The organism is Butyrivibrio sp. M55 (assembly GCF_900116865.1).
Classification (GTDB): domain Bacteria; phylum Bacillota; class Clostridia; order Lachnospirales; family Lachnospiraceae; genus Butyrivibrio.
In genome coordinates, this window is sequence record NZ_FPCD01000005.1 from 115,343 (window position 1) to 230,685 (window position 115,343).

The window sequence follows — 115,343 nt, forward strand, 5'->3', positions numbered from 1 at the left end:
GGAGATCTAACCCTTGCAACTACATTCAAGGATGCAGAATTCCACTATGACAACGGACGAGGTCGAGCTGTTAAGAACCACTGGGGTGCCGAATACAGAGGTCTTCAGTCTGTAAGATACGCTATAATCAAATCTGCCAACGTTCTTACTGTTGAAGCATATACATACATAACTCCTGCGGTTGGTGCAGATTACCTTAAGAATAAGTTCCATTTCACAACACTTACAAAAGGCGACCTTGAACAGCAGGCTACTTGCCTTGGTGGTGTTGAACATGGTGTATATTGCAACGAACTTAATGCAGCATATGCCACTATAGCAAACGGCGGAATATATTATAAACCTCATCTTTTTCAAAAAGTTCTCGACCACGATGGAAATGTGCTTATCGACAATACAGCACCTGAAGGCGAACGTGCACTTAAAGAAACAAGTGCATACCTTCTTAAGAGCGCAATGAAAGACGTTGTAACAAAAGGTACAGCTACATCCGTCAACTTCGACAAGAACAGAGACATTGCAGGTAAAACAGGTACAACAACCAGCAACGTAGACGTATGGTTTGCAGGTTTTACAGCCAACTACACTGCAACATCATGGGCCGGTTATGACAACAACGTCCATTTGCCCAACAGCGGTGAAGAACATAACCTCGCAAAGACCATGTGGACAAAAGTAATGAAAGAGATACATGCCGACTTAGAGCCTGCCAAATTTGAAGTTCCGGACGGCATTGTAAAAATGGATGTATGTGCCAAGTCAGGTCTGCGCCCGACAAACGGCTGTGAAGTAATAAACGAAATCTTCGATAAAGATAATGTTCCCGGCGAAAGCGAAATGTGCGATGTACATGTCGGCGGCGGAATGTTTCCCATGTGCCTTATCGATCATAAACCCGCATGTCCAAATTGTCCTTTCCAGACAACCGGTGAAAAAGATCCTATGAGACTTGAAAAAATTAAGGACGGCTTTGCACAGCCACTTAATTTTGGCGGCGACAACACCGGAGGCGGTGGTGGTGGACTTTTGGATGGCTTGTTTGGCGATCACTGTCATCACAACGCCGAATTCATGGCGCAGGGAAATATAGCTGAAATACTCACGAATGAATTGATACAGAACGGATACCAGGATAAAGTTGAACAATACCAGCAAAGCTGGCAAAACAATAACGCTTTCGAACAATGGTTCAATGGATTTATGGGAGATCACGACGGTGATGACCAGAATAATGATTACCATGACGGCGATAATAATGGCGGTGATGATCACGGCGGTGATAATCATGGCGGAGACAATAATGGTGGAGACAATAACAGCAACCAGAATAACGATTGGCCAAATGGTCAGAATGACCAACCACAACCTCAGCCTCAACCGGACCCGCAGCCTGCACCGCAACCCGATGACAACCAAGGCGGTGACAATCAGAATAACTGATACTAAAGGAGAGGTCATTTTATGGACTTTGGAAGAAGGGGTATTGTAGCGCAAGCAAAGTCGCTTAGCGCACGTGCCGACAGATGGGGAAAGAAATTCAGTCTTTTCGGCTTCTACTCTCTCATCTCAGCAATTTTAGGTTCTATCATAATAACTGCAAGCGCCGGAATCGGCGTGTTTATGGGTATCAAGGATCAGGTTAACGAAAAAACCGAACAGCTTGAGAACCTTGCCAAACCCACAGGCTTTTCTTCTTTCGTTTTTGACATAGACGGAAACAAGATAAAGAAGATCGACTCAGCCGATTCAAACAGACAGACTATAACCAAAGAAAACAGGGATAAGATCCCTGCAAATCTGACAAATGCTTTTATTGCCGTAGAGGACGAACGTTTCTACGAGCATAACGGAATCGATATTCACGGTATGATCCGTGCCGGTTTCAAAGCTTTTTCATCAGGAGATCTGTCTCAGGGTGCAAGTACAATAACCCAGCAGCTCATTAAGAACACAGTATTCAGAGAGACCTGGACAAAAGAATCAAAGCTCGACAGAATTAAGCGTAAGATTCAGGAGCAGTTCCTCGCTGTAGAACTTGAGAAAAAGATCAGCAAGGAAGATATTCTTTTAAACTACATGAATACCATCGCCTTAGGTCAGAGTATCTATGGTGTTCAAGCTGCAGCAAACGATTATTTCGGCAAAAAAGTAGAAGAACTTGACCTCTCAGAATGTGCAGTAATTGCCGGAATTACTCAGAACCCAAGTAAATACGATCCAAGAAGGCATCCTGACAACAATAAGGAAAAAAGAAATATCGTCCTTGATAAGATGCTCACGCAAGGATACATCACACAGGAAGAATACGATATTGCCAAGACCGACACTGTCTATGAGCGCATCAAGACAATAAATGAGGAAACAGGAAACAAACAGCCCAACTCCTACTTTATCGATGCCCTTATCGACGATGTAATTGCTTCACTTATGAATGAAGAACTTATGAAACAGACAGGTCATGAAGCAATGTCAAAATATGATGCCGAGCAGGCTGTATATGCCGGAGGTCTTCAGATTTTTTCCTCACAGGACAGTAAAATCCAGAGTATATGTGATGAAGTATACAAAAACCCTGATAACTATCCTAAGACAACAAAACTGTTCCCTCAGCTCGCACTTACGGTTCGTAATGCCGACGGCTCTGTAAAGCAGAATTACGACAGCTATTCCATGGATAAATTCATGGGCGGTAAAGACAGAATGATCTTTAAATCCCAGGAAGACGTTGATGCAGCTGTTGAAAAGTTCAAGGAATCCGTTGTTGATACAGAAAAAGGTGAATATGTAGGCGAAAAGGATATTTTCCTTGACTATGTTCCCCAGCCTCAGGTATCAATAACAATCTGCGATCAGAGAAACGGACAGATAGTTGCACTTATCGGCGGACGAGGCGATAAGAAGTTCAACCGTTCACTTAACAGAGCTACAAAGTCTCCCAGACAGCCCGGTTCTACATTTAAGGTTCTTTCAACCTTTGCGCCCGGAATCGATCACGGAGACCTCACTCTCGCCACTACATTTAAGGATGCAGAGTTCCACTATCAGGACGGAAAAGGCAGAGCTGTTAAAAACCACTGGGGTGCCGAGTACAGAGGCCTTCAGTCTGTAAGATATGCGATAATCAAATCTGCCAACGTTCTTACTGTTGAAGCATTTACATATATAACACCCGCTGTTGGTTTCGATTATCTTGTAAACAAGTTCCATTTTACAACACTTACGGAAGATGACGGAAAGCAGCAGGCTACCGCCCTCGGAGGTGTTGCAAAAGGTGTATATTGCTCAGAACTTAATGCTGCCTATGCTTCTATCGCAAGCGGCGGTATGTATTACAAGCCACATTTGTATGTACAGGTTCTTGACCATGACGGAAATGTTCTTCTTGATAACGTTGCTCCCGAAGGTGAGCGTGCTCTTAAAGAGACAAGCGCTTATCTTCTCACAAGTGCAATGAAAGATGTTGTAACAAAAGGTACAGCTACATCAGTAAACTTTGGTAAGACCGATATAGCTGGTAAGACAGGTACAACAACCAGCAACGTAGACGTTTGGTTTGCAGGATATACCAACTACTACACCGCTACATCCTGGGCAGGATATGATAACAACGTACATTTGCCGGGTAGCGGCGAAGAGCACAACCTCGCAAAATCCCTGTGGAGAAAGACCATGGAGAAGATTCATGAAGATCTTGACCCCATGCACTTTGAACAACCTGCAGGTATCGTTACCGAAAATGTATGTGCTCAGTCAGGACTTCTCCCCTTCGAAGGATGCGGCGAAGTAATAAGTGAGATTTTTGATAAAGATAATGTTCCCGATGAAATCTGTGACGTACACAGTCTCGGAGAGATATGTCAGCTTGACCATAAATCCGCATCACCTGAATGTCCTTTCAAGACTATAGGATATGGCGGAAGAGATCCAAAGAGACTTGAAAAAATTGCAGCCGGTTTCCCAGGCGGCGTAAGTACCGGCGGTATGTCAGGCACATGCCATCACACCGCGGAATTTATGTCTCAGCCGGGTATTGAAGGAATAATCGCAGCCGAAAGAGGTCAGATCGGTGCAGGCGGTTGGGGAGGCGGAGGCCAGCCACAACCACAGCCTCAAGACGGTCAGAATCAGGGCGACCAGCCACAACCTCAACCTGATCCACAGCCTCAGCCCGAGCCGCAACCTCAGCCACAGCCGGAACCTCAACCACAACCTGAGGGAAACAATGAAGGTGGATAATATGATAATATCGAAAACGCAGTTCATTACGGACTGCGTTTTCTTTTTTCTCTTGCAAAGCCATTCCAACATATGTATAATCATTTTGTTGTCGTATTTGACACGTGCGGATATGGCGGAATTGGCAGACGCGCTAGATTTAGGTTCTAGTGTCTTCGACGTAAGGGTTCAAGTCCCTTTATCCGCAGTTTAGAGGTTTTTCATGCGAGTGCATGGAGAACCTTTTTTGTTTGTCGGATTATTACCAGCAAATATTACAGTTCTACGCTTCGGATGCACGATTTTATCTATATAATCACGATTTAATTATTTTACAACTCCTGCTATAATATCTGTCGTAAACAATTTTATGAGGGACAATTTTTCTATGAATAAAAAGATTGATAATTCGATCATTAACGGGCCTATTTTGGGAAGTATGCTTATGTACTTCCTTACTCTTCTTTTGGGCTCTTTTTTCCAGCAATTATATAATATATCCGATACTCTTATCGTAGGTAACGTGCTTGGTCCCGAGGGTCTTGCATCTGTCGGTGGATCTTCTGCGATCATCGTGAATATCTTTGTGGGAATCTTTATGGGACTATCGTCCGGTGCAACGGTCATTATTGCGCAATTTTACGGCGCTAAGAGGCACGAAGAAGTGTCCAAGGCAGTTCATACCGCAATCGCTCTTGCAATCGTCGGTGGGCTTATTATTACGTATTTGGGGTATACCTTTTCACGACGCATTATCATACTTATGGATACCGCTCCCGATATCATAGATTCTTCCGTTACATATCTTCGCATATTCTTTATGGGAATGGTGTTTAACTTTGTCTACAATATCGGAGCCGGCATATTAAGAGCTGTTGGTGATTCCAAGAGACCGCTCTATGTCTTGATTGTAAGCTGCTTTATAAATATCTTTCTCGATATCCTCTTTGTGGTTCATTTCAAGATGGGTGTCGCAGGTGCCGCTATCGCAACAATAATCTGCCAGTTTATAAGTGCCTGTATCATTATCTTTTTGCTTACTAAGGCAAACGATTCATATAAGCTTATACTCAGCAAGATACGCTTTGATGTGCTCATTTTACTTAAGATTATCAGCATCGGTTTTCCCGCTGCAATTCAGTCTACAATGTACACATTCTCAAACCTGCTCATACAGACCTCTATAAACGGTTTCGGACTCAATTACATCGCAGCATGGGCAGCGTACGGAAAACTTGATTCAATATTCTGGATGGGTGTAAATTCGCTTGGAATTGCCGTTACAACGTTCTCAGGACAGAACTACGGCGCAGGTAAGCTTGACAGGGTAAAAGAAAGCACAAAGTGCGCCTTTGGAATTGCTCTTTCGATCACGATTCCCATTACAATAATCTTCTATGTCTGGGCTGCACAGCTACTGTCATTCTTCACGCCTGGCAGTCCCGAGACAATTACTATCGGTGTTCAGATGATGCATTTCCTTGCTCCGTTCTACTTCACATTCCTTGGCGTTGAGATTTTCTCAGGAACGCTCCGCGGAATGGGTACAGCAATTATTCCAATGATCATCACACTTTGCGGAATCTGTGCTCTTCGAATCGTATGGATAAAGGGAGTATTTCCTTTCTACCCTCAGATCGAGACAATAGAAGCAAGCTACCCGATAACATGGATAACCACTACTATTCTGTTTCTATTCTATTACACGTATTACATGAAATTTAAAGCGACTAAAGTTATTAAGTAAAAAAACAGCTCAGTCATTCGACTGAGCTGTTTTCTAATGAGACATGGGGGATTCGAACCCCCGACAACTTGATTAAAAGTCAAGTGCTCTACCACCTGAGCTAATATCCCATGTAAATATTATGTAATTTTGCGACGAAACATCTCACCGCTAACTGGGCTAGCCGGATTCGAACCGTCGTATGCAGCAGTCAAAGTGCTGTGCCTTACCGCTTGGCGATAGCCCAAGATTGTAAGAGCTTAACGCTATACTCCGCTGTAGCAATTACAAAAGTTTGTTCCGAACTCACACTATGTGTTTGTCAGAACTAAGTAATACACAAAAGTAATTAAGTGATTACTTAGGGTGGCTAGAGGGACTCGAACCCTCGGTCTCCAGAACCACAATCTGGCGCGTTAACCAACTACGCTATAGCCACCATATAAAAATGTGCCCGAAGGGATTCGAACCCCCGACCCACGGCTTAGAAGGCCGTTGCTCTATCCAGCTGAGCTACGGACACATGTTTTGAAGTGAGTAGAAAGAGCTGCTCTGCTCTGGGATTCTCACTAAACTCGCTTCGCAAGCTCAGCTCGTTAAGTGTTCACCCATGGTTCGCACCAACTTCGTGAAAAACCTCAGTAGGTGCTCTACTCAAGCGGGTGATGGGAATCGAACCCACGTATCTAGCTTGGAAGGCTAGTGTTCTACCATTGAACTACACCCGCATATATACAATATTTAGATAATGTTTGGCTTGTCCCCTGATCGGGGTGACAGGATTCGAACCTGCGACCCCCTGCTCCCAAAGCAGGTGCTCTAGCCAAGCTGAGCCACACCCCGTCTTGTTCGCATTAAGGTCTAAGCCGTAACGCGAGATTTATTATATAATAGTCTTTCGGGGCTTGTCAACATTATTTTTTCTTATTTTTCAAATATTTTTATGTTGCAAAATCCCGTATTTACAGGTATTTTATTTCATATTTTATATCGTCTTTTTCGATGGTCAAAATGAGGTAACTTGGCCGTCTTCCTTCCTGTCTGGGATATGCGAGACTTCCGGGGTTGAAGATGTAGACACCGCCCATAGTTTTCGCAACAGGCTTGTGTGTATGTCCGTAAAAAATAAGCTCTGCACCTCTCGAAATCCCTTCGCTTCGAAGATTCTCAAGATCCATACTCACAAGATACTGATGTCCGTGCGTAAGAAACGCCTTATGTCCGTCAAGTGTAAAAGTCAACTCTCTTCCAAGCGATGAAAAGAAGTCGTTATTTCCCGCAACAAAGTACACGGGACAATCGGCAGCCAGGGCAAACTTTCCCTCAGAGCCTTCAAAATCTCCGCAGTGGATAATTCCGTCAACCGGCCCTTCTATATCAAGAACTTTATAAAAGTTGTCATCTCTCCCGTGAGTATCACTCACCACCAAATATCTGTGCATCAATCAGTCTCCCGTACCAACTCTTCTTTAAGAAGTTTAGCCATCTCTCTCAAAGCTTTTCCTCTGTGACTAATTGCATTCTTTTCATCCGCCGATATCTCGGCACTTGTCTTCTTGTATTCGGGAAGATAAAAGATCGGATCGTAACCAAAACCGTTTGCTCCGGCAATCTCGTAGCCTATAATGCCCTCCATTGTTCCGACTGTAGAAAGTTTTTTTCCGTCAGGGAGAACAGCTGAAATGGCACATACAAATCTCGCCGTACGCTCGCTGTCGGGAACTCCGTTTAATCTCTCGATGAGATTGTTGTTCTTCTCGGTATATGATGTTTCTTTTCCCATATATCTTGCCGAATAAACGCCCGGCTCGCCGTTTAGATAATCAATCTCAAGTCCCGAATCATCAGCAAGAACTATCGTCTCTTCCGCCTCTTTGGGAAACTTATCCTTAATGATCTGTGCAATCGCAGATGCCTTGATCATTGAGTTTTCCGCAAACGTCTCACCGTTTTCTTCCACGTCTTCAAAAACGCCTGCTTCTTTCATCGAGATGATCTCAATATTCAGAGTATCCAAAATCTCGCGTATTTCCTTCAATTTGTCCTTATTTCCGGTTGCAAATACTATTCTCATTCCATCTCCTTATAGCCGTCTAAAATCGCCTGATAAATGCCCTCAGCGGCCTTTTGCCTGTAAGAGCCCGTAGCAAGCTTCTCCGCATCCTTATTTCCCGTAAGATATCCCAATGAAATCTTGGCGGAAGGAACTCCGGAGTTTTTGATAAGAGCATCGCTCTCGTCACATTCATATATTCCAAGCGCCGTGTTTCCCGTATTGTCCGCGCAGCTACGCTCAACAATATCGGCAAATCTCACGTTGCTAAGATCTCTGATAAAATAAGTTCCGTTGTAATATGTTTCTATTCCGTTGTTGTCTTTGTCTTTAGAATCGGACGTAGCTATCTTGACAGCCATATCGGCGCAAGATTCTTTGATCAGAAGCTCTTTACTTTCATCCGAAATATCTGTATCCGTCATATGGGTAAAAAAGAACTTGACCTTGTTCTCCACATCTTTTTCCGCGATACTACGAAGTCTCTGCGCAACATCTAGCGTGATCTCATTTTCGGACAGACCTGCTGCCGACAAAATTCCGCCAAACGTCGTGTTTATCTCAGGATCGATAAGGACAACTTTGTCATATCTTTCTTTTGGTTTAAAAAACTCGACCTCAATTGTACTGTGATCGGTAAGCGCGCTCTCATTTGCATAAAAGCCGTCAAGTTTAAAATCAAGGCACACTCTGCCCGCATCGTTTTCCGTATGGCAAACGGCACTCTCCAGAATATCGTTATCCGAAACAATCGCATTATCGCCGTAAAAACCCTCTTCTCTACAGTCAACGTAGATAAGAAGTTCATGGTCGGAATACCTGTCTTCAAGCTTGATGTCCTCAGAACTTACGCTTTTTGCAAGAGGAATGATAAGTTTCATCTTTCCGTCTTCCGGCTCTCCTTTTTGGATCAGCAGGTCAAAAGATTTTCCCGAATTAACACTACTCACGGGCATTTCTGCGGCATCCGTTATAAGTATATGTTTGGTTGCAGATCTGTGAAGCATAAGCGTGATAGAAACAACGCCGAATACTGCTGTCAGAACCGCTACTTTTCTCATTTCCTCTTTTTTCATGACAATGGCTCACTCGCTTCTTCTTGGAGGCTTGGGTCCCATAAACTGATAAAAGTAAGTCTTGATCATTCCGTTATAAATTTTTCTGTTCTTATCAGCTTTTTTGCCTATATATTTTTCAGCCTGCTCATAGCCTGTTATAAGGTACATCGACCATGCGTCAAGGCTCTTGTATCTTTCTCCTATTGTCTTGTAAAGCTGCGGAAGGATTTCTTTTTCACCGATTCTCTCACCGTACGGAGGGTTCGTGATAATAAATCCGTATTTCTTCCTGTGGCTTAAATCCGCTATATCTCTTGCTTGGAAGTGGATCATGTTCTCTACACCCGCTTTTTTGGCGTTGATCCTGGCAATCTCAACCATCTCGGGATCAAGATCGTAGCCCTGAATATCGACATCAATATCTGTGATTATCTCTTCCTGAGCCTCTTCTCTTACATCCTTCCAGTTCTGAGGTGTAATAAGATGTGTCCAGCTCTCCGCGGTAAAGTTTCTGTTCATTCCGGGAGCTATATTTGCCGCCATCATCGCAGCTTCAATAGGGATAGTTCCGCTTCCGCAAAAAGGATCCACAAGTATTCTGCTGCCATTCCAAGGTGTCAGCATAATAAGCGCAGCCGCAAGATTCTCGGCGATAGGCGCCTTGGATTCAAGCTTTCTGTAGCCTCTTTTGTGAAGGGAATCACCTGTCGTATCAAGCGCCACAGTGACTTCGTCCTTCATGATAAAAACTCTGATCGGATAGCTCTCCGCATCCTCCTTAAACCAGTCTGTGTGATAACTGAGTTTAAGCTTTTCAACTATAGCTTTTTTAGTAATTGATTGAATATCTGAAGGGCTAAAGAGTTTGCTCTTAACGCTTGATGCTTTTTTTACCCAGAACTTTCCTCGCTCGGGGATAAACTCTTCCCAAGGAAGTTCCTTGACTCCCTGGTACAGCTCTTCGAAAGACTCTGCGTGGAATGCTCCTACTTTTATGAGGATTCTCTCCGCAGTTCTAAGACCAATATTGGCACGGCATACTGCATCCGCATCACCCGCGAAAGTTATCCTGCCGTCCGAGACCTCAGTTATATCATAGCCGAGATCTATTATTTCTTTTTTTAGTACCGCCTCCAGGCCAAAATGGCAAGGGGCTATCAATTCCATCTTTTTCATACCAAATTAGTATACCAAAAAGAAAAAAGCGTATCAATCCGATACGCTTCTTAACCGTAATGTGAGTGACAAGATTCGAACTCGCGACCTTCTGGTCCGTAGCCAGACGCTCTATCCAGCTGAGCTACACTCACATAGTGTCGCCTGCGGCAACAAATTATATTATATGTACCGCAGGCGTCTTTGTCAATAATATTTTTTTCAACTTCCGTAAGGCGAATAGCTGTTTTTCTCTGCCGCTTCTGCGGCTTTGGTCTGAGCTACGAGTTTCTCCATATCGGGTCTTGCAAATTCGAAGCATGCAAGGAGCTTTGGAGAGAACACACCGCATTCGCCGTTCTTGATCATCTCATAGGCTTTATCCACAGGATATGCGGATTTGTATACACGATCACTTACGAGGGCGTCGTATACGTCGGCAATGGCTGTAAGCTGAGCCCCTATGGAGTTCTCTTCGCCCTTGAGTCCGTCGGGATATCCTCTTCCATCGTATCTTTCGTGGTGGTGTCTGCAGATATCGAGGCAGGCTTCGTAATATTCTTTATCCTGAATATCTTTGAGCTTCTCGATTATCTCGCACCCTCTTGTCGTGTGAGACTTCATTACTTCAAACTCTTCCGAAGTAAGTCTTCCGGGTTTAAGAAGGATTGAATCGGGAACCGAGATCTTACCTACATCATGCATGGCGGAAGCCTGTGTTATGACTTCAATCATGTGAGGTGTAAGACCGAGCTCCGGATAATTGTTCATCGCCGTAAGAGCAAGTATTCGCACAAACCCTTTGATTCTCTTAAGGTGATAGCCCGATTCCATATTTCTGAACTCAATTATCGTTGCTATTGTATCTATGACTTTTTCGTTACTGTAACGAAGTTTTTCTTCCTGTTTCTTAAGGTAGATGAACTGCTTTTTCAAGACTCTCGTCTGATCGTCCACCTTAGTCTCAAGATTGTTCTTATGATCGTATAATTCAATTGCTTTCGAAACACGCCTGTCTACGATGACAGGATCGAAAGGCTTGTGAATCACGTCCGCCGCGCCTTTCTCATAGCTGGTTCTTTCTGCCTCGGTAGACGTATCCGCAGTGATCATGAGCACGGGAATTTTCTCGTTTAAGTTGTCCTGGCTTACCATCGATTCCAGAACAGCATAACCGTCCATTCCCGGCATGATAACATCAAGCAATATGGCAGCAAGCTTTGAGCGCTCCTGATTGATAAGTCTCACAGCTTCACTTCCGTCACTCGCCTCTATGATGTTGTACTTATCTTTAAAAATCTCTGCAAGGATACCTCTGTTAATGTCATTATCATCAACAAGCATAATTGAACGATCAGCCATCAAAAGCCTCCATGAGTTTTAAGTCATTTATCGCTCTACAATTGCAGCGCAGCCCATTCCACCGCCAACACAAAGAGTTGCAAGTCCCTTATGAACATCTCTTCTCTGCATCTCATACAGAAGTGAAACAAGAATTCTGTTTCCCGAGCATCCAACGGGATGTCCGAGTGCAATTGCTCCACCGTTTACATTAAGTACATCTTTGCTGAATCCGAGGTCATGCTGAACAGCCACTGACTGTGCGGCAAAAGCCTCATTTGCTTCGATAAGATCAAAATCACCGATTGAATATCCGGCTTTTTTCATAACTTTCTGAGTAGCTGCTACAGGTCCGATTCCCATGATGCTGGGTTCTACACCTGCAAGCTCTCCGGCAATCCATGTTCCGAGAGGCTTAACACCAAGCTCTTTTGCCTTCTCTTCACTCATAACGATAATTGCAGAAGCTGCATCGTTGATTCCTGAAGAATTTGCTGCTGTAACCACACCGTCTTTCTTGAATGCGGGCTTAAGATGTGCGATACCCTCTGCTGTAACGCCCTTTCTTGGACCTTCGTCTGTGTCAAAAATGATTGTCTCTTTCTTTTTCTTTATCTCTACAGGAACGATCTCTTCCTTGAATTTACCGTCTGCGATTGCCTTCTCAGCTTTGTTCTGAGACCATGCTGCGAACTCATCAAGCTGCTCTCTTGTAAGATGCCACTGCTCTGCGATATTCTCAGCAGTGATACCCATATGATATCCGCCAAAAGCATCTGTGAGTGCGTCTTTGATCATCGCATCCTGAAGTTCTCCGGATCCCATACGATATCCGTATCTTCCCTGCTGCATAAGGTAAGGAGCCATTGACATGTTCTCCATTCCGCCTGCTACGATGATATCAGCATCGCCCATTCCGATAAGCTTAGCTGCAAGGTTAACGCAGTGAAGACCCGATCCGCACAATACGTTGATTGTTGTAGCGGGAACCTCAACAGGAATACCTGCATTTAATGCTGCCTGTCTTGCGGGATTCTGTCCAAGTCCTGCCTGGATAACACATCCCATATATACTTCATCAACCTGTTCAGGTTTAACTCCTGCACGGTTAAGTGCCTCTTTGATAACAATAGTTCCAAGTGCCGGAGCAGGTGTTGTGCTAAGTGCTCCCCCCATTGTTCCGATTGCTGTTCTGCATGCTCCTGCAAGTACTACTTTTCTCATGTGTCTACCTCCAAAAATATACACTGTATCAATTATTATTTTATCACTTTAATGATAAGCGCTCAACGTATTAATGTTTACACTATTTCTCATTAAAGTCCATGTTCCTCTAACAACTTCTCGTCTCCGAGAACATCTTCCGTTCTTCCGTCGGCAACTATTGTTCCCTCATCCAAAAGAATCGTTCTCTCACAGGTATTTCTCACAAAATCAAGGTCGTGCGAAGCTATGATCTTAAGCCCGCCGATACCCGTGAGCACCTTGATAAGATTTTTTCTGTTCCTCGGATCCAAGGCTATCGAAGGTTCATCCATAATTATTATATCCGGTTTCATCGAAAGAATCGTGGCTATCGCCGAAAGTTTTTTCTCACCGCCCGATAATTTGTACGTCTTGTTGTTTCTAAGCCGCTCTATTCCTACAAGTCTAAGAGCCTCTGTAACCCTTTCTTCAACTTCTTTCTCAGAAAGCCCATAGTTACGAGGGCCGAACGCCACATCGTCTTCGACCGTTGATAAAAAGAGCTGACTATCCGAATCCTGAAAGACATAGCCGATGTGCTCTCTTATGTGGTCGAGATTTTTTTTGCACATCTTATGTCCCGCAACGGTTATGTCACCCGTGTAGTTCATATACAGCCCGACCATGAGCTTCATTAGCGTCGATTTGCCGATTCCGTTCGCACCGACAAGCGCGATACTCTCACCGTAGTTTGCCTTAAAAGAAATGTCTTTTAAAACCACATTGTCTTTTTCATATGAAAAGCATAAGCCCTCTATATTCAGAAGTTCACCGTTTACTCCGGTTTTCATATCGCACCTCACTCAAACCATTTTTACCCATCATATTCACAAGGCTTATGCGCCAAACACATGAAACCTTATGAGCAAAAGAACTGTCGCCCAGACAATCGGATATATCACATCAAGTTTTTTTACCCCCTTTTTTTTAGGGATAAAATCGCCCCTAAATCCGCGAAGAAGCATACTCTCATATACGATCTGCGCCTTGTCCATGCTGCGAAGAAGCCACTGGCCAACCAGAGTGCCCCAGGATCTGTATTCGATACCTTTTTGCCCCGGCGCCCTTAATCTGTACGCAGTGTATATCCTGTCCGCTTCGCCCGCCATAACATCAATATATCTGTATATCAGCATTATAACAATAACGATTATCTTAGGCACCTTGATGCTCCGAAGCGCGTAACAGATATCATCTATGGACGTCGTCGCAACAAGAGCATAGACCGCAAACACCGTGTAAAGTCCTTTGATGACAAGCGTGACCATTGATACTATCCCGCCGCGCACCGCAAAGCCCGCGACCGGCACGCTGCTTTTGTCAAAAAAAGGATTGAACACTCCCACAAACATTACAAGCGGCAAGATCAGTCTCATTCTGTAGATTCCCTCTTTTACCGAGAGTTCGCCGATGATAAAGGTAAAGATAACGTACACCGACATAAGGATAAGAGTGACTACATCGTACTTTCCAACCGACGTCACCAAAAAAATGTACATAATGCTAATAAGCAGCTTTCCCAAAGGATGAAGGTCATTCATCCAATGAGAACGCTGCTGAAGGTCTTGTAATCTATTTAATTCCCGAATTTTTCTCTCAATACTATCCATTAAGCTGTCTGAGTCTCAGTCTTTCTCCTAAAGAATCTGAAAACATAGCAACAAGCTGCTGAAAGTCCCGCAACAATAAGCGCTCCGACAATTCCCGAGAAGCTTGTTCCCGCTGCCGCTTCGCTGTCGGGGAATGCATAATCGGGCAAAAGAGATGTTGTCTCCTGAATTGCTTCCGCTGTCTCGTAAGCCTGTCCCTGAGCTTCAAGCTCTGTTGTTCCGGCAACCTGCTCCATGGACCACTCAAGTCCGTCAGGGAATGCAGATGCAAAGAGTGAAACAACGCCGCCGCAAAGTGCTGCTGCAACTGCTACTGTGATGATTGTTTTCTTAAATGAAAGCTTAGCATCCTTTTTCTCTGTGCTCTCGCCGATACCCCAGAGAAGTTCAGGTCTTGCTTCATGTATAAATATAAGAACCGCTGATGTGATAAGTCCCTCAACGAATCCTATTGCAAGGTGGATCGGCTGCATTGTTGCAACGAAGGTTGAAAAAGGGAGTTCTGTGATTCCCGATATCAATGTCTCTATAGTAACCGAGAACGCTCCAAGCTGCAACGTCAGAACGCATCCAAGTATCGATGCAAGTGCAATTTTTATTTTCGTAGCGCCTTTCTTCATGATGGGACGCCATATCAAAAGAGATCCGATAAAGCACCCGTAGAACGCCATATTCCAGATATTACATCCAAGCGCCATCAGTCCGCCGTCTGCAAATAACAGACACTGAACAAGAAGCACTCCTATCATTGTAAGAAATCCCGCGAATGGTCCGAGCATCGCAGAAAGCATCATGCCTCCGCAAAGATGTCCCGATGAACCCGTACCGGGGATTGTGAAATTGAGCATCTGTGTAGCAAATACGAAAGCTCCCATAACTCCCATTACAGGAATCTTCGACTCGTCACTTTCCTCTCTTACTTTCTTTACAGAAACTCCTGCTGCTCCTGTAGATAATACATACATTGTTCCGGCAACTGCCGGAGCAACCAATGCGTCCGCCATATGCATAGCCATATCCTCCAACACTGTTATTTTTTTAACACCATAAATGAGTATACGGCAGAACAAAAAAGCTCCACAAGCCCCCTAGGGGGTTAAGTAATCACTTAGCGAGGTTTTATCGAGCTTAGTGTACTACTTAGTTCTGGCTCACGCAAAGCGTGAGAGCAGAACTTCATTAAAAAAGGCGCCTATGATTTCTCATAGGCACCTCACTAAGTGATTACTTTTTACTTAGCTGCAAGAGCTTCCTTAATCTTCTTTGTAAGAACAGGAAGGATCTTGTTAAGATCTCCTACTACACCGTAATCAGCTACATCAAAGATAGGAGCATTCTCATCTTTGTTGATAGCGATGATGATGTCAGACTCTTCCATACCTGCAACGTGCTGGATAGCACCTGAAATACCGATTGCAAAGTAAAGAGCGGGACGAACAGTCTTACCTGTCTGTCCAACCTGAAGATCCTTGGGCTTCCAGCCCGAATCTACAACGGCACGTGAGCATGATACTGTTCCGTTAAGAACCTCTGCAAGGTCATCAAGAAGCTTGAAGTTCTCTGCAGAACCAACTCCACGACCACCTGATACGAGGATCTTAGCAGCCTGGATATCAGCTACGCTTGTTGCTTCCTTTACAATCTTAACGATCTCTGTATAGCAGTTGTTCTCTTCGAATCCGGGATTGAATTCAACAACCTCTGCCTTAGCACCCTTGATAGGATCGATCTTCTGCATAACGCCCGGACGTACTGTAGCCATCTGAGGGCGGAAGTCAGGACATGCGATTGTAGCGATTGTGTTTCCACCGAATGCAGGACGAGTCATAAGAAGCTGTTTGTGCTTCTGCTCCTGATTCGGAACAGGATTGATCGGGAAATCACCGATCTCAAGACTTGTACAGTCAGCTGTAAGTCCTGTATGTACTCTTGATGATACTCTGGGACCAAGATCTCTACCGATTGCTGTAGCACCAACAAGGAGGATCTCAGGCTTGAACTCATCGATAACAGATGCAAGAGCGTGTGTGTAAGGCTCTGTTCTGTAATCCTTAAGAGCAGGATCATCAACAACGATAACTCTGTCAGCACCGTACTGTGCAAGCTCGTCAACAAGACCCTTTACTCCACTTCCAAGTAATACTGCAGTAACTTTCTTCTCATCAAGATCTTCTGCAAGATTCTTTGCTTTGCCCAGAAGCTCAAGTGCAATGCTTGAAATTTCATTGTCAACCTGCTGAGCAAAGATAAATACACCTTTATATTCTTCTAAAGACATGACGCTTCTCCTTTTCCTATGTTAATTAAACGATATGCTTCTCTACAAGCTTACCCATCAGATATTCAACTGCTTCATCAGCAGAGTCAAGAACAACCTTCTCTCCCTGACCCTTCTTAACCTTGTCAGAAGCCTTTGCGATCTGTGTAGGTGATCCCTTAAGTCCAAGGTTAGAATCATCAACGTCCTTAAGATCTGCTCTGCCCCATACTGTAACTTCCTTTTCGAAAGCATCGAAGATTCCGCCGGGAGTCATGTATCTGGGCTCGTTGAGCTCTGAAAGAGCAGTAACAAGGCAAGGCATCTTAGCCTTTACGATGTGATATCTGTCTTCAAACTGTCTCTTAACTTCTACAGTCTTAGCCTTCTCATCAACTTTGATCTCTTCTGCGTAAGAGATAACAGGAAGGTTAAGGTGCTCAGAAATCTGAGGTCCAACCTGAGCTGTATCTCCATCGATAGCCTGACGGCCTGTGATGATGAGATCATAATCAAGGTTTCTGATAGCACCTGCGATTGTTGAAGATGTTGCCCATGTGTCAGCACCACCGAGTACTCTGTCTGTTACAAGGATTCCCTTGTCAGCACCCATTGCAAATGCTTCTCTAAGTACAGCTTCAGCCTTGGGAAGTCCCATTGTAAGAACTGTAACCTCTGCGCCGTACTGATCTTTTAATCTAAGTGCTGCTTCAAGTCCTGCCTTGTCATCAGGGTTCATGATTGCAAGCATAGCACCTCTATCCAATGTTCCATCGGGTTTGAATTTAACGCCGCCCTTTGTATCGGGAACCTGCTTAACGCAAACTACAATTTTCATTATTTTTTCTCCTTTATAGTCTTATGTTCATAAGGAAGTTCTGCTCTCGCACTAACGAAAGCAGAAGTTACGCCTCGTTCTACTCGGCGTAACACGTTCGAACCAGACTCGAAATAACCTCGTCAGGTTCTCACAGCCGCCTGGTGATTACTTAAGTAAATCGCCTGAGATAACCATTCTCTGAACTTCTGATGTTCCTTCGTAGATCTCAGTGATCTTAGCATCACGCATCATGCGCTCAACTTCGTACTCTCTGATATATCCGTAACCACCGTGAAGCTGTACAGCCTTTGTTGTAACATCCATAGCAACTTCAGCAGCATAAAGCTTAGCCTTAGCAGCTTCTACGCCGTAGTAAGACTTATTCTTCTTTGCATCAGCTGCCTGATATACAAGAAGTCTTGCAGCTTCGCACTGTGTAGCCATGTTAGCAAGCTGGAACTGTGTGTTCTGGAAAGCGCCGATTGATCTGCCGAACTGCTTTCTCTCCTTAACGTACTCAACTGTTCTGTCAAGTGCGCCTTCAGCAATACCAAGAGCCTGAGCAGCGATACCGATACGTCCGCCGTCAAGAGTGTGCATTGCGATAGGGAATCCTTTTCCGCGAGCACCAAGAAGGTTCTCTGCAGGAATATGGCAATCCTGGAAGATAAGCTCGTATGTAGAAGAACCACGGATACCCATCTTGTTCTCCTTTGTTCCGAATGTGAATCCGGGAGTTCCCTTCTCAACGATGAATGCTGAGAACTTCTTCTGCTTTCTTCCCTTCTTATCTTCTACGATATCTGTGTAAGCGATGATGATGTAAACATCAGCAACCTCACCGTTTGTGATAAAGCACTTAGAACCGTTAAGGATCCACTCTTTACCATCTTCTGAAAGAACAGCCTTAGTCTGAACACCCTGAGCGTCTGTTCCTGCCATGGGCTCTGTAAGACCGAAAGCACCAAGCTTCTCACCCTTTGCAAGGGGAACGAGGTACTTCTGCTTCTGCTCTTCTGTACCATATGTCATGATAGGGTCACAGCAAAGTGATGTGTGAGCTGATACGATAACTGCTGTAGTACCGCATACTTTAGCAAGCTCCTCTACACACATAGCGTATGTAAGGGGATCACATCCCTGTCCGCCGTACTCCTTGGGAATCGGAATACCCATGAAACCGAATTTCTGCATTTTCTTTACAGTCTCGATAGGGAATTCCTCTGTCTCATCAACGTCTATTGCATGTGGCTTAACTTCTTTTTCTGCGAATTCTTTGAAAAGAGCTCTCGCCATTTCATGTTGCTGATCAAGCTGAAAATCCATTTTTGTTTCCTCCAAATTTTTATATAAATATTTATAAGTGATTTCTCAAATTACTTATCGATGGGTGTTTTGTTTCCGTCTGCGTAGTTGTAGAAGCCGATTCCTGTCTTAACACCGAGCTGCTTACCACGAACCATCTTACGAAGAAGAGGGCAAGCACGATACTTAGAATCGCCTGTCTCTGAGTAAAGAACATCCATGATAGCAAGAACGATATCAAGTCCGATGTAGTCACCGAGCTCAAGGGGTCCCATAGGATGGTTACATCCAAGCTTCATAGCTGTGTCGATACCCTGGATATCTGAAACACCTTCTGAATATACGAAGATACCTTCGTTGATCATAGGAACAAGAATTCTGTTAACAACGAATCCTGCTGCCTCGTTAACCTGTACAGGAGTCTTTCCGAGATCCTCAGAAATCTTCTTGATCTTGTCAACCATATCTGCAGGTGTGTTTGCACCCTGGATAACTTCAACAAGCTTCATAACAGGAGCGGGATTGAAGAAGTGCATACCGATGATAGGCTTTGCAAGTCCTGATCCGATCTCTGTGATTGAAAGTGATGATGTGTTTGATGCAAAGATGCAATCAGGATTCTTAACGATGTTATCCTGAAGCTCTTTGAAGAGGTTCTTCTTGATATCCATAACCTCAAGAGCAGCCTCAACTACAAGATCAGCATCAGCACAGATGTCATTAAGACCTGTCTGAATCTTTCCTGTGATCTTGTCAGCCTCTTCCTGAGTCTTCTTTCCCTTAGCAACCTGCTTATCAAGTCCCTTCTTGATCTTAGCAAATCCGCCTTCTGCAAACTCAGTCTTGATGTCGCAAAGATATACTTTCTCTACGCTCTCAGCCTGAGCAAATGTCTGAGCAATTCCTGAGCCCATTGTACCTGCGCCAATAACAGCTACCTTCATTTTAAAATCCTCCTTAAAATTATCATGTTCTATATAAAATGATAGTTTCTATAAGTTATTTGTTCTGGAAGTCCACAACCTTAACCTTCTTCGGATCGTCTTTCTTTCTGAGGAAGTTAGCCATTCCCTCTTTCTGATCCTCTGTCTCGAAGCAAGAACCAAAGAGCTTCTCTTCGATTACAAGTGCAGCATCGATATCTGTCTGAAATCCATCGTTGATAGCCTTCTTGCAAGCACGAACAGCGATAGGAGCATTTGCAGCGATCTGTGATGCCATCTTCTCAGCAGCTGCAAGGAGCTCTTCCTGAGGATATACGGCATTAACAAGACCGATTCTGTAAGCCTCGTCTGCTTTGATGTTACGTGCTGTGTAGATAAGCTGCTTAGCCATTCCTGCACCGATAAGACGTGCAAGTCTCTGTGTTCCGCCAAATCCGGGTGTGATTCCGAGACCAACCTCAGGCTGACCAAACATAGCGTTCTCTGAGCAGATACGAATATCGCAGCTCATTGAAATCTCGCATCCGCCGCCAAGAGCGAATCCGTTAACTGCAGCGATAACAGGAAGCGGGAACTCTTCGATCTTACGGAATACGTCGTTACCCTTCTTACCGAAAGCTTCACCCTCTGCCTTTGTAAGTGTGCTCATCTCTCCGATATCAGCGCCTGCAACAAATGACTTATCTCCGGCACCTGTAAGAACAACGGCTCTTACAACATTAACATCAATGCTGTCAAATGCTGCGCCGAGGTCATCAAGAACCTGTGAGTTAAGCGCGTTGAGCGCTTCGGGACGGTTGATTGTAATAACGGCAATTTTGTCTTTTACTTCGCAATTTACAAAACTCATCTCATTATCTCCTTTATGAATAATCTACTTTATTCGTGATATATGCATGACTCCGCTTCGCTCTCGTCATGCTACAGCCATTCGTAAATCGATATGCTCATTTTCATTCGCATATCTTTTTTACTCATGTCTGTTCGGTCATCAAATGTGTGACGACTGCTCTGTGTAAACACAGCAGTCGTCATACATTTTCTTCCCTATATCACTCATATTTCTCTACGATTGTAGCGCAACCCATTCCGCCACCGATGCAAAGAGTTGCAAGACCCTTCTTAGCATCTGCTCTTCTGCCCATCTCGTGAAGAAGAGTTACAAGGATACGGCATCCTGAAGCTCCTACGGGATGTCCAAGTGCGATAGCGCCACCGTTTACGTTAACCTTGTTCATATCGAATCCAAGGTCCTTAGCTACTGCAACAGACTGTGCTGCAAATGCCTCGTTAGCCTCGATAAGATCGATATTGTCAAGTGAAAGTCCTGTCTTCTTAAGAACTTTGTTTGTAGCTGCAACAGGTCCGATACCCATAACCTCGGGCTCAACACCTGCAAGTGCTCCGCCAACCCATGTAGCCATAGGCTTGATTCCGAGCTCTTTAGCCTTCTCTTCGCTCATAACAACGATTGCTGCTGCACCGTCGTTGATACCTGAAGCGTTACCTGCTGTTACAAGTCCGCCTTCCTTACCTGAGCAGCATCTAAGCTTTGAAAGAGACTCAGCTGTTGTGCCGGCACGAGGGCCCTCATCAACCTTGAAGTCTACCATTTCTTTTTTAACCTTAACAGGAACGGGAACGATCTCGTCGTTGAACTTGCCTTCAGCCATAGCCTTCTCGCACTTCTGCTGAGAATTTGCTGAGAATGCGTCAAGCTCTTCTCTTGTAAGGTTCCATCTGTCGCAGATATTCTCTGCTGTTATCATCATGTGATAGTGATTGAATGCATCTGTAAGAGCATCGTTTACCATTGTATCTACAACTGTTCCGTTGTTCATACGATATCCGAAACGTGCATTGGGAAGTGCGTAAGGAGCCATAGACATGTTCTCCATTCCGCCTGCTACTACTATATCAGCCTCGCCGGCCTTGATAAGGTCAGCTGCCATATTGACACAGTTAAGACCTGATCCGCAAACTACGTTAAGAGTTACAGCAGGAGTCTCGATAGGAAGTCCGGCTTTGATTGAAGCCTGTCTTGCTACGTTCTGTCCAAGACCTGCCTGGATTACGCAACCCATAAGAACTTCATCAACCTGTTCAGGCTTAACACCTGCGCGGTTAAGTGCTTCCTTGATAACTATAGAACCAAGCTCTGCTGCCGGTGTGCCGCTAAGTGCTCCACCCATCTTGCCGATAGCTGTTCTACACGCGCCCGCTAATACTACTTTCTGTGCCATAACGTATTACCTCCATTTTTTGAAAAAATTATCTGTCCGTTATTCGATTTTTCTTAATAAAACCTTTGATTGACAAATTTTTGTCAGAACAGGTTTATTGTAGCATACCCCCTTGTCAAATGCAATAAAAAGAAACTTCCCACAAACGTTTTTATTTAGCAAATTGCCAAACCGTCGCAGGAAGTTTCATTCATGATTTTTAATTCTCTTTAATATCTTTTTCAAGCATTTTAAGGACATATTCTTTTCGGTTTTTAAAAAACGAATCAAGCGCCGCAAGGTCTTTTTCATACTCATTTTCAGAGTAACCGTCCTCTTCAAACCTTCTCACCGTCTCGATGTTCTGCTCGCGGTACATTTTATCCCACTCAGCAAGCTTCTTACTCAGATGCTCATAGGACAGCTCATTATCAGTAAGTTCAACCATCCTGTTGTAAAAGAGCTCCTTAAATCCCGGTCTTTCATAGAAAAATCCCGGCATAAACATCTTTTCATCAAGTTCCCTGTAATATGAAACCGTGTCAGCTTCCACATCCTCACAAGTAATGTCGAGGTCATACGCAGCAAAGCGCCACTTGCCGTCACCGTAATCGCCGTATCCCGGCTCTTTTGACCTGAACATAAATCTGTTGTGCGCGCCGTCGATGTCGGTATCGTTAAAGAATAAGAGCATGCAATAATAATCGATCATATTATTTATATCAATCTCACTCTCAACTTGCGAATAAACCGCATCATCGCTCATATTGCCATTCATCATCACGTCATACAGCACCTTGTAATTCTCATCCGTCTGCGAATCTCCGCACTCGACAGAACTATTTTTCTCAGTCCATAACTGATCCTTCGGAATACCGTAGCGCTCGGCAAAATAGTTCTCGTCGTACTGCTCTCTGAGATTGTAAATTCCCCAGTACTCGCCGTTTATAAAGACAACTTCAGGGACAGAATCCTGGAAAGGAATTCCCGTTTCTCCTATCACAGACTGAATGAACGGCTCCTGATATATTATCCTTCCATCGCCTTTTCGAAGTCGCACTTTCTTTTCATTGTTACAGACAAAACTCTTAGCAAAGTTCTTCTGCCCATCATAAATATCTCTCGCAAACAGGTTGAGCGCTTTCTGATACACAAACCTCGTTGACTCGCCCGATATTCTGACACCTATATCCTGGGAAAAGAAATCCTTATGAGCGGAATCAAACGCAGTCATATGTGCTTTTCTCTCCCACTCTTTTCCCGAGAACTCCGAATTAGTGAAGTAACTTCTATAATATATTTCTCCATTATCATCCGTAAAACTTCCCGGAACTTCATCTTCGGGCAGCTCCGTAAAGCCGCCGAGTTCCTTGTACTCATCGTATTTCTTTCCGAGAGTATAGATTCCTCTGTCATGATCAAAAAGATCCGCAGGGTCAAAGACAAGGGACATTATCTGTTTATCCTTGTATTTTTCCTTCTTATCGAATCCGACAAAATACGTGTGCGTCACAACCTTGCTCTTCTTGCCCGTAAGCTTATTTATCGCCACGGCACTGATCACATTCGCCTTGTCAATCTTGTAGCCGGGCGGATTGTAGGTCGGGTACATTATCTCATTCGCATACACATTTTCTTTTGCGGACGCATCGGTAAGAGTAATCTCGCCCTTGTATTTCTGTGAATTCTCATCGGGAACACTTCCGTCGTCGGTGTAAAAAATATTCACCCACGGCGAAGACGAGATCTTTAATTTGGTTCCCTCGTCATAAAATCCGTCTTCTATAGAAAAAACAGGTCCTTCGATAAAAGAAGTATCAATATGGGAAGCGCCGCTGTTTGCTTCTCCCGGAGTTGCCGAAAGAGATGCGAACTTCCCTTTACCGTCTTCTTCCCTTGAATAAGTCACGTCATACGTAAGTCTCGGAAGAGTCACGGCGTCGAGCATGTTGCCGTCTTCATCACTCAGATAGATTGTTTCTCCGTCTTTGCTTATGCCAAAGCCGTTCTCCGCATCTTTGGAGATGCTTGCCACAAAAAATCCGTTTACAGGAATCGCCTCTTCTATTCTAAATTTCTTCAGGTCTTTTCTACTATCGGAAATATATAATCCCGAAACTTCCGAATCAGACATGTTGTAGAGTTCCACATAATCTGTGTACTCTCCGGCATCATTTCTGTATGCGCTGAAATTGTCCGCACAGACTTCGTTTATGACAACTGTTCTGCTGTCTTTTACAAGCCCGCAACAAAAAAGGGTTGCTGCGCTGACAGCCAGCAACCCTGTAAATACTATGGTATATTTAGTTTTGCCAAAAAAGAATTCTCGTATCATACTTCAGGCTCTATCAATCCGTATGTATTTCCCTTTCTCTTATAAACCACATTAACCATGTCTGTTTCTGCATTAACAAATACAAAGAAGTTGTGTCCCAAAAGTTCCATCTGAACACATGCGTCTTCTGCATACATAGGCTTGGGATCGAATTTCTTGATCCTCTCGATGCGGATAGTCTCCTCATCCATGTAATCAGCCTCAAGATATTCTTTCTTGAAGTTGCTGACTTCAGCCTGCTGCTTATCAACGATCTTACTTCTGTATTTCTTAAGTTGTCTCTCAATAACCTCCTCTACCAAGTCAACCGATACATACATGTCATTGCTGACCTGCTCTGCACGGATAATTTTGCCCTTAACGGGAATGGTAACCTCGATCTTATGTCTATCCTTATCAACGCTGAGGGTAACATTGGCATCTGTATCAGAGGTGAAATACTTCTCGAGTTTTCCGATTTTCTCTTCTACCGCTGCCTTAAGTCCGGGTGTTACATCAATGTTCTTGCCTACAATAGTAAATTTCATGCAATCATCCCCTTTGCTTCGACCCGTGTAATGTTTCATCAATATTAAGATTTGACGTTCACTGCACCTTGGCCGTTATTTATATATGTACAGTATACCATTTCGAGCCCGATAAGTACATTTTATAAGCGAAAATTGACCCACTTCTTTTGAAATTTTCGCTTTTTTTGTGAATGATGCACAAAATTATTTCATGATTTTTAACGTGGATAAATCAATTAATCCTTCATATTTTCGTGGATAATGTGGATAACTTCGTGTATAAGTCCATTTTTTAGACAATTTTTCTCACATCCTGTGGATAACTTATGAATTTTTTGTTCGCAAAAAATAATCTTTTTGTTATTGACTTTTGTTATTATGTGCACTTTATTGAAAACATTATGGATCTCAGCAAGTGCTCTGCACAAAAAAGTAAGGAGCTGTATAAACAACTCCTTACTAGTCTAATTCAATATTCAATTACAAGATTCTTCTTACTGCGAGTACCTTACGGTAATCAGCGTTAGAAATCTTAATACCTGTCTTAGCTGTTGAAGCATGTACAATCTGTCCGTTTCCAATATAGATAGCAACGTGACCAGAGTAACATACGATATCACCGGGCTGTGCATTTGCAAGTCCATCGACTGCAGCTCCCTGAGTTCTATCTGCAGATGAACTGTGAGGAAGACTTACACCGAAGTTCTGATATACACTCATTACGAAACCTGAGCAGTCAGCACCGTTTGTCAAACTTGTTCCGCCGTAAACATAAGGGTTACCAACGAACTGTTTAGCGAACTCTGCAACCGCAGATCCGATTGAGCTTGTCTCTGTTGTGTAAGAAGCAGCTGACTTATAGTCTTTACCTACAGACTTATCAGATGTATTCTTACTAGCAGCTTTCTTATTGGCATCAGTCTTAGCTTTTTCTTCTGCGAGACGTTTCTTCTCAGCGTCATTAGATTCAGCCACTTTATAATCGAGCCAAGGTTTAACGTATTCAGCACAAATGTATACGTCACCTTCCTCCATACTTATCTTATACCATTTCTGGCCTGAGCTGTCTTCTTCTTCACCAAGAATAATAACCTGTTCATCAGGAGCAACATAACCCATTACGTCAGCATCTGTGCCGGGTTCTTTTCTGGTCTTAAGAACACCTTCCTGTGTATTAACAGTACCCATCTGGGTAGCGACTTCTTCTGCATAATCAGCAGCTTCCTGACCTATCATACAGTACTGAGCCTTAACCCAACCTGTTACATCACCTGATTTAATTTTGTACCAGCCGTCCTTCTCTTCTAAAAGAGTACCAACGGATTTATCATATAACTTACCAATCTTCTCCGTATTTGTCTCACCCGGGTTATCACGAATATTCACATAACCCTCAGCTTTGGCAACTACGAGATTGTCTACATTCTGTTTTTCTGAATCATCCTGGGATTGTTCATCACTACCTGACTCGTCTCCGCTTGCGGATCCGGTCGCATTCAAAATATCACGCAGAAGACTTCCTGTAATATTTGAAGCATTTGGTGTCGCATCGGTAACGGCAGAACTTAATTCGATCTTATCAGCAACAGATTTGCTGATAGTTGAAGAATCCCCATGACTCCCCGACTTCCCCGATTTCTTGCTCGATCCTTTACCTGAACTACTCTCTTCTTCGTCGATACTGTTCTGAAGAGTTGAAAGTGATACTTGATTATCCCCTAGAGCGTATGTAAAACCTGCCTGAGGCAAAACGCTCGTTACTCTCCTTGAAGGTGCAGCATGTACTAAAACACTATTCATGTTGGAAATTGTTATTGCAGCTACAACACTAGCGGTCATAATCTGTTTAGCAGTTTTTTTCAAAAGAAACCTCCGGTTTGTTACATTTTTGTTACGCATATACAAATATACGCTATTTGCTTCCGTTTGTCAACTTTTGCAACACGTTCACCAAAATTTCAATATTCCCAGAGTATTACTGAAAAAAATATACAACAAACAAATTTTGACCAAATTTTTTGTATATATTTTTCACAAAAAATTCTTATTCTGGTTATTATTAGGATATAACGCATTTATTTACACTATAAGATAATCTTGTGCCGCAGTTACGGCATTTGCACCATCTGCCACCGAAGTAACAATTTGACGAAGCCTCTTCTTCCTACAGTCGCCCGCAGCAAAGATTCCGGGTACATTTGTTGCACAATCTTCTCCGGCAATCACATATCCGTTTTCGTCACATTCGACAATATCTGCAAAGATTTCTGTAGACGGATGTATACCGATTGCCACAAAAATGCCGTCAACGTTAAGATCAGAGACTTTATTTTCTTTAATATTCTTAACTCTTAAATTTGTAACTTTGCCTTCTCCCTGTATTTCCTGAACTACGCTGTCCCAGATAACTTCTACATTTGGAAGACCAAAGAGCTCATCCTGCAAGATCTTCGCGGCACGAAGCTCGTCTCTTCTGTGAATGAGATAAACCTTCTCACAGAACCTTGCAAGGAATATCGCATCTTCAACAGCCACATCTCCGCCGCCGTTAACCGCAGCGACCTTTCCCTTATAAAAAGCTCCGTCACAAGTTGCACAATATGAAACTCCCTTTCCGATATATTCCTCTTCTCCCGGAATCCCGAGCTTGGAATGATGTGCACCTGCAGCTATAAGAACCGTGCGCGTCTCATAGCTCTCATTTTCTGTATTTACTTTAAATATAGTTTTTCCTTTTTCATCAGTAGAACTTTTCTCGATTCCCGTAACTATTCCGTCTACAAACTCCGCACCTAATTTATCGGCATGCTCCCTGAATTTCATTGCGAGATCAAATCCGTTAACGCCGGGGATTCCGAGATAATTGTCAACTTCATACGTATCGATTATCTGTCCTCCGCTCACAGGATTTTTTTCTATAATAAGCATATTAAGTCCGGCTCTCTTAGCATATACGGCAGCTGAAAGGCCGGCAGGACCGGAACCTATTATTATAAGATCAAACATTTGCATTTCCTCCTAACCGATTAAAATCTTTAAAGCACATATCTAAGTCATTTATAGTAAATAAGGATTAGATTGTACGCAATCTAATCCTATCATTATTTCGACTATTTTAAAAGTAAAATTTTTATAATCAAACAAGCTCATACCTTTTTAGCGCATTCCAAATCCCGTCATCCTCAAGGTGAGTTGTGACAAAGTCTGCTATATCTGCGATCTCATCAGCACACCTTCCCATAGCAATAGCTGTTCCTGCAGTTTGCATCATTTCCATATCATTTACGCTGTCGCCAAAAGCGAAAGTATTTTTGACATCTTCCGATAAGAGCTCACAGACTTTCTCAATTCCCGTGCCTTTATTAAAGCCCTTGGGAACCATCTCTACGACATGCTCGTTGTGGATCATGTAATCATAAAGATCTTCAAGTTCAGCAAAACAGCTCTTGGTATCACATCCCGTCGTAGCGCATGACAATTTGTTCATCTGCCAGTTGCCCCAATTATCATCAATACCGCGAAGCCTGTCTCCCATATCCGCCATAACTTTTCTGCCGTACATATCACCTTCAAAGTCTTTTCTTTCCATATATAGATGTTCCGGCCCCTCAAGGATCGGTCTGAAACCATATCTTCGAACCGTTTCCACAGTTCTTATCGCATCATCTTTATCCATAAGTCTATTGTAAATAGTCTTTCCATCGTATTCGATCATGCATCCGCACGCCGAAACGATACCGTCAAAGCCTATTCCCAAAAGCTCCTGATTACTTACAAAAGATCTTGATCTTCCTGTGTTTATAAAGCACTTATGTCCGTTCTTTTTCGCCCTCCTAATTCCTTCTTTTGTGCTCTCCGGGATGTAATTCTTGTAATCCCAAAGCGTTCCGTCAATGTCAAAAAATAAAATCATTAATCTTCTCCATCCTAAATCCATCCTCCATCGAGGGTTATAATCTGGCCTGTCATATATTCGGGCGAATCCGCAAGCATAACCGCAAGCTTGGCAACTTCCGTAGCTTCGCCCATTCTTCCGGCAGGTATCTCATCCTCAAGCGCGCTGAGATCTTCCTCCGTCAAATGTTCCCTGTTCATTGCAGTATCGATAACTCCACATGCAATTGCATTGACCTGAATGTTACTTGGTGCAAGCTCTTTTGCCAGTGCTTTAGTAAAAGCATTGACCCCACCCTTAGATGCCGAATACGCAACTTCACAGGAGGCTCCGACGGATCCCCACACAGAAGTTATGTTTATTATCTTACCACAATGTTTCCTCAACATGACAGTAGCAGCTGATTTACATGTGAAAAAAACTGAATCAAGATTAGTGCTCATTACCTTTCGCCAATCAGCGACACTCATATCGGTAAGAAGTCCGATATGCGCTATGCCGGCGTTGTTTATGACAATATCTATGTCTTTTATTTTCCTTGCAAAAAGATCCGACACCGAATCATAATCAGCGGCATCGCAAGTGAAACTGCTGCATTTTATACCGTACTCGTTTCGAAGATACTCGGCAAAACCGGCCAACTGCTTTTCGCTCTGCTTACAGGTTAAAAAAAGTTCATCTCCCATTGCAGCGAAAGCTTCCGCAATAGCCTTTCCTATTCCTCTTGATGCTCCGGTTATAAGGACTTTTCTGTTCACTTCGCGCCTCCTTTGTATTAAAACAAAATGCGCTGCCCTCAATAAAAGAGCAGCGCACATATTCTGTCTTGTAATAAACGATTAGCCTTCCAGATCACATACAGCTATTAGCAGCAATGTGAAAGTGCATCGATAACAGTTTCTTCAACAAAAGGCTTTGCAACGAATTCTGCTGCTCCGAGCTTAACCGCTTCCATCATCTTATGCTTCTGTCCTGCAGCTGTGATCATAACAACCTTTGCATTGGGATCAGCTTCTCTGATAAGCTTGAGTGAATCAATACCATCAAGTACAGGCATAGTGATATCCATGGTAACGATGTCGGGCTTAAGTTTCATGTACTCATCAAAACCTTCCTGGCCGTTAACAGCTTCACCTACAATTGAATAGCCGGCTCTCTCCAATATATCTCTCAAAACTTTTCTTGAAGTTCTGGAATCATCTACTATTAAAACGTTCTTCATTTTCTATATTCCTCCAACCTATTACATGGTCGTTATTTTTGTGTCTTTTGATACTGCAATGAGATATTTAACCTCACCACCGCAGATGTAAACAGGCATTACCATGATCTCATCACAGCTAGCTTCTGTTTCTGAAACAGAGAATGCAGGTGGCTCAAGTTCAATGAACTTTGATTCCTTACTCTGTTCTGTTACATATAAACCGTTGATACAATTTATAAGTTCGCAAACCGCGTCAAGCGCGTCTTCTCTTGTTTCAATAAATTCTTCCTTAGTGTACGCTTTAGCCATCCTCTGCACGTCTTCAAACTTGCCTGAAATGCCTACAAACGCATTCTGATCTCCATGGAATTTCTGATAGCCAAGGACTTCATCCTTGATATTTTTTGTCGTATATGCCTTTCCGACAAATACATGACTATCCACGAGTCTGTACATATTCTTGATACCCATGGAAAACATCCCTCTGTATATCGGGTCTTCAGTCTCAAGGAAAAGAGGCACGATCTTTTCAACATCACCGGACTTAAGTGTTGCCATATCCGACTCTGTGAAACCGTGGAGTTTCTGATATTCTTCCTCCACCTCTGCCAACTTACTCATGGAAATAGCTCCCATATCCGTAAGTGCCTGAATAAATGCGAGATACGGATTTCCCTGCAACTCCACAAGACGGCTTACCTGGGTCTCTGTCAAGTACCCACGCTCGATGGCAATATCACCAAAACGCTTATCCATAGATGCCTGCATGGCATTTACCTGTTCAGCCTGTGCTATAGTCATAAGCTTCTCTGCAACAGCTATAACACCAAGCTTAGCGCAATTGGATTCTTGTATCTGATATGCCTTCTCAAGCTGACTCTTGTCGAGCAAGCCTTTCTCAACCAAATATACACCAATTAGACGATCGAACATTGCTGTAGCTCCTATACATAAAAATTTGTTTATAACTTACAGTACCATTTTAGACCATTATCCGTATATAAACAAGACTATTTATTTCGCTACATCACAATAAATTGTATACCAAGAGAACGCTGTATCATACATCATCCGCTCGGCATACAATTTTCAAGAACGTTTTATTATATTTTTCTTAATTATTTTCCATATGCGCCATCGCGCCATTCACAGCCCTCTTTACAGCGTTGTCGTCATCAGCTCTTCTGTTCTGCTGTGCCTTTGTCTCTCTGTAAGCTCTGTTGGCACTGTCTATCGCAATTATCTGTTCCTTCGGCATGAATATCCTGTGTCCCGCGGGATTGATCGCCACGCCGTCCTTATCGCGGATAAATCTTGCGATGTCGCTAAAAGAAAATACTGCGGCATTCCACTCATGTCCGAGCTTCATCTTTCCAAACTCGAATCCGTCGGTGAACACCGGCATAAATATCTTATCATCGGCAGTTTTTACCATGAAGAATGTGAACTTTGTATCTTTTCCCATTCTCACTCTGCCGCTCTCTGTCTTTTCAGCATGTCCCTCATACTGCATGGGAACTATATATTTTCCGTTAAAGAGATTTCCGATCATTCTCTTTTCTTTAAGAGCAAGTATCTCATCTCTCTTCTCATATTTTACGGGCCATCTGCGCTCTTCAAGCATATCGAGCATTGAGAAGCAAAGCTGCGGATTTACGGGAGCATCTTTTATAACTCTGTTCCACTCACCGGGAGCAGCTGAGATCTCGTCTCTCTTAAACTTCACTCTGTAAGCGCCGTTGTCTATTATCAGATCCTCGAGGCCGATGCAGTAAAGGAAATCAAAATATCCTTTTCTTGCCGCACCCTGCTCTTCCTGCTGCGGCTCAACCTCTATCTCTTTTACCATAACCTGACGGTACTGCTTCTTATAAAGTTCTGCAGCCTCTTCCGCCATCTCTTTTCCAAAATACAAAAGACCGTATCCATGATCGATAAACGGATATCCCGTCGACTTATCATAGATCACATATAGAATTTCAGCGTCTCTGACCCTGCGGATTATTTCGTTGTAAACTTTTCTGCGATTTCTCTCGTAGTCGGGAATCGGAACCTCTCTGTCAAACTCATCAAAAGTCGTAAGAACAAACAAAAGCTCCTGATCGTTAAGCTCCCTAAGTTCATCTATCGAAATATCATCCTCATATATTATCTGTCCGATATCATCCTTGCGTTCCTCGGGTACAGTCTCAGCAAGACAGCACTCGACACCCGGAAGATTCACATGATTTAACTTCGGTATTGTCGGCCAGTCAAGGGCTGCATGAGCTTCTCTTACTTCCTCAAGTTCCCTCTCTCTTGCTATTCTGATTTCTTCATCAAGTTGTCCGGGCTGAAGCGCCTTCTCTTTTTTTCCCCCCAACAAACTAAATAATCCCATCTATATCCCTCTTTCGTCTGATGCTGTAGTCAGCTCTCGTAAAATGTTTTTGATACCCCTGCAAGATACTCGGGGTCACGGCTTCCCGCGGATTCATAAGGCGAATGCATTGCAAGCTGGGCAAGTCCTATGTCCACCGTGTTAATGGAAACCTGCGATGTTGAGATATTACCGAGCGTTGAGCCTCCGGCAATATCCGAGCGATTGGTAAATGTCTGATAGGGAACATTTGCCTTCTCGCAAATAAGTTTAAATGTGGCTGCGGATACCGCATCCGTCGTATATTTCTGATTTGCGTTATATTTAATAACGATTCCGCCGTTCATAAGCGGTCTGTTTACAGGATCCGCCTTCTCCTTGTAATTGGGATGTACGGCATGTGCGTTGTCGGCGGAGATCATGAAACTGTTTGCAACAGCTGTGAAATACTGCTGCTTCGTTCTTCCAAGGCCTTCATTTATCCTGATAAGCGTATCCTTCAAAAATGTAGAATCCGCTCCCTGCTTGGTTCCGCTTCCGACTTCTTCATTGTCGAAAACGCAGTGCATAACAACATTCTCAGATTCTTTTGCTGTAATAAATCCCTCGAATGTGGCATATACGCACTCCTGATCGTCAAGTCTAGAACTTGCGATATACTCATTGTTTGCGCCCCAGAATGTGGGTTTCACCCTGTTGTACAAAAAGAGATCGTGGCTTAAGATGTCTTCTTTTTTCACCCCTGCAGTCTCTGCGACCACTTCAAAAAACCTGCCTTTGGAACTTGCATCTCCAAAAAGCGGTATACAGTCTGTCTGCGGATTGTACTTGGCTGAGCTATTTGCATCTCTGTTCATGTGGATAGCAAGTGAAGGGATCATCAAAAGATCTCTGTCCACATTTACAAGCTTTGATGCAAAGCCACCCTTACCGTCTCGTACGATAAGTCTTCCCGCAACCGAAAGCGGTCTGTCAAACCAAGGTGCGCAGAGCATTCCGCCGTACTTCTCGGTATTTAATTTTACATATGCCGAAACTTCCTCCATCTCAGGATTCTCTTTTATCTTAAAAGAAGGAGAATCACTGTGACTTGCGATCACATAAAAACCTTTGAACTTCTTATCGGGTATCCTGAAAGAAATCACAGAAGAATCGTTTCTTGTAACAAAAAACTTTCCGGGCTTAAGTTCCCACTCCTCAGATTCCTTTAGTTCCACGTACCCCCTGTCGTCAAGCTCTTTCCTAAGATTGTCGACCACGTGAAAACATGTAGGTGATGCGTCAATAAACTCAAGCATTTTTTCTGTTATATTCTTCATATTACTTTTCCGCCTTTTATCATATTCATTGCAGTTTATGTAAACTACAACCAAATATAATTATAGCCTAAATTTGTTTTCAAAGATATGCGATCATCCTGTTATCGTCATATTAATTATATAAATAAAGCATTAACATTCTAGCACGCACAGGCTCAATATATCAAGCAGTTTTCATAGAACTATATGTAAATTTTTTTTGAACTTTTCTATTCCTCTTAAGCCGCATAAAAAGAGGGCTCCGACTCTTTGGATAGTCGAAAGCCCTCATGGTCACTACATTTTTATCATATTAGATTTACGCATATACAAACCAAATGAAAAGATATCCCACTAACACTGCAGTTAATGTAAACGGAACTCCTATCTTCATAAAATCACCGAATGAAACTTCGTAACCTTCTTTTCTAAGCATTCCCACACCGGCGATATTTGCGGAAGCACCGATAGGTGTAAGATTTCCGCCAAGTGTTGCACCGATCAAAAGTCCGAAGTACAAAAGAAGCGGGCTTGCCGACATTACAGCCGACAAACTTCCAAGCACCGGAAGCATCGTCGCAACATAAGGAATGTTATCGATAAACGCCGAGATCGCAACGGAACCGAAAACTATAACCGTGTACAGCATAAAGACATTTCCTTTTCCCGCATCGGCTATGATATTTGCAAGTTCGTCAATGATGCCGACATTGGTAATTCCGCTGATAACGCAGAACAGTCCTGCAAGAAGGAGCATCGTATCGTAGTCGATTGCTTTGAGTGAATGCCACATGCTGTCTGTTCCCTTAGAAAGGAAAATCTCCCAGATGATATTGATGATTCCGCAGACCATACAGATCACACCGTTTGTGATCTCAGGCTTATTCTGGAAGAATGATGCGATAACAAGAAGTACAACGTGTCCAAGCATCATTATTGTAGGAACATAGTCAGTTACAACAGTCTTCTCATCTGAGCTTACGGGCTCTTTGTCTTTTCTGAAAAGAACCATCATGATAGGAACCGTAGCAAGCGCTCCGAGCTCAACCGCAAAGAAGATTCCGAGCTTTCCGTCCATCCAGAAGAAATCGTTAAAGTCCATTCCCGCTGCACCTGCAAGCATTATGGATGTCGTATCTCCGACAAGTGTCGCAGCTCCCTGAAGGTTTGATGAAACCGCGATACATATGATCATCGCAACAGGTGAAATCTTGAGTTTTTTGCAGATAGCAAGTCCGACAGGTGCAACCATAAGAACCGTCGCAACGTTATCGATAAATGCAGAAATGATTCCCGAGAAAAGAGACATCGATATCGTAACCCACAGCACATTCGGCGCAACATTAAGAATCTTGTCCGCAATGTAATTGGGCATCTTGGATTCGATGAAGTAATCAACGATTACCATAGTTCCAAAGATCATCATAAGGACGTTCCAGTCTATTGCCGAAAACACCTGATTAAACGGAAGGATTCCCGTGATCACAAAAATAAGCGCCGTAGAAAGCGCAACGTATGCTCTTTTCTTAGGCAGAACCACCATAAGAACATACATTATTACAAATAAAACAATGGCTAAAGTTTTCAAGTTTATTTACTCCTTCTGCTGAAAAACTTTTTATCACATATAAAACCTGATCTTCAGGTCGTGTACATCTTCCGCCGCTTCCCTGCAAAGCCTGCAAAGCGCATCAAAATATTTTCCAAGCCTGTACTGTGCAAATTTGGCATTGTAAAAAATAATATTCCAGCCGTCGCCGCTCTCTGTAAGAACGTCATAAAGCGCGTCGAGGTTGCGACCGTAATAATCCGGAAGAGGGAGCTCTTTTACCAGCTCCGTCTGAAGTTCTTCCGGCGTTGAGACTACCGCTAAATCAATATAAAAAACCTTCTCCATAGTTTAATACACCTGCTCAAAGTTCTCATAGTGATCGTCAGTATAATACACGCTTCCATCGTCAGCGTAAACAATTCGCTTAGCGCCTCTGGAATCCGCACCGAGCGTATCTATATCGCATTCTTTATAGTTCTTTCCTTCGGGGAGCTTACCTTCATTATTTCCGAATTTGTCTCCGCCTATGCACTTTCCCTCAGCGAATTCGTCGAGACCTCCGCCGCTCCAGCCAAGCTTTTTGGCTTCACTCTTGGTGATAAAGTTTGATGGAAGTTTTCCGTAAGTGTGGATGTAAAGAGCTACATCATCTTTGGAAGTGTAAACACCGCTCTCCGAAACACCGATTCCTTCTTCAGTCTTGCCGCTTGCGGCCGAATCAGTTGCAGCGCTCGAAGCTTCGCCTGCCGTATCCGATGCAAGTGCATTCGCATCAAGCGTTATCGCCGTTCCTGCGCTGTCCTGTAAAAGGAGCGACAGATCCTCGGCGGAAATCTCACTTATACCCGAGTTATCATACGATGCTTCTTCCTCGCCGCCCGTTATACCGCGCGCTGCGAATATTCCGGAACCAACCGTTGTCAAAACCATAAACAACAGCATTATGAGCGCAACTATCCTAACGCTGTTCTTACCTTTTTTCTTAAAAAAATTCACTTCTATACCTCTTTTTTATCTATAAATGCATTCTTTATCCAATCGTCAAATATACATGTTCTCAGCAAGCTCTTCCCTTGAAAGGAAAGGCGCAAGATCTTCAAGCGGAGGGCTTGTGAGACTTCCGTCCGGCTCTCTTCTTGCTGAGCTCTTAGGCGCCCAAACCTGCTCAGTATCGGTATAAACTTCAACAAACACAGGACTCTTGGCATCTACCGCCGCCTTCATGGCATCTTCAAGCTCATCTCCCGTAAGCACTCTGCTGTAAGGATATCCGAAAGCTTGTGCAATCTTTTCAAAAGACGGGAATGCTAGATCTCCGCTCTCGGGGCCGATTCCGACTTTTGAATACTCTTTGAACAGATTGTTCTGAGTAAGTCTGATCGAATGATAGCCCTCATTGTTTATGAGAAATACCTTGATCGGGAGCTTATTTGTGATAACAGTCTGAAGCTCCTGAAGGTTCATCATTATACTTCCATCGCCCTCAAGACATATTGTTTCTTTTCTTCCTGCCGCGATGCAAAGACCTATCGCTGCGGGGAGTCCGTATCCCATGCTGGCTACCGCATTGTTTATTATAAATCTCGTACCTTCTTTTACTACCCAGCTCTGGTGTCCCGCTACGCAGCACGCACCATTACTTACTGCAGTAAGACTTCCCTTAGGAAGTGCCGCAGAAAGAGCTTTGATAAATCCGTATACGTTAACCTTGTTGTCGCCCGTATGGAGCTGTTCTTCAGATACAACGGGATATTTTTCCTTCCATGCGACGCACTGTTTTCTCCATGCATCGGCAGGTGAAACATATCCGCCTTCGCACTTATCTGCTGCCGAATAGAGCTTTTCAAGGAATTCTTTTGCGTCAGCGTGAACCTTCATATCAACGTGGACTGTGTGCTTGTCCATCTCGGCAGGTTCAATGTCGACCATTACGACCTTTGCAGCTCTTGCCCATGTTCCCCATGTATAGCCTACCTGTCTGATTGAAAGCCTGCTGCCTATGACGATGACAAGGTCAGCATTTTGTATCGCAAAGTTACCGGGTCTGTCACCCATGTTACCGCCGCGACCGCAGTAAAGCGGATTGTCCGTTTCTATAACATCGATTGAATTCCAGTATGTACAAACGGGAACTCCGAGTTTATCCACAACTTTTCTGAACGCGTCAAAACCGCCTGAAATGCGCACTCCGCCGCCCGCATAGATAACGGGGCGCTCAGCTTTTTTGACCATCTCGATGACTTCGTTTATTGTTTCATCAGAAACTTCCGGAGTCTCTTTTTCATAAGAAGCTGCTTCTTCCTCGCTGTAGCCTCTAAGCGAATTGGGATCGATCTCAGCGCCCTGGAAATTAACGGGAACATCAATCCACACAGGGCCCGGTCTTCCGACGTTCATAAGATGCCAAGCTTTTTCCATGTGATATCTTATGTCTGCGGGATCTTCAAGCATAACTGCGTACTTGCACATGTGCTCAGTCATGCGGGTTATATCGTACTCCTGATCGCCGAGAGAACGAAGTCCCTTGCGATCATACTCTTTTCCCATGAGCTTATGCTCATATCTGACTGTTGTGTCATAACGCACCTGACCGCTCACTACGAACATAGGAAGCGAATCAAGCCAGCCTCCGAGCACTCCCGTTATAGCGTTGGTTCCGCCGGGACCCGAAGTCACACAAAGAGCCGCAACTCTTCCGTCATATCTTGAGTAGCTCTCAGCCGCTATAGCCGCGCCCTGTTCATGATGGAAGTGCGTGCATGTCATTCCTTTGGTATGGCCAAAAGAATTATTCAAATACATAGCGCCACCGCCTACTACAGTGAAACAGTCGGTGACGCCCTTTTTTACCAAAAATTCTGCTATATAATCAGAAACTCTCATATTTACCACCTTATCCAAGGTGCTCTACCTGTTTCAACAAGTTCCGTAAGTTCATCTCTTTCTCTTGCTGTATCCATGCACTTCCAGAAGCCGTCATACTTGTATGCGACCATCTCGCCGTCTTTTACGAGGTTGTGCATAGGCTCTTTTTCAAAGAATGTCGCATCGCCCTCGATATAATCGAAAACTCCGGGCTCAAGAACCATGTAACCGCCGTTAATTCTGGCGCCGTCCATGCTTGCTTTTTCTCTGAAATCTTTAATGGTAGAACCATCACCTTTATCAATGTCAAACACACCAAAGCGCTGTCCGGCAAGAATCGCAGTCACAGTCGCAAGTTTGCCGTTTTCCTTGTGGAACTCAAGGAGCTTTGTCATGTCTATGTCACACACGCCGTCACCGTAGGTCATGAAGAATGCCTCGTTTCCGACATGCTCTCTTATCCTCTTGATACGTCCACCCGTCATGGTGCTGTATCCCGTATCGACAACAGTTACCTTCCAGGGCTCCGCCTTCTGTGAGTGGAACGTTGTCTTGTTCTCGTTTGCAAAATCGAAAGTCACATCGCAGTTGTGGAGATAGTAATTTGCGAAATACTCTTTTATAACTTCCTGCTTATATCCCGCGCATATAATAAACTCATTAAATCCGTAATGTGAATATTCTTTCATGATGTGCCAAAGGATCGGCTTACCCCCGATCTCGATCATTGGCTTTGGGCGAAGATGGCTCTCTTCACTGATTCTTGTTCCGAAACCTCCCGCTAAAATTACAACTTTCATCTAATCTCTCTTTCCTTCCCGTTGGGTTACAAAATAAATCCACCAAATTGATATTCAGTAATATACTACTTTTTGAAATTTTTTTGTAGTCTATTCTAACCAAGTGCCTTCAGCCTGTCGTTTGCAGGTCCATATACACCACACTTTTTATAAAAATCTTTTGCCTTTAAAATATTTCCTCTGACTTCCTCTATAACTCCAATATTATAATATGCCTTAAAACTGTTAACACCCTCTACCGAATAGATTTTTGCTTTTGTCGCTTTCAAAAAAGCCGCTATCGCATCGTCGAAAAGAGCATTATTCATATAAATAAGTCCCATCATAAACATATAATCCGCATTGCCGCAAAAAAGATCCGTAACTCCTTCAAGACACAATGCATCCGGAAATCTTTTCTGCGCCATTAACCCATATCCATATGAAACCATCATGTCTTGAATATAGGAAAGCTCAGGATTTATCGTCTGTTCCATGACCTGCTCGTAATAGTCTGTTCCCTCTTTATAGTCCTCCATTGCAATGCAGCATTTTCCTATCTGGAACAAAACATACGGATCATCCGGATTATCATTAAGTTCCTTAAGCAAAAGCTCTTTATTTCTCTCAGCCTTACTCTTCCTTAATTCCGGAGTATCATATCCGACATGATCAAAAGAAAGCGGCAGATCAAAATATCCGTTTTCGCCATCTCTGTCTATAGTCCGAAGATTCTCATGTATGTCCCCCAAAAAGCTGTATACTTTCCTGTCGTAAAAACGCCCAATCTTGTCGCGGGATTTAAGTTCTTCACCGTTTTGTACATACGTACTTGCAATCGTGGACATCCCAATCTTTCCGGGATTTGCCATAACCGTTTTCATAAATTTATCAGCAAGCTCCGTAGAAAAATCCTCAAGAAATTCATCGCAGTCAACGGATAAAATATAATCATTCACAGCCTTAGAGCACGCATAATTTCGCGCCTTTGCAAAGTTTCCCGTCCATTCATAGTTATATAATACAGCGCCTTTGCTTTTTGCTATCTCAGCCGTATCATCGGTAGACCCCGTATCAACGACAACAACCTCCGAGCCTTCAAAGCACTTTACCAAAGGCATTATTGAATCAATACACTTCCCGATATTCTTCGATTCATTTTTTGCGATCATGCACACTGAAAACGAAAACACACAAACCTCCTCAACGCCCGCTTCTGTTTATACATTTACATCTTCGAGCATTACGGGAATTTTCATATCAACACACTTTCTGGCAACCACTCCCGCATCGCCATAGTATCCATTCCACCTGTCAATGAACTGAAGTGAACGATTTTCCTCGTCATAGATACATCCTTCCGTTTCCTTAACCTTATCAACAAAAGCGATATACCTATTTCTCACTGTCTCATCAACAATATCAAGATTCGCAGTCAGATAATCCTGCGGAACAAATACAGCAGTCATTTTGCCCGTATACTCTGAAAAAGTCTCCAGCGCCCTCTCAAATTTATCAACTGCCTTTTCTCCATATTCCATCAGAGTACTGATGCTAAAGTAATAAACAACAACCTTGCGACCTTCATACTTGCCAAGAAACTCATTCCACTCGCCTTCATCGCTCGTAAAGGTATCTGTATCAGACTCCGGCTCAGCAACCAAATCCGAAACTTCTATCTTCTGCTCCCAGAAAGCTCTCGTTTCTTCTCCTGTCAGTCCAATCAATTTCTTTAGATACAGTTCTCTTTGTTTTTCGGACTTAAGAAGAACCTTATCCGCATTTACCACCGCAGGCTGCTCCGCAAGAATTTCTATACACCTGCATGCCTTATCATCGTCATCGACAGGATCGTCGATATCATAACAAGGAACATAAATAAGTTCATCCGTCACATTTAAAAGATTCCCCGAATAAAAGAATTCATGTACGGTAAACGCTGTATTCCATGCATCATATGGCACCTGTATCACAATCTTATCGGGATGAATTCCCGCATAGTCAAACTTCTCGCAATCCTCAACACTGAGATAATCAGGGAAAAAAGCTCTCTCATCATGCATCTCCCCGACATTTCCAATAAAATCGCAATCATAGTAATTTATCGGAAGCACATGCACCTCATGCCCTTCAGACTTATACTTGCGCCACAAACCATCAAGAGTATTCCACCACTTCACCCTACATGGAAGGAACACAATCGTCATCTTTTCTTTTTCCTGCACAGGCATAAGCATTCTGCCCATATATCTTCTGACAGAATTAAGAAGTTCATTGTTATCAAGCGTGTATCTGAAGGGATTATGCCCCATCTTTTCCTTCAGCAGATTTTCCTGACTGATGTATATGGGATATTCATGCATACCGCCGCTTTTGTGTATTTCCATATAGTTTCCGTAGTTACTCAACAATATCCTGTCATAGTAAGCCGAAACTTTGAGCATAGTATTCTCAAACTTCATATCTATAGAACTTTGGAAATATTTTTTTGGGAAAATGTGATTGCCATATTTAAGATAAAACGGCATCAATGCAACATTATCAGCTTCAGATACAGGACATTCCATAAATATTTTATCTATGAGAACTTCCATTTCATGCAAGAGTTTTTTTCCTCTGTGAAAATGAACGTTATTCTCTTTTTCCACATCTATTAAAAGGCTCTCGATTTCATTTGTGTATTCCCCAAGAGAATCTTTTTCAGAAATCGCATCATGTGCAGTTATGATCCTCCTAACACGCTCCTGACGTTCCTTCTCTTTCTCAGCATCATTATATACACCGTCCATAGGAAAAATATCGACGCCCACAGTGTACGGACAGCCGCTGAACAAATCAAGATGCTCCTTACTGCAGTCAATTGCATGACTGTTTACTATCCTTCCAAGAAAATTGTTATATTCATTCTCTACATCATTAAGCGTAAGTATTATATAGACACTCGGTAATTCTTTTCTTGCGATCTCAAAAAAGCGCTCATAGTCATCCCTTAGCATGCATATATCAAAATCGTCATCCCATGGAATGTATCCACCATGGCGCACTGCTCCGATAAGAGTACCATATTCGGCAAACCACTTGATGTCATGCTCCCTGCACAACTTATCAATATCCGACAACATCTGAAGCTGTCCCGCCCAATAGCGCTTCATCATCGTAGAGATATAAAAACCGTTTCTGACTTCCGGTCTGAAAAAAGACTCGGGAAAACTGATATTTTCAAGCGGCACCATATTCATTTCATCGGAATTATTGTTGATCATTAAATTACACAGACTCCTTTTTCAAATATGAAAAATCCAACTTCCTTATTGCCGGTATAATATCGGAATATTCAGCATTTTTCCCGAACAGAAGTGTCGTTCCAAGTACAAAACCATCCATTTTCTTGGGAGCATATTCAAGCATCCTTTCTGCTCCGCACGCTCCGTCCCAGTAAAGTTCAAATCCCATCTTTTTACGAAGATGAAGAAGTACATCAATCTTCTCACCGACAAAAGGAAGGAACATCTGGCTGGCATTACCGGGATTAACAGCCATAACAAGAACTCTGTCAACTATGCGAAGCTGTTCTTTTACCGATTCAACACTGGTCCCCGGGTTTATCGCTATTCCCGGATGCATTCCGCGGTCAATTATCTTCTGGATTGTCGCAGACGGATGATACTCCGCCTCCGGATGAATGTATACAGTATCGCCTTCCCTGAGATATCTTAGAAAAAGATCTATATTATTCCTTGGATGTTCGATCATAAGATGCACGTCGAGAGGCTTATTGCTCACACGTGCAATTACTATCATGTCATAAAGCGACATAGCGAAATTATTAACGTAACGACCATCCATAATATCAATGTGAAAAGAATCTATTCCGGCTGCCTCAAGCGCTCTGACTTCCTTTTCAAGATTACCGAAATCAGCGCACATCATAGACGCTGTAAGCATAAAATTATTCATAATACCCCCTGCATTCCATATACGATCCGCTTATCCGAATCATCCAATAAGCAGCTTACCTGTATCTTTTACATACAGTGAAAGCTTTTTTCTCCAAACTTCTTCATCTTTACCGTCAATTACCGATGTATCAAGAATCACATAGTCATATTTTTTATCCGGAGAAAAATCTTCTTTTAAAAGATCCATATGCTCAATATCAAACTTATTTTTACCAAGCGCCGCAATCTTTTCGTCACTTTCAATCCCCTTAACTTCAGCAAAAGGATATAGCAGTTTTATTCTTGAAAGCATCTCTCCAAAACCGCACTGAACTTCAAGAACGCTGAACTTCTCACCGGATTCCTTTTTTATCTCAGCCAAAAGTTTTCCCTTAAAGTGCATGCTTCTCTCGGAAGTAAATCCCCATTTATCAATGAATTTAATCCTGTTTCTCTCAAGAAGCTCTCTGTACTTATCGGACATCTTTCCAAAGCTCTTGCTTCCATAATGATAAACAAAAGCATTCCAGCACATAACGCTCCTAAAACCGGCTTCCATAAGCCTCATTCCGTAGTCGTCATCTTCGTAATTACCGGGAGTATATCTCTCATCAAGTTCTCCCACCTTAATATATGCATCCCTTTTTATAAGCATCGCAAACATTACAAGCTTCGACTTAAGTTCAACGATATTTTCGGCGGGAATATTGGTAACACGCGCATATTCCGTATATTCAGGCACAGTATTCAGAGGAATATTAACAACCTGATTATTCGATGCATTATTTGTAGAAGCCCCGCAGGCACCAATCTTCTTATCAGAATAAAGCGCCATGCGCATCATATACAAAGAATTCGGAAGCATAAGCGCATCACTGTTTAAAAGAAAAATATCATTATCCGGATTTGCCGCCTTTATTCCAATGTTGCAACCTCTCGGAAATCCTGTATTTTCCTTATTTCTAACAAAAACAATATCTTCCTGTTCTTCCAGCCACTTGACACTTCCATCATCGGAATTATTGTCAACCACAACTATCTCTACCGCACCATCATAGCAGTTTGCACGCACAGATTCTACACATTCTCTCGTATATTCAAGAGAGTTATATGACAATATCACAAAAGAGACGTTTCTTGCATTGGCCTTTCCCGACATCTTACTCTTACATAAGACATCCTTCATAGAATATGCCTCATTGCTACCGGCACCATATTTCTTGCATGCCATATAATATGCGTTTTCATAAGATAAAAAAGCCAACTTGGGATTTTCCTTCAGATAATAATTTCCCAATTGATAATACAGCTCATAATCTTCGGAATTCTTTTTAAGCCTGCTTTCTATCTCAAATAAAGACTTCTCCTGTAAATACTCTTTTACAAAAATGTCTTTATAGTAATCGTATCTTCCAAGCTCAGGCATACCAAAATCATGAAATATCCACGGCGTTTCCATATATGGAATGATTATCCTATAACCTTTTTTCTTAAACTCCATACTTTGCGAAGCATCGTAGAAATCGAATCCATCGAAAATATCTTCTCTCCACAAAACATCCTTGGACGTAGCAATAAAGCAGCCGTCCACAAGCGACACATCTACGCTTTTCCTATCAGGATACTCAAGCGTTATACTGTCTTCTCTGTAATTTAAGATTTTGCTTATCCTTGCTTCAACGATATTCCCATACTGCCTGTCAGACCACATGATTCCGTCATTCGGAACCTCTTTTGGTCCAACCATTCCAACCATACCTATGGATTCGTCCTTAAATATATCGATAAGATCGTACAGTAAATTTTGATTTATTATGCGAACATCATGATGCATATATATCTTGTACTTTGCTCCAAGTGAAGCCGCATACTCCATTCCCTCGTTATAGCCGCTGCACATAGATCTTGCATCCGTTATCTCAAGAACTTCTACGCCACATCCCTCAGGCACATATAACCTGTCTATCCACCACTTCGCTTCATCAAATTCATCTTTATCATTGGAGCATATGATAAACGCAAAAGTTTCAGGCGTATAATCATCACCCTCGCATATCCTGCTCTTTATATTCGCATCATTCGTGTTGTTACCGGCTTTGCTGTCTCTAGTCCAAATACTGCGTAAAAGAAGTATCTCATTGGCGCTTGCTCCTACAGACAATGCATAATCGCCTGCATCATCCACGGAAAACTCCTCTGCCCATTCGCTTCTTATGATGAAACACTTTAACTTTTTTATTATCCTTACTGCATTTTCAAAATTCCCCGCTGCGCTTATTATCCCGTCTGAAATATTACCTGTAATATCTTTTTCCATATCATGAATGAGAAAAAAATATGCAAGGTCCGCATCGTTTTTCTCTGTCTTCTCATACTCTTTTCTTATCTGAAAGAGCCGCTCAAAATCTCTGCCATGAAGCGCCTCATCTATTGAACGTACAATATCGGTCTTATCCATATAAAATGATCATTTCCTTTCAAAGCCTGAATAAACTCATATAGAAATTCACATAAACCTTCTATTCAAAAAATCAATTCCGTCTTGTGAAAGCATGCCCGCGTCAAGTTCTGCCCTTAAGAAATTCAGTGCATTCTCATCTCCCAAAGCCGCCCTTCGCATCTGAAACTTATACTCATTAAGCCTTCCGACTATTTCGCCGACATTTCCTCCAAATCGGGAAAAAGAAACGACTCTGCCATTTACTTCACACAGCTCCCTTACATCCATGAGAGCATTAAGCTTATTATCAAGCTTCCGTCTATCCTTAAGCTCCGCAAGTACACTGTATACAAATTCGTAATTGCCCATACCAAGTGCTTCTTCAATCGTTTCAAGAAACTGCAATCCAAGCTTATACATTTCTTCCTTTTCGGGCGACACTGTATAATACTCATCAAATCTGTATTTATCGCTATATTCATTGCAAAACTTCTCTCTGTACCTGTCATAACTTGTAAGCTTACTAAGCCCGCAGTCATGCATGCACCAAGGCTCGTTTTGCATTATTACGCCTACCTTGCGTCCTCTTCTCTTAAATTCTTCACATTGGGATAAATCATAGAAATCAAATCCGTCAAAAATGTCTTCTCTCCACGGAATATCCTCATTTGTCGCTATAAACATTCCATCAACCGCATCTGTCTCGGCAACAGTCTCTTCCGTCATCCTTTTAAATCTCAGGTCAAGGTTCTTGTCTTCATTCACCGTATAAGTTGCGCCAACAGTCCAATGATCCCATCCTGATCCGTTTGCCGGAAGGAAACCTCCGATTACGCCAAGAAGCCCATATTGCGCATTTTCTTCAAAAACTCTGACCAGGTCTTTAGGAAAATCCCTGTTCAGAATAAAAACATCCTGGTGGATATAGATCTTATAATCAGCATCTGTAGATCTCATCGCCGCATTATAGCCGGCACACATAGAGGGGGCATCCTTGATAGTGATAAAATCAATCTCCATGTTTTCAGGCACATTAAGCCTGTCAATATAAAATGCACACTCACTTGCCGCCCGATCATCATTTACACAGGCGATAAAAGCCATCTTAATTTTATCCTGCATGATCCGCAATCCCCCAAAATCCCCGAAATCATAATCAAATTATACCTAAATATTCCCACACATTCAATTAAACCAATGGTATGATAGTAATAACTATACCAAATACCAATCTTTGGAGGACTGACATGAAAGTTCTTTATCTTGATATATCAATTTTTTTCGCAAATATGGACATGCTTGACGCATTGGAAAAGTACACTGACAGCGAAGGCAATCATCTTGAAATAGTAAAATACCCATATGCCTATGAAGAAAAGAAAGCAACAAGCGATCCCGAATTTGAAGCAGACTTTCTTAAAACCATAAGGGCAACAGATCCGGACTTCGTATTCTCATTTAATTTCCTGCCGGTAGTTTCCAAAGTCTGCAATATTGACGGCGTTAAATATGTCTCCTGGGTTTATGACAATCCGGAAGTTTTCCTTTACTCATGTCAGGTCATAAATCCCTGCAATATAGTTCTTATGTTTGATTCCAAGGAATTCGAGACATTCAGATCAGGCGGCATAAAAACCGTACATTACCTTCCTCTCGCCGCATCAACAAGACGCCTTGATAAAATGATTCCGGGTAAAAAAGAAAAAGAAAAATTTGCGGCAGACATCTCTTTTGTCGGTTCCTTGTATACAGAAAGAAGGCAATACTATGATGAGATTGCCCCAAAATTAAGCCCATATTCACTCGGATACATTGACGGACTTATCCGCGGTCAGCTTCAGGTCGACGGAATAAACTATATAGAAGAATGTCTTCCTCCGGAAATAGTCGATGAGATCCAGAAAGTAAGCAACATATATCCTTATCCCGACAGCGCCGAAACACCTGCATACCTCTATGCAAATTACATAATAAACAGACAGGCAACCATCATTGAACGAAGAGAAATCCTCACAATGATAGGTGCGCACCACGACATGAGACTCTATACTTACGGGCAAAACAAGGCTTTCTGCCCAAAAGGCGTTGAAAATATGGGTGCAGCGGATTATTTTCTTGAAATGCCTTATATCTTCAAACTTAGTAAGATCAACCTCAACATAACTCTTAGGAGTATCCAGAGGGGAATCCCGCTAAGAGCCTATGATATCCTCGGCGCAGGTGGTTTTCTTTTGTCCAATTATCAGGTAGATCTCGCCAATATCTTCGTTCCGGGCGAAGACTTTGTATACTACGAGGATAGAAAAGACCTCCTTAACAAGATTGATTACTATCTTGCAAATGAATCCGAGCGCAAACAAATTGCCCAAAACGCCCATGACAAAATCCAAAAAGAGCACTCCTTTGATGTACGTGTAGGACAGATAATTGACATCGTAAAGAGTGTCTAATACGAGGTAATTACTTATGATACTTCGCCCTACAATAGATATAACAAAATATCAAGACAGTAACGGCAATTATACAGAATCAGGGCGCCGTGAAATGATAGCTGATACCGCCAAAGACTATGAAATCTTTTCAGAAAGATACAGTGACGATGTACTCTCTCATCAAAAGTTACTGGCTAAAATAAACTCTCTTCTTTCGGAGTGCACAGATACTGCTTATGCAGAGATATGCAGCATTTGCGAATCATATGAATACCACAAACTGTCTAAGATTTTTACCGACTTCGACAGATTCTTGTCCGCCCATATAATCTATCAGACAGAAAAATCCGCAGGGATATTGGGGAATATTTTTTCTCTTATAGGTTCTGTAGATGACTACGTTAGTTTAAAGCAGATGACATTTTATTTGCTCAGAAGAATACAAATGGATTTTCCCGAAGATGAGACTTACGCATTTTTTGACAACATTCTGAATATAAATCCATCATTTTTTTACATTCTTCAAATGCTTGATGAATCTTGCACAGGTAATAAATTCGCTGTTGCAGAAAAGCTTTCGCAATACTACGAAAATTCGGGCTACAAAAATGAAGCCCTGCTAATAAAATCTTTTTCTGAAAAAAAATATGAGAATATCCCAATAAATAAACAAAAGATTTATCCGCCGGATCGCTCATACAACAATCCCAAAAAAATTTGTTTTATAACCTGCGTGAATAACACTCTTATGTACAACGAATGCTGTTACTACATAAATAAATTACTTGTCCCCGCAGGATTTGAAGTAGAAACGATTTCAATAAGCGACGCATCAGGTATGGCTGAAGGATATAACATGGGGCAATATAAAAGCGGCGCCGATATAAACGTTTTTCTTCACCAGGATGTCTGTATATTGAACCCGTATTTCATTTATGAAATTGCTGATATTTTCGAATCTGACAATACTGTCGGAATGATAGGCCTTGTAGGAAGTCCTGCGCTTCCACCGGATGCGGTTATGTGGCATGACAAGAGAGTCGGAAATTTATATTCTTTATCTCCAGATAACCTGTCATATGACTATAATCATGACAGTACCGTTCATACGCATACTTTATCTACAGTAGAAGCGATAGATGGCTTTATTATGATCAGTAACAAGAGAATAGAATGGCGAGATGATCTCTTTGACGGTTTTGATTTCTACGATATTTCCCAGTGCACCGAATATCTGAACCTCGGATACAAGATTGCAGTCCCCAATCAGTCATCTCCCTGGGCAGCACACGACGACGGCATAATGAAACTTGGTCTTTATAATAAATACAGGCTTTTGTATATAGACAAATACAAATCTTAATAAGAAATTTCAAAAGAAAAAGGGCTCCGTTTCCGGAGCCCCCTTTGGTAGTTGCAATTATGCAAATGACCAAGTTTTCTTGTGAACCATCTAAGATTATCCGAGAAGTGAAAGAACACCCTGGTTTGTCTGGTTAGCCTGAGCCAGCATTGACTGTCCAGCCTGTGCAAGGATGTTGTTGTTAGAATACTTAACCATCTCGGTAGCCATATCTGTATCACGGATAGCAGATTCAGCAGACTGTGTGTTCTCAACAACGTTATCAAGGTTCTTGATTGTGTGCTCAAGTCTGTTCTGGATAGCACCGAGATCAGATCTCTGCTTTGAAACTGCCTCAAGACATCCCTTAATATTGTTGATAGTAGCTTTTGCCTTAGTAGCATCAGTACCTGTAACATCTGCGCTAAGTCCCAATCCGGTTGCAGTCATCTTATCGATGTCAATTTTAATCTGGTTCTCAGCAGATGTCTCAGATCCAACCTGAATGTTCTTATTCTTGAATGTTCCATCAAGAAGAGCCTGGTTGTTGAACTGTGTAGCAGCACCTGTACGAGTGATCTCGTTTGTAAGTGCATTAAGCTCTGACTGGATGTACTCACGATCTGTTGTCTGAAGAGTGTCGTTAGCTGCCTTTGTAGCAAGCTCGTTCATTCTCTGAAGCATATCGTGTACTTCGTTAAGAGCACCCTCAGCTGTCTGAACTGCAGAAATACCATCCTGAGCGTTAGCTGAAGCCTGTGTAAGACCTCTAACCTGACGTCTCATCTTTTCGGAAATTGCAAGACCTGCTGCATCATCTGCTGCTCTGTTGATCTTGTAACCAGATGATAACTTCTCACTTGACTTAGCCTGAATTCCTGTTGTGATTCCAAGCTGTCTGTTTGCATTCATTGCTGTAATGTTGTGTTGTACTACCATAATATAATTCCTCCTTGAATTTGTACGGTGGCATCCTTGCCACTCGTTTGCTCGTTTCGAAATAGTTCTTAGTGCTGGCCTAAAAACCATCTCTGTTTTGTTTTACACTTTTATTATCGACTATAAATCTAAAAAAATAACCCCTTTTTTAAAAAATAATGTATAAACTTTTTATAAACAACATTTTTTATCCAAAAGCGTCCACATAACATCATAATTATCCTATTTATGGTAGAATGAATTTATGAATATAATATTTTACAGATATGACAGCATATGTGAACCCGATTATATTGACGCGCTAAAAGCTGTCGGCCTAACAATAATTGAAGACAAACAGGGATTATCTGAAAACACCCTTTCTGTTGATAGCAAGATTGCCCATCTTGGTAATCTCATTGCTGATCATAAGCCTTTATTCGTTTTCTCTATAAATTTTTTTCCATTTATTGCAATGGTATGTGAAAGGATAAAGCTTCCTTACGTCTGCGTTTCAGTAGATTGCCCCGTTCTTGAAATATACAATAATGCGATCAAAAGCCCTTATAACAGAGTTTTTCTTTTCGACCAAAAACAATATGAATCTATAAAAGACGCTAACCAAAACTGTATCTTCCACTTGCCGCTCGGTGCCGCAACAGTCAGACTGGATGCTACAATAGGCGATACTACAGGTTATGACTATGATGTATCTTTTATAGGATCTCTTTATACAGAAAAAGATCCGTACGGCGAGTTATCTTTGCCTTCGGAAATCAGCGCTTCTCTTGAAGAAAAAATGCAGTGTCAGCTCCAGGAAAGCATATACGGGCTTGAATATATCGAAAATACCATTACCGATAAAGAAATACAGTGTATAAAGGATACCGATCCAAATTTCTATTCATCGGCGCTCAGCATAAGAAATCTTGACAGGCAGATTGCAATTGATGACTATATCGGTTATCACATAACAGCTATGGAACGCATAAAACTTATGAATTTACTTGCAGATAATATACAGCCTTTTAATCTCGACCTTTTTACGGGAAGCGACACAACAGTTTTATCTAAGCATGTACGTAAACGCGGTTTAGCTAAATCATTTACAGATATGCCTGTGATATTCAAGAAAAGCAAGATCAATCTCAATACGACAATGAGGTCTATAAGATCGGGACTTCCTCAGAGAATATGGGATATCCTTGGCTGCGGAGGATTTCTTTTGACCAATTATCAGCCGGAACTTGATATGTTCCTGACTCCCGGCGTTCATCTGGAGACATACCGTTCTCACGATGAGCTGATAGAAAAAGCCAATTATTACCTGACTCATGATAAAGAACGTGAAGAAATCGCACTAAACGGTTACAGAAAAGTCTGCGCGGAAGACACCGTTCTTCACAGAGTCATTGTGATTATCAAAACCATTATGGAAAACATGGAGAACAATTCATGAACGTATATATTCTTGCACCTGCAAACAGAACAAGCGGAGGCCCCGAGCTCGCGCATCAGATGTGCCACAGAATAAACGAGCTCTCACCGGGTACGGCGTTTATGATATATGTTGATCTGAATCGCCCTGTCGGAGAGGATTTAGGTGCAGATGCTCCTGCTCCCGAAGCTTATGCGATATATGATACAGAACATATTACTGATTATGCTGCTGCCGATACTCCCGATAACGTATTTGTATTTCCCGAAGGGCTTACATTGTCTCTTCCTTTTATCAAGAATGCAAGAAAAGTTTTGTGGTGGATGAGCGTAGACAATTATATAATCTCAACCAAAGAAACAAATCTTGAAAGTATCAGAAAAGATGTTTCCCTACATTTATATCAATCTTATTATTCCAAGGACTATGTAGAGAATAAAATTCCGAATGCCAACGGGATGTACTTATCCGACTATATAAACGATGCGCATGGACAATTTCTTTTCCCCGCACATCTAAGACAGGATATTGCGCTATACAATCCGGCTAAGGGATATAACGAACTAAAACCTCTTATAGATAGAGCTTCCTGGCTTAAGTGGATCGCACTTACAGGTCTTGATGTTGAACATATGGTATTTATGATGCAGAATAGCAAGATTTATGTAGACTTTGGCGAGCATCCGGGTAAAGACAGAATCCCCAGAGAAGCCGCTGCAAACGGTTGCTGCGTAATCACAAACAAAAAAGGCGCTGCCGCCTTTTCTAAAGATGTTCCGATTCCTGATAACTACAAGTTTGAAGTCCCCGCTGATTCACTTGATGAGCTTGATTCGCTGCTTCACGATATTTGCGATAACTTCAAAGAACATCAGGATAAATTTGCTGATTACAGAAAAATGATTGCATCAGAAAAGAGCTCTTTTGAAAAAGATTGTGATAAGTTCCTTGAATGGTGCAAAAAGAATTAAGTACTAATGTATCTTTTTAATTTCCATCCAAGGATTTAGATATACCGAAAGGTCACACAGATCAAATAAATATCCGTCTTTTTGACAAACATAATCAAAACTTATCTGATCCCTTCTGTGATCATAGGCCATATATTCATCCCACCAATCCTGCATCACTTTCTTAAGTGCCTCATCATGGTGGTCCCTTACTATGCAGCCAAGTTCCGCTATATATCCTCTAGATGTATAGCCGCTTACTATATAGTCTTCTATCTGCTTATCAAGTACTGCCTTGTCTGCTTTTCCGCGCTCAACCAGCAGCTTCGCTTCATCAACTATGCTTTTGGAACTAAAATGCGGAAAACAGATCATTCCGCAGTCTTTGCTATAGGTATCTATAAAGCTTCTGATGTCTTTTTTTAGCGCAATAGATCCGTCGACATACACAGAATAGTCGTACTCCGGGAAAAAAATATGCGGAAACATCTTGGGGTACCTTGAAAAGCGCACACTGTCAAGATTGTCCGGATTGTCGATTACCCTTATTTCCCATCTGCCATTGTAATCAGGTCTTTCCTTATCTGTCAGCAAAATATATGAAAGCTCTGAGTCTCCAACCTCAGGTTCATTTATAGCATCATAGTCACCTGTTATAACGGTGTAAACAACGCCTTTCCCTTTGAACTTATCAGAAGACTCTGCATATCTTAAATGATAACGTGTTCTGATATAATCAACCTGATCGACGTAGTCCATCACATTGGCAATCTGCTTATTTTTCTTATCAAGTTCACTTGCTGCCAGTTTGAGACTATCCTCAACTTCCTTATTTATCCCTTCGCTTCCGTCGGCGCATGCATATTTTATGATTGCATCCATCGCCAATATTCTTAATCCATCAATATAATTGATGTTCTCATTGACCGCTTTGTGCATAGTATTCAACACATCTTTATTCTCTTTGCATAATAGATTATCGAAAAGCGTTTTATATACAGATAAGAAGCTTTCTCTTACAGCATCTTCCTCCATGGTTTCAGCATTATTACAGATATATGCAAGTATTTCATTAATCTGCTTTATAAGTTCCGCATTATGCATATAATTCTCCAAAAACGTAGTCAAATAATATTAGTAATCAAGTCAATCTTAATAATCAGCCGCCAACTTTGTCTTTAGATTTTTATTGTTCATCAGAGGCTGTATTTGTAGCATTTTCTTCCTGCGCGGGAGGTTGCATGCTTTCTGAAGTGTCAGTGCTCTCTTGTGTATGATGAGGTTCATTGTCATGCAACGCCGTCACTTCATCCTCAGATGCTTCCTCTGCTTTTTCTTCTACAGGAGCAATCACGCTTGCAGCTGTACTCGCCTGCTCAGTATCTACCTGCTCACCCAGAACAGGTCTTTTTTCTACAACCGAAGCTCCGGTAGACGCCGCGTCAGTCTTTTGTTCTGTAGTTTCGGAATTATTCTGTTCAGATTCTTTTTCTCCAACCTCAGAAGTATCGGATTCAGGCTCTTTTGCCTCCTCTTGCTCCTCAGTCTGCTCGCTGCTTGCGGCAGTTGCCGCTTCCTCAAGCTCTTCCAGCTGTTCAGCCTCTTCTTCCTCAGACAAAACAGGCTCGACCTTCCAGGTAACTCTTACAACCGGATGTACTGAAATATCCTGCCAGTTTCCGTTGGGATTACAATATCCGGTAAGTCCAAAAGAATACGAATCAAAATCTATCTCTTCAGGAGACCTTGAAAGCTCGTAAGAATAGCTTCCGTTCTCCTCATCAATCCTGTAAACATATGCATCATCAGGTGCCCTGTGCATTTCGGTACTTATAGATATTTCACCGTCCTCCGAAATAGGCTTCTCATTGCCTTCATCATCTACAACTGCAAGATACATACCGCACACATCAGAGTCGCCAAAGTCTGTGTTTCCGGAAATCTCAATATCTCCGAGATTCTCAATACTTGCCGTTACCGTGACAACAACAGGCACGTTACTTCTGTTTTTTACTGTAAGCGCGTCACTACGCCTTGAAAAATCATATTCGCCCTCATGATTCCTAAACAGTATCGTCGCGCCCTCTTCGACCTTTCCTCCACCATACTTGGCTGCATCGGTCGCAAAAATAAGGCCCTGCGGATCTATAACAAAATCAAAAGGAGACTCACCGCCTTCGCTGATTGCAGGCAAAGCAACAGACACCACATCTTTTCCATATACTTCAAGTGGAAGAGTCACCGTATCAACCGCCAACGCATCAACGGGACTGATGATCGACATGACCACCATACAAATCCCTGTTAATAATGCAGTTGTCTTCATCCTTTGCATCTTCATAAACCAAAATCTCCTGTTATATATCAGAAATATCTATATGGTTTTTCGACATATCTTTGTATAAATATAATACCATAATTTAAAAAGCATGCAGTAATTGAAAGAAAGGTCTGAATTGATTTTCTCAACTCAGACCTACTAATTCGTTCGTTTTTTCACTTACATCACCGCTGTATTATACGGATGAATCATTTTAATATCATCCGCCATAGATATTCTAAGATTTCTTATATCTATATCATTTTGGATGTCTAAAAAATATCGATCCGACACCCCAAAAAATCTCGCCAATCTTAGAGATGTATCAACAGTCACTTTCCTTCTATCATGAAGAATATCTTGAATTCTTGATACAGGAACATGAATAGCCTGTGCCAGCTTATAAGCAGATATTCCCAACGGTTCCATGAATTCTTCATACAATATTTCACTCATCGTTGGAGTTTCAATAAATCTTCCCATAACAACTCTCCTATTATTAAACACACGCATACATCGCAACAATAATTTCATTTAATGGTAATCAACTATTTCAACATTATAAAAATTATTTCTATCAGCAACAAAACATATCCGATACTGATTATTAATCCTAATACTATATTGTCCTTCCCTATCACCAACAAACTTCTCAAGCCTGTTGGAAGGAGGAATCCTAAGGTCCTCCACGCCCTCAGCATTATCAATCATAATCAATTTTCTTAAGGCAACTCTTTGAATATTCTGTGGCAATTTTGTTGAAAAAAACTGATTATAAACCTTTTCAGTTTCTTTGTCAGCAAATGTCTTTATCATAATTATATTATACACGCAAAACATGTGCATGTCAAACAGGTAGTTGGTGTGCAAAATTACTATGATCTATATATTCTGTCCTTTATCCGCAATAGATTCCGATTATATACTGATAAATTCGGTATAAATGTGCTACAATTTAACTACAGCCAGAAGCATTTTAAGCCGTTTAAGTGGAAAAAAAAGAAATTTTCTCACAAAAATTTCCAATTATCTCAAATAATTTGCTTTTATTTGGAAAAAATATTAAAATTATTTTCAACAGAATCTTTATTCTTATCGAAAGGTATACGATATGAAAATAATAGGGCGAAAAAAAGAAAAGAATGAATTGGAACAATGCGATAAATCAAAAAAATCCGAATTAGTATGCGTATACGGAAGGCGTCGTGTCGGAAAAACATATCTGATAGAGCAAACCTTCGGTGATTATTTTGCATTCCGCGCTACAGGCTTAGAAAAAGGTACCACCCGCGAACAGCTTAAAGCCTTTAATCAGAGGCTTGTTGAATGCGGTGATAGCACAAAAACCATACCTAAAGATTGGTTCGAAGCTTTTTCAAGATTAGACAAAATACTTAGCAGTGACAATATTACTTTTTCTCCTCATAACAAAAAAATTGTGTTTCTAGATGAATTTCCTTGGTTTGCAACACCACGATCAGATTTTTTATTGGCATTTGAGGATTTCTGGAACAGAAGGGGCACTCAGTCCGGTAATCTTTTATTTATTATATGCGGTTCGGCAACTTCATGGATGATAAAAAATGTGCTCGACGATTCAGGCAGCATGTTTCATCGTGTAACTGCCCAAATATTTATCCCGCCATTCACTCTTTCAGAATCAGAACTTTTTTTCAAAGATCGAGAATTTGGATGGTCAAGAGAACAAATAGCAGAATATCAAATGGTATTTGGCGGACTTCCCTTCTTTATGGACCTAATGAATGGAAATGAAAGTTTTAGACAAAATGTAGACAGATTATTATTTCGGCCCAATGCACTATTAAAAGATGAAACAAGCAGATTATTAGAAGCAACCCTAAAGAAATCTCCAATATACGGACAAATCTTAGAGATGCTTTCTCCCCATAGCTACGGGATAAAAAAAGCTGATTGTCAGAGAAATTTAAATGCTTCCGCAGGAACTTTCACAAGAGCTGTTGAAGATCTTATTAAATGTGGATATATTGTCGAATACACTAGAGATTACGAGAAAGGCAACCCGCTATATATACAGCTTGTAGACCCCTTTCTGCTATTCCATTATCATTTTTTATCGAAAAGAAAAAAGATTACCTGCTATGATGATCTCGCAAACGATGCAGGTCTTTTTGCAAACTGGCGTGGGCATGCATTTGAAATCCTATGTATGCATCACATTACCCAAATAAAAACTGCCCTTGGAATCTCCGGAGTAAAAACAGATTGCTTCCCATGGTGCAATCTTGGCGAAACCGATAGTGCACAAATTGATCTTGTAATTGAACGTGCAGATAGAATTACAAACATCTGCGAAATGAAATATACCGATCATCCATTTTCAATAAGCAAAGATTACGATATATCCTTATTGAAAAAAAGAGATATATTTCAGAAAAAGACAGGCACCAAACAAGCACTGAAGCTAGTCTTAATCTCAGCTATGGGCTTGTCAGGTGTTGCTCACACAGAACACATCTCTAATGTAATCACACTTGATGACCTGTTTGAACATTAAGAAGACTTCGTTTATATACTAATAAATCCGGTATTCAAGGCAACTACTTGGGAAGAGTTTAAAATCTTGCCAAGAATCATCCTGACATTGAGGATGTAGGTAATTTGATATTTGAACTGAATTTCGCTGATCAAGAAAAATATAAAAGCATGAATAAGTGAGTAATCGGGGCTGAATTGATTATTTCAATTCAACCCCATTCTTTCAAGAATTACCTTATACTTATCCTGCGTATTAGCCCTGTTCTTTCTGTCATCTTCGTCCATCCAGCCGCCATAGAAATAATGAATTCCTATAGTGCTGTTCTCAATATTCTCCTCACAGCTCATGTAATCGTAGGGATGAAATACACTTGCCGGATAAACTGTTATATTATTTACAATCTGCAAAGTATTGTCCACTCTGAATCCGTGCCTAACAAAAGGTGTAGTCTCATATAGCCCATTTGTCTCAATATTCAACGTCCCATCTTCATATATAAAAGGAAACTTAAGCCTGTAATCAAGCATTTCCTTTATCATGGGATGATGCGCAACCGCTCCTATACCCCCGCCAGAGTTTATATTCCCCCAACGTTCCGTTCCTACAAATCCCTTGTTAAAGAGAAGATCATCAAATGGCTTTATGAGTCTGACATCTGTATCCATGTATATTCCGCCACACTCATATAGAATATCCAGCCTTGCAACATCAGATACAAAGCCATACTTCCCCTTTTCATATGCCTGCTTGGTAAAAAGATATTTCGAAACATCAAAATTATTCTCATCCCATCTTTTTATCTCGTAGTCAGGACACATTTCCTTCCAGCTTTCCATACATTCCTTCAGAAAAACCGGAATTTCCTTGTCTCCAAACCAGCAGTAGTGAATAACCTTCGGAATCATACTCCGCTGCTCCATTTTCTGCATAATTGAAACTATATAGCAGTCAGAATTTTTTAGCGATTCCTTACTCTCAAGGTACTCGATAACAGGATAAAACTTACTGTTTGTCAAAAGAATTACAGTTTTGGAATCCGCCTGATCAAGAATCTCCGGAGTCTTAATCTCATATTCAGAAAATCCAATAGATATGTGTTTCCCAATCTTACGTTTATCCATATCAACATAGCAGTCGATATAGTCATGAAGGCAATATGTCTCCACGATATACGGAATCACAATCTGACCTATCATCCCGGCTCCGTATATAACTACCTTGCTGTTATTTTCTCTTATTCTTTTGGCAAGTTCATTGTAATTTCCAGTTCTAAGATTCATCTAAATCCTCGCATTAAATAAGTCCAAGCCTTCTTGCCAATTTTTCTGCTCCCCTGCCCTCAAATGGCGGATTGCAAATAGTGCTCAGCTCTCTCCTCTTATCTCCAAAGGGATCCGCTCCATCATGAACACTCTTAAGAAATGCTTTCATATCTTCCATGGTGTAAATCTTATGCCCCGGCATGAAATAATCCGGATCATCCATCTTGTACTCAAGATTAAACCGTTCTTTATCCTCCAACACAAATGCCACAGGTCTGTCCAGAAGCATATAGTCAAAAATAACTGAAGAATAATCTGTAAGCATGGCATCCATCTGAGTCATCAGCTTATAGCCATCAATCTCTTTGTTCCTTGCGCCACTTATATATACAATATTGCTGTAGTTACCACAATTATAGTTAAGCTCCTGTCTTGGATGTGGCTTGATAATCAGTAGCATATCCAATTCTTTCAGATAGTCATTTAGCTGTTCCATCTGTTTCTTGGTATAAATCAGCGAAACCCCGTAAGGAAAATCACCATCAGCATCTTTTCTTCCGTTGGTGTCAAGTTGCCTGAATGTTGGCATCCAGATAATCACTTTGCTAAATTTCTTTCCCGTAATCTTTGCAAGTTCATCCCACTTGCCCTTAAGGACATCATTTCTCGGAAGTTCTCCATAGATGAACTCTGCAGTAGCAGGATAAAGTAATGATGACTGTTGTTGTTTCCTCACAAACTCATTCGGTGAAAGAATATAATCAACATAATCCGGTGTTTTATAATAATTGCTGGTCTGCTTATATCCCATACCAAAATGCTGAAGAAAAACATTAACCTGTCCGTCGCGAACTTTTCTTATAGGGTTGTTATCCCATATCTGCCATTTTGCAATAGCACGAAGTTTAACAAATTTCTTTAATTCATCAAGGTTTTCGTTAGGGCAGACAACCTCATCACTTTCATCTATCGCCCAATGTCTATTTTCTGCTTTCTTTATTATCCAAGCAATACTGCGTTTCGTCCTGTTTTTCTTCAGATACTCATACAGCGCGCCTGCATTCCCATCAAAGTCATTAGTGCTTTCAAAAAGTATCATATCCTCAAGAGGAGCTTTTTCATACTCTTCAAGTTCTGTTACAAACTCTGAGTATGGACTGGTCTGGAATATCATTAACGCAAGAGAATAAAGGTTATCAAATCCCATTTCATAAATATCAGCTGCCACATCATCTGCCCTAAACTTTAGTGCAATGACAATTGCATCTCTATCAGATTTCATCTTAGGTATAGCTATCTCTGGCTCAAACACCTCTATACCATCAATGAAACTTCCCCACTTACCGGAAGCATTATCAAGATACCCTACGATCTGATATTCTTCCCTGAACTGGTTCACAAATACTTTTGCAGCATCATTGCATCCAAACACATAGATATTTTTGCCCGCGTCACAGTTTTCAAATTCTGATACCCCTTTTTTCAGCAAACGATCATCAGACAGCATGTAAGACTTCTCAGCCATCAGTTCCCAATATGCATAGTTCTCATCGAATATCATGCTTAATTCCCTTTATGTAAAAAGTCAGATAAACCTTCATAACAGATTACACCATTCGCTTTAATAAACCTTTTTCTCAAAACAGCCTGTGAATCTTCGCCTTCAAAATCTTGCCCGTTGAAACTCCTCGTCCAATCAGATCCAAAGCTATCTTTTCTGCTACACTACTGCTCTCGACTGCTATAAGTAATAAATCGTATTCTGCACCTGCAATTTTATCAACACTGGCAATCCTGTCATCGCATAGTTCTTTTGCTCTTTTATCAACCCACAGCACCACATTAGTTCCGATTGTTTTCATCTGGGCATACAAATCATTTCCAACTCTACCTGCGCCATAAAGCACAATGCTTTTGCCAGCAATTTCAGACTGATCAAGAAGATATCTGATAATTCTTCCATTAGCCCTTAGCCCCATACGTTCATTCAACGTAAAATAGCTTTTTTCAAGAAACCAGCTTACTGCTTGTTTAGCAAAACTGTAGCTATTAGAATAATCATTAGCAATATCAAGAAGTCCCAGATAGACGCTATTGATATTTGCTATCGCACATGGATCTATTCTGTGAGAAGCCGATTCACTCCTGTATCGATAATGATATGGATATTCATCTACAAAAGCTATTCTCCTGCCACCCATAGCATATCTGTATACCAGAAGCGCATCCTCATAGAAATACACTCCTGCATCAACATGAGCCTCCGCTTCTTTAAGCTTATCCAATCGATACAATTTGGACCACATCCATGCTGTAAGGAGCTGAGAAGCACCGTGTTCCATGTCATAAAGCATTTTGCACTTAATATTGTCAATTTGCTCGTTCTCATATATACCCGGCGCGAAAGAATCACGTTTCTTTATAACACTTGCCTTTTTTTCTTCCCAGGAAACGCCACAACAGACCATATCTGAATCTGTCGCATTATCAATCATGATCTGCAACATATCATTTTCTATCCAGTCATCCCCATCAACAAATGTCACATATTTCCCGGTTGCCTCTGAAAGTCCTCTTCGTCTCGCCAACACAACGCCTAAGTTTCTCTGTGTGATAAGCGTGATGCGATTATCTACACATGCATATCTCCTGCATATCTCATTAGTTCCATCTTCAGAGCCATCATCGATGATTATCAATTCAAAGTGTTTATAGCTCTGCGCCAGAACACTCTTAATACAGTCTTCTATATATGATTCCAGATTGTATACCGGAACTATAATGCTCACCATTGGGTGTTCAGAATACATACCTATATCTCTCCCATAAAAAATTGAGCCATTAGCAATTACCATACTTTTTCTATGCTAAAGGACAATATCTCTCAATATCCAAAATATCTACAGCCAAGTTTTTACGTTTAAGATATGAATATAACTCCGTATTGCACGCTATTATCAAATCAGTCTGCTCATCAATATTATCAATATCCAAGACATTCGTGTCTAATCCCAATTCTGATTTCAATTGTTCTGCACGAGATTTATCCTTATCTGTAATACCATAGATAGCTATGTCATTATCCAAAAAAAAACATAGTAGTGCCTTGCCTCTCTTCCCGCACCCCCATAGAACAAATCTCTTATATTCATTCAATTCATTTAGTATTTTCTCCTTATTCGCCTCTAATTCATATTTAAAAATAACATTTTCTTTCCACCATTTTGTCTGAACCGAATTGTTCACATAAAGTGAAGCAACATATTTCTGTATATCTGAAGCATTTACAGAAAACAATTTATTCTCAATAACAAACTGCTTGATTTCCTCACAAAAATGCTTAATTAATTCTTCGTTATCTGTACGTCTTAATTCATATATCCCACCTACCAGCATCACATATAAGGCTTTTCTTATGCCGTTCTCGTCATCAGTTGGTATTCGATTTATAATTGCTTCAGCAGCTCTATAACAATTTACAGGATTTCTTCTACTAGAAATATTTCCATCCCGCCCTTTTTTGTATATAATCAGATTGCTTTCATCAACAAATAACAGCCTCTTTGCCGTATATATCACCATACAGCTAAAAAACACGTCATTCGACGATTGCAGATTTTGAAATAAAATATTATATTCTACAATCAGTTTACGTTTCACCAGCTTATTCCATGAAAAATATCCGCACTGCGCAAATCCGCTGTCATCAAGTTCAGAAATATCAAATATCCCATTTGGAATACTTTTAGGTCTCTCAACTTTTTTAATCAAACCATTATTCTCAATTGTACATCCACACATAACTACATCTGCATTTGTCTGTATGGCATTCTTATATAAAACATCCAATAAGTTTATGCTAAAACTATCGTCCGAATCTAAAAAAATCACATACTCACCTCTAGAAATCTCAAATCCATTGTTTCTAGCCACACCAGCCCCCTGATGTGCTTGAGATATCAGATGTATTCTATTATCATAAGCCTCAAACTGTTTTATTATCTTTAATGAATCATCAGAAGACTCATCATCAACGCAAATCAACTCCCAATCCTTATATGTTTGATTTATGATATTTTCAATTGTTTTTTTCAAATAATCCGCGGTATTATATACAGGCATTATGATAGAAACCATAAATTCCTCCAGACAATTGCAAACTATCAGCTAAATATCCCGAAGTAACTCCCAAATCTTATTTTCGCGCTCTTCATTTTTACAATTGTTCTTTCTTAGTATAATACAATATAGATAGTACTCTAAAAGTACATATATCAGCCTAGCACGCTTCAATTCTTGCTGAGATGGAATATATCCATAGTAAATTTGGAGAAAGTCTCCCAGACTATATTTCAATGCAGTTCTATTTTTTAAATTACTGTATAACATGCATATATCCCACATAGGGTCAGACATCCCCACCCATTCCCAATCAATAAGAACCATTTTGCCTTTATACATAGCAAAATTGTCAAGGTGTACGTCTCCATGGCATACAGACGTCATTCCGATATTACTCAACTCACCAAAACATAAATCATGGATATGAACTGACAACTGCTCAGGGAAATATCCATTATACTGAACAATATATTTTTCATTACTTATCACCCTTTCAATCGGGTTCCATCTGTTGCGAAGACTAATATTGCTGTCATGAAGCAATCGAAGTTCTTCTAAAGCCCCACTCACAGTTTCTTCACTACTCCAATCTAAGCAATCAGTTTCTGCATACTTTTCTATCTCTATTCCTTCATTGTCAACATAAACACAGAGTTTATCCAAATTCCCTAATTTCTTTCTGTCTTCATATCGTATAGCAATGCTCCTTGTGTTAGATGGATTATATTCTTCTCTGAAACTTCTAACTGGAATATGTACAATATACTTCCGTACTTTCTTTTGCCAAACAAGAAATGTCACCCTTGTCGCTCCATCCAGCGGGCTAAATGCCAGTTCATCCAGATTATCTGAAATATGTTCTTTTATTTTCTGTAACACTTTGCTTTCTATGCTTTTCATACATAACGAGAGATTCCCTCTTGCAATAGCATTTACTATTATTGGATCCTTGTATAACAATTCTTGTAATGATGTATATTGCCTGAGAAAATCGCTTTTCTTTTCGCATATCAGATATCTATCTCCATACAAATCTTGGATATTCTTTTTTATTTCATCCCTATAATTGGTACTTGTAATCATGATGAAACAGCGATTTTCATCATATTCCTTTATGGCATCAGGCGTTTCTATAACATACTCATCTCCAAGCAAAACTACTTTTTTTTGCCACATAGAGGAAGATGAATCAACAACACAAGCAATGCTATCAATCTGCATTGAATAACAAAGCGGTTGCAAATTCCTTCCTGCTCCCCAAAGAATCACTCTTCGACCAGTCACATCAACATATTTTCCATTGTTCTTTACCAATAATTTAATAGATTCCATTTGATTCAACATTTATCAATAATCTCTTCTATAGAAATAATAGGACAGCCAATTTTAGTCTCCATATGCCGCTTTATATCATCAAAATAATAAATTGGAGTAACAACAATCGCATCAACTTTATCCAGCAAATCATTCGGATAGTATACTTCAATACTAATTCCTCCGCTCGACTCACCGCTCTGATCTATAGCATATTTAACCTCTACTTTTTCAGCATCCAGCTCACCCAAAAGTATTTGCCCAACTTCCTTCATCCCATATATTGCAATCTCTTTAAATCCCCTAGAATACAAATAATTAGTTATGTTCTTTCCTTGTTGTTTTTTTACCATCCATTTAGCCAACAATTTATAATAATCTTCATATTTTCTAGCTTCAGATTTACTCTTAGTTCTAGCCATATTACAAATTTTTAAGCATATATAATTGAAAAGCGCTGAAATGAGAAGCCCGAATATTGGCAACTTATCACTCTTCTTATTCTTAGTCATTTAATTTTCCTTTCCGGCAATATAACTGATAAAATCGCACAAAGTTGAATTTCTCTCCATAACGAATCCTTCATCCAAAATAGCCTCTATTGGTTCAGAAATCATAAAGTACTCTGTCTTCGTTCCGTGACTAGTAAAAGCAAATCTATCCTCGCTCCAAGGCAGAAGATATACCCCTTTATCCGACGCAATACTCATATTCGCATCAATGTTTATATCTGTCTCATAAATCTGCCCTTTTGATAATACTGAATTCTTACCACATTTTGAATATAGATAAATGTCATCTCCAAGTAATATCATTCTGAAATATGGTCCATTGCCTCCATCTGATACTCTCTTAAACTCTCCCGATAGCATATTCCACACATAAATTTCCCGAGTATCAAATGGAATTAAATAGCACAGGTCACCTATTATCTTCATATCATAATATGGATATTTCTGCGGAACATGCAAAATTTTTATCTCATTAGTTGAAAGATTAATCCTGAGCACACAGCGAAGGTCTGTATACAAGAGATAAACAGATGAGTTATGCCTATAGCTTCTCCTTGCTGTTGATTTTTCATGTATGCTTTTAACCTCTTCTGAACAATCAAATTTTGGTGATAAGAAAACTTTGTTTCTTATATCAAAAACGACCGTTCTGTCCAAATTGTTTTTGGGAAATATATATATATACGCCCCCATCAATGCAGCACATGTGAACTCCGCTGAACTATCAGCAGCAAAAGTTCCCAAATTTTCATTTCTGTCAACATGAAAACAACTGACAATTGCGTTCTTTAGGCTAACGCAATATATATTGTTCCCATAAAAAAACAATTCCTTTACAGTGCCCCTAAACTCAACCGGTAACTTAAACATAACCTGAGCTGTTCTTTTTTTTAAATCTAAGGAATATACTGAGCGTTCATTTTGTGGTGCACATATGAACATATCCTTGAATTCTAAAACACTTTTAATCCCAACTATTGTTCTATCCTCCCTCTGCCAAACACGACTACAGCAAACTCCATATTATAGTTTTTATTTCTAACAATTCTTCCGCATATGGTTTTGTTGCATCAATCTCTACAACTTTGGCACCTGCATAATTAATTCTTTTTAATGATTCAAGTTTATTCATAAAAGCAGTTCTCTTATTCGTATGTTCACTCTTTCTACGAATACAAGTATCAATATCTATATTTAATCGAAATATAATATCAGGTTGCATTGAAATAGCCTTAACTAGGTTTTTATATTCTGCCTCAACCATCATATTTTTTATGTAATTATTTCCTTTCAAATTTCCAAGTTTAGGTCCATCATTCTCATTATTCCTCTCAAGCTGGGGAAACCTATCCATAACGCATATCCCTCCAGCCTCAACATATTTCTTTACTCTCTGAAGTATTATTTTGTTTCTTTCAGTGACACAAAGGACTATGCTTCCTTTTAAGACATCATGAATATCATCTCCTATCTTCGTTTTTTCCTCCCCACCGTCACACCATAAAATCTTGTCATAATTGCGTGAAAGCCTTTTTAATGCTCTGATATCCTTTGTAACATTATCCCCCGTGCCTAAATATACAAGCTGTGAATCAATTTTTTTTGATAACCAGCTATATATGTCCTGCGTCACTCGAGTCTTGCCAGAGCCATCCACCCCGACAAATGCCATTGACAAACCTTTTCTTCCATATCTGGCCTTTTTGGTTATGTAAAATCCTCCACGTGCTTTATTTTCCTTACCAAATTTCTGAATACATTCCTGCGTCCAGAACAATCTCTCTGCATTCAAAAAAGAAAACCTTCTATTAGCTGAATAATATTCCCTAAAAGAGTTGTAAAGTTTGAGAAACAAATCAGAATCAATCCTCGACTGAAAACATTTTTTTACTTCAGCTGTAATATCTGCATCAAAAATTTCCTGGCAAATCTTTCCTAATTTCTCAATATCTGATCTATTTTTTAAATAGATGAATTCGTCATAAAAGCTCTTACTAAGTACCCATTTCCCGCTGTGAGCCATAACAAAATCTTTTGGTGTTCCTTTCAATGCTAATCGAATCATAAGAAGCAACAACTCATATTCTGCTTCAGGCATTTTTACATTATATTCCGAATTCACATATGAATTATCCAAAAGAATTTTTTCCAATCCAAGTTCATACTCTTTTGCATGTGTCGTCCCTGTTATAAGTGCATAATGCAAATGAATATGATATATGTTCCCTGTGACATCATCAAAACACAACCAATTTTCAACGTCCGGATAATTATTTACTATCGGTGATTCAAAACGTTTTACCCCATAGTCAACAAAAAAAGCGTTGACTCGCGCTTTATCCTTTTTGTCAACAAGCAAATCAAAATCTGAAGCAGCCGCAAAGCTTTGTCTGATATGCTGATTGCTTTTAAAATGACAATATCGTATTTCTGAATTATTTAAGTCATTGAACAATTTAAACATTATATTATTGTAATATTTCATACCCCGCAAGTCCTTACACCCCAAAAAACGGGGAGGCTTATGCCTCCCCGCACTTCTGAAGACTATTTTTATGCTATAGTAATCTTGATTATATAGTCTGTTCCTGAAATTTTAACTTTAATAAATCGTACATCGCCTGCGTTAGCACTGCCCCAGTTACTAGCTGCAATTGTGACTGCGCCATTGCTTACAGTGATATTGCTTGAAGTAGCATAACTACCATCTACTGTCTTAGACCACGTTGCTTCTGTCAATCCGGTTGCTGCCATTGTAAGAGCTGTTCCCTTCCTAAATGTTGCAGTATAATCCCATGCCTGACCTGTTACCTTAGTTGCATTTGAGATTGTAAGAGTTGATTCACCGCCTGCTGCTGAATCTTCAAACGTATCATCAATAGTTACGCCAGAAGTTGTAGAATCACCTGATGCTTTTGCAGCCCATGAATATGTAAGCTTGATTCCGGGAACAGTCTTATCTTTAAATAATTCCGCATCTGCTACACCAAGTTTCGTTACAGCGCCCTCAAACTTAATAGGAACTGCATTCCACTTAGAGCCACTCAAAGTCACAAATTCATATCCATCTGCGCCATAATCAAAATCAAAGTTCTCACTAACTGCTTCAAGAACTGCCTTCTTTTCAACTGCTGTATCATCACTTACAGCAGTTGCTGTTGCATCTTTTCCAATTAACGCACCAATATAGAGCTTTACAGCTGAAGGATTAGCCGCCGTTACGTTTGCCTTAGAATCAAACGGAATGTCTGATCCAGCAGTATTAGCAACTTTCTCTACCTTGATGGTAAAAGTAACATCTCCGGTTCCTTCATTAGCAACATAAAATGTTCCACTTTCATTTGAGTACTCTTTAGCTCCTGTCTGGAAATATACTCCTGTATCATTTGACTCAGGGAACGTATATCCATTATAAGCTGCAGCGTCTGTTCCTGCAATAAGCCCCTGAGGGTCAACTTTAAATGCTATTCCTGCTGCAACAGACTCTTCTGTAGGTACAAGAACCTTTGTAATTGTAGTACCTACATAACCTTCAGATGTTCCTGCTCCTGTTCCCGTTCCGGATCCTGAAGCCGCTGTAGGATCAAGCTCTGTTGCAAATGCTGTTAATGTGCTACCAAATACCATAGCTGTTGAAAGTGCTACTGCTAATATTCTTTTTGTGTTCATAATAAAAATCCTCCTTGATTTTTAATGATCATCCGCCACGTCGTGTTGCGGAAGTTATCATACTATTGCTCAACTTCAATAGTAAGCCCGACTCTTACTGTACTTACCGTGTTCTGTTCTTCATCTACAAGATGATAGATCATAACACAATCATAAGTACCTTGTTTCAATTCCGTATCCAATTTTATTTTTTTCAGTTCACTTCCAAGTGGAATCACCGGCGACTTATAAATTGGATTGCTTTCATCTTCTGACAAAAACACATCAAAAAATACATCGTTTGAATTAGCTTTGTCATTTGCAACATAGGCATCTTCCGACTCTGCATCTCCGGTCTTAAAATGCCAAACATTGCTCATAGTTGCACTGAAATATCCCGGAGGAACATATTCCTGGCTAAAGAAATCTTCAGCCACCTCCTCTATATTATCTTCAGTGACAAGTATATTTCGTTTGTCCTCTTCCTGCGTTACCTCCTTTTTACCCATTTCCCCAGTTCCTCTTGTAAGCAGTAAGACAACCACAGCAACCAAAAGGAGTATGATCACCGCAATTCCAGCAATAATAATGTTCTTTCCCGCTTTAGAGGAGTTTACGTTATTTCCGTTAGTTTCTGACTTATTAGCCATAATCCCTCCGACAATACATTTCTCATTAAAAAAAGGTTTGCAAGTAACAAAAAACTAGAAATAATAAACTTCTTTTCATGATATCGTTAATTGTAACAGATACATCTCCGATTATCTATTAAATAAACATTAAATCTTTTTATTACGTTATCAGACAGCGCTATCTGCAGATAAAAGGATTCTTCTGTTGCCTTTGACAATACATATATCGGCTATGTAAAGTGAACGTTTTACAATACCATCTATAAACTTTTTATAAACACAAAAATAATCCCGTGGAATCTACGTTCATTTAGATTCCACGGGATATATCTCTATACGTTTCAATCCCGGATAAGAGCCACTCCGGTGTAACATCCAGTACTTTGCATATAATCATAATTTTCTCTGCTGTAGGATTGGTATTCTTCTTACGCCAATCGCTTATCGTACTCTCTGCTATTCCCGTACGCTTAGCAAATTCTTTCTGAGTTAACTTCATTTCCTGCAGCTTATCAAATATGCGATCTCTTATTGTCATATCAGTTATATACCTTTTTTTCATCATAGCCTTAAATTCATCAATTGATACGCCTGCCCTGTCGGCCGCGATTTCGACGCTCAATAAGCCATCATGTACCAAAGCTATCAGAGTATTGTCTCTGCCTTTCTCTATTCCTTTCTCTATTCCCCTTGTTTCAATCTCATCAAGAACAGTACACATAATGATATGCTCCTTTCCTTTTACATCCTCATAAACTTGTTTGCTTAAATTGTACAAACAAGTTTTTATTCTTGCAGAAATGACTATTCAAGATTAATTATCATAGAAAATGCCATCAATAAATTGGGACATTCAGTCCTTTCCGAAAAATATATTTTTTCTAAGAGAGTATTATCTATTTAACGCTCGTCAAATAAAAAATAATAACAACGCAAAGTTTGAAACACATCAAACATTGCGCTGTTGTCGTTACTTTTCAAAATCTATCTTCACTTATAATATATCAAATAAAATCGCATCATCAATCGGACATTTTAGTCAATGCCTCTGCATACCCAAGCAATCTCGATTGCTGAGCTTTATCCATTGAATTGAATGCTTTTATAAGTTGTCCGCTTTCTGTCAGAGCATCAATCGCATACCATTCACTGGGCTTTCCTCTATCACCATGCGTTTCAATTCCGGACAAGAGCCACTCCGGTGTAACATCCAGTACTTTGCATATGATCATAATTTTCTCTGCTGTAGGATTGGTATTCTTCTTACGCCAGTCGCTTATCGTACTCTCTGCTATTCCGGTACGCTTAGCAAATTCTTTTTGCGTTATTTTCATTTCCTGCAGCTTATCAAATATGCGATCTCTTATTGTCATATCAGTTATATACCTTTTTCATCATAACCTTAAATTCATCAATTGATACGCCTGCCCTGTCGGCCGCGATTTCGACGCTCAATAAGCCATCATGTACCAAAGCTATCAGAGTATTGTCTCTGCCTTTCTCTATTCCTTTCTCTATTCCTTTCTCTATTCCCCTTGTTTCAATTTCATCAAGAACAGTACACATACTGATACGCTCCTTTCCTTTTATATCCTCGTAAACATCTGTAAACCTACTATCATCTGTCAATGCGCTCATTAAGCTGAGCATTTCCTGAACATGAATTATCTTCTCATTCGGCGCAATATACTTTCCTGTCTTGCGCATCTGAACAAAATAATCTGCCACGAACTTAAAATCACTCTGAAATTTATCTACAACCGAATCTTCAAGATACGCAATTTCAAACAGATTCATGCCATAATCAAAAACGTATTCTTTTAAATTATCCGGCACTTCTAATCTGTCGTATAGAGTTTTTGCCTTGCTCCATTTCTTCTTGTAACCATAGTATAGCACAAGTGATACAACAGGGTAACGCATATCATCTCCGTTACTTATCTGCGCTCTGTACCCCGCTGCATCATAGTTCATGACTCTAAGCGGCATATCCTCTTCTTCCTTAGTTTCATTCTCGAAACCAATTGCTGCCAATCTTAATTGATTATGATTCCAATATTTGTAAATATCACGTTCCTGGCTTCTTATCTTTCCATTCTCCGTATAGTTACTATATGGACTTCCTTCTATCAATTGATCCTGCCTAACAACCTCCTCTCCATTAAAAAGTAGGACATTTACAATGTCTGCAAATACATCATTATAGTCCTCAAGTGCTTTCTCTGTAATATCTTTTGTACCCATTCCCTTTAAACCGCCTTTATATATAAATACTATTATACGGATTTTAACTTTAAAAGAAGAATATGTCAATATGACTGACACTCTCCTTTCCTTTTATATCCTTATCTACAACTGAATCTTCAAGTTTTCTCAGCTTTTAATCGGTTCTTTACATACAGATTTCCTTTAACATCAGCCATGACCGGTGTTATTCCATGCTTTTTCACAAGATAATTAAGATTCTGTCTGGTACATTGAAGCATCTCACATGCCCTTGAAGTATCTATGATATTCTTCCCGGTAAACGCAATAAAATCTTCATATTTCACATCTATAATTCTTCCCTTCTCATAAAGAAGCCACGCCGGAATATCTATGGAATCATTAAAAGTAACATAGTGACCACCACACCCAAGTTCACATGATTCATACAGATTCCTGTTTGAAATTACTTTATCTGTTTTTTCATAATCACTTATATCTGAAAGAGCTATCTTTTTTACCGTTTCATCGGCAAAAAAGCACAACAGCATGTTGTTTTCAAGCGCTGTGCAATCAACCAGATTATGCACGCTTCTTTCTAAAACAAATTTAGGAACTGCTTCTACACGACGAATGCAGATTTCATCTTGTGAGCAACGACCTTCAGATAGTTCCAGAAGTTTCATCTCATCATATTCTTTTAATTTATGAGTAGATAAGATGCTTCCTATATTCTGGCGCCCAATAGGAATAACTCTTTCCATTATCCACGCCAAACTTGCTTCCCGTGGAATAGTATATATTCCTTTTTTTACAAAGGATGAAAAAAGAAGCGGCGCTGACCACTCATCAAGTTCGCTTCTCAGCTCAATGATGTACACATTACTTTTTTCATAATATAAAAGAACCCCAATATCAATTTGATTTTCCTCATCGTATATTTCGTAGACTTTCATATATCTTGTACCTTCCATAAATCATGTCCCATATTCTTTCCATAAAAACATCTGAAATTACTCCGTCTAGATTTTTGAATATCTCTTCCTTATGCTCTTGTTTAAGAATTCCGGCAAGATTAACACTGTTTTTAGTCAAAAGAGACAGATTTTCATAGGTTGACCTACTTCCCAAAAAGTTATTGCACTGCTTATCTCCCATTATGTCAAACTTAGTTGCTTCTTCCTCTGAAGAGCAAGAACATAGAAGCGAAAGTCCATGATCAAAAAGTGGCGCAAGCCTGATTGTATGCGCTCTTGAATTTCTCAAAACCTCTATGTTTGCTCCATGCCTATCCCTATTAAGTATAAGATAATCCACTACCAGCATTTGCTCTACATATTTTTGCCATCCCATCCTAATGCAAAAATCATAATGAGATTCACCCTGTAATGCATTATATCTGTAATAATCATCAAGAGAAGCTTTACTTTCTCCACGCTCCTTAAAATCATAAGACGCACAAAGATATGTATTATATGTTTTTCCTTCAACTTCAATATCAGCATTAATAAGCTCATATTTAAGGTGATCTATATGTAAAATATCAAGGAGTCTGTCTACCAGTATTTCATTAACACACTCATGGCCCACTACTCCTCTTTCTGCATCAAAATTTGAAAGCTTATAGTATTTTTTATGTCCACCCACTACAGAACTTGATTTTAAATAAGTCCCTGCAGTTCCTGACGAATTTCTTACATGAGACCAGTTAAGATATGTAAGATCTTGAGTTTCTCTAATTATCTTTGCCATTTTACACCTCTATCACTATTTGACGCGCGTCAAATATACACCATTATAATAATGTATTATTTGACGCGCGTCAAATAAAAAATAACAGCGCAACGTTTGAACACGACAAACATTGCGCTGTTGTCTTTATCTTATTATCTTCTCAAAATCATCCTTCGGATGCTTACAGATCGGGCAGATATAGTCATCGGGCATATCTTCGCCGACATACTCAAATCCGCATATTGTGCACCGCCATACTGTCTCACCTTTTGGAGTCTCTCCAACCGGCTGAGGTTTTGGCTTGATATTGTTCTGGTAATATTCGTAAGTACAGGAAGGTGTATCTGCAAGAACATCCATAAATACAGGCTCACAGATGAACAGCGTATGTGAACCAAGGTCGACTTCTTTTTCCACATTCAGGGAAAAGTAAGCATTAGTCCCTTTTGTTATATAAGGAATACCGTTATCAGCAAGCTTATAATCGCTAAATGACGCAAACTTATCCACATCTCTTCCACTCTGAAAGCCAAAGTGCTTGAACAGATCAAATCCCGCATCGCTACTGATAACAGAAATATTGCACTTTCCTGTTTCTTTCAACATGTCATGGGTCAGATTAGCCTTGTTGATTGCGATTGAAATCCTGTTGGGCTCCGACGCAACCTGTACCGCAGTGTTAGTGATGCAACCATTCTTTTTATCGCCGTTTACTACCGTACATACAAACAAACCGTAAGATAACTTATACATTGCCTTAGTATTCATTGCTCCCGTCTCCTTTCCACTTGCTGAAACCGCATGTTTCCGATCACCGTTCTGAAGCTCTTTTCTCTTGGTCCTATATTCAATTATCGGCAGATCTGCTGCCGCAAGATTCTCATTCATAAAAAGATCTGATTTCTTCGGAAACTGTGTTTCAACAATTCTCTTATCCTGACGCTCGATCACCTTATTAGCCACACTTCCAAGTCGCGCAATAAATCTATCAACAGGAGAAAAACCCGTAATCTTATTGTAAAACCTAAGCGCGATTATCGCATGTTCATCATCGACAGGGATGAAAAATGCTAATATTTGTATTTTGTCTGTCACGTGGTTAAGCCACATATTGGGAAATTTAAAAGTAAGATTGGTAGATTTGATAACACTATTCGCTGAAGTTTCAGGCGTCTGCCCTTTATCAACGGCGTTATCTGCACTCGTTTGCATTGTATTTTCATCAAGCCACTCGACCTTCGGACCGTTGCAGAGCGTCTTGCCTCCACGCCCAATCGTATTATGATGAATAAATGCCAGATGAGAAACATCCAGCTGATTCTCTATAACTCTGGAATAATGCACATTCCAGCTATCCTCTATATGATCATAGCTAAAGGATCTGTCAGTAATAATGTCAAAAACATCCGGCTCCGTATCAGGTTCTTTTTCCCCATACCAAGCAAAAATAATCCCGCCGATTTCTCTTGTCGGAAAATATTTAAGATTAAAGTTTGAATAATCACGAGCAGAGGCCCTTCCATCCGAAGGAACATAGACGCACCTGCCGGTCGGATCATATTCAATCCCATGAAACAGGCACTTGATATTGTCACCTTCAAGCCACCCTTTGCATAGAGAAGCCCCACGATGTGCGCATAAGCTAGTAACCGCCGCCACTTTACCGGAAGCTGTCCTAAAGAAAACCAGCTCTTCGCCAAACCTTACAACAGCAATCAGTTTTCCACGCTTAACCGCTTTAGAATCCAGAACCGCGTACCAACCGTTTTTTATCATGGGAATCCTCCGTAACAGAGATTTACATGTTAGATTATTATTACAATAAATATTTTACCACACAATTCAAAGCCAAATACAACTAAAGAACGCCCCGAATTCTTTCATCCGGAGCGTTCTTATATATTTCAGTGGGTTATGTTTTCTAATATTTATCTTACTGAAGGAGTGAGAGAACACCCTGATTTGTCTGGTTAGCCTGAGCAAGCATTGACTGACCTGCCTGAGCAAGGATATTGTTGTTTGAATATCTAACCATCTCCTCAGCCATATCTGTATCACGGATCTGTGATTCAGCTGCCTGTGTGTTCTCAACGACGTTATCAAGGTTTCTGATTGTGTGCTCAAGTCTGTTCTGAATAGCACCGAGGTCAGCTCTCTGGCTTGAAATCTTCTCAAGTGCTTCTTTAATCTTATGAATTGAGTCCTTAGCGTTTACGCCGCTTGTTCCTGTAACATTAATCTTTGCTCCGTCAATCTTAAGACCTGAAGCAGTAAGTTTTTCAATATTGATTGCAATCTGGTTATCGGGATCAGCCTCTGAACCAACCTGAATACTCTTATTCTTAAATGATCCGTCCAAAAGTTTAGTATTATTGAATTCGGTAGCTGTTCCGGTTCTGTTAATCTCATCTCTGAGAGCATTAACCTCTCGCTGAATGTACTCACGATCTGATGTCTGAAGAGTATCGTTAGCTGCCTTAACTGCAAGTTCGTTCATTCTCTGAAGCATATCATGTACTTCGTTGAGCGCACCTTCAGCTGTCTGTACTGCTGAGATACCATCCTGTGCATTTGCGGAAGCCTGTGTAAGACCTCTTACCTGACGTCTCATCTTTTCTGAAATTGCAAGTCCTGCTGCATCATCTGCTGCTCTGTTGATTCTGTAACCTGATGAGAGTTTCTCACTTGACTTAGCCTGTACATCTGTTGTAATTCCAAGCTGTCTGTTTGAGTTCATCGCTGTGACATTGTGCTGTACTACCATATTATAATCCTCCATGAACGGGGCCGCTTCCCTGCTGCCTTTTTCATCCTTTTAATATTGTGCAGCTTACGCGGACTCCCTTCCATGGCTGCTTGTTTTTTGTTTTACACTATTATTATCGGCTGTGATTTCGTTTACTTAACCCTTTTTTTAATTTTTTTCAAAAAAACATACAATAATGAATTTTTTTCTACTTTTTTCGTTTTTTTGCTAAAGTAAAAGAGATCGCTTGCCGATATATGGCAGCGATCTCTTTGTAACGATCTTATACAAAATTCAATTTTTCTTATCCAAAAACTGTGGCGGAATCTCCTTGAAGTTATTCATGGTTCTGTAGTAATTAAATGCCACGGCAGATGACTGCTTACTACTGTTCATCTTTTGGCGTGCCGTATCAAAATATCTCTCGGCAAGCCTTTTGTTTCGATGCTCCGCAGCTTCAATCGAAGCGCTCCTTGCAGTGATATCACGAATAAGATCCTGCATGCGGCGTATCTGATCTGCAAACTCATCTTTATTGGCATTAACTTCTTCTTTTACCCTGTCAAAAAGAGTCTGGAAACCATCATCAAGAGAAATAAGTTTATCGATAAGTTCACCCTTTTTATCAACAGTATTGTCAAATGCGGTTTCATCAACATTATCGGGATCGGAGAGAATCTCTTTTTGTCTCTCATTCTCTTCCTCAATCTTTGACATAATGTCAATCTTCTTAATAAGACTTTCTTCCAGCATATCCATACTTGAAGATAACATCTTTTATGCCTCCTTAACGGCGATGTTGTTCGCCTTCATGACTTCTACCCAGTTGTCCCTGATGGCATGCATATGCTTATTGACCTCAGCGACTATCTCTCTGTCTTTGCTTATGTTTGCTTCGACAAGTCTTCTTCCTATATAAGAATACATATTTTCAAAGTCCTGTGCAACAGCATACTTCATATCAAGAGTGCTTCTGAGATAATCTATGATGCGTTCCGTCTTCATAATGTTTTCATGCGCCTTTGGCACATCGTTGTTCTCAATCGCATAATCCGCAATATTGAGAAACTTTATTGCCCCGTCATAGAGCATAAGTGTAAGTTCCGGGCCGCTTGCACCCATTACCTTATTATTTTTATACTGAGCATAAGCTTTCTGTTGAGTTGTCATTACCGGCATATGTGTTCCCTCGCATTCTGTAAAAAAATATCCGTATAATCATAAGTCTTCATTTTATGCCATTACTGTCCTCCACCAAAGAAGCCTGCCAGAGAAGAACTGCTGCTGTTTATCTTTGAAAGAGCCGTCTCCATAGTAGAGAACTTCTTGTAGTACTTATCCTGTGCAGCCTCAAGTGCTTTCTGTGCATCTGAGATCTTGTTTGTATAAGCACTGTACTGTGAAGCCATCAGCTTATCTTCATAAATTGTAAATGCACTGCTGTATTGCGTACCCTTCATAAGATCAAAGAGTTTATCGGAAAGTGTATTTGACAGCTTCATAAAGAAGTTCTGAACCATCTCAGGATCTGTTGAGATTGCTGCACTTAGAAGGTCCGGATTTCCGCTGCTTGCAGAATCATCTTTGTCACCGTCTATGTGAAGCACGTCTCTCTCATTCTCATCTGTTGCAAAGTAGCTTCCGGTTGCAATACCAAATGTTGCAAGAGTGATCTTACTTGTCACTCCATCCTTTGATGTTACTTCAAAAGAACTACTCATTATATCTTTAAGAGCATTTCTTATATTACCGATTGTCTCATCGCCGCTGAGGATTCCGTCTTTAATCTTTTTCTCCCATTCCTCAACCTCTTTGTCAGACATTGCATCTTTCTGATCATCGGTAAGCATTTTGTACTTCTTGGCTTTATCTGCATTATAAAGAGTAGCAAACTCCTTCATAAGATCGTTGTACTCTTTGAGCAACTTCTTGATGTTGTCGAAAATACCACTTGTATCCTGTTTTGTCGAAAGAGTTATTCCCTTAGCTTCCTCATTAACGGTAATTGTAAGTCCGTTGATCTCAAAAGTATTTGAATCGGAATAATAATCTTCTCCGTTAAGAACTATATGAGCCCTGCTTCCCTCGATATAATTCTTTCCGTTATTAACAAAGCCAAGCCTGGACATCGCATCGCCTTCGGTAACTTTAAAAGAAGCAGCTTCGCCCATCTCTTTTGATGCCACATAAAATCTTCCATTTCCTTCGTCGTAGTTGAAATTAAGTGTAGTATCTGTCTTCGAAGATTTTGCATTTCTAAGCTTACTGAGAACGCTATCTATAGTATCATCTTTTCCTATAGTAACTTCGATATTATCCTCAGGGTCATTACCTATAGCAAACTTAAGAGTCGTTGTTGCAGACTCATCACTCTCCTCGGAAAAAATACCAAGTTCAGCCATAGTAGTTGTCTTAGCTGCATTCTTTCCTCCAACCTGAACCTTTTCACCTGTCAGATATGCAGCCTTTGCAAGACCCTCAACATCCAATGTCTGAGTAGCGTTCATTGCATTTTCGCCTGTTACGATTGTTACAGCATTTGCATTTGAAGCAGTTGTAACCTTCTTTGAGTAAGCAGCCGAAAACTTCATGCTGGTCAAAGTACCGTTATAAAAATCGGTAACCTTCTTATTAAGTGCTTTTAAAGTATCCTGCTTCCAGGTAAGCTTCTTCTGTTCTCCGGTATAAGTATCAACCTTATCTTTCTTTTTCTGCGTAAGAGCTGTGATAATGCTCTCTGTATCAAGACCTGAGTTCATTCCTGTAATTCTGATAGGCATAATGTTTCTCCTTTCTCAATCCGTGAGATGTAATCGGAAATCCTTTTCCTGATAGAGCCGCTTTGTACGACTTACTATGTTACCTCTTCTCGTCAACCAAGATTCCCGCAATTTCCCAAACCTTGGCGATCATATCAAGTGTCTCATCCGGCGGAAACTCTTTTATAACCTTCTTTGTTTCCTTATCAACCATCTTGATAGTTACTCTGTTGGTCTTCTCATGAATTCCAAAAACAGCTTCAGCGTTGGACTGAACCTTCTTGGTCATCTCAGAGATTGCCTTCTTGATCTTGGCGTTATCAGCCTGTATCTGCTCCTCTGTCTCAGCTCTCTTGCTCTGATTGCTTGCAAAATTCTGAGCAGATGACTCATTCTTGGAGCCTGCAGTATTGTCTGCTGCCTCAACCGTAAGATCCATGTTCTGAGCTGCCGCATTTACTTCATAATCCGCAACTTCGCTCTGAGCCTGGCTCTGTGTTTTTACCTGTGGCTGTACCTGCTGAATAAGCGGGCCAAATCCGTTAATTCCATCCATTCCCATAATCCTATACCTCCATGTCAGAATCAGGAATCACCTGTATATATCAACATTTACGTGCGTCACAAACTCGTTCCGTTATAAGCATAGATTTTCTTACTGATTATATCGGCCGAAGTCCTTTATTCTTTAGTAATATGGAAAAGAAAATCGTAAATTTTAGAAAATTTTAAGACTTTCGGTCCGCCGTGATCATATCTCAAGTATCTTCGGCAAAAGCTTTGTATAAGCAAACTCCTCAAATACCTTCTTCTGCCCGTTTTCCGCGATAGCTTTCCTCTCATCCTCATGTTCAAGATAATATGCGGTAAGTTCAAGCATTTCTTCCGGCGTATGCGCGATCACAAGCTCTTTTCCATTCTCAAAGTACTCATCTATCTCTTTCTGGTAAGTTGTGATAAGAAATCCCCCTGCCGCAAGAACATCGAGTACACGAAGCGGAACCCCCGAGATGATGGACCTCAGGGTAATATTGAGGTTAACCTTGCTTCGCCTGAATACCATCGGCATTTTGGTTGAATAATCCGCAACTCCCAGATTGCTGACTCCTTCAATGGGCTTTGCATCCGGCATTGTGTACAAAACAGTATCAAATCGCTCACCCATTCTTTCGAGAATATGTCTTCTTTCGTTTACCGTGACCTTTTTTCGCAGCATATCACGAACAATTCTGTCATAGTCAAGATCATAATTCCCCGTATCTTCGAACTTTATATACTCGCGAAGCCTCTTTATGTGCTCAGGCGTTATCGCCTTTTCATCGGTAAAAAGATCGTGTCCGTATATCTTCTCCTGAAGAGTTATAACCGTATCTATATACTCTTTAAGACTTGGCGGAAGATATTCCACCTGATCGTAAAAGTTAAACTCATTGTCGTAGAGATTCCCCAGGAAACAGACATCATGCAGATATACTATCCTTCCGCCCGTTTCCGCATCAAGCTCCTTACAGAACCCCAAAAGCCTCTTCTCATTAACACCAAGAGGCGAGTACTTAACGGTCTCTATTCCCTTGGCTCTCATCTCATCATAGGTTCCCCTGTCAAAAACATAGACTCTGTTCACAGGATTTTTTATTGTATGTGAATCAAGCGTATAATGCGGACAGTCAAACACCCACGACACGTACGGCGTATCGTACTTCTGACAGGCATCGGAAATGCTCGGATAATAGCAAAAGCTGTAGACTATGTCGTAATATCTTTTGCCCTCTTCTTCCTTGGTCAAAAGAGCTCTGAATTTAGCATCATCTTCATCTGTAAGTTCATAACCACTTAGCTTGAACTTTATTACATCGACCTCGTGGCCCAGTCTCTTCATGGCGTCCATGCAGTCTTCGCCGTTAAATTCATCCCAGTAGTAGTATAGTATTCGCATTCCGTCCCTCGAATTTCCTATTCAATAAAAAACTAACGGCTGCCCCTTTCCGGTAGCAGCCGCTGCAAATTCACTTTGATCAAAGCAATTTCTTGAGTTCCTCGATTCCGGATACATCTGTTGCTTCTTTATTCTCATTCTGAATCTGGATATATACTTCTTTTCTGTAAATCGGGATATCCTTGGGAGCCGCGATTCCGATCTTAATCTGGTCTCCTCTGATATCAAGTACTGTAATCTCTATATTGTTATTAATAACGATAGCTTCGTTCTTTTTTCTTGATAATGCTAACATATCCTTTCCCTCCCTATAGTATGATTAAGCTTTAGCTGCTTTGTTATTCTGCAAAATCTCATAAATAGGGAACTTAACAGGATATTCCTCATTATCAATGATTGTCTGAGAAGCCTTCATCTCTTTTGTATTGATGATAAAGGGTCCCTTAAGGTTTACTGTCATCTGCTTAAGATCATGCGGAACAGTAACCGTTACAAGCACAAGCATATCCTCATCCTGCAGATCTCCGATGTCAGCTACAGCTTCCTTATCTACCATAGGCTGATAATCCGGGCAAACAAAGAGCGGATCCATAACGGGCATTGCAAATCCGGGTTCCTCTACTGACTGCAACCACTTAATAGTGTTTGTTCCCTGCTCCTCATCGTGCATAAGTGTGAATCTCTTAAGATCAGGAAAACCGATTATTCCATTTGGAAAAGAAATGATCTTACTATCTTCAATCTCAACCTCTCCAAAGATTCTAGTGTTTAATTTCATGCTGTAACCTCCATAATCCTGATAAAAAATGTTATTTATCACTATTTAATTATATACGTAAAAACGTACAATTACCATACTTATTATAATCTTGATGATATAAGAAATTCTTCATCAAATATAATTCATAAGCGATGTCTGGCTGATCTTACCTGTTGCCATAAGGCTCGCCTCATATGTCACCTGTGCAGATGTAAGCTGTGTTACCGTAGTCGCAAGATCGATATCCTCATTCTCAGACTGAAGTGACTGGAATGTCGTTGTCTGTGTCATAAGTCTTGAATTTACAAGATCAAGTCGCTTAGATCTTGTTCCGTTGTCGGTAACTGCTATATTTGCGGTATCGAGAGCTCCCTGGAGAGATGTTATCTTGTGTTCAAACTCTTTCTGAATGCTTTCTCTCTGATAGTTATATGCCTTTTGAGCTGCGGAAAGCTCTGCATCTATCTTATTCCATTCAGCAGATTCTTTGGCTGCACCGGACAACTTTTCTTCAAGTGTCTTAATTGTGGCCTTTATCTGTTTGAGTGTTCCGAGCATATTTGAAAGATCGTCGATATCTCTCTTTACACCTGTTGTGAAAACCGCATCTGCTGTGGTGTTTACAACAACCGACTGTGCGAATCCCACGTCATAAGCGATGTCATGGGCTGCCGAGCCTTTATTATAAAGTATTTTCTTACCATTGTCATCGGTATATGTACAGTTGAAGAGGTTCTGCGGTCTTATATCTCCGCTGTCCCACTCTTTTTTATCATATACAACATCGATTGAATTAGCGTTGATAAGTTTGGGCAGTGTAGCAAGCTTATCGGACAGCTCTTTGTTCAAAAGAATTTCTCCCGTAGCCGCATTCAAATATGCAACCGAACCTGTCGGTGTCGAATCAAGTGTCCTGTAAACCTCATCAATATCTTCTTCACTTGTAGTTGTGTAGATCATGTTTGATGAAGGTATTTCCAGCGTTGTCTCTTTATATGACGAATACACACTTCCGTTTGCGGTAACGTTGATTATATTTCTTGTGATTGTTCCGTCGATATTATTTGTGACACTCGCGTCAGTAACAGTATATGTACCGTCACTGTTAATTACAGCCGTTGCTATCTTTCCATTGTAATCAAGCTTCATGTTGTAAGTCTGGCCGATTGCGTCAACCAAAGGAAGCTTAAAGCTGACTCTTTCACCCTGTTCATTTGTAAATGTAAGTGTTGTCTTCTGAACCGTCTCTGTCGAAGCAGTACCGGATTCAATATTGGAGCTCTGACGAGATGTATCGTAAACACCATTCTTGTCTACTACAAACTCGTATTCAGTTCCTCCTTCCGTAGCCTTAATGTTATGAGAACCGTCTGCATTACTTGTGACGTTATATACAATGCCTTCACTTGTGATCGTATATGATTCGCCTTTTTCAAGTCCGTCGGGCGTAGGAAGCGATACATGATGAGTTTCCCCGAGCGCTGTTGTATATGTAAGCTTTATAAGCTCTGCATTTCCGTTTACCGTACTTGTTGCGGGCTGCTTGAGATTCTCTCTCCACTTAAGTGAAGGTGCTGAGAAATCTTTGTCGCCGCTTCTGTAATTCAGGTTATCGTAAGAAAGTCTTATCTTACCGACATTGTACTCTACAATGTTGCTCTCCTCTACGACAGCCTCTGTGCTCTGTGCCAAAAGATTTGTGGACTCAAGCTTGCTCATCCCCGACACTCTGCTTGAAGTTGAAACATCTGTAGCGTTAAACTCATCATTTATGCCTGTGTAATCAGCAGTTGTCGTTGTTGGAAAAGTAAGCGATGTATCTGTTCTGTAACCTGTAAAGATGTATCTTCCGGCATAATCCACGTTACCTGTTGCGTAGTACTCTTTTGAAAGAGCCTCCATCTGAGCAACTATCGTTTCAAGATCGTCTACCGTAAGATCCTTGTTGGCTCCCTTTGTTGCCTGCTTAACGGCATCTGTAAGTACCGAAGTAACCGTAGACAAAGCATCTGCTGTTACATCGAGCCAACTTTCGGCATCTTTTGCATTCTTCTCATAATATTGTGAAAGCTGAGTAACATTGCTTCGAAGTCGCAATGCTCTTATAGCGATAACAGGGTCATCTGAGGGTCTTGTTATCTTCTTTCCGGTTGCAAGCATGGTGTTGAGCTGATCCTCAGTAATCTTGTTGTTATTGATATTATAAAGTGAATTATTCTGCATTATCTTATTCGTAATACGCATGGTAAAAAAGACCTCCGTATGAAGACCATCCTTAGTCAAAAAACAATGCGCATCCGTGCAGCATCTCACTCTGTATATTAGTTCACTATGAATATCGGCAGACACGCCCTGTTTCTTTATATCCATTAATAAAAAAAGCTAAAGCGGGCCTGCTTTAGCTTCTTTCTTATTCTTAAACTCCTGTCTGGAGTATCAGTCTATCATATATCTCAGTCAGCGTCTGTATCATCTTAGACGAGAGGTTATATGCATTCTGGAACTTAACGAGGTTTGCTGCTTCCTCGTCTTCATCTACGCCGGAATCGGAACTTCTCTGATTATCGATAGTTGTTTCGAGAGCGGTGTAGGTTTTTTCAAGAGTTCCCGAATTACTGGTGTTTAGCGCTACATCGGCAAGAACTTTTGTAAGGAATTCGCCTGAAGTAGCTCCTCTGAATATCTTTGCCGTGTTGAACATATCTCTTAATTTTGTGAGGTTTCCAAATTCGGATTCTCCCTCAGTAATATCGGCTCTTGTTGAAAGTCTGCTTGCATCGGCAACAAGAACGCCGTTAACCTCGAAGTTTCCTCCGCGAAGCATGTAGTATCCCTTATTCTCAGATTTTTCAGTAAGCTGATCGTATGAATACTGCGCTGCCGAGTTCATATCAATTCCTCCCGTAAGAAGGAACTGTCCGGGTTCCTCATCGGAATTGGAAGGATAACCTGTGGTCATGATCCCATTTACAGCCGATGAAAACTGTCTTATCCACTCATTCATCTGAGAGAGATAATAAGGAATTCCCTGATAATCATTAAACTTACCGACAGACACTTTTCTGTGCGCTTCAGGCATACTCTTTAATGTTTCACCGTCTATTGTAAATGTATAAGTGTCTTTTCCGTCATATTCCCAGCTATCGTATCTGTAATCCTGATCTCCGATATGGATCGCACCCTCAATGGGAAGCGTGCACTTAGTCATATCCATAAGGTTCTTGTCGGTAACCTTTACGGTTACTTTTACGGGACGTGACTCACTGTCAACAAATGTGCAGTCTCCGTTAAAGTACTGTCCGTTATTTCCGTCTCTTACCGCAAGAAGGCCCTGAAGCTCTCCGCCGATAAGCATTGAATCAATGGCAAAATCAGAAAGTTCCGCTATATTGTCTCCATCCTTATAGCTTGCACTTCCCCACTTAATATCATAAAGTCCGTCAATATCATTCTGGTTTGTAGCTCCGTCCGAAGGTCTTGAAACGCATACCATCTGTCTGAAATCGTAAGTATCAACGAGCTCATATCCACCGGCAACCCAGACCTGATAACGTGTTGCGCCCGTTTCTCTGTCAGGCTGTGTATCATCGACGATAGCAGTCTCTTTTACTTCAACCGAAATCATTTTGGAAAGATCGTCTATAAGAACATCTCTTTTATCCCTGAGCTCGTTTGCGGTCGTTCCCGTCATCTCAATTACGTTGATCTGCTTGTTGATGGAAGCAACTTCCTGAGCTATAGATGTGATTCTGTCAGCACAGAGCTTAATCTCAGCGTTTACGTCAGCCTGTGCTCCCTGAAGGTTATTATATGCATTGTTAAAGTACTCAGTAATACTCTGCATTTGTGATATAAATGTACTCTTTGACTCTGTCGTTCCCGCTGCTGTCATGACCGACTGAAGTGAAGAACTCATCTTGGTAAAAAGAGATGAGAAACCGGTCGTTCCGTCGTCATCAAGATACTGCTCGATAAGCTTGTTGTAATAGTTCTTCTGGCTCACATTTCCAAGAAGCTGTTCGTTATTTCTGAACTTAACGTCATAGAAGCTGTCTCGGATTCTTTCAATCGCGATAGTATCAACACCGGCACCGGCACAGCCATACTTTGCAAATACTCTGATAGCATCTGAAGCTTCCTGTTTAACCTTCTGTCTGCTGTAACCGTCGGTATTTACATTAGATATGTTGTTTGCTGTTGTGTTAAGTGCTGCATTTGCGGCTCTGAGTCCGGATGCTGCAATATTAAGTCCAAAAAATGTCGATGTCATAATCTCTTCCCTCCGACATATTTATCACGTGTGCCAAAATTACCGTCAAAGTCATGATCCAAGTGTTGATACCAGGTGCTCAAGCATCTCACTTACTACGTTTATGTATCTGCTTGATGCGTTGTATGCGTTCTGGAACTGGATCATAAATTCAAGCTCCTCATCACTTGATACGCCGACAATCTGCTCTCTTGCGGCAGATATCGATGAAACAGTCTGCTCCTGAGCTTCAGCAACACTTTTAAGCTTATCTCCCGTGTTGGCTACCTGTGAAATGAGGCTGTTGTAATACGACATGATGTCGTTTCTTGTATAAACATTTGGATTTAAAGTATAATCCGATCTTGTAAAAGCTTCTTTCAAAGCCGTAACAGTTGCTGTATCTTCGTTACCCTCAATTGTTCTGTAAGTGAATGTTGTTGGATCCGTCAAAAGAATCGGATTAACCTGTGCATTCTTTATAGTAAATCCTGTCTTTATGCTTCCTGCAGGATGCTTGTCATCTATCTTGTAGGCAAGTGCATCTTCTTCGTTTGATACTATGAACATCGTATAATCCGAAGCTCTTCCAAGCGAATTGTCCATTGTTGCAGGATTACTCTCCGCATCTTCCATGACCTTATTTATCGCTGTCATGACATTGTGTATCAGCTGATCAAATTCTGCCTCAACATTCATGATGACCGACTGAGAAATATTGCTCTTATAAAAGTCTGAACTTTCTGTAATATCGTGATAAGTTGCGTTATGGTCACCTCTTGCAAGAAGAACCGCTTTAAGCTTACCTATATCGGTGTCTGTAGCTGTGGATACCGTCTGAGTCAGGTCAAAAAGATGTGCTCCCTCGATTGAAGTAACAACCTCTTTTCCCTCTCTGTCATATTCCTTGACCGCAGCATATTCCCAATAAGGTGTGGCATATCCCACACTGCTCTCAAGCTTAACATCGATTCCTATATGATTTACGTGATCGGTGGTTATGAAACTCGATCCTTCAAAAAGAACCGATACATTACCGAATATATCTTCCGAATAATCTATTTTTCCATATTGACCGAGTTTATCGAGAAGAAAGTTTCTTGTATCTCTAAGGTCATTTGCCTTTTCTTCTCTTCCGGATTCAATATTTACAATCTCTTCATTTAAAGCTTTTATCTGATCGCCAATATCATTTATATTTTTAACTATGTCGGAAACAGTGGAATCCAGGTTGTCCTGATATGAAACAAATCCTTCATACACGCTCTTTGCCTTTGTCAAAAACTCATTTGCCCTTGTCACAAGTGCGCTCTGTGTAACTGCTGATGTAGGATCTTTGGCAAGTTCTTGCACAGCTGTCCAAAGATTATTTAAAGACTCGCTAAACTCCGTTCCGTTCATCTCCTGAAACTGATCTTCTATCTCTTCAAGAGCTTTCTGGGATATATCGTAATATGCGTATCTTCCCGATTCTTTTCTGTAAGCTTTATCAAGGAATACATCCCTTACCTGCTTACAATTATTATATTCAACACCTGTTCCTATCTGCTTCCAGGAAATACATTCATTTTTCTTCTCAAGAGTCTGATATGCCCTTGTTCCCTGTGATATCTGCTGTCTTGTATATCCTTCGGTATCAAGGTTAGCCATATTGTGTGCAGTTGTATTAAGTGCGTTCTGCGATGTCTGCAACCCTGATGTGCCGACATATAAGTTCGCCATGAGGGACATATATCTTTCCTCCTGATCTTGATGGGTCTTTTAATGCATTTTTTTGCACAAAAAAGACACTACAGTTTTTCATTTAGTTACCAAAGGGGGTTATCTACATGCATCTGTACCACTTTCATGCTCACGTGGTACATTACTGCTTTGCATCAAACCCGCCCGATGTGTAACCAAGACATTCACCTGTAGTGCCTAAAGCTCTTGAATAATTTGCTGTTTCCGGAGCTCTTTTTGAGGCCTGGATGATATTCATCTCGAATTGGACCATCTCAAGTGAACTGCGCAGCAGCTCCTGATTCTGTCCGTTTACACGTCTGACATCTCCTGCAACACCAACGAGCCTATCGCGTTGCACTGCCAGGTTTTTCTGATCGACAGGTCTTTTTTCCAATACTTCAATCAGATCGGTCAGTTTCAATGAATTAACATCCTTGTTAAGTACGTTTGCGATATCCTTCATCGCCTCTTCGCGTTTTTTCTCAAGAGACTGGATATTACCTATTACGCACTGCTCCTCATCCGTGATTTCCGCAAGTGCCTCAAGATTTCCTTCGATTATTATGGAAGTCTTTCGGCTAGATAACCCCAGTAAATTTTCGTACATTGTACACTCCTGCTCGAGCAAGTCGACCAGATTTTCCATTAAGCTTGCCACCGGAATCATCCTCCTGGATTATTTGTATTTAATTATAACAAGCCATTTGCTTCTTCAAATTTAGCGAGTAATTTGTCTGCAAATGCTTCTCCGCTTACATCATATGTGCCGTTCTTTACAGCAGCCTTAAGCGAAGCAACCAGATCTTCTCTGACATCAGGAGTAGCCTTAACAGCCTGCTTAGCAACCTGAATATCTTTTCCTATAGAAGAAAACGAAACAGTATCTCTTACGTCGCTTGTCTTCTTAGTCTGCTGAGTCTTGTTCACTTTGTTGTTTGAGTAGATCTGCTGAACTTGATTGTACGCTTCTATACGCATATCTTTTCCTCCTTCCTTGGAGCATTTTGTACTTCTTACTACATTTATCGGAAGAAGTTTCCATAACTTTAGTTCTGAGTAAAAAAATATTTTCCCCCGGAATTTTTGTAAGTTATGGTTCAAACGCCCAAGGTATGCACCCTTTTTCACCCTACATTAATTTTATCGGACATATTACGCAAAACTTTAGATTAATTTTATAAAAAAGATCAAAAAACTTCAATTAAATTGCCGAGAGCGAAATAACCATCTCCGCCGTCTCTCTTAGATTGGTTCCCGAGTCCATTGCGCACTTTTGGAGGTATCTGTGCGCTTCCGGCTCTGTCATATGGTGCCTGTCCATCAGGATCTCTTTTGCCTGATTTATTATCTTCTTGTCCTCATCGGACCTGCCCTCTTTCTTTGCCTTCTCTTTTGCCTTTTTTCTACTTCTTGTAACGCCCTCAAGCATGAGTTCAAGGGTGGAAAAAAGATCCGACTTCTTGAGCGGAGTCGGCAGATATACCAGTTTATCTCCGCAATTATCAAGAGGAGCCTTGTCAGGCGATGCTATCATCAGCATCTGAAAGAACTTGGGAAGATCGACGGCAAGCTCCGAATAGAGCATGTCACTTAAGCGGTAGCCACTGATAACGACTCCGCTTCCCAAATCTTCCATAGCAGAAAGAGCCTGCGCTCCCGAAGTGCAGGTAACCATTCCGTCATATCCGCCACGGCTTAATATGCTTTTGAAATTTTGCGCATCTTCCGATTTCGCAAACACAATAATAATATTCACAAATAAGCCTCAAGTTTCCATAAATTAATATTTTTACGAACCCAAAATCTATTATCAGAAGATGTTGAGATATCTTCCGATTTCCCACTGGGTTACGCATGTGCGGAAATCTTTCCACTCTTTGCGTTTTGCATCAAGCATCTTATTAAATATGGATTTGCCGAGAACTTCCTTTACAAATTCATCATCCTGGTAAGCGTCAATAGCTTCGCCAAGTGTCATAGGAAGTGTCTCAAGTCCGCTCTCTCTGAGATCGTCATAAGTTGCATTCTTAAGATTATCGCCAAGCTCCTCGGGAGGAGTCATTTTCTTTTCTATTCCATCCATACCCGCTGCGAGGATAAGCGCAATTGCAAGGTAAGGATTACAAGTAGAATCAGGGTTTCTGAGCTCAATTCTGGTATCCTGTCCGCGCTTTGAAGGTATTCTGATAAGAGCGCTTCTGTTGGCGCCCGAAGATGACCATGAGATATTAACGGGAGCATCGTAGCCCGGAACAAGTCTCTTGTATGAATTGACGATTGGATTGGTAACAAGTGTCATTGCCTTAACATGGCTGAGAACACCTGCGATAAAGTATTTGGCTGTATCCGAAAGCCCGCCGTTGTCATCTACAAATATGTTATTGCCGTTCTTGTCATGCGCAATGATATTTATATGCATGCCGGATCCGCTGATTCCCTCTGTAGGCTTGGGCATAAAGGTAGCGTAAAGGCCATGCTTCTTGGCGATTGTCTTAACTGCCATTCTGAAAGTCATGATCATATCTGCTGTTCGCTCCGCATCCTCTTCTCTAAAATCAATCTCATGCTGAGCCGGTGCAATCTCGTGATGTGAAGATGAGATATCAAAACCAAGTTCTTCAAGGTTAAGGATTATGTCTCTTCTTACGTTCTCACCCTGATCTGCAGGGGCAACGTCGAAATATCCACCTTTTTCATGTGTTTTGTTGGTCGGTCTTCCCTCATCGTCATAATCAAATAAGAAAAACTCGGGCTCGGGATTGAGTTTAAAGTTAAGCCCCATTTTCTCAGCTTTTTTTACCACCTCATGAAGAACATTTCGGGAATCTCCCATGAAAGGCTTTCCGTCAACCGTATAGACATTGCAGAACATCCTCGCAACCTTGCCCGCCTGCGGTCTCCATGGATATATTTCAAAGCTGTCAAGATCGGGATATAAGTACATATCACTCTCGTCGCTTCTGACAAATCCTTCAACCGATACGCCGTCAAACATGCACTCGTTATTAAGCGCGCATTCAAGCTGACTTGCAGCTATGGCGATGTTTTTGGGAATTCCGAAGATATCACAGAACTGAAGCCTTATAAAAGCTACGTCCTCTTCCTCAACGATACGGAAAATGTCTTCTTTGGTATATTTGCTCATATTGTCCTCCATTATAAAAAGTGCTACGCTTGAAAACACCTTGCTAAGCGCTCTGCACAAAAAAGGGCGCCTCAAACAGCGAGCTCTCCTGCTCGTGTTAAAGGCGCCCTTGCCGTTCACATTTACTTCCTATATATTAATATTCTTTGGTTTGATGTGTCAATCGATTATTTTGAACCAAAACTATCGCATCTGGTATCTGCCTGTTATCACAATTTTATTATATATTTGTACGAATTCCCTAATATAAGCCTGCGTCCTTACCGATATATATTGTGAAATATCCACGCGCCGGTGCAATAACGGCACGCGGCATATTGAGCTACGGAAAGCATGGATCTTCAAGGAGGATTGTTAATCTTCAGCTTTGAAGGTTCACTTTTTTTGCGCAAAAAACATGAACCTTCAGGCTAACAAACGGAGGGAAAGAACCATGAAAATTGCACAAAGTAACGTTAACCTGATGTCGAGTTCGTCGTACAGCGAAGGAAATTCTGTGAGTGTATCAATAAGCACTGTTCCACGCGGAAGTTTCAGCGACAGCCTTGAATCTCAGAAACAGAAAGTTACATCTGATGATTTCTCGACATCCACCGGCGAATTTGCCTTGGGAAGTGAAAACTACAACTCGCTGAAGCCTTCAATGACAAGAAGTCTGAACACTACAACCGACTCTCTTGAAGATCAGCTGATGGCTATAAGGACATCACTTCTCGAACGGATTCTCCACTTAATGAGGATTCTTGGCGGCGATGATATGAGTAAAAGCTTCGGTCAATCATTAGACAACATGTCAGGAATGATCGGAGCCGGCGGATTCATGTCCGTAACAACCGTAACCGAGAGCCATTTTGAAGAAGAGGCTGTATCCTTTGAAGGCACGGGAACCGCTCTTACAGAAGACGGACGCAGTATTGATTTTGGAGTTAAATTTTCCATGTCATCAAGGTTTGTGCACGAATCCGGCATAAGCATCGCAAGTCCCAAAAACTTCTTGGATCCGCTTACGATCAATGTCGGCAGCGAAGTAACATCAATAAGCGATCAGACCTTCTTCTTTGACATTAACTGCGACGGAAAAAAGGATAAGATTTCGAATCTGTCGAAAGGTACGGGTTTCCTGGCCCTTGATAAAAATGGCGACGGGCATATAAATGACGGCTCGGAGCTTTTCGGCACAAAAAGCGGAAACGGCTTCAAAGACCTGTCCGCATATGATCATGACGGGAACGGTTGGATTGATGAAAATGACAATGTATACAACGCTCTCAGAGTCTGGATTCGTAACGAAGACGGTACCGATACGCTCCTGTCGTTAAAAGAAGCCGATGTCGGCGCTATATATCTCGGAAGTGCCATAACAGACTACAGCTTACGGGACAGCTCTTTTAACACGGCTGCAAAGCTGCGCGCAAGCGGTGTATTCCTAAAAGAAAGCGGTGGTGTGGGCGTAGTCCAACAGATTGATCTTGCAAATCACGATACATCTATAGAAAATCGTTCTATATCATAGAATTTTTTGTAGAGATATCCTCTGCAATAAAACAAAGACGGAGTTAACGCTCCGTCTTTTTCATTAATTCATTTTGGTTCCGTCCGAGAGCTCACGCTCTCTCTTGCCATACACCTCTCCGCTTAAGAAATGACGTCTGCAAAGTGATACGTAGGATTCGTTTCCTCCCACCATAACCTGCTCACCCGTTCGGACGATCTTGCCGTCACTTACTCTTGCATTAAAGTGTGCACGGCGTCCGCACCAGCACACGGTCGGAACTTCTTCAATATAGTTTGCTATTTCCATGAGTCTCTTGGATCCCGGGAAAAGATGACTTGTAAAATCGGTACGAAGTCCGTAGCAGATAACAGGAAGGTCGTATCTATCAACAACTTCCGCAAGAATATCCACCTGTTCTTCAGTAAGAAACTGCGCTTCGTCAACAATCACGCAGTCAAGCTCTTTCCAGCCTTCCGACTTTCCCGTAAACCACTCATTTTTTACTTCATCAATGAATTCTTCTACAAATGTCGCCTCAGCGCTAAGCCCCATTCTGGACTTGACGATTTTTTCTCCGTCCCTGTCATCGGTCTTGGGCTTTAGTAAAATACATTTTTGCCCCTTCTCCATGTAGTTGTACTGCACCATCAGCGCGTTGGCTGTCTTTGAGCTCCCCATTGCCCCGTATCTGAAATATAACTTTCCCATACCTTCTCCCGTGTTTTCTATAATTGCATTACATCAATTCTTTTTTTCATCCGAGTTGATAAGAACGAGTTTGTTGTAAGGAATCTCGATTCCCGCTTTTTCAAATCTCTTCATTATCTCTATAAGGCAGTCTGAGCATGCCTTCGGGTTATCCTTGAAATCTTCCGTCTCAACGAGCGCCCTCAATGTAACTCCGCTGTCATCGCAGCTCTTGCAAAGAACCGTCGGTCTTCCGCCGTGATGTACCGGATTCGCTACAATAACGTCAGCCATAATATCCATAGCCTTCTGCATATCCGTGCCATACGCCACAGAGATCACTATCGGAAAAGAAAACGATTCTTCCTGAGTATAATTGATGATAGTCGCCGAACCCACAGTAGAATTGGGAATGTAAATAATCTCATTCTGGTAAGTCTTGATAACCGTATGTCTCAACGTAATGTTCTCAACATATCCGGGATCGATAGAGTCGATCTTTACCCTGTCTCCGACATCAAAAGGTCTGGATCTCGATGCCGAAATCGAAATGCCTGCAAATACATTGGCAAGTGTTGACTGGGCTGCAAGACCGAGGATAACGGCAAGAAGTGCGGAAGATGTAGAAACGACTGTCCAGACATGCTTTAATGCAGGCACATTTCCAAGAACAGTTGCTCCCGCAAGTCCCCATATGATCGTAGTTATAATACCTCTCAAAAAGATAAGATGGATTTTGCCACGAAGTCTTTCCTTACTGATATATTTATTGAGTAAAAGATTTATAACGTAAGCGCATATAATAGGCAGAACATACTTGATTACATACTCAAGTATCTCCATCACCCATTTAAAATCGTCTTCTTTCCCCTGCCCAACAAACTCTAAAACACACTCAAGCATCTTCATCATCCATCTCCTCAAATGCGATCATAGAATCGATAATGTCCTCAAAATCTTCTCTCAGTTCTTCAAGAGTGTCGCCTTCATATGTATAGATTCTTCCGTCGATCACAACTTCACCTGTGTAGTAATCACAGTTTTTGTCGTAGTTAACGGTACCTGTATATCCTTCATATTCAAATTCTTTTTCCATAGTATTATCACTTTCTTATTTTATGCTATATGCTACAATCAAAGACCTACGTCTTTGTACTTAGCAAATTACTATAAGCATTGTAAATCATTCATAAATGAATTTAAAGGATATCTAAGGAAAAATCGTGATTTCGAACACTGATGTTTGTTGCAAGAATAACTATATAACATAAATAATTATGCAAAATAAGATTTATAGAATCATGAACTCACGTTTGCTATAATGTTTCTCGGTGCTACCATAATACGGTAGGCGGTTAGTCCTTCAATCGGAGGACTGTGACCTCTGTTTATCATAGAAATCTCATATGAGAAATCTTTGTTGGAGGACTTGCTTATGCTCACCATCACTGACCTAATCGCAGTGCTTGCACTGTGTGCGACTTTTTATAGTCTTGGTTATATGCATGGAAAGCATGATTCCAAGACACAAAAATAACCGCCCAGCCTAGCAACTTTGCGGTTATTTTTAATAATCATTAAGTATATTCGGGCTAACCGTCTATCGGTAGCACCTTTTCTTATCTAGTATATTATCATCTCCTACATATAACGTCAATAATATCAATCCTTAACCTCGATCTTCACAGCCTCCTCTTTCTCTGGAATAGCTTCCTTCTTGGGGATGCTGACCGTAAGAACACCGTTCTTGTACTGAGCTATGATATCTTCAGGCTTAAGTCCCGGTGTACGGAAGGATCTCTGATAAGAAGAACTTCTTCTCTCGCGGCGGATGTACTTGCCGTTTTCATCCTTCTCATCTTTGTTCTCATTGTGCGAAGCACTGATGGTAAGCACTTCATTCTTGAGGTCGATGTTGATATCTTCCTTGTTGAATCCGGGAAGTTCAGCCTCAAGCTGATAGCTGTTGTCTTTTTCGATGACGTCGGTCTTCATAAGGCCGGATGCCGGTTCGAAGCTCTTCTCAATAAGTCCCGAATCACACAGGTCACTGAATAATCTGCCACCAAAAAAGTCATCCATCTCGTCAAACAAATTATTGTTACTCCATAACATAGGCATCAACATAAGTCATCACTCCTTTTTATATAAATTTTTTGTTGTAGTAGTTTGCGCAACCTCGCGATGATGTATTAGCACTCTCATCTCTTGGCTGCTAATTTTCTTTTCAAGTATGTTATAGAACAAATAGAACAAGAAATCAATACCCTATTTATAAAAAAATTATTAATTCATAACAACAACAGAAAAAGAGCCTTTACAAAGACTGTCTAAATCTCTGCGAAAGCTCTTTTCACCTATCATTATAAATATAAGCCAATCAGCTCTATATTAATAATTCTCTGCCTTCTTCTCAAAATAGCTCTTAGGATGATTGCAAACAGGGCACATCTCGGGAGCCTTAGGTCCTACTACAATGTGACCACAGTTTGAGCAAATCCAGATAGAATCACCTTCTGAAGAAAATACAAGCTCTTTCTCGATGTTCTCAAGAAGCTTTTTGTATCTCTGCTCATGCTCTTTCTCAATTTCAGCAACTCTGTCAAAAAGGTATGCAATATCGTTGAAACCTTCTTCACGAGCTTTTGCTGCAAAAGAAGGATACATCTCCTGCCACTCGTATGACTCTCCTTCTGCTGCTTCTTTAAGGTTCTCTACAGTTGAACCGATTCCTGTAAGAATTTTGTACCAGAGCTTAGCATGCTCTTTCTCGTTATTGGCTGTCTCTTCAAAGATCTTACTGATCTGAACATAGCCGTCTTTTTTAGCCTTGGAAGCAAAGTATGTATATTTATTCCTTGCCTGAGACTCACCTGCAAATGCAGCAAGCAAATTCTTTTCTGTCTCTGTTCCCTTAAGTTCATTTGTTCTTGGTTCTAAATTTGCCATATTATAATCTCCTTTTCGATTTTTGTGGATAAATATCCATAACTCAACCTGTAATCGTATTTTAACATAGAGACTGTGTATCTAAAAAGCTTATTTCGTAATTTTGTATAAAAATAAATTATTTGTTGTTTTTATCTTCAAAAAGCGCTATAAGAAAGAAGCTTTCAACGGCATAAAAAGCTGCCGACACCTTTTCCATCATCTCGTGTCTCGGCATTCTTAAGCCCCCTGCGAACATATCCATAAATGACTCTCCGGGTATCATATCCACAACGTTCTTTATAACCTGATCTGTTGCGATTATATATGCGGCAACCACAAGCACCATTGCCACTATAATAAAAAGATTTTTTCTTATCTTTTTACCGGTACGCATGGCGGCAAACAAGAACACGCTTCCAAAGCATATCAGGCACTCAAGTCCATAAAAAACATAACCTGCCTGCTCAGAGATACCAAAAAGTATTCTGACCAAAAACATCTCTGTCAGTGTCCAGATCACCATCCATGACACAGTACAGACAGCTGCCATTTTTATTATGTATTTAGGCTCACCGCCTCCCCATTTAAAAACATTTGCGAAGATCACAAGCCAGATTGCGGCAATAACAAATCCTCCACTTTTCATATTCGTTAATGACATAATTCCAAATGAACCCAAAACAACATGCATTATTGCCTGAATCGCAATCGCGCTCCATAAAACCATAGTCTTTTTCATAACATTTCACCCTTTTTACATTTTTATTTGATAGGAATTTCCTATCAAAATGAAAAATGGATGCCAAAAGTACATTTTGACATCCAACGACATACAAACTAATCCGTATTACTTTAATTATCTGGCCGGAGCCCAGGTCACTCCGTATAGCTGTTCCATCATCTTGCGAAGCTCTTCTTTCATCTTATCGCAGGCAGAAGCTTCATCGGGGAACCTGATCACACCGATTCTCTCCTTTTTATCCTGAAAGAAAACTTCCCAACCGTTTTCTGTCTTAGCAAGACAAACGCGATTCTTGTGATGTCCGCCAACCTTATATAATTTCGAAGGAACAAGATGCTCCTTAAAAAACTTCTTTAATTCCTTGGTATTCATATTATACCTCCCATGTATCTCGATTACAAAATCATCTGATGTAGTTTTGATTACTACATGAAGTATACCATCATATTTTTCTTAATACAATAGCAAAATTTTATGCAAAAAAAGAAGAAATGCTGAACCAACCGGCATTTCCTCTAAATCTTTTCTATTTAATGCATTACTGAAAGCGCTGCCAATGCCGCTCCCTGTCCCCATGGATTATTTCCGTAGGTCTGATAATGTACTGCAAAGTCATCACATGAACTCAGCGAATCAGTTACAATTCCGCTTTCGGTGTGAGCATATATACACTCTTTTGCTTTCTTTAACGCCTCACTGATTCTGCTTGAAATATTACCTTCTCCAAAAACATCATTACTGAGCGCATAACCAAGTGCATATGCTATCATACCTGTTGCGGACAAATCGATATGTCCGTCAACAGCCTGCATCTGCCAGCTCCAGCCACCGTCTTTTCTCTGATACTTTAGTGCCGCCTCGCACATATCTGTAAAATGTTTCAGGGACTCTTCATTTGATTTGCCCAAAGAAGCATTTACGCCTGCGCCCATGATAAGCCAGCCAAACGCTCTTCCCCAGCAAAGAATTCCTTTTTTCTCGGAAACGTTGTTCTTAAGTTCATAGCCGTGATAGCACAGTCCGCTTTCTTCGTCCATTCCGTTTTTATAAAAAAGCTCAAGCTGCTCATTAGCATCAAACTCTTTATCATCACAGGCCGCCATAAACACGGAAACCTGCCCGATTCCGTCTGCAAAAATATTTCCGCTTCTTCCGGAGTTATAAAGAATCGCGCCTTCCGCATCTCTTCCCGCATTCTTCAAATACGAACTTACCGCATCTGCCGCTTTCTTATATTTCTCATTTCCTGTTATCTCATAAGCCTTAATAAGCGCAAATCCCGCAAGCGCATCATCTACAAAACTTACCTTACCGCCTGTCTTCCTAAGCCACAGATCTACATGACTTTCCAAAGACGCTGATATTTCATCTCTAATCTTTCCGGCGTCGTCATCTTTCTCAATACACTCAAGCGCCGAAACCAGACCGACCATAAGCATCCCTGCATGCCAAAAAAACGGGTCTTTTGTCCGCACACTTCTGCCAAGTGCCTTTTTTACAGCATCTTTTATCCTGTCCGACAGGCTGACATTCATAATATTATTAAGCTGTTCTACGGTCTTGCCGACCACTTCATAATATGCAGAGTTGTCCACAATTACGCCTTTCTGGCCTTGAGTTTTCCACAAAGATATCTGAATTCTTCACTTCTTCCGTATAAAAGAAAATATACTCCGTTAAATACAACGGTAATAATAACCACCATTGCTGCAAATCCAAGTATCGTAGGCTCAGGCATTACAAGTTGCTGAATCATATAACATATTCCCATTACAAGCGCCATTGATGCCAGGTACTTAAACGAATCAATATAATAGTTAACAGCGCTCATACCAAAACATGCTCTGTAAATAATAACAGGCTTAGTCATATTGGCAATAAGACCTGACACTACTGTTCCCACATATATACCCGAAATGCCAAGCGGTGTCTGAACAAGCCAAATCGACAGTATCAAGTTAACGATTCCCTGAATCAGTGCAAGATACTTATCCTGTTCAAATACACCTGCCGCCGTCTTATAATTCGTAAGGACAGTTCTTTCGCCCTTAAAATAATAATCTGTAAGAATCAGAAAAACAGCCACTCCGGGAAGCATCCATTCACCAATATTTTCAGGAGTCGCATTCCCCGTCTTAATGAGCCATATGTTTACCAGCGGAGAAATAAGAAGCATAAATCCGGTAGCAGAAAAACCATAAACCCACGAAGCGAAAAATCTATAAACCTTGAACATACTGTACTGTCTTGACTTATCTTCTGTTGCTATCAAATTACCAAAACTTGATATTACGGAATTAAAAATGATATTTACAAAATTTGAAATCTGAACAATTATCTGATTATAATTATCAACCACAGCGGACATAACTGTTCCCAGCAAAGGTGATATGATAAGCTGATCTGTTTGAAGTCTGAACGCATCTCCGACTCTATGAAACACAAGGGCCTTAGTTTTGGTCCAAACTTCGCCCTCTTCGTCTTTAGACAGTTTCTCGATATTCTTTTCCTTAAGATATGGATACATATTATCAAGATACTTTGAGACAAATATCTTTTGTATCAACTGTACTACCGCATCTGTAATAAGATAAAGATAGAAATTGCCGGTAGTAAGAACCACAATGAGCTGAAAGCATACAGTTATTATCTTGGTGAAAGTAATTACATTTGTTTGAATATAATTCTTCTGCTCTGCATTAACAAGACTATACTTATATGCAACAAAATACGAACTAACCGTATTAAAAAGAAATATCAGATAATAAAGAACAAGCTCTCGCTCTGTAATCACAAAGTCTTCCGGCAGATTTACCAGACGTTTGAGAAAAGGAACCAAAAGAAGTCCAATAACACACACAGCAGCAGCTATATAGTTATATGCCTTTTTATAAAACTGCATGTAAGACTTGATCTTTTCTTTTTCGCCTCTGGCAACAGGTCCGTAGAGGCTGAAATTAAGAGCAGTTCCTATGCCCATATCAGCCATATTAAGCAGCTGTAAAACATTGGCATATAAACTGTTTACTCCGAGCAGTTCTTTACCGATTTTCAGGATGAAAAATGTACGTAAAACATAGGTCATGATTATAGACACAACTTGCCCTATGTACCCAAACAAAATATTCTTTTTCGCCGCCTGAACTCTTCCCATTTAAACTATATTTCCCTTATTGTCCATGAGAATCCAATTTTTCCAATAGTCATGCATTGTCTCGGGATCTATCGGCTGATTGTTTCTCATCTTGTATGTTCTTATGACTTCGTGATCGGGTCTCTTGTTAAGTCTTGCGCCCCAGAAGCTGAATGTGGAATTGGCGCAGATATTGCCTCTGCAGTGGCTCATGAGCATGAGATCCTGTATGCTGTCTTTGCCGTTATTCCATTCAACAATCGTATATCTGGAGATATCGCCATAGTGCTCTCTCGCGTAATCGTGATCGCTTGTAAAGATATAAAAATGCGTCTCAGGATCTTTTTTCAAAAAATAATCCATCGCATTCTTGTAGTAATCATCAGAAGCAATATTTCCGAGGATATTTACATTTGCGGGATCGAGATAATCTCCCCTTCTCAAATGTACACTGACAGAAGGAAATCTTTCCATCTTCTCAGAGATGATCCTGTTTCTCATTGCGAGATCCGAATCTCTGTGAGGAGGGAACACAAAGAGTTCCCTAAGTTCATCCATAATATCTTCATAGTATTTCTGGCATAAGAAATAACCTGTAATATACTTATCCTCAAACTCAAATATCTCGGGGTGATACATCTTAGTCTCAACAAACACATTTGGATTTGAAGATGCAGTAATTCCAAGTTTCTTGGTTATTTTTCCTTTGATCGCTGAAAAAAGATTCTGCTTTAAAAATCTGTCTCTCTCTTCATCGGTGCAGACTTCGAAAGGAAGATCTTTAAAAAGAGGAAGCTCAAACTCTCTGGGAGCAAGCATCTTCTTCTGTACTTCTTCACTGAACCAGGAAATATCCAGCTTAACTTCTTTTCCGAGACTGAGGAGTTTTCTATATAGCGCATATTGCTGCATTTGGTTTCCCAAACCGCCCGCAATCTGAATTATGATCATTGTGTTCCTCCTTGTGCCTCTGCTTCTGTATTTTGCTTTTTCATAATACGCATATATGCGTCAACAAGCGCGTTTTCGCTTGCCAGTTTCTGAACGGGAAGGACATAGTCCTTGTATGTTCCAAAAAGATCTTTTGCAATTCCCTTACTCTTTACCGAATATCCTATAACAAGTGTGGGAACATTACTACTGTAAGCCGCAATTGTACTGTGAGTTCTTGCTCCGACAAAGAAACTGCACTTTGATATATAGCCTTTCAGCTTCTCAGCGGGCATATCATCCAGCATAACAACTCTGCCTGTATACTTATGTATATCATAAAGCTCTTTAAGCGGCTTCCTGTCATCATTGTTTTTCCACACAACATGTGGAATAAGCGCGATGTTCTGATGAGTATTCCTAAGAATAAACTCAATAAAATTACTGTAGTTCTTCATAGTAATACCGGGTGTCTTTTCAAGATTACGAACCATCGGGCTTAAGTTTATTCCGACCGTATTGCCGGGAAGGAAACCGTTGATTCCGGGAACCTTCGCTGTATCAAGCCTAAATGCCGGATCTTTTTCAAAAATAAGCTTATCCTTATCAAATCCTGCATTAACAAGCGCATCGTAAGTAATGGACTCTCTTGCATAGATTGTGTCATAAGCCATCAAATCCTTAACAAGCTTATTATCCTTAAGGGATTTTGGCTCAATAGAACATCCCCAAAGTATCGTCTCGAATCCTCTTTTTATAAAAACCTTGTGCGCCAATATAAGATCGGGAACCAGGCTCTTATAACAATAATTATCTCCGCCTATAGAAATGGCAAGCGGTTTTGCGCCTTTCCCTTTATTGGATTTTCCGACAGCGTTGTCAAACTCTTTAAACGCGTCTTTATATCTGTATCTCAAAAAAGACTGCTTATCCCTTGTGACAAGTCTCCACAAATAGTAGATTACATGAGGAATAAAGTGTCTGTCTATATGTCTTTCTTCAACAATAGTACAAAGTCCCTTTTTTTCGAGAATTCCAAGTGAATATTTTCTGTCCTCCGCGCAGCTGTTGGTTACAACAAAAAGCGGAAGATCCTCCTCAGCTCCGGTCTTCTCTCTCTGCTCGGCAATATACTTAACTGTCGTATTAGCTATTGCCTCACAACCATGGTTTCCCGAACCTGCGTGCATATATAAAATTATCGGTCTGTTAAAATCAATATTCATATATATTCACCTGTCCTTATATTTTGCATATAGACTCAAATAAAATTTAGGACTAATCTTGAACAAAATAACTTTTATCTTATGGCCAAAAGACAATGCTGCAAATGCGCCTCTTGTCTTCAAAGCGTGCCTGATTCTATCACCTGCGGCATTAACCGCTTCCCTTGCAAGGTCGTTATCCCTCTCATTCTCGGGAATGACAGATACCTTTCCGATAACAAGAAGTGCCGTAAGTATCTGCGAAACAGCAACTTTTACAAAAGAATAAACCGAAATATACTCATGAACTTCTTTAAGCTTATCCTCAGCGATTTCCCAACATGTAAGCTGATCCAGAAAACTTGCTTTAAAGACGGTCTTCATGGCTCCGTTCTCGTTATCTGTATATCTGTAATCATCAGCTTCCACAGGAACGACCTTTACGCTTTTTTTCTTTCCTTCGTAAAGTGCCACATCAAGTAAAAAAAGCAGGTCTTCTCCGATAGTAAGTCCCTCTTTAAAATGAATGTGTGCCTCAGAAAGTCTTTCACGTAAAAAGAGCTTTCCCCATACATGAGTGTTACTCTCAAGAGTATAGTTTTCAATGTACTGATAACCGCTTAACACATAAGGCGAATCAAGTCCGGTGCATCCATCTGCCAAAACAGTGTTTTCATCAACGTATTTTAGCACATTTGCGATGCAATACTCAGATATTGTATCATCTGCGTCAACAAAATACACATATTTTCCCGTTGCCATCTCAAGCCCGATATTTCTTGCTCCCGAAACGCCTCTGTTCTTTATGTGCTTGACCTTTATCTTATCCTGCCCGTATTCTTCGGCAAGTTCGTCTGCAATCTTTGTGCTATCGTCCTTGGAGCCGTCATCCACAAGAATAATCTCGCAATCACCACTTTCAATCCCTTTCTGGGTAACACAAGACAAGACGCACTCTCTGAGCGTGCCTTCTGCCTGATATATGGGGATTATGATGCTAACAAGTATTTCTGTGTTCAAAACTTTCTCCATAATTTATTATTTCATTATGTTCAATGTTATATAGTCACAAAATGAATATTCCGGATAATCCGACCATCCATCCCTCTCAACTCCGATAACACTGTCTAGTCCATAATGACATGCATAAATATTATAATTTGGACTATATTCTTCATCCTTATTTTCTACGTCGGGCGGATATCCGTCACCGAGCAAAATATCGTTATTATATGCCGTTTCAGTAAATCTGCACTTCCAGTCCGGTCTGAGTATCGGAACTACAACATCGGTTTCGCCTGCTGCCGCCTGTTCTGCAAGATACAGATATCTCTCACTGTACTCTCTGAAAACTCGCGAAACAAGTGCCCCGCATTCAATATATTCAAATGATAAGCATACCATCATAACAATAATTGCTGAAGAATATAACCCCTGTAACATTCTTTCAATCTTATCATTCACAGCAGAAGCTGTCAGATCTGTCATATTCATAACGACCGCCAATCCATTGATAACAGCGATCATCAGGAAGATTCCTGCTCCGTAATAAGCTCGAAGCTGCGGTCCGTCAGGTACTGCAATAAGCGAAAGTACCGTAGCAAGTGCAACAAATCCTATAAGTTTCATAAATGATGTAACTTCAACGTACTTTTCCTTTGTTACACAAATACTGCGAATAATTATCAAAAGAACTACAAACATTAGAACAAGAATCAGATAATTATTCTTTACATTCAAGACCATCTTAAGAAAACGCGCCATAATGCCCAAAACACCTGAATGCGCTTCTTTTGATGCCGCACCATCTTTTCTGGAAAAATTTGCGGGAGCCAAAAACATTATAAGAAATCCGACAACACTTCCAACGAAGCCACTTACCATCCACGGCTTAACAAAAGAAAAACTCTTATTATCTCTCCACTTAAGGAAAAGCAACATCATTATAAACAATATGGCTCCGCCTGATGTGTTCTCATTGCACCATCCTGCAAGAATTCCCATAATAGCCATTGTGATCATAAGCCTTATGGAATTCTTCTTTTCTTGAATCATGCACTTCCTGAAATATGTGATAAATCCAAGGATTATAGTCGTTGTAAACAGGTAATTACACGCGCCATCTTCCCAGAAAACCGTATCGCTGATAGCAGGATCAAATATCCACAAAAAGCATATTATGATCGCATATACTCTGACGTCATACTTCTTTTTCATCTCAATGCTTGCATATATAAGAAGTGACTGAATCATAAATACAAGTGCGGAAACTACATTAAATATCCACTTTGGTCCCATGAACAAAAAAACTCTGAGTAAAAAATGAGCAACACTTCGTCCGGTATGGTCTACATAGTGCATATACTCAAGTCTGAACAGATCAAAAAAATTCTTTGCCTGCTTAACTCCATAGTCGTCACGATGCCAATAAATCAGATCATCCGACATATTAGGCGTAAGAAACGCGTAGATCATTACCGATAAACAGGCTACCGCCATCAATATATAAAAAACTTTTTTCCTACTCTTTTCAGACATTATTCTCTATCCTTTTTCCTCTTACAAACTCCCCGAGATAAACTCCTATTACAGGGAGTATGAACAACCTACCAATGAACCTTGATACAAATATTCCCTCAACAATCGAATATATAGAAAGCGACAAGATTATTATCAAAGTCCAGATATCTTTTTTCTTATAGCAAATACTTATCACTATGACAATAATTGCTGCAACAATAATTCCCGGAATAATTCCATACTGGTAAAAGAGCTTTACCCACCCCATGTCAAAATTCCTATCACTTGACATATCGGAAAAAAGCTTCCATGTCCCAATATATCCTGCATGCTTCTCACTGTCATAATACAGATTTATTATTCTGTCATTAAGATGGCTGTTTAGCCACAGCATTACATTATTCTCTATATTACTGCATACAGCAGCCGCCCAAACAGAAAAGCCCATGCATAAAAAAGGGGTAATAAACATTGTAAGCATATATACGGTTTTACTGTCTCTGAGTTTCTTTATATATCCAGCTAATAATCCCGCGACGAAAGTTACAATACTAATTACAAAACCTGTTCTGCTTTGCGAAAGAATACATGCAACAACATCTAAAACAAATACTGTTATCCATTGGAGCAAAATAGCTGTTTCGCCATAATTCCACACCCATAGCAAAACAAATATAAATACACACGAGTAAAAGTCATTGGGATGACCAAAACCAAACACATATCTGGTTTCTATACGATCCCTCCCGAAATCCTGAGGTGGCAACGCCACGCAGCCAAGCACTCCTACTGCTGACAAAATCGCCAACAGCAAAAATCCTGCGGTTGAAACATAAAAAATATATTTCATCACCTTCTTTACATCAACATCCCTTGCTGCCATCAAGAACACCGTATATCTTAAGATGTCGTTACGTCTGGTGATTCTCCAACAAATAAAAGAAAATGCAAATATCGCCCCTAAAATCATCCATTCTTTTTTTTCATGCTTCATAAGAAACACTACAGCCACCGAAATAGCAAAGGTAACATAAAAAACATAGGTCGATAAATTATGCAAAGAAAGCTCACTCTTATCCAACAGCATTATACCAAGCTCAATGCTGAGCGCAACGTAAAATAAAACTTCACTAAGTTTAGCCTTTTTTTCTTCACTTAAAAAGTTCATGTTATCTACCTGCTAAGAATTCTTTTTATCTTGCGAAAAGCTTTTCTCATAAATCTTCCCGCCGTAATATCCAAGTAGTGATAAAGCTTTGATACGGCTGTAATCTTAGGCATTACAAGATGCCTGTATTCATCCATATGCTCAAGAAGATATGCGGGATAAGTCTCGTCTACCTCGCCTCTTTCAAACTTCGCTGCTCTGCCGAAAATATCCTGTCCGAGAACCAAGTGATCCATGGTCTCCGCAAGAACCTCTTTGTCATTGTGCTCCTGATGTGCTGCAGCCTTAACCTTGATTCCTATCCTCTTTGCGGGATTGGTCTCTTTGTAGCCACCCATATATCCAAAATGCCATCCGCCGTCCGCAACTCGTACAGACCTTTCATCCGTTACCGGAATGATATCACGAAGCCTTACAATGCCTTCTTTAGGTATATTATCAAGTGATGTGATTTTGGTTCCGAGCCACTTTCTGTCTTTTTCAGCTATCTCAGGAAACTCTCCCGTTATGGATAAAAGCTTTCCCGACTTCTCCTCCATGTTCATGTATACATAGAAGTTTCTCTGAGCCAGATGATAAACCTTGTTCTTGTCAAAATTTTCTATGATATTCTCAAGAACAAACGGATTCGGAATCTCATCGACATCTCCGAAGATAAGCACATCATCCGCTGTCGCACCCACTTCTTCAAGTCCGCGTTTTAAGCAGTTCTTTTGATAATAATCTCTTTCATGCGTTGAGATATCCATAGGCGTATCATCAACGGTTATATAAACTATCTTGTGAAGATAATCCTTAAAAAGCTCTCTGTTCTTATCAAAACAAAGTTCCTTGGGCTCTCCCGAAAAAGTCACCGTAGCTTCTTCAATAATGAATTTATCCACGTACTTATCAAGAATTCCAAGCCTAAGCTTTAATATATCAAGTTCGTTGAAAAATGGTATTAAATCATAAACCATCTGTTATCTCCTACCTACAATCCTCTTGATCGCAGTCTTAACAGTACTTACAAAAGCTTCTCTATACAGATTCTTTCCGCCGTTTACGGTCATAAGACTATGAACGTGTATGTCCTCTTCGGGCGCAAAACACGGAAGATCCGTCTCAGAATACTTTTTGTAAAAATCATCTGAAAACAATTCCGAAAGCTTGCTCTTCTTCTGCCCGTAGGACAATCCTGAGTAAACAATCTTTGCCACCGCAATGGCACAGGTAAGGGATTTTCTCTTATCAAGAACATCAAAGAGATCTGTAAGCCCCCATTTATCGCCCATTCTGTCGATTTCTCCCCAAACGATCTTCTGGTTATCAAGAAAAGCTTTGTTATAACTTGCAGTCAGACTCTGCTCGTTTCTTCTGTAATAATAGAGAATCTCATCTATGTAGGCTATCCCGTCGGCTCTGTCGACATACTCCGCAGTCTGCAAAAGATCTTCGCCGTAGTTAAGCCCGATTCTCTCAACATCTATAAGCGCAATGCTCTTGTGAATACACTTTATCCACATGGCATTCAGGTAATCACCCTTTAGTACAAGCTCTTTAAAAGCCCTCTTCTCATCTCCGCTGTAGATTTTTCCACTTGTAAAAGAAAAATCTTTAAGCCTTGTATTATCGCCGTCAAGCTCTGTCGCATTGAAAAAAATCAGCTCGGGAGCATTTCCTTTTTTCTCATAATCCCTGATAAGGCCTGCGAGCTTTGACAACATTCCCGGAACAAGCTTATCATCCGCATCGAGAGCAAGAATATAGTCGCCTTTGCTGACCTTTATTCCCTCCTGCCTTGCCTGATAAAGTCCTATCTTTCCTTTGTGGATGACGGAAACATTATCGTTCGCAGCGGCATATTCATCGCATATCTCAGGAGTTTTGTCACTCGAACCGTTCTCGGAAAGAATGATCTCAAACATATCCTCGCTATTTACTTGTTGTGCAAGCGCAGAATCAACCGCCTCGCGGATATACTTCTCACCGTTGCACACGGGAACTATGATTGAAAAGATCATGTGATGTTATGCTCCTCTTTCCACTTTTTGGTCTTTCTCCAAAACAGGAACGGTCTGACAGCCATCTTAAAACGCTTCTTCGGGCTGTAAAATCTGGGATAATCCGCATTTTCACCCCACCACTTGTGGAAGATAAACGGCTCTATGCCCTTATTCTCAGGCAGCGGATGCTCTCTTCCGAATGTAAGCGCAAGTTCAAAAGGTGCCCACTTAAATCCCTTTTCTTCCATCGCATTCTTGGAATGACAGCAAATAAAAATATCTTCGTTGTAAAATCCGTCGTCAACTCTTTCCCACTTAAGGTTGTATTTGGAAGGAAACTCCAAAAGTCTCTTAGACCTTATGGACACACTGTTTCCGACTCTGCATATCGTGCCCTTGCTGTCCCTGTAAGCATAATCGTTCTTGGGAAGCGGCCAGGGAGAGCCGATGTAGTCATACTCAAGAAACTCATCGTTCCAGTTCTCGGGATGAATAACAAATCCGTCCGCATGAACAAGCAACACAAAATCTGTATTTATGTGGTCTTTAAGTTCATAGACCATTTTGTAATTGAATTTATCGATACTGTCGAGCTTTGAAGTATAGCTGAATCTGATATTCTTTGGCAGATAAAAAGGCTTTTTATCCGACACCAGAACAACATCTCCAAACTCGATTTCCCTCATGCTGTATTTAAGCGCCTGCACAGTCTCATAGACGTTGACACTCGTCATTGCACAGAGCGTAACCTGAGGGAGCTTAATCTTCTTTTCCATTTTGTTCCTCTTAATACTGATATCTCTTGATGAGACCTACTCTCTTCTCAAGACTTCTGATAATCTTCTTTAGGTAAAAGGCACCGTACAGGCTCTTTCTTCTGATTATCTGGCAAAAGAATCTTATCTTGCCGGGTCTTACATTTCTTCTCGCATAAAGCGCCGATCTCTTTTTATATTCCTCAAGTTCCCTGCGGCACTCATCCGCCTCAAAGATCCTGCCTTTTTTGTCCTGATAATGAAGAAAACTGTATATATTCTGCTCTGAAGACCAGAAACCATCCGAGATATTATGTCTTGCCCAGTACTTTGGCGCTATCGCATACTTAAGCTCAGTACTTGAGAGCACCGGCATTATGGAAAAAGATGAATTCGACAAGATCAGATATCTCGCATTCTTCAAGGTAACGTAATCTTTTCCCATATCAAAATGATGGCATTCGTACTCGGGAAGCACTTTTCTTGCTGCCTCTTCATCCTCGGTCACCACCATGAACTTCATATCCGGGTTGATCTTCTTCATATGCTCTATCGCATTTAAGAAGTATTTTCTGTCAAGGTAGAGCTCAGGATGATTCGTATACTCGCCGCCCCTTATGTTGATGATGCAGAGGTCATCACTTGTATACTCATATGATTCTGCCTCGGGCTTAACCTTGAGCCAGTCTTTTATCTTGTCCCTGTATTTTTCAAAGTAACTCTCATCCTGAAGATTTCCGTAGATAAGAGTATTGTCCTCAATCTCAAAAAGTCTTTTGTCCGCACCGCTTATGTAACATCCGTTACTCATGTCGTGCCTTGAATTGCCCATGTAAAGGCGATCGTCCTGCTCATTAAAGATTGTATATTTATCTCTGTCCTCAGGCGGTATCTCTGTTCCAAGATCAATGTCCATAAAGTACATTCCCTTGTTTGAGTGAAAAACATTTCCCACCTGACCGGGATTTATGAAACCGAAATCCACACCTTTTTCCTCAGCCATACACCTTGTTACGACGTAGAAAAAGAGCTGATTTCCAAGTCCGTATCCTTTTATAAATTCTGTTCCGATCATAAACTGTTTTCCTTCCGGTGTACCGCCCTAATGCACATAAGTGCAAGCAAAGCGACATACTGTCAATGAATAACGTTTCTACCCTCGAGAGTAGTCTTCGTGATCTTCTCGTCCTTAACCTCATAGATGATGTCGCAGTTCTCAATAGTATTGAGTCTGTGGGCTATGATGATCATTGTCTTCTTTCCGTGGAAACTGTTGACAGCCTCCATAACGGCAGCCTCCGTCTCGTTATCAAGAGCACTTGTAGCTTCGTCAAACACAAGTATCTCAGGATTATGATAAAGAGCTCTCGCGATTCCTATACGCTGTCTCTGTCCGCCTGAAAGTCTCACACCTCTGTCACCAATCTTGGTATCAAGTCCTTCGGGAAGACTTCTGACAAAATCAGCAAGCTGGGCTTCTTCCATAACTTCCCATATTCTGTCTTCATCAATCTTGTCGGCATCTATACCGAATGCGATATTCTCTCTTATAGACTCATCAACCATGTAGATTGTCTGAGGAATATAACCTATCTGCGCAAGCCATGAATCGTAGTTACTGAATATATTGCTTCCGTCGCAGAGAATCTCACCGCTCTGCACATGCAAAAGGCCGAGGATAATATCCACAACAGTTGATTTACCTGCGCCCGAAGGTCCGATAATACCGACTGATTTTCCCTTTGGAACAATCATATTTGCCCCGCTGAATATATTTGTCTCAGCATCGGGATATGCAAATGTGATATCTTTTATCTCAATCTCTTTTTCCAAATGAAGCTCAGGACCTGCGATTGCAGCTCTCTCTGCTCTCATCGCCTTGTCCATCTTCATTGAATCGGTAAGATTATTATAAACAAAATCAAGGCTGTACTGGTTGTAAGCAATCTCAGCAAGGTACGTGTTTATCCTGTTTACGGCAGGCATGATCCTAACTGCCGCAAGTCCGATTGCTCCCATCTGTACAAACACATCCTTCGGATTTCCTTTTGTTAACATCGAATATAAGATATATACCAGAATAACCGTCACAAACATAGTCTCTATAAGGATTCTTGGAATATTGTTCATAACGGCATAGTCTCTTGCAAGATCCGCGCCAACTTTTCCGGATTCATAGTAATTCCTTATAAAGAAATCCTGTCTGTTAAGTACTTTTACATCCTTAAGTCCGTATATTGCCTGAAGTCGCCATTTTGCAATTCTTGACTGCGTCTCCTGATTCTCTCTTCCAATCTTATTAAGCCTTGGTTTAAGCAATTTGGTATTGAAAATTGTCAAAAGAATAAAAACAGTCACGCAGATGACAGTCATCATAGGATTCATGATAAGTATTACCGCGCCGAGACCTATAGAAACGATCAGCTCTGTTGACAGTGATAAGAGTGACAACATTAACGTAAATGTTCTTGGAATATCACTGTCTGTTATTCTGAAAACAGTGGGAATATCGGCTCCGAGATAGTCCTCATACGGTCTGTTAAGGAACTCTCTCATAACCCTGCTGATCATGTCATTTCTGGCACGCGTTATAAACGTATTCTGCCTATGGATAAGAAATATCTGATATGCGTTCTTGACCAAAAACAAAACGATCATTGCCACTGCAAGTTTTTTGGCAAATTCGGCATCGACGCCGAGATTAAAGAACTCCACAATGTGCCTCAGCACACTGTACTGATCGATAACATCCTGCATAGCGTTCGGGTCTATAATTCCCGACATAACAGGAATCATCATTGAAACGCTGAATGTCTCAAAAATACCCCCAATGAGTATAAGGACAGCCAATACAACCAACTGTCCCTTTTGCTTTCTATCAAATATATATCTGAGTTTTGAAAATAAACTGACTTTTTTATTATCGGTGTTACTCATAATCTGTACGTTTTCTTGTCTTCCTCTTTTGTATTATTTAGATCGCGATCTTTGTCATTCTGTCCGTGTAGACATCGTCCATGTCTTTATTGTTTATCCACTTGGACGGAGCAAGTATTAGCTTATCCGGTGTGTCATTAAGCCATGCGGCCCACCAGCTGAAAGAGCTGTTTGCTATAATGTGGTGTTTACACCTGCTCATAAGCATCATCTCGGCTATATCGGTGCCTTCGCCCTCTTCAAGTTCCACAACATTGAAATTGGGTCCCTTGAAATGCTCCTTGCACCACTTCTTGTCATCGGTAAAGATAAAGAATACTGCGTCAGGGTATTCCTTGATAATCTTATTTACCGCATCTTTGTAATACTTTTCAGAACACAGATTATGAACCGGCTTGTGTTCCGCATCAATATAATCGGTTCTTCTGACATGAAGGCTGACTGATTCGCAGCACTCAATCTGCTGAAGCACGGACCAGCTTACTGCGTCACTCATAAGCTCCTGAGGTCTCTTCTCAAAAGCATGTCTGATATCCCTGATATCATTCTCTTCTGCAAAATACTTATCACTCTGCCAATATCCCACAAGATAGGCATCTTCAAGTTCAAGTATCCTGGGATCGAATCTTCCCGACACTTCATCTATCCTGAATGTTTTTCTGCCTGTAAGCTTTCTTCTGATACGGCTGAAAATGTCCATCTTGGAATCCGTAAGTGCGACAATCTCATCCTTTGTTGCTTTATCATAATTTATGCCATATCCCGAAAGAACCGGAACTCTGAGCTTGTCATTTACAAATCCCGTCTCATCATCAATCTTTACGGTCTTGCCTCTGTTTTTCAGTGCTGTATACAGCGCATATTGGAACATCTGGTTACCCAGACCGCCCTTAAGTTGAATGATAATCATACACCCTCCGATTGAAGCTCCCTGTATAGCATCTAATTTATTGCATACACTACATCATTATAACCTAGAATGCGTTTATTCTCAAATATATGCAATAAAAATACAGCCCCTGTAAGTAAATCAAGAGCTGTATCTTAAAACCTATATTATCATCTCAGCCTTCTGCAGCAGCCTCGCCGGCATCTTCCGCGTCTTCATTCCCTTCAAGCTTCCAATAATCTCCGTTCGCTATTCTTTCGCGGATCTTATCTTCATCGCGGGAGAGTTCTTCAATCCAGAGGTCGTAGGACTTCTTCCAGGAATTGTAACTGCGGCCGTGTCTTCTGTCGTGCTTACCGAGTTTGCCGGTCTGAACATAATTCTCTGACAGGTATTCTTCAAACCAAGCCGTCACTTTGTCTGCTCCGACAATATTCACATGAGTTCCGCCGTCCTTGTAATCGGTAGCCTCATCAAATCCAATCTCATCAAGATGCTGATTCATATCCAAGAAATTGTAGCCTCTCTCTGTCACATAATCCCTGATGTAATTGATTTTCTTCTGCTCCTCTTCGCTTACGGTAAACGGAACGATAATAAAAAGCGCATCCTTATTATGCTTCCTAAGGCATGAAATAAGATCTGCCAAATACTCTTCCTGCTCCGGAGGCATCTTCTCTACATCCGTAACACTGTGACAGTTCTCTTTTTCTGCAGGACCAACCATATCAGAAGGAGTAAAACCTTTCAGATCATCGGGATATTCATAGAAAAACGTACGAAACTGACTCCACATTATAAGCGTCTTCCAATTGGAATGATACTTGAAAATATCAAAATAAAAGTTAATAGGCTTATAGTCCGCAATCATTTTGCCATCATCATCGTATTCGGCATTTTCCGGCTTAACCATCGCGCTTATGGCACGAATTCTGTTGAGGGAATACTTCATATTATCGGTAACTTCCCTGGTATGTCCCATATTCTTACCTCTATCCGCATTGATAAGATTCTCGTCTTCCGACTTCCACATCTTCATTTCGAAAATAAAAAGATCGGGATCCTGTGTCTTTAATGTCTCTTCCACAAGATACTTTGCCGCAACGGGTCTTTGCATGTTTGTAGAAAGAGGATACATGGTTATTCCCATCTCAGCATAGATCCTTGGTGTCGCGATACAGTAAGGAACAGGGCTTGAACCGATAACTACAGCGTCTATCGTATTCTTCTTTTCCGCATAAAAACCCACAAACCTATCCTTCGCATCACCGTTGGTCCTGATACAGTAGGTAATATGAGGGATAAGCCACATGACCGCCGCTATGAAAATTATTATCTTACATATCTGTTTCTTACTCATAGTTTTTTATCTAAAATCCTTATAAATCAATAACAGGCACTTCTATAACTAAATCCTTTTTAAAAATCATCATAAATCGAATCCGCAGGATTAAATCCGGGTCCGTACTCAGCGAGTAAAAGCACGGTGAAAAACAGCGCAAGATACACAATCCACCTGATCACAAGCTTCTTGGATGCAATGTACTCCCTTAAGCTTGAATATCCTTCAAACCTGCTGCCTGTGATCTTACCGTCACGCGAAAGCTCCATCTTATACTGAATAGTAGAAACCGTAATGAGCACAGCAAGTGATACAAGCAATACTCCCCACTCATAAATACTAAGTCCCAGATTCAGTAAACTACCGTCAACAAAAATCTGCGGATTAAACGCACACACACTTCTTTTAAGTAATCCGAACGCATGCGGAATACTTTTTGATCTAAAAAACAAGTCTCCGATGCATACAAAGAAAAATGTTCTCACAACCCTGAATCCGTTTGCAAATTTACTCTGCATATTGATGTGCATCTTCTTTTCAAAAAGCCATGTAAAGAACGGAAGCGTCACTTCTCCGAGCACGATATATGCCCAGTGCAAAAGACCTGAACCTATAACAAACGTTGCCTCTCCACCGTGCCATAAACCAACCGAGAACCACAGGATAAACATTGCAACGTAGGTGGTGAACTGCTTTCCTTTCTTTTTACCAAAGATCTTTTTGAGCGTTTTTCCAAGCCCCATTATCATCTTGGTACGAAGAAGCGGGTAAAAGACATTGTCCTTCATCCAGATTCCGAGCGTAGCGTGCCATCTTCTCCAATATTCGCTTATGTTCTTAGCAAAGAAAGGCGTCGTAAAGTTCTCGGGAAGAATGATTCCAAGCATCTCGGACAAACCGATCACAATATCTATTCCACCCGAAAAATTCGTATATAACTCAAACGCAAAACACACAGTACCCAGCCAGATATATGCTCCCGAGTACTCCGCATCAATTGCATAGATCTCATCAACTACAGTGTGAAGTCTCTGTGATATAACAAGCATCTTAAAGAAGCCCCAAAGCATTCTCTGAGCTCCGAATGTAAGATTCTTAAAATCAGCTTTGTGATATTCAAACAACTGCCCACTGTGTTCACGGGTTTTTATAATAGGTCCCTGAACCACAAGCGGAAAGAACATACCAATGAGCGTTGTCTCAAGAAGACTGTCTCTTCTGACTCCGATGCCGTTATAAACTTCAATAAAGTATCCCAAAAGAATAAAAGTATAGAATGAAAGTCCCGTAGGAGGTGTAATACCGCCCCCCGTTATGAACTTATAGAACTTAAATACGATAAGTATTCCCAGAAGAACCGCAAGCTCCGCAAAAAGAATCAGCCTTCTTTTTGCAAGCTCTTCTTCGCCCGTTTGGGACAAAAGCTTTAAAAGTCCCCATGTCGTAAACGAGGCTGCAAGCGGAAATATGATCTGTACATAGTTTCCCTTTGAAGAAAACAAATAGAAGATGACGCTCGCAACAAGGAGCACCACCCACTGACCTCTTTTTTTAAACAAAAGAGGCACCGTATAATATGCAATTAACACCAGTGCAAAAAAGCACAGAAAATAAAACGAAGTTATACTCATAAATAAACCTAAATCATATATTCTTTCTCATACCACTGCTGGAACATAAGAATATACCATATCTGTATCCTGTAAATTCCGCGCTGTGTGAAGTCGGTCCAGATTTTCTCGACAACATCGGGGTCAAGTATACCCTGCTGCCTTATCTTATTTTTATCAAGAAGAGCTTCTGCCCACTGCCTTATTTTATCATCAAGGAGCCATTTGTCTATCGGAATCGAAAAACCTTTTTTCGGCCTGTTGACCATCTCCTTGGGAACGTACTTATAGAGCACGTTTCGAAGAACCTGTTTTCCGACATTCCCTTCTCTTAAGTAATTCCTTGGAAGGCTCCACGCAAATTCAAGTATATCCCTGTCCAACATCGGTACTCTCGTTTCAAGAGAAACCGCCATTGCCGTCCTGTCGACTTTGACAAGAATGTCATCCGGATGATAAACAAGCATATCCATGAGCATCGCATTGTGACAAGGATCTGCGAGAAGGTTCGTATCCATCTCGGTATATTTGTATGAAAGAGACTTTGCTCCGTTCTTGAGCGCAATCTTTTTTACAATAGGATCACCCTCATGCTCAAGCCTGTGAACATCTCCGGGGCCTTTCGCTCCCATGTACATAGACTTAGCCATTCCCGCCACGCTCTTTGAATAAGGGCTGTTAAGCATAAGAACTGATGCGGGTTTTCTTATAAAGTACGGAAGTTTTCCAACCTTACCCCACACTCTTTCAACAGACTCATAGGATCTGTATCCCGCAAAAAGCTCATCTCCTCCGTCACCCGAAAGCGATACGGTAACGTGCTTTCTTGTCATCTTACTAACAAGATATGTCGGAATCTGTGAAGAATCCGCAAAAGGCTCACCAAACATAAAGGAAAGCTGCGGAATTACTTCTTTTGCATCCTTCTCTGTTATATATTCCTCGGTATGAATTGTTCCGAGGTGTCTTGCTATCTCGCCTGCCTGCTCGGCTTCGTTGAACTTCTTATCTTCCATTCCTACGGTAAATGTTCTTACCTTACCGGGAGCAACGGACTGCATGAGCGCAACGATCGTGCTGCTGTCTATTCCCGCTGACAAAAAAGCTCCCAGAGGAACATCGGCAACCATCTGACCTTTTATCGATTCTTTCAGAAGTCTCTCAAGTTCTTCAGCCGCCTCTTCCTTACTTCCCTTGAAAAGATTGCTCTGCCCTTTTACTG

At 40.9% G+C, this 115,343-nt stretch carries 103 protein-coding genes, 8 tRNA genes and 1 pseudogene (2 of these 112 running past the window's edge); 10 read left to right on the forward strand and 102 right to left on the reverse strand.

Translation table 11 applies throughout. From position 1 onward, the window contains the following. From BM398_RS07890 to BM398_RS07905, 4 genes are all read left to right on the forward strand, one after another. Positions 1–1,440: the 3' end of a transglycosylase domain-containing protein gene (locus tag BM398_RS07890; RefSeq protein WP_092337192.1), read on the forward strand. Its footprint begins 1,509 nt before the window's first position; the window shows 1,440 of its 2,949 coding nt (coding positions 1,510–2,949); the start codon falls outside the window, past its left edge; the stop codon is at positions 1,438–1,440. A gap of 21 nt (positions 1,441–1,461) precedes the next feature. After that, positions 1,462–4,236, forward strand: a complete 2,775-nt coding sequence (locus BM398_RS07895; RefSeq protein ID WP_092337193.1) for a transglycosylase domain-containing protein — start codon at positions 1,462–1,464, stop codon at positions 4,234–4,236. Positions 4,237–4,342: 106 nt separating this feature from the next. Continuing rightward, positions 4,343–4,423, forward strand: a tRNA-Leu gene (locus BM398_RS07900). A gap of 180 nt (positions 4,424–4,603) precedes the next feature. Further along, positions 4,604–5,962: an MATE family efflux transporter gene (locus tag BM398_RS07905; RefSeq protein WP_092337194.1), complete on the forward strand. Its 1,359-nt coding sequence runs from the start codon at positions 4,604–4,606 to the stop codon at positions 5,960–5,962. Positions 5,963–5,999: 37 nt separating this feature from the next. Here the strand turns inward: BM398_RS07905 and BM398_RS07910 are convergent. The 42 genes from BM398_RS07910 to BM398_RS08115 form a co-directional block, all read right to left on the reverse strand. Next, positions 6,000–6,072 (reverse strand) — tRNA-Lys (locus BM398_RS07910). Positions 6,073–6,116: 44 nt separating this feature from the next. Continuing rightward, positions 6,117–6,188, reverse strand: a tRNA-Gln gene (locus tag BM398_RS07915). Positions 6,189–6,306: 118 nt separating this feature from the next. Continuing rightward, positions 6,307–6,380 (reverse strand) — tRNA-His (locus BM398_RS07920). A 10-nt stretch (positions 6,381–6,390) separates the two neighbouring features. Further along, positions 6,391–6,464, reverse strand: a tRNA-Arg gene (locus BM398_RS07925). A 134-nt stretch (positions 6,465–6,598) separates the two neighbouring features. Further along, a tRNA-Gly gene (locus tag BM398_RS07930) sits at positions 6,599–6,669 on the reverse strand. A gap of 40 nt (positions 6,670–6,709) precedes the next feature. Further along, positions 6,710–6,784 (reverse strand) — tRNA-Pro (locus BM398_RS07935). A gap of 119 nt (positions 6,785–6,903) precedes the next feature. Continuing rightward, positions 6,904–7,383 carry a metallophosphoesterase family protein gene (locus tag BM398_RS07940; RefSeq protein WP_092337195.1) on the reverse strand — a complete coding sequence of 160 codons (480 nt, stop codon included), beginning with the start codon at positions 7,381–7,383 and terminating at the stop codon, positions 6,904–6,906. Then, positions 7,383–8,015 (reverse strand): XTP/dITP diphosphatase, encoded by a 633-nt coding sequence (locus tag BM398_RS07945; RefSeq protein ID WP_092337196.1) that lies wholly within the window; start codon positions 8,013–8,015, stop codon positions 7,383–7,385. The genes BM398_RS07940 and BM398_RS07945 overlap by 1 nt, the downstream gene beginning before the upstream one ends. Further along, positions 8,012–9,055: an N-acetylmuramoyl-L-alanine amidase family protein gene (locus tag BM398_RS07950; RefSeq protein ID WP_175531879.1), complete on the reverse strand. Its 1,044-nt coding sequence runs from the start codon at positions 9,053–9,055 to the stop codon at positions 8,012–8,014. Before BM398_RS07950 ends, BM398_RS07945 begins: the two co-directional genes overlap by 4 nt. Before the next feature lie 24 nt (positions 9,056–9,079). Then, positions 9,080–10,228, reverse strand: a complete 1,149-nt coding sequence (locus tag BM398_RS07955; protein ID WP_092337198.1) for a THUMP domain-containing class I SAM-dependent RNA methyltransferase — start codon at positions 10,226–10,228, stop codon at positions 9,080–9,082. A 60-nt stretch (positions 10,229–10,288) separates the two neighbouring features. Further along, positions 10,289–10,362: transfer RNA gene (locus tag BM398_RS07960), tRNA-Arg, on the reverse strand. Between the two features lie 67 nt (positions 10,363–10,429). Next, complete coding sequence (locus BM398_RS07965; RefSeq protein ID WP_092337199.1) at positions 10,430–11,569, reverse strand: HD domain-containing phosphohydrolase; 1,140 nt, start codon at positions 11,567–11,569, stop codon at positions 10,430–10,432. Between the two features lie 27 nt (positions 11,570–11,596). After that, entirely contained in the window at positions 11,597–12,772 is a 1,176-nt protein-coding gene (locus BM398_RS07970) for an acetyl-CoA C-acetyltransferase (RefSeq protein ID WP_026656774.1), read from the reverse strand. Between the two features lie 92 nt (positions 12,773–12,864). Continuing rightward, a complete protein-coding gene (locus tag BM398_RS07975; protein ID WP_092337200.1) occupies positions 12,865–13,584 on the reverse strand; it encodes an energy-coupling factor ABC transporter ATP-binding protein in 720 nt (239 codons plus the stop codon). A gap of 45 nt (positions 13,585–13,629) precedes the next feature. After that, a complete protein-coding gene (cbiQ, locus tag BM398_RS07980; RefSeq protein WP_092337201.1) occupies positions 13,630–14,403 on the reverse strand; it encodes a cobalt ECF transporter T component CbiQ in 774 nt (257 codons plus the stop codon). Continuing rightward, on the reverse strand, positions 14,403–15,413 hold the full coding sequence (locus BM398_RS07985) for an energy-coupling factor ABC transporter permease (RefSeq protein WP_092337202.1): 1,011 nt from the start codon (positions 15,411–15,413) through the stop codon (positions 14,403–14,405). The genes cbiQ and BM398_RS07985 overlap by 1 nt, the downstream gene beginning before the upstream one ends. A gap of 221 nt (positions 15,414–15,634) precedes the next feature. Further along, positions 15,635–16,681: an electron transfer flavoprotein subunit alpha/FixB family protein gene (locus tag BM398_RS07990; protein WP_092337203.1), complete on the reverse strand. Its 1,047-nt coding sequence runs from the start codon at positions 16,679–16,681 to the stop codon at positions 15,635–15,637. 25 nt (positions 16,682–16,706) lie between these two features. After that, the gene (locus BM398_RS07995) at positions 16,707–17,498 is read right to left on the reverse strand and encodes an electron transfer flavoprotein subunit beta/FixA family protein (protein WP_092337204.1); all 792 of its coding nucleotides are present in this window, start codon (positions 17,496–17,498) and stop codon (positions 16,707–16,709) included. A 147-nt stretch (positions 17,499–17,645) separates the two neighbouring features. Beyond that, positions 17,646–18,806 (reverse strand): acyl-CoA dehydrogenase, encoded by a 1,161-nt coding sequence (locus BM398_RS08000; protein ID WP_092337205.1) that lies wholly within the window; start codon positions 18,804–18,806, stop codon positions 17,646–17,648. Positions 18,807–18,856: 50 nt separating this feature from the next. After that, a complete protein-coding gene (locus BM398_RS08005; protein WP_092337206.1) occupies positions 18,857–19,729 on the reverse strand; it encodes a 3-hydroxyacyl-CoA dehydrogenase family protein in 873 nt (290 codons plus the stop codon). Positions 19,730–19,784: 55 nt separating this feature from the next. Beyond that, on the reverse strand, positions 19,785–20,579 hold the full coding sequence (locus tag BM398_RS08010) for an enoyl-CoA hydratase-related protein (protein WP_092337207.1): 795 nt from the start codon (positions 20,577–20,579) through the stop codon (positions 19,785–19,787). 202 nt (positions 20,580–20,781) lie between these two features. Continuing rightward, a complete protein-coding gene (locus BM398_RS08015; protein ID WP_092337208.1) occupies positions 20,782–21,972 on the reverse strand; it encodes an acetyl-CoA C-acetyltransferase in 1,191 nt (396 codons plus the stop codon). A gap of 199 nt (positions 21,973–22,171) precedes the next feature. Further along, on the reverse strand, positions 22,172–24,286 hold the full coding sequence (locus tag BM398_RS08020) for a CotH kinase family protein (RefSeq protein WP_092337209.1): 2,115 nt from the start codon (positions 24,284–24,286) through the stop codon (positions 22,172–22,174). Continuing rightward, positions 24,283–24,813, reverse strand: coding sequence for a ribosome hibernation-promoting factor, HPF/YfiA family (gene hpf / locus BM398_RS08025; RefSeq protein WP_092337210.1), 531 nt, complete (start codon positions 24,811–24,813; stop codon positions 24,283–24,285). Before hpf ends, BM398_RS08020 begins: the two co-directional genes overlap by 4 nt. A 462-nt stretch (positions 24,814–25,275) precedes the next feature. Continuing rightward, positions 25,276–26,658: a C40 family peptidase gene (locus BM398_RS08030; protein ID WP_242949782.1), complete on the reverse strand. Its 1,383-nt coding sequence runs from the start codon at positions 26,656–26,658 to the stop codon at positions 25,276–25,278. 216 nt (positions 26,659–26,874) lie between these two features. Beyond that, complete coding sequence (gene trxB / locus BM398_RS08035) at positions 26,875–27,801, reverse strand: thioredoxin-disulfide reductase (protein ID WP_092337212.1); 927 nt, start codon at positions 27,799–27,801, stop codon at positions 26,875–26,877. A gap of 130 nt (positions 27,802–27,931) precedes the next feature. Then, positions 27,932–28,708: an HAD family hydrolase gene (locus BM398_RS08040; protein WP_175531880.1), complete on the reverse strand. Its 777-nt coding sequence runs from the start codon at positions 28,706–28,708 to the stop codon at positions 27,932–27,934. A gap of 14 nt (positions 28,709–28,722) precedes the next feature. Next, entirely contained in the window at positions 28,723–29,448 is a 726-nt protein-coding gene (gene ymfI, locus BM398_RS08045; protein ID WP_175531881.1) for an elongation factor P 5-aminopentanone reductase, read from the reverse strand. A gap of 107 nt (positions 29,449–29,555) precedes the next feature. Further along, positions 29,556–29,912, reverse strand: coding sequence for a response regulator (locus tag BM398_RS08050; RefSeq protein ID WP_026656758.1), 357 nt, complete (start codon positions 29,910–29,912; stop codon positions 29,556–29,558). Between the two features lie 21 nt (positions 29,913–29,933). Next, on the reverse strand, positions 29,934–30,827 hold the full coding sequence (locus tag BM398_RS08055) for a chemotaxis protein CheX (RefSeq protein WP_092337215.1): 894 nt from the start codon (positions 30,825–30,827) through the stop codon (positions 29,934–29,936). 181 nt (positions 30,828–31,008) lie between these two features. Then, on the reverse strand, positions 31,009–32,274 hold the full coding sequence (locus BM398_RS08060) for an SseB family protein (protein ID WP_092337216.1): 1,266 nt from the start codon (positions 32,272–32,274) through the stop codon (positions 31,009–31,011). A 29-nt stretch (positions 32,275–32,303) separates the two neighbouring features. Continuing rightward, complete coding sequence (locus BM398_RS08065; protein WP_092337217.1) at positions 32,304–33,572, reverse strand: M18 family aminopeptidase; 1,269 nt, start codon at positions 33,570–33,572, stop codon at positions 32,304–32,306. A 298-nt stretch (positions 33,573–33,870) separates the two neighbouring features. Next, on the reverse strand, positions 33,871–35,139 hold the full coding sequence (locus BM398_RS08070; RefSeq protein WP_026656755.1) for an ArsB/NhaD family transporter: 1,269 nt from the start codon (positions 35,137–35,139) through the stop codon (positions 33,871–33,873). 33 nt (positions 35,140–35,172) lie between these two features. Further along, positions 35,173–35,448 (reverse strand): barstar family protein, encoded by a 276-nt coding sequence (locus tag BM398_RS08075; RefSeq protein WP_092337219.1) that lies wholly within the window; start codon positions 35,446–35,448, stop codon positions 35,173–35,175. A gap of 3 nt (positions 35,449–35,451) precedes the next feature. Further along, positions 35,452–36,099 (reverse strand): ribonuclease domain-containing protein, encoded by a 648-nt coding sequence (locus BM398_RS08080; protein WP_242949783.1) that lies wholly within the window; start codon positions 36,097–36,099, stop codon positions 35,452–35,454. Between the two features lie 45 nt (positions 36,100–36,144). Next, complete coding sequence (locus BM398_RS08085) at positions 36,145–37,986, reverse strand: thiamine pyrophosphate-binding protein (protein WP_092337220.1); 1,842 nt, start codon at positions 37,984–37,986, stop codon at positions 36,145–36,147. Between the two features lie 2 nt (positions 37,987–37,988). After that, positions 37,989–38,768, reverse strand: a complete 780-nt coding sequence (rfbF, locus tag BM398_RS08090) for a glucose-1-phosphate cytidylyltransferase (RefSeq protein WP_026656752.1) — start codon at positions 38,766–38,768, stop codon at positions 37,989–37,991. Between the two features lie 95 nt (positions 38,769–38,863). After that, positions 38,864–39,940, reverse strand: coding sequence for a glycosyltransferase (locus BM398_RS08095; RefSeq protein ID WP_139233797.1), 1,077 nt, complete (start codon positions 39,938–39,940; stop codon positions 38,864–38,866). 27 nt (positions 39,941–39,967) lie between these two features. After that, on the reverse strand, positions 39,968–42,010 hold the full coding sequence (locus BM398_RS08100) for a LicD family protein (RefSeq protein WP_092337222.1): 2,043 nt from the start codon (positions 42,008–42,010) through the stop codon (positions 39,968–39,970). Positions 42,011–42,014: 4 nt separating this feature from the next. Then, complete coding sequence (locus tag BM398_RS08105) at positions 42,015–42,704, reverse strand: ribulose-phosphate 3-epimerase (RefSeq protein ID WP_092337223.1); 690 nt, start codon at positions 42,702–42,704, stop codon at positions 42,015–42,017. Between the two features lie 39 nt (positions 42,705–42,743). After that, positions 42,744–45,143 carry a glycosyltransferase gene (locus BM398_RS08110; RefSeq protein ID WP_092337224.1) on the reverse strand — a complete coding sequence of 800 codons (2,400 nt, stop codon included), beginning with the start codon at positions 45,141–45,143 and terminating at the stop codon, positions 42,744–42,746. Positions 45,144–45,191: 48 nt separating this feature from the next. Continuing rightward, entirely contained in the window at positions 45,192–46,247 is a 1,056-nt protein-coding gene (locus BM398_RS08115) for a glycosyltransferase family protein (protein ID WP_092337225.1), read from the reverse strand. Between the two features lie 125 nt (positions 46,248–46,372). Between BM398_RS08115 and BM398_RS08120 the strand changes: the two genes are divergently transcribed. Next, positions 46,373–47,575 carry a CgeB family protein gene (locus tag BM398_RS08120; protein WP_175531882.1) on the forward strand — a complete coding sequence of 401 codons (1,203 nt, stop codon included), beginning with the start codon at positions 46,373–46,375 and terminating at the stop codon, positions 47,573–47,575. Between the two features lie 16 nt (positions 47,576–47,591). Further along, positions 47,592–48,920: a glycosyltransferase family protein gene (locus BM398_RS08125; protein ID WP_092337227.1), complete on the forward strand. Its 1,329-nt coding sequence runs from the start codon at positions 47,592–47,594 to the stop codon at positions 48,918–48,920. 96 nt (positions 48,921–49,016) lie between these two features. Here BM398_RS08125 and BM398_RS08130 read toward each other — a convergent pair whose 3' ends face one another. Next, entirely contained in the window at positions 49,017–49,838 is an 822-nt protein-coding gene (locus BM398_RS08130) for a flagellin N-terminal helical domain-containing protein (RefSeq protein ID WP_092337228.1), read from the reverse strand. Positions 49,839–50,082: 244 nt separating this feature from the next. Here BM398_RS08130 and BM398_RS08135 point away from each other — a divergent pair, with 244 nt between their 5' ends. After that, positions 50,083–51,276 carry a CgeB family protein gene (locus BM398_RS08135; protein ID WP_092337229.1) on the forward strand — a complete coding sequence of 398 codons (1,194 nt, stop codon included), beginning with the start codon at positions 50,083–50,085 and terminating at the stop codon, positions 51,274–51,276. Then, positions 51,273–52,226, forward strand: a complete 954-nt coding sequence (locus BM398_RS08140; protein WP_092337230.1) for a hypothetical protein — start codon at positions 51,273–51,275, stop codon at positions 52,224–52,226. The genes BM398_RS08135 and BM398_RS08140 overlap by 4 nt, the downstream gene beginning before the upstream one ends. 3 nt (positions 52,227–52,229) lie before the next feature. Here the strand turns inward: BM398_RS08140 and BM398_RS08145 are convergent, their stop codons facing one another. From BM398_RS08145 to BM398_RS08160, 4 genes are all read right to left on the reverse strand, one after another. After that, positions 52,230–53,309 (reverse strand): glycosyltransferase domain-containing protein, encoded by a 1,080-nt coding sequence (locus BM398_RS08145; RefSeq protein WP_092337231.1) that lies wholly within the window; start codon positions 53,307–53,309, stop codon positions 52,230–52,232. Positions 53,310–53,391: 82 nt separating this feature from the next. Continuing rightward, a complete protein-coding gene (locus BM398_RS08150) occupies positions 53,392–54,546 on the reverse strand; it encodes a hypothetical protein (protein WP_092337232.1) in 1,155 nt (384 codons plus the stop codon). Between the two features lie 159 nt (positions 54,547–54,705). Beyond that, positions 54,706–55,008, reverse strand: a complete 303-nt coding sequence (locus BM398_RS08155) for a HigA family addiction module antitoxin (protein WP_092337233.1) — start codon at positions 55,006–55,008, stop codon at positions 54,706–54,708. A gap of 51 nt (positions 55,009–55,059) precedes the next feature. Then, entirely contained in the window at positions 55,060–55,341 is a 282-nt protein-coding gene (locus tag BM398_RS08160) for a type II toxin-antitoxin system RelE/ParE family toxin (RefSeq protein ID WP_092337328.1), read from the reverse strand. A gap of 295 nt (positions 55,342–55,636) precedes the next feature. On the opposite strand from BM398_RS08160, the gene BM398_RS08165 reads away from it, so the two are divergent. Continuing rightward, positions 55,637–57,061 carry an AAA family ATPase gene (locus tag BM398_RS08165; protein ID WP_092337234.1) on the forward strand — a complete coding sequence of 475 codons (1,425 nt, stop codon included), beginning with the start codon at positions 55,637–55,639 and terminating at the stop codon, positions 57,059–57,061. Between the two features lie 185 nt (positions 57,062–57,246). Here the strand turns inward: BM398_RS08165 and BM398_RS08170 are convergent, their stop codons facing one another. The 32 genes and pseudogenes from BM398_RS08170 to glnA form a co-directional block, all read right to left on the reverse strand. After that, complete coding sequence (locus tag BM398_RS08170; protein WP_092337235.1) at positions 57,247–58,323, reverse strand: glycosyltransferase family 32 protein; 1,077 nt, start codon at positions 58,321–58,323, stop codon at positions 57,247–57,249. A 13-nt stretch (positions 58,324–58,336) separates the two neighbouring features. After that, on the reverse strand, positions 58,337–59,866 hold the full coding sequence (locus BM398_RS08175; RefSeq protein WP_092337236.1) for a CDP-glycerol glycerophosphotransferase family protein: 1,530 nt from the start codon (positions 59,864–59,866) through the stop codon (positions 58,337–58,339). A 76-nt stretch (positions 59,867–59,942) separates the two neighbouring features. Beyond that, positions 59,943–61,115, reverse strand: coding sequence for a glycosyltransferase family 2 protein (locus BM398_RS08180; RefSeq protein WP_175531883.1), 1,173 nt, complete (start codon positions 61,113–61,115; stop codon positions 59,943–59,945). Positions 61,116–61,167: 52 nt separating this feature from the next. Further along, entirely contained in the window at positions 61,168–62,442 is a 1,275-nt protein-coding gene (locus tag BM398_RS08185) for a glycosyltransferase family 2 protein (RefSeq protein ID WP_092337238.1), read from the reverse strand. Positions 62,443–62,472: 30 nt separating this feature from the next. Then, positions 62,473–63,771, reverse strand: a complete 1,299-nt coding sequence (locus BM398_RS08190) for a phosphotransferase (protein WP_092337239.1) — start codon at positions 63,769–63,771, stop codon at positions 62,473–62,475. Continuing rightward, positions 63,765–64,253 (reverse strand): hypothetical protein, encoded by a 489-nt coding sequence (locus BM398_RS08195; protein WP_092337240.1) that lies wholly within the window; start codon positions 64,251–64,253, stop codon positions 63,765–63,767. The genes BM398_RS08190 and BM398_RS08195 overlap by 7 nt, the downstream gene beginning before the upstream one ends. Further along, entirely contained in the window at positions 64,254–65,123 is an 870-nt protein-coding gene (locus tag BM398_RS08200) for a hypothetical protein (RefSeq protein ID WP_092337241.1), read from the reverse strand. A gap of 136 nt (positions 65,124–65,259) precedes the next feature. Next, a complete protein-coding gene (locus tag BM398_RS08205) occupies positions 65,260–66,738 on the reverse strand; it encodes a hypothetical protein (RefSeq protein WP_092337242.1) in 1,479 nt (492 codons plus the stop codon). Between the two features lie 68 nt (positions 66,739–66,806). Continuing rightward, positions 66,807–67,922 (reverse strand): hypothetical protein, encoded by a 1,116-nt coding sequence (locus tag BM398_RS08210; RefSeq protein ID WP_092337243.1) that lies wholly within the window; start codon positions 67,920–67,922, stop codon positions 66,807–66,809. A 62-nt stretch (positions 67,923–67,984) separates the two neighbouring features. Continuing rightward, on the reverse strand, positions 67,985–68,551 hold the full coding sequence (locus BM398_RS08215) for a hypothetical protein (RefSeq protein ID WP_092337244.1): 567 nt from the start codon (positions 68,549–68,551) through the stop codon (positions 67,985–67,987). Positions 68,552–68,843: 292 nt separating this feature from the next. Next, complete coding sequence (locus tag BM398_RS17410) at positions 68,844–69,254, reverse strand: helix-turn-helix domain-containing protein (protein ID WP_242949784.1); 411 nt, start codon at positions 69,252–69,254, stop codon at positions 68,844–68,846. Positions 69,255–69,555: 301 nt separating this feature from the next. Further along, a complete protein-coding gene (locus tag BM398_RS08225) occupies positions 69,556–69,906 on the reverse strand; it encodes a helix-turn-helix domain-containing protein (RefSeq protein WP_092337245.1) in 351 nt (116 codons plus the stop codon). Between the two features lies 1 nt (position 69,907). Further along, positions 69,908–70,777: an Rpn family recombination-promoting nuclease/putative transposase gene (locus BM398_RS08230; protein ID WP_092337330.1), complete on the reverse strand. Its 870-nt coding sequence runs from the start codon at positions 70,775–70,777 to the stop codon at positions 69,908–69,910. A gap of 119 nt (positions 70,778–70,896) precedes the next feature. Then, positions 70,897–71,694 carry a hypothetical protein gene (locus BM398_RS08235; RefSeq protein WP_139233798.1) on the reverse strand — a complete coding sequence of 266 codons (798 nt, stop codon included), beginning with the start codon at positions 71,692–71,694 and terminating at the stop codon, positions 70,897–70,899. After that, a complete protein-coding gene (locus BM398_RS08240; protein WP_092337247.1) occupies positions 71,669–72,490 on the reverse strand; it encodes a HipA domain-containing protein in 822 nt (273 codons plus the stop codon). The genes BM398_RS08235 and BM398_RS08240 overlap by 26 nt, the downstream gene beginning before the upstream one ends. 126 nt (positions 72,491–72,616) lie before the next feature. Continuing rightward, positions 72,617–73,240 (reverse strand): flavin reductase family protein, encoded by a 624-nt coding sequence (locus tag BM398_RS17595; protein ID WP_092337331.1) that lies wholly within the window; start codon positions 73,238–73,240, stop codon positions 72,617–72,619. 75 nt (positions 73,241–73,315) lie between these two features. Further along, a pseudogene (locus BM398_RS17600) lies at positions 73,316–74,248 on the reverse strand (Rieske 2Fe-2S domain-containing protein); the annotation flags it as partial. A gap of 157 nt (positions 74,249–74,405) precedes the next feature. Next, positions 74,406–75,236, reverse strand: a complete 831-nt coding sequence (locus BM398_RS08255; protein WP_026656716.1) for a flagellin N-terminal helical domain-containing protein — start codon at positions 75,234–75,236, stop codon at positions 74,406–74,408. Positions 75,237–75,512: 276 nt separating this feature from the next. Then, positions 75,513–75,992 carry a flagellar export chaperone FlgN gene (flgN, locus tag BM398_RS08260; RefSeq protein WP_092337248.1) on the reverse strand — a complete coding sequence of 160 codons (480 nt, stop codon included), beginning with the start codon at positions 75,990–75,992 and terminating at the stop codon, positions 75,513–75,515. 3 nt (positions 75,993–75,995) lie between these two features. Continuing rightward, positions 75,996–76,397 (reverse strand): flagellar export chaperone FliS, encoded by a 402-nt coding sequence (fliS, locus tag BM398_RS08265; protein ID WP_242871814.1) that lies wholly within the window; start codon positions 76,395–76,397, stop codon positions 75,996–75,998. Between the two features lie 62 nt (positions 76,398–76,459). Continuing rightward, positions 76,460–77,998: a flagellar filament capping protein FliD gene (gene fliD, locus BM398_RS08270; protein ID WP_092337249.1), complete on the reverse strand. Its 1,539-nt coding sequence runs from the start codon at positions 77,996–77,998 to the stop codon at positions 76,460–76,462. Positions 77,999–78,077: 79 nt separating this feature from the next. Continuing rightward, a complete protein-coding gene (locus tag BM398_RS08275) occupies positions 78,078–78,539 on the reverse strand; it encodes a flagellar protein FlaG (RefSeq protein WP_242949785.1) in 462 nt (153 codons plus the stop codon). Between the two features lie 189 nt (positions 78,540–78,728). Then, positions 78,729–79,913, reverse strand: a complete 1,185-nt coding sequence (locus BM398_RS08280; RefSeq protein WP_092337250.1) for a CgeB family protein — start codon at positions 79,911–79,913, stop codon at positions 78,729–78,731. Positions 79,914–79,992: 79 nt separating this feature from the next. Continuing rightward, positions 79,993–80,208 (reverse strand): carbon storage regulator CsrA, encoded by a 216-nt coding sequence (gene csrA / locus BM398_RS08285; protein WP_026656710.1) that lies wholly within the window; start codon positions 80,206–80,208, stop codon positions 79,993–79,995. Positions 80,209–80,232: 24 nt separating this feature from the next. Continuing rightward, positions 80,233–80,691, reverse strand: coding sequence for a flagellar assembly protein FliW (fliW, locus tag BM398_RS08290; protein ID WP_026656709.1), 459 nt, complete (start codon positions 80,689–80,691; stop codon positions 80,233–80,235). Positions 80,692–80,805: 114 nt separating this feature from the next. Then, positions 80,806–82,917, reverse strand: a complete 2,112-nt coding sequence (locus BM398_RS08295; RefSeq protein ID WP_175531884.1) for a flagellin N-terminal helical domain-containing protein — start codon at positions 82,915–82,917, stop codon at positions 80,806–80,808. Between the two features lie 172 nt (positions 82,918–83,089). Beyond that, the gene (locus BM398_RS08300; protein WP_092337252.1) at positions 83,090–84,943 is read right to left on the reverse strand and encodes a flagellar hook-associated protein FlgK; all 1,854 of its coding nucleotides are present in this window, start codon (positions 84,941–84,943) and stop codon (positions 83,090–83,092) included. Between the two features lie 51 nt (positions 84,944–84,994). Beyond that, positions 84,995–86,653 carry a flagellar hook-associated protein FlgK gene (flgK, locus tag BM398_RS08305; protein WP_092337253.1) on the reverse strand — a complete coding sequence of 553 codons (1,659 nt, stop codon included), beginning with the start codon at positions 86,651–86,653 and terminating at the stop codon, positions 84,995–84,997. Positions 86,654–86,786: 133 nt separating this feature from the next. Next, positions 86,787–87,305, reverse strand: coding sequence for a flagellar protein FlgN (locus BM398_RS08310; RefSeq protein WP_242949786.1), 519 nt, complete (start codon positions 87,303–87,305; stop codon positions 86,787–86,789). A gap of 32 nt (positions 87,306–87,337) precedes the next feature. After that, complete coding sequence (flgM, locus tag BM398_RS08315; protein WP_026656705.1) at positions 87,338–87,625, reverse strand: flagellar biosynthesis anti-sigma factor FlgM; 288 nt, start codon at positions 87,623–87,625, stop codon at positions 87,338–87,340. A gap of 223 nt (positions 87,626–87,848) precedes the next feature. Then, the gene (locus tag BM398_RS08320; RefSeq protein WP_242949787.1) at positions 87,849–88,403 is read right to left on the reverse strand and encodes an ANTAR domain-containing response regulator; all 555 of its coding nucleotides are present in this window, start codon (positions 88,401–88,403) and stop codon (positions 87,849–87,851) included. A 54-nt stretch (positions 88,404–88,457) separates the two neighbouring features. Then, entirely contained in the window at positions 88,458–89,792 is a 1,335-nt protein-coding gene (glnA, locus tag BM398_RS08325; protein WP_092337335.1) for a type I glutamate--ammonia ligase, read from the reverse strand. Between the two features lie 433 nt (positions 89,793–90,225). On the opposite strand from glnA, the gene BM398_RS08330 reads away from it, so the two are divergent. Further along, positions 90,226–91,305, forward strand: coding sequence for a hypothetical protein (locus BM398_RS08330; RefSeq protein ID WP_092337254.1), 1,080 nt, complete (start codon positions 90,226–90,228; stop codon positions 91,303–91,305). 63 nt (positions 91,306–91,368) lie between these two features. Here the strand turns inward: BM398_RS08330 and BM398_RS08335 are convergent, their stop codons facing one another. The 23 genes from BM398_RS08335 to asnB all read right to left on the reverse strand — a co-directional run. Further along, entirely contained in the window at positions 91,369–91,995 is a 627-nt protein-coding gene (locus BM398_RS08335) for a thymidine kinase (RefSeq protein WP_092337256.1), read from the reverse strand. Positions 91,996–92,028: 33 nt separating this feature from the next. After that, on the reverse strand, positions 92,029–92,883 hold the full coding sequence (locus BM398_RS08340) for a mechanosensitive ion channel family protein (protein ID WP_175531885.1): 855 nt from the start codon (positions 92,881–92,883) through the stop codon (positions 92,029–92,031). Beyond that, on the reverse strand, positions 92,870–93,070 hold the full coding sequence (locus tag BM398_RS08345) for a hypothetical protein (protein WP_092337258.1): 201 nt from the start codon (positions 93,068–93,070) through the stop codon (positions 92,870–92,872). The genes BM398_RS08340 and BM398_RS08345 overlap by 14 nt, the downstream gene beginning before the upstream one ends. A gap of 566 nt (positions 93,071–93,636) precedes the next feature. Continuing rightward, a complete protein-coding gene (locus BM398_RS08350) occupies positions 93,637–94,101 on the reverse strand; it encodes an Hsp20/alpha crystallin family protein (protein ID WP_092337259.1) in 465 nt (154 codons plus the stop codon). Positions 94,102–94,365: 264 nt separating this feature from the next. Beyond that, positions 94,366–94,923 (reverse strand): rubrerythrin, encoded by a 558-nt coding sequence (gene rbr, locus BM398_RS08355; protein WP_092337260.1) that lies wholly within the window; start codon positions 94,921–94,923, stop codon positions 94,366–94,368. 118 nt (positions 94,924–95,041) lie between these two features. Next, positions 95,042–95,644, reverse strand: coding sequence for a hypothetical protein (locus tag BM398_RS08360; RefSeq protein WP_092337261.1), 603 nt, complete (start codon positions 95,642–95,644; stop codon positions 95,042–95,044). Between the two features lie 117 nt (positions 95,645–95,761). Then, positions 95,762–96,019, reverse strand: a complete 258-nt coding sequence (locus BM398_RS08365; protein ID WP_092337262.1) for a hypothetical protein — start codon at positions 96,017–96,019, stop codon at positions 95,762–95,764. A 158-nt stretch (positions 96,020–96,177) separates the two neighbouring features. After that, positions 96,178–97,242 carry a glycoside hydrolase family 88 protein gene (locus BM398_RS08370; RefSeq protein ID WP_092337263.1) on the reverse strand — a complete coding sequence of 355 codons (1,065 nt, stop codon included), beginning with the start codon at positions 97,240–97,242 and terminating at the stop codon, positions 96,178–96,180. Positions 97,243–97,244: 2 nt separating this feature from the next. Next, positions 97,245–98,801, reverse strand: a complete 1,557-nt coding sequence (locus tag BM398_RS08375; protein WP_092337264.1) for a lipopolysaccharide biosynthesis protein — start codon at positions 98,799–98,801, stop codon at positions 97,245–97,247. After that, complete coding sequence (locus BM398_RS08380) at positions 98,802–99,731, reverse strand: alpha-1,2-fucosyltransferase (protein WP_092337265.1); 930 nt, start codon at positions 99,729–99,731, stop codon at positions 98,802–98,804. Continuing rightward, positions 99,728–100,936 carry a polysaccharide pyruvyl transferase family protein gene (locus tag BM398_RS08385; protein WP_092337266.1) on the reverse strand — a complete coding sequence of 403 codons (1,209 nt, stop codon included), beginning with the start codon at positions 100,934–100,936 and terminating at the stop codon, positions 99,728–99,730. Before BM398_RS08385 ends, BM398_RS08380 begins: the two co-directional genes overlap by 4 nt. A gap of 6 nt (positions 100,937–100,942) precedes the next feature. Continuing rightward, complete coding sequence (locus BM398_RS08390; protein ID WP_175531886.1) at positions 100,943–101,935, reverse strand: glycosyltransferase; 993 nt, start codon at positions 101,933–101,935, stop codon at positions 100,943–100,945. Between the two features lie 18 nt (positions 101,936–101,953). Beyond that, the gene (locus BM398_RS08395) at positions 101,954–103,453 is read right to left on the reverse strand and encodes a DUF3329 domain-containing protein (protein ID WP_092337268.1); all 1,500 of its coding nucleotides are present in this window, start codon (positions 103,451–103,453) and stop codon (positions 101,954–101,956) included. Next, on the reverse strand, positions 103,446–104,603 hold the full coding sequence (locus BM398_RS08400; RefSeq protein WP_092337269.1) for a hypothetical protein: 1,158 nt from the start codon (positions 104,601–104,603) through the stop codon (positions 103,446–103,448). The genes BM398_RS08395 and BM398_RS08400 overlap by 8 nt, the downstream gene beginning before the upstream one ends. Positions 104,604–104,608: 5 nt before the next feature. Continuing rightward, positions 104,609–105,562 (reverse strand): glycosyltransferase family 17 protein, encoded by a 954-nt coding sequence (locus BM398_RS08405; RefSeq protein WP_092337270.1) that lies wholly within the window; start codon positions 105,560–105,562, stop codon positions 104,609–104,611. A 3-nt stretch (positions 105,563–105,565) separates the two neighbouring features. Continuing rightward, entirely contained in the window at positions 105,566–106,606 is a 1,041-nt protein-coding gene (locus BM398_RS08410; protein WP_092337271.1) for a glycosyltransferase family 2 protein, read from the reverse strand. After that, complete coding sequence (locus BM398_RS08415) at positions 106,603–107,364, reverse strand: DUF5672 family protein (protein WP_242949788.1); 762 nt, start codon at positions 107,362–107,364, stop codon at positions 106,603–106,605. The genes BM398_RS08410 and BM398_RS08415 overlap by 4 nt, the downstream gene beginning before the upstream one ends. A gap of 10 nt (positions 107,365–107,374) precedes the next feature. Further along, complete coding sequence (locus BM398_RS08420; RefSeq protein ID WP_092337272.1) at positions 107,375–108,418, reverse strand: alpha-1,2-fucosyltransferase; 1,044 nt, start codon at positions 108,416–108,418, stop codon at positions 107,375–107,377. A 62-nt stretch (positions 108,419–108,480) separates the two neighbouring features. After that, entirely contained in the window at positions 108,481–110,280 is a 1,800-nt protein-coding gene (locus tag BM398_RS08425) for an ABC transporter ATP-binding protein (protein ID WP_092337273.1), read from the reverse strand. A 37-nt stretch (positions 110,281–110,317) separates the two neighbouring features. Next, entirely contained in the window at positions 110,318–111,190 is an 873-nt protein-coding gene (locus BM398_RS08430; RefSeq protein WP_092337274.1) for an alpha-1,2-fucosyltransferase, read from the reverse strand. 154 nt (positions 111,191–111,344) lie between these two features. After that, positions 111,345–112,529, reverse strand: coding sequence for a hypothetical protein (locus BM398_RS08435; protein ID WP_092337275.1), 1,185 nt, complete (start codon positions 112,527–112,529; stop codon positions 111,345–111,347). A gap of 59 nt (positions 112,530–112,588) precedes the next feature. Then, positions 112,589–114,079: an MBOAT family O-acyltransferase gene (locus BM398_RS08440; protein WP_242949790.1), complete on the reverse strand. Its 1,491-nt coding sequence runs from the start codon at positions 114,077–114,079 to the stop codon at positions 112,589–112,591. Between the two features lie 71 nt (positions 114,080–114,150). Next, positions 114,151–115,343 carry the 3' portion of an asparagine synthase (glutamine-hydrolyzing) gene (gene asnB, locus BM398_RS08445; protein WP_092337277.1) on the reverse strand. 694 nt of this gene lie beyond the right edge of the window, so only the last 1,193 of its 1,887 coding nucleotides appear in the window; its start codon lies off the right edge, out of view — the gene reads right to left on this strand; the stop codon is at positions 114,151–114,153.

Bases quoted from the DNA above. Each gene is read 5' to 3' on its own strand.
- BM398_RS07895 (WP_092337193.1), top strand. From the start codon at position 1,462: ATGGACTTTGGAAGAAGGGGTATTGTAGCGCAAGCAAAGTCGCTTAGC.
- BM398_RS07905 (WP_092337194.1), top strand. From the start codon at position 4,604: ATGAATAAAAAGATTGATAATTCGATCATTAACGGGCCTATTTTGGGA.
- BM398_RS07940 (WP_092337195.1), bottom strand. From the start codon at position 7,383: ATGCACAGATATTTGGTGGTGAGTGATACTCACGGGAGAGATGACAAC.
- BM398_RS07945 (WP_092337196.1), bottom strand. From the start codon at position 8,015: ATGAGAATAGTATTTGCAACCGGAAATAAGGACAAATTGAAGGAAATA.
- BM398_RS07950 (WP_175531879.1), bottom strand. From the start codon at position 9,055: ATGAGAAAAGTAGCGGTTCTGACAGCAGTATTCGGCGTTGTTTCTATC.
- BM398_RS07955 (WP_092337198.1), bottom strand. From the start codon at position 10,228: ATGAAAAAGATGGAATTGATAGCCCCTTGCCATTTTGGCCTGGAGGCG.
- BM398_RS07965 (WP_092337199.1), bottom strand. From the start codon at position 11,569: ATGGCTGATCGTTCAATTATGCTTGTTGATGATAATGACATTAACAGA.
- BM398_RS07970 (WP_026656774.1), bottom strand. From the start codon at position 12,772: ATGAGAAAAGTAGTACTTGCAGGAGCATGCAGAACAGCAATCGGAACA.
- BM398_RS07975 (WP_092337200.1), bottom strand. From the start codon at position 13,584: ATGAAAACCGGAGTAAACGGTGAACTTCTGAATATAGAGGGCTTATGC.
- cbiQ (WP_092337201.1), bottom strand. From the start codon at position 14,403: ATGGATAGTATTGAGAGAAAAATTCGGGAATTAAATAGATTACAAGAC.
- BM398_RS07985 (WP_092337202.1), bottom strand. From the start codon at position 15,413: ATGCATATGGCGGACGCATTGGTTGCTCCGGCAGTTGCCGGAACAATG.
- BM398_RS07990 (WP_092337203.1), bottom strand. From the start codon at position 16,681: ATGTCTTTAGAAGAATATAAAGGTGTATTTATCTTTGCTCAGCAGGTT.
- BM398_RS07995 (WP_092337204.1), bottom strand. From the start codon at position 17,498: ATGAAAATTGTAGTTTGCGTTAAGCAGGTTCCCGATACAAAGGGCGGC.
- BM398_RS08000 (WP_092337205.1), bottom strand. From the start codon at position 18,806: ATGGATTTTCAGCTTGATCAGCAACATGAAATGGCGAGAGCTCTTTTC.
- BM398_RS08005 (WP_092337206.1), bottom strand. From the start codon at position 19,729: ATGAAGGTAGCTGTTATTGGCGCAGGTACAATGGGCTCAGGAATTGCT.
- BM398_RS08010 (WP_092337207.1), bottom strand. From the start codon at position 20,579: ATGAGTTTTGTAAATTGCGAAGTAAAAGACAAAATTGCCGTTATTACA.
- BM398_RS08015 (WP_092337208.1), bottom strand. From the start codon at position 21,972: ATGGCACAGAAAGTAGTATTAGCGGGCGCGTGTAGAACAGCTATCGGC.
- BM398_RS08020 (WP_092337209.1), bottom strand. From the start codon at position 24,286: ATGATACGAGAATTCTTTTTTGGCAAAACTAAATATACCATAGTATTT.
- hpf (WP_092337210.1), bottom strand. From the start codon at position 24,813: ATGAAATTTACTATTGTAGGCAAGAACATTGATGTAACACCCGGACTT.
- trxB (WP_092337212.1), bottom strand. From the start codon at position 27,801: ATGTTTGATCTTATAATAATAGGTTCCGGTCCTGCCGGCCTTTCAGCT.
- BM398_RS08040 (WP_175531880.1), bottom strand. From the start codon at position 28,708: ATGATTTTATTTTTTGACATTGACGGAACGCTTTGGGATTACAAGAAT.
- BM398_RS08050 (WP_026656758.1), bottom strand. From the start codon at position 29,912: ATGAAGAACGTTTTAATAGTAGATGATTCCAGAACTTCAAGAAAAGTT.
- BM398_RS08055 (WP_092337215.1), bottom strand. From the start codon at position 30,827: ATGTTCGATCGTCTAATTGGTGTATATTTGGTTGAGAAAGGCTTGCTC.
- BM398_RS08060 (WP_092337216.1), bottom strand. From the start codon at position 32,274: ATGGGATTATTTAGTTTGTTGGGGGGAAAAAAAGAGAAGGCGCTTCAG.
- BM398_RS08065 (WP_092337217.1), bottom strand. From the start codon at position 33,572: ATGAAGAATATAACAGAAAAAATGCTTGAGTTTATTGACGCATCACCT.
- BM398_RS08075 (WP_092337219.1), bottom strand. From the start codon at position 35,448: ATGGAGAAGGTTTTTTATATTGATTTAGCGGTAGTCTCAACGCCGGAA.
- BM398_RS08085 (WP_092337220.1), bottom strand. From the start codon at position 37,986: ATGAGAGTTTCTGATTATATAGCAGAATTTTTGGTAAAAAAGGGCGTC.
- rfbF (WP_026656752.1), bottom strand. From the start codon at position 38,768: ATGAAAGTTGTAATTTTAGCGGGAGGTTTCGGAACAAGAATCAGTGAA.
- BM398_RS08100 (WP_092337222.1), bottom strand. From the start codon at position 42,010: ATGATCAACAATAATTCCGATGAAATGAATATGGTGCCGCTTGAAAAT.
- BM398_RS08105 (WP_092337223.1), bottom strand. From the start codon at position 42,704: ATGAATAATTTTATGCTTACAGCGTCTATGATGTGCGCTGATTTCGGT.
- BM398_RS08110 (WP_092337224.1), bottom strand. From the start codon at position 45,143: ATGGATAAGACCGATATTGTACGTTCAATAGATGAGGCGCTTCATGGC.
- BM398_RS08115 (WP_092337225.1), bottom strand. From the start codon at position 46,247: ATGCAGGATAAAATTAAGATGGCTTTTATCGCCTGTGTAAATGATGAT.
- BM398_RS08120 (WP_175531882.1), top strand. From the start codon at position 46,373: ATGAAAGTTCTTTATCTTGATATATCAATTTTTTTCGCAAATATGGAC.
- BM398_RS08125 (WP_092337227.1), top strand. From the start codon at position 47,592: ATGATACTTCGCCCTACAATAGATATAACAAAATATCAAGACAGTAAC.
- BM398_RS08130 (WP_092337228.1), bottom strand. From the start codon at position 49,838: ATGGTAGTACAACACAACATTACAGCAATGAATGCAAACAGACAGCTT.
- BM398_RS08135 (WP_092337229.1), top strand. From the start codon at position 50,083: ATGAATATAATATTTTACAGATATGACAGCATATGTGAACCCGATTAT.
- BM398_RS08140 (WP_092337230.1), top strand. From the start codon at position 51,273: ATGAACGTATATATTCTTGCACCTGCAAACAGAACAAGCGGAGGCCCC.
- BM398_RS08145 (WP_092337231.1), bottom strand. From the start codon at position 53,309: ATGCATAATGCGGAACTTATAAAGCAGATTAATGAAATACTTGCATAT.
- BM398_RS08150 (WP_092337232.1), bottom strand. From the start codon at position 54,546: ATGAAGATGCAAAGGATGAAGACAACTGCATTATTAACAGGGATTTGT.
- BM398_RS08155 (WP_092337233.1), bottom strand. From the start codon at position 55,008: ATGGGAAGATTTATTGAAACTCCAACGATGAGTGAAATATTGTATGAA.
- BM398_RS08160 (WP_092337328.1), bottom strand. From the start codon at position 55,341: ATGATAAAGACATTTGCTGACAAAGAAACTGAAAAGGTTTATAATCAG.
- BM398_RS08165 (WP_092337234.1), top strand. From the start codon at position 55,637: ATGAAAATAATAGGGCGAAAAAAAGAAAAGAATGAATTGGAACAATGC.
- BM398_RS08170 (WP_092337235.1), bottom strand. From the start codon at position 58,323: ATGAATCTTAGAACTGGAAATTACAATGAACTTGCCAAAAGAATAAGA.
- BM398_RS08175 (WP_092337236.1), bottom strand. From the start codon at position 59,866: ATGATATTCGATGAGAACTATGCATATTGGGAACTGATGGCTGAGAAG.
- BM398_RS08180 (WP_175531883.1), bottom strand. From the start codon at position 61,115: ATGTATTCTGAACACCCAATGGTGAGCATTATAGTTCCGGTATACAAT.
- BM398_RS08185 (WP_092337238.1), bottom strand. From the start codon at position 62,442: ATGGTTTCTATCATAATGCCTGTATATAATACCGCGGATTATTTGAAA.
- BM398_RS08190 (WP_092337239.1), bottom strand. From the start codon at position 63,771: ATGTTGAATCAAATGGAATCTATTAAATTATTGGTAAAGAACAATGGA.
- BM398_RS08195 (WP_092337240.1), bottom strand. From the start codon at position 64,253: ATGACTAAGAATAAGAAGAGTGATAAGTTGCCAATATTCGGGCTTCTC.
- BM398_RS08200 (WP_092337241.1), bottom strand. From the start codon at position 65,123: ATGTTTAAGTTACCGGTTGAGTTTAGGGGCACTGTAAAGGAATTGTTT.
- BM398_RS08205 (WP_092337242.1), bottom strand. From the start codon at position 66,738: ATGAAATATTACAATAATATAATGTTTAAATTGTTCAATGACTTAAAT.
- BM398_RS08210 (WP_092337243.1), bottom strand. From the start codon at position 67,922: ATGAACACAAAAAGAATATTAGCAGTAGCACTTTCAACAGCTATGGTA.
- BM398_RS08215 (WP_092337244.1), bottom strand. From the start codon at position 68,551: ATGGCTAATAAGTCAGAAACTAACGGAAATAACGTAAACTCCTCTAAA.
- BM398_RS17410 (WP_242949784.1), bottom strand. From the start codon at position 69,254: ATGTGTACTGTTCTTGATGAGATTGAAACAAGGGGAATAGAGAAAGGA.
- BM398_RS08225 (WP_092337245.1), bottom strand. From the start codon at position 69,906: ATGACAATAAGAGATCGCATATTTGATAAGCTGCAGGAAATGAAAATA.
- BM398_RS08230 (WP_092337330.1), bottom strand. From the start codon at position 70,777: ATGGGTACAAAAGATATTACAGAGAAAGCACTTGAGGACTATAATGAT.
- BM398_RS08235 (WP_139233798.1), bottom strand. From the start codon at position 71,694: ATGAAAGTCTACGAAATATACGATGAGGAAAATCAAATTGATATTGGG.
- BM398_RS08240 (WP_092337247.1), bottom strand. From the start codon at position 72,490: ATGGCAAAGATAATTAGAGAAACTCAAGATCTTACATATCTTAACTGG.
- BM398_RS17595 (WP_092337331.1), bottom strand. From the start codon at position 73,240: ATGAATACTAAGGCAATGTATAAGTTATCTTACGGTTTGTTTGTATGT.
- BM398_RS08255 (WP_026656716.1), bottom strand. From the start codon at position 75,236: ATGGTAGTACAGCACAATGTCACAGCGATGAACTCAAACAGACAGCTT.
- flgN (WP_092337248.1), bottom strand. From the start codon at position 75,992: ATGTTATCTTCAAGTATGGATATGCTGGAAGAAAGTCTTATTAAGAAG.
- fliS (WP_242871814.1), bottom strand. From the start codon at position 76,397: ATGCCGGTAATGACAACTCAACAGAAAGCTTATGCTCAGTATAAAAAT.
- fliD (WP_092337249.1), bottom strand. From the start codon at position 77,998: ATGCCTATCAGAATTACAGGAATGAACTCAGGTCTTGATACAGAGAGC.
- BM398_RS08275 (WP_242949785.1), bottom strand. From the start codon at position 78,539: ATGGGAATGGATGGAATTAACGGATTTGGCCCGCTTATTCAGCAGGTA.
- BM398_RS08280 (WP_092337250.1), bottom strand. From the start codon at position 79,913: ATGCGAATACTATACTACTACTGGGATGAATTTAACGGCGAAGACTGC.
- csrA (WP_026656710.1), bottom strand. From the start codon at position 80,208: ATGTTAGCATTATCAAGAAAAAAGAACGAAGCTATCGTTATTAATAAC.
- fliW (WP_026656709.1), bottom strand. From the start codon at position 80,691: ATGAAATTAAACACTAGAATCTTTGGAGAGGTTGAGATTGAAGATAGT.
- BM398_RS08295 (WP_175531884.1), bottom strand. From the start codon at position 82,917: ATGCGTATTACGAATAAGATAATGCAGAATAATTCACTTTATAATATC.
- BM398_RS08300 (WP_092337252.1), bottom strand. From the start codon at position 84,943: ATGACATCGACATTTTTTGGACTTAATATTGCAGCATCCGGACTCAGA.
- flgK (WP_092337253.1), bottom strand. From the start codon at position 86,653: ATGTCCCTCATGGCGAACTTATATGTCGGCACATCAGGGTTGCAGACA.
- flgM (WP_026656705.1), bottom strand. From the start codon at position 87,625: ATGCGTATAGAAGCGTACAATCAAGTTCAGCAGATCTACTCAAACAAC.
- glnA (WP_092337335.1), bottom strand. From the start codon at position 89,792: ATGAGCAAATATACCAAAGAAGACATTTTCCGTATCGTTGAGGAAGAG.
- BM398_RS08330 (WP_092337254.1), top strand. From the start codon at position 90,226: ATGAAAATTGCACAAAGTAACGTTAACCTGATGTCGAGTTCGTCGTAC.
- BM398_RS08335 (WP_092337256.1), bottom strand. From the start codon at position 91,995: ATGGGAAAGTTATATTTCAGATACGGGGCAATGGGGAGCTCAAAGACA.
- BM398_RS08340 (WP_175531885.1), bottom strand. From the start codon at position 92,883: ATGAAGATGCTTGAGTGTGTTTTAGAGTTTGTTGGGCAGGGGAAAGAA.
- BM398_RS08345 (WP_092337258.1), bottom strand. From the start codon at position 93,070: ATGGAAAAAGAATTTGAATATGAAGGATATACAGGTACCGTTAACTAC.
- BM398_RS08350 (WP_092337259.1), bottom strand. From the start codon at position 94,101: ATGTTGATGCCTATGTTATGGAGTAACAATAATTTGTTTGACGAGATG.
- rbr (WP_092337260.1), bottom strand. From the start codon at position 94,923: ATGGCAAATTTAGAACCAAGAACAAATGAACTTAAGGGAACAGAGACA.
- BM398_RS08360 (WP_092337261.1), bottom strand. From the start codon at position 95,644: ATGAAAAAGACTATGGTTTTATGGAGCGCGATTGCGATTCAGGCAATA.
- BM398_RS08365 (WP_092337262.1), bottom strand. From the start codon at position 96,019: ATGAATACCAAGGAATTAAAGAAGTTTTTTAAGGAGCATCTTGTTCCT.
- BM398_RS08375 (WP_092337264.1), bottom strand. From the start codon at position 98,801: ATGGGAAGAGTTCAGGCGGCGAAAAAGAATATTTTGTTTGGGTACATA.
- BM398_RS08380 (WP_092337265.1), bottom strand. From the start codon at position 99,731: ATGATCATAATTCAGATTGCGGGCGGTTTGGGAAACCAAATGCAGCAA.
- BM398_RS08385 (WP_092337266.1), bottom strand. From the start codon at position 100,936: ATGAATATTGATTTTAACAGACCGATAATTTTATATATGCACGCAGGT.
- BM398_RS08395 (WP_092337268.1), bottom strand. From the start codon at position 103,453: ATGTCTGAAAAGAGTAGGAAAAAAGTTTTTTATATATTGATGGCGGTA.
- BM398_RS08400 (WP_092337269.1), bottom strand. From the start codon at position 104,603: ATGAACTTTTTAAGTGAAGAAAAAAAGGCTAAACTTAGTGAAGTTTTA.
- BM398_RS08405 (WP_092337270.1), bottom strand. From the start codon at position 105,562: ATGGTTTATGATTTAATACCATTTTTCAACGAACTTGATATATTAAAG.
- BM398_RS08410 (WP_092337271.1), bottom strand. From the start codon at position 106,606: ATGATCTTTTCAATCATAGTTCCCGTGTGCAACGGTGAGAAGTATATC.
- BM398_RS08415 (WP_242949788.1), bottom strand. From the start codon at position 107,364: ATGGAAAAGAAGATTAAGCTCCCTCAGGTTACGCTCTGTGCAATGACG.
- BM398_RS08420 (WP_092337272.1), bottom strand. From the start codon at position 108,418: ATGATCGGAACAGAATTTATAAAAGGATACGGACTTGGAAATCAGCTC.
- BM398_RS08425 (WP_092337273.1), bottom strand. From the start codon at position 110,280: ATGAGTAACACCGATAATAAAAAAGTCAGTTTATTTTCAAAACTCAGA.
- BM398_RS08430 (WP_092337274.1), bottom strand. From the start codon at position 111,190: ATGATTATCATTCAACTTAAGGGCGGTCTGGGTAACCAGATGTTCCAA.
- BM398_RS08435 (WP_092337275.1), bottom strand. From the start codon at position 112,529: ATGAGTAAGAAACAGATATGTAAGATAATAATTTTCATAGCGGCGGTC.